Genomic DNA, 86,798 nt, shown 5'->3' with positions numbered 1-86,798 from the left:
TGGTCTCCTATAATCTGCTGAGAAAGGAAATGGTTGATATAGCAGGGGAGGCTGGAGTCATACCGACGCGAATTAGCTTTGTTGCGGCATTAAATATCCTGGTATCGCAGGTCAGAGTGAGCGGTAAAGGTGCTGCGGGAAACATCCCTAAGCATCTGAAAGGAATGAGGGAAAATGTAAAAGCGTTTATCCTTCCGGAAAAAAGAAAGCACCGACGATACGATCGTACAGTGCTTTACATACCACCTAAATATCCGTTCAGTTTTAAGTCACGTGAGGCTTAAGTGAACGGCATTAACCTTTATGGGGTCGCCTTTTTGTTATCTGCACTCACTATAGGGCGAAAAACCTTCGCTTACTTGCTGGTATCCAGCACGTCGAAGCTTTTCACCAGATCGTCGATAGCTTTCATCTGCACCAGGAAAGGTTCCAGTTTAGCCAGCGGCAAGGCGGAAGGACCATCGCATTTCGCGTGTTCAGGGTCTTCATGGGCTTCGATGAACAGGCCAGCAATGCCGACCGCCATTCCCGCACGCGCCAGTTCAGCAACCTGTGCACGACGGCCACCGGAAGCGGCACCGAACGGATCACGGGTTTGCAGAGCGTGAGTCACGTCGAAGATCACAGGATGCCCTCCCGTGGCGTTAATCATCACATTGATACCCAGCATGTCGACCACCAGGTTGTCATAACCAAAGTTGCTACCGCGGTCGCACAGAATGACCTGATCGTTGCCGCCCTCTTTGAATTTGTCCACGATATTGCCCATCTGACCAGGGCTGACGAACTGGGGTTTTTTCACGTTGATCACAGCGCCAGTTTTTGCCATCGCTTCGACCAGATCGGTCTGACGAGCCAGGAACGCAGGCAACTGGATCACATCAACCACTTCTGAAACAGGCTGTGCTTGCCAGGATTCATGGACGTCAGTGATGATTTTCACGCCAAACGTCTTTTTCAGCTCCTGGAAAATCTTCATGCCTTCATCAAGGCCTGGTCCACGGTAGGAGTGAATTGACGAGCGGTTGGCTTTATCAAAAGACGCTTTGAACACATAAGGAATGCCCAATTTTTGCGTGACGGTAACGTAATGCTCGCAAACCCGCATTGCCATATCGCGTGATTCCAGCACGTTCATACCACCGAACAACACAAACGGCAGGTCGTTGGCGACGTTAATATCCTTAATGCTAACCACTTTCTGTTTCATGCTTTGGCCTTATTAAAAGTCATTCAGGTACAGTAGTCATACAGCCAATTTGCTGTATTTAAACGCTAATCGGTCAATAATTACTTAAAAACTGTGCTGATTGTAACTCAGTGCAACGTCACTTGCTTATGCTCAATGGCGTGGATCTGCATTTTGATCACTTCGGAAATGGGATCTTCCGGGCACTGTTCAACAAAATAGTTTAAATCAGAAATCGCAACGTGGTTACAGTCTAACTGGGCATAAATCAAACCGCGATCGCGAATTTCGTAAGGGTCATCCGGGTCAAACTCCAGCACAGCCTGGCTGGCGCGCAGAGCCAGTTCCATCTGTTTCTCTTCCATCAGCGCGGCTTTTAGCGTATCGAGCATTTTGCGCACAATGACGGTATTTTCAGCTTCCTCTAGATCATCATCTTCGATTTCAGCATTGACGCCCAGATTGCCTTTCAGCCACACGTGCAGAATATGTTCACTCAGCGTATCGCCGTTGATTGGGTTCACCAGCCACATCTCTTCATCAAGCCAGTCGGCACGCATAATCAGTTGTGTCGGGAAGATGACGGGCATCAGCGGCAGATCCAGCTCATGGGCAATGTGCAGGAAAATGACCCCCAACGAAACCGGCGTTCCCTGGCGTGATGCCAGCACTTTATCCAGCCAGATGGCGTCAGACAGGCGATAAACACCGCCCGCCCCGCCAAAGCCCCAGGTGCGGTAAAACAACTTAATTAGTACTTCAAGTTGCTGATCCTGGCTGAGATCCTGTGGCACCTCGCGGCGCGCCTCATCAACCAGTGACTGTAACTGGCGGCTCACATCCTCGGCTTTAAAATCCAGACGAATCGCCTGCGTTACCAGGATGACACCCGCGCTCAGTGGCGAGGCGTTAAATTCAAAATCAGCAATGGCACTCATAGTTATCCCATCAGCAACGGTATTTTGGTCATGGCAAGCTTCACGATCAAAGACAAGCATCCCAGTGCCAGAATAAAGGCAATCCAGCGCGTCGTCTGGCTGCGCGGGCGTTTACTCAAGGCAACGAAACCCAGGAGGATGTAGATGATAACGCCGAAAAGCTTTTCGGTCAGCCAGGTTCCCTGCGGGCTGAACGGATAGAAGTGGGTAATGAAAATCAGTGCAACACCGCTCAGCAGCAATAACGTGTCGACGGCGTGCGGCATGATTCTTACCCAACGTTTCTGCAGCATAGCAGAACCGGCCCATTTCCAGAAAAAACGCAGCACGAACAATATTATGCTCAGCGTAATGGTGACCAGATGCAGATTTTTGACCCAAATATATGACGACACTTCCAGCTTCCTTGTTAAGAAAATAGATGGCCTGATGCTGGCCGGTCACTGCTTTATTATTTATCGCGTGACTCGGTGCTCCACTGTCCCAGACTGATCCGATCGTTGCCGCCATAATCTTTCACGGTGGCGATATCACGGTAGCCCGCCTGTTTGAATATATTCTGTACTTCTGTTGCCTGCTGCCAGCCATGTTCGAGCAACAGCCAGCCGTGTTCTTCAAGATACGCGGTTGCCGACTGAATAATATGCGCCAGATCGGCAAGACCTGCATCTTCTGCCACCAGCGCACTCATAGGTTCGAAACGAACGTCGCCTTCAGACAGATGGGGATCAGCGGCATCAATATAGGGAGGATTACTGGCGATCAGGGTGAAACGCTGTTGGGAAACCGGCCTAAACCAGCTGCCCTGCAGGAAACGAGTATTGCGGATATTCAGCTTCTGCGCATTGTGTTGTGCCAGTTTGACAGCCTCGGGATGCAGATCGATACCGGTGATTTGGCAATCCGGCCGCTCGCTGGCAATCGCCAGTGCGATAGCACCCGTGCCAGTGCCGAGATCTAACACTTTTACGGCCGTAGCAGGCAGGCGCAATAACGCCTGTTCAACCAGGCATTCGGTATCAGGACGGGGGATCAAGGTCGCGGGGGAAACGCTCAGCGAAAGCGACCAGAATTCGCGCTCACCGACCAGATACGCCACAGGCTCGCCCCGCTCGCGCCGCGCCAGCAGGGTTTCAAGCTGTTCAGTTTGGCAGGCCGTCAGCGGAGTTTCGCCGAAAGCCATGATAAAGGTGCGTGCTTTACCGGTGACAAAACCCAGCAAAATTTCCGCGTCCCGTTTTGGGCTGTCACCCGCAGCCAGGCGCGTTGTGGCATTGGCAAGCCAATGCTGGAAATCCATTAGTCTTGCTCGGACAGCGCAGCAAGCTGGTCGGCCTGATATTCCTGAACAATCGGCTGGATCAGCATGTCGAGCTTGCCTTCCATTACTTCATCCAGACGGTAAATAGTCAGGTTGATACGGTGGTCGGTAACGCGGCCCTGCGGGAAGTTATAAGTGCGGTTGCGATCCGAACGATCACCGCTGCCCAACAGATTGCGGCGTGTCGACGCCTCTTCCGCATGACGCTTGGCCATTTCTGCCGCACGGATACGCGCACCAAGCACCGACATCGCTTTGGCTTTGTTTTTGTGCTGCGAACGCTCGTCCTGACACTCCACCACAATGCCGGTTGGCAAGTGAGTAATACGAATGGCAGAGTCGGTGGTGTTAACGTGCTGACCCCCTGCACCAGAAGAACGGAAGGTGTCAATTTTCAAATCACCGGCGTTGATTTCCGGCAGTTCTGCTTCCGGCACTTCTGGCATCACGGCTACGGTGCACGCAGAGGTGTGAATGCGTCCCTGGGATTCCGTCTCCGGCACGCGCTGAACACGGTGACCGCCTGACTCAAACTTGAACTGGCCATACACGCCATCGCCCATCACTTTGGCAATCACTTCTTTGTAGCCACCGTGTTCACCTTCATGGGCGCTCATGATCTCCACACGCCAGCGACGGGTTTCGGCATAACGGCTGTACATACGAAACAGATCACCGGCGAAAATCGCCGCTTCATCACCGCCGGTACCCGCGCGGACTTCCAGAAAGCAGCCGCGTTCGTCATCTGGGTCTTTTGGCAACAGCAGTAACTGAAGTTGCTGTTCGAGCTCTTCCAGTTTAGCTTTACAACTTTTGATTTCGTCCTGCGCCATTTCCCGCATCTCAGGATCATCAAGCATCTCTTCGGCGGCGGCTAAATCTTCCTGCGCCTGACGCCAGGTCAGAAAACATTCAGAGACATCTGTCAGCTGTGCGTATTCGCGGGAGAGGTTGCGGAATTTGTCCTGATCGGCAATGACGGCGGCATCGCCGAGCATCGCCTGTACTTCTTCATGGCGCTCTTGTAACACTTCCAGTTTGGCAACAATAGAAGGCTTCATGCGTGGTGTTTAACCCTGTGATAAAAGAGAACTATTGCTGATCCAGCCCGAGGCTGTCGCGTAAAATTTGCAAGCGTTCGACATCGCCATCGCTGGCGGCCTGTTGCAAAGAGCGGGTGGGAGCGTGAATAAGACGATTGGTCAATTTGTAGGCTAATTCGTGGATAACAGCGGTGACATCGGCACCTTGTGCAATAGCTGCCAGCGCTTTGGCTTCGGCTTCGGCGCGCACCAGATCGGCGCGGGAGCGGTAATCACGAATAATTTCCACCGCGCCCTGCGACCGCAGCCACGCCATGAAATTAGAGCTTTCCTGCTCAACGATAGACTCCGCCTGAATGGCTGCGGCCTTACGTTGAGCCAAATTGTTTTGAATAATACTGTGCAGGTCGTCAACGCTATAAAGGTAGGCGTTGGCGAGTTTCCCGACTTCCGGCTCAATATCACGCGGAACGGCGATATCCACCATCAGCATTGGCTGGTTGCGGCGAGCTTTGAGTGCCCTTTCCACCATGCCTTTACCAATAATAGGTAACGGGCTGGCGGTGGAACTGATAATGATATCGGCTTCGGCCAGACGAGAATCGATGTCCTGCAGGGTGATCACTTCCGCACCGACTTCATCAGCCAGCAGTTGTGCGCGTTCGCGGGTGCGGTTGGCAATCATCATATGGCGAACTTTATGTTCGCGCAGATGACGCGCCACCAGCTCAATGGTTTCACCGGCACCGACCAGCAGCACGCTGACGTCTGACAGGGATTCAAAGATCTGGCGTGCCAGCGTACAGGCCGCAAAAGCCACAGAGACAGCACTGGCGCCAATATCCGTTTCCGTGCGCACGCGCTTGGCGACGGAGAAGGATTTTTGGAATAAACGCTCAAGTTCGCCGGAAACGGCCTGCCCGTGCTGGGATTCCGCAAAGGCTTTTTTCACCTGACCTAAAATCTGCGGTTCGCCGAGAACCAGCGAATCAAGACCACTCGCTACGCGCATCAGATGACTGACGGCGGCGTTATCCTGATGCCAGTAAAGACTTTTTTTGACTTCCTCAGCGCTGAGATGATGATAATCACACAGCCAGGTCACCAGCTGTTCCTGTAGACCTCCCTGTTGTTCCACGCTGAGATAGAGCTCAGTCCGGTTACAGGTGGACAACACGACACCGCCCTGCACCAGCGGTTGCTGGAGCAGACTAGAGAGCGCCTGTTCAATGGTCTCGGGTGAGAACGTTACCCGTTCGCGCAGTGAAATCGGTGCGGTTTTGTGATTGATACCTAATGCAAGCAGGGTCATAGGGAAGCGATTATCGAGTAATACCTATGTTGGTATGGGTTTACGTCTTGAGGCGCATTCTACAAGATGCGCGGGATCAATAAAAGCTAAGCAGCATTATCCGTTAAATATGATGTGGATTTCTTTCTGACCAAAGGTTTCAGCCAGACTGCAAGCGGCTCGATGCCTGATTTTATCGCCTTGTGAGTTTGATTCTACTTGGCCAGCCCTATACTTTGAGTGCTCCTATTTCATCTCCATTAGCGATTCATTAGAAGCCAGGTAGCAAACCCAGTCATAAATGACCCGCCTAACGAATACAACGTGATCTGAAAGTAATACATAAACTCACCCCGATAGTAATAGTCCTTTATCGGCGACATTTTTCTCGTTTCAATCAGAACGCCTGTTTTCCATGCATTCGCAGCGTGAAGGATCATCCATACAGATGTGCCATACAGCGCCAGAGCTAATAGAATTAATTTCCAGTACATATAAAATATATTATTGCTACCTATTGAATGAAGAAAACATACCACCAGTATACCTTTCTAAATTTTTACTCGCATCAGATCGTCAAAGGGCGTTACGTAAGTGTGGTAAACTGGCGCCCGCCGAATTTGCCCAGGCACTGATGCCTCAGCACCCAAGGACTTAATCCGTTATGCCAATGCGTAAAGCCAACCTACTTCGCCTTCTTCCTCTTGCCAGCCTGGTACTTGCCGCCTGTACGATTAACACCCCAAAAGGCCCGGCAACCAGCCCGACTTCGCCACAGTGGCGCGAGCACGAAGCGCAGGTCAAAAAGCTGGAGCATTATCAGACCCGTGGTTCTTTCGCCTATATTTCCGATAAACAGAAAGTCTATGCCCGTTTCTTCTGGCAGCAGTACTCGCCGGACAGCTACCGTCTACTGCTGACCAACCCGCTTGGCAGCACCGAGATGGAGCTGAAAGTGCAAAGTGGTATCGCCCAGGTGACCAACAACCAGGGCAAGAAATACACCAGCGACAATCCTGATGAAATGATCCAGAAGCTGACAGGCATGTCGATCCCGCTGGCTAACTTGCGTCTGTGGATGCTTGGCCTGCCGGGCGACGAAAGTGATTTCACCCTCGACAGCCAGTATCGCCTGTCAAAGGTTAACTACAGCCATAACGGTCTGAAAGGTAACGTAGTTTACCAAAGTTACAGTAATGACATGATCCCCTCCCTGCCAGATCGTCTTGAGCTGACACAGGACGATCAACGTATCAAACTGAAAATGGATAGCTGGACCTTAAACTGAGATGACGCAATTGTGGCCTTCTCCGGCTAAACTCAATTTATTCCTTTATATAACGGGGCAACGCCCCGACGGTTATCACGAACTGCAAACACTGTTTCAGTTTGTGAGCTACGGCGACAGCCTCGGGTTCACGCCACGGTCCGACGGCCAGATTGTCCTTACGACGCCTGTCGCAGGTGTCGCTAACGAAGATAATCTGGTGGTGCGCGCTGCGCGTCTATTGCAACGCCATACCCAGAGTACGTTGGGTGCGGACATTGCATTAACCAAGCGGCTCCCCATGGGGGGGGGGCTTGGCGGTGGTTCGTCTAACGCAGCGACCGTGCTGATTGCACTTAATACCCTGTGGAATTGCGGTTTGACCGACGAACAGTTGGCGGCGCTAGGCGTGACATTAGGTGCCGATGTGCCCGTGTTTGTGATGGGACATGCGGCGTTTGCCGAAGGGATTGGCGAAATCCTTCACCCCGTCACCCCGGCAGAAAAATGGTATCTGGTGGCACACCCTGGAATTCATATTCCGACTCCAGCCATTTTTGGCGATCCCGAACTGATTCGTAATACCCCAAAACGTCCGATTAATGTGCTTTTAAGCACAGCCTGGACAAATGATTGCCAACCGATTGCGAGAAAACGATTTTGCGAGGTTGAACAGCTTGTTTCTTGGCTGTTAGAATACGCGCCGTCACGTATGACTGGCACGGGTGCTTGTGTGTTTGCCGAATTCAACTCAGAGCATGAAGCCCGTGAGGTTTTGCGTCAGATTCCTGCGCGGGTTTCGGGTTTTGTGGCGAAAGGCGTTAACGTCTCCCCCCTTCACTCTTACCGCGCAGAAATATTGAGAGCCGCAGGCAAAGCGTAGAGCAATCACAGTCCCGTTATCTGTGTCTGTTCTTTGCCAGCCTCTCAGTAGGTAACAGAGTTCTTATTTGCAGTAAGTTTTGATGTATCGAAGTATTTTTTCTCGTAAGCATAATGCTGTGGCACCGCTCACCGCCCGGTGGTGCCATAAGCCGATGTCTTCCCTGGACGCAAGCCTGAGGTTCTTCTCGTGCCTGATATGAAGCTTTTTGCTGGTAACGCCACCCCGGAACTAGCACAACGTATTGCCAACCGTTTATACACCAGCCTTGGTGACGCCGCCGTCAGTCGTTTCAGCGACGGTGAAGTAAGTGTGCAAATCAACGAAAATGTACGTGGCGGAGATATTTTCATTATCCAGTCCACCTGCGCGCCTACTAACGATAACCTGATGGAACTGGTCGTAATGGTTGATGCCTTACGCCGCGCTTCCGCCGGCCGTATTACCGCCGTCATTCCTTATTTCGGTTATGCACGTCAGGATCGCCGGGTGCGTTCAGCCCGTGTGCCAATCACCGCAAAAGTTGTTGCGGATTTCCTTTCCAGCGTGGGCGTTGACCGCGTTCTTACCGTAGATTTACACGCCGAACAGATCCAGGGCTTCTTCGACGTACCGGTAGATAACGTATTCGGTAGCCCAATCCTGCTGGAAGATATGCTGCAACAAAATCTGGAAAACCCAATCGTGGTTTCACCAGATATTGGTGGCGTTGTCCGCGCCCGCGCAGTGGCTAAACTGCTCAATGACACTGATATGGCTATCATCGATAAACGTCGCCCACGCGCCAACGTTTCTCAGGTGATGCACATTATTGGTGATGTGGCAGGTCGCGACTGTGTGCTGGTTGATGACATGATCGATACCGGTGGTACGCTGTGTAAAGCAGCTGAAGCGCTGAAAGAACGCGGTGCAAAGCGCGTATTTGCTTATGCGACTCACCCGATCTTCTCCGGTAACGCAGTAGAAAACATCAGAAATTCCGTGATCGACGAAGTGATTGTTTGTGACACCATCCCGCTGTCTGCGGAAATTCGCGCGCTGAAAAAAGTGCGTACCCTGACTCTGTCAGGCATGCTGGCTGAGGCTATTCGCCGCATCAGCAACGAAGAATCCATTTCAGCTATGTTCGAGCATTAATCATTGCCCCTTCCGCCTGCGGGAGGGAAGATGATGGAAGACGCGTAAAATCGCGGATAAAAAAACCCGTTATGGCATAGCCAGTAACGGGTTTTTCTTTTATTAGACTTCTAACGTATTAGAAAGCTAATAGAGTACTGTTATGGATGGCGGTGATTCTTACGGCAGCGGGCATCATAGTGACGCACCCAGAAATAACGGTCAGCAACGCGCTCGCGTCCACCGACTCTCGCACCGGCCAGCCATAAAATCGCACCGAGGAAAATACTGGCTACTGCACCATGTGCTAAAAATTGGGGTAAGTCCATATTCGGCAACTGATTGAGTATGGAATATCCGACACCGCCGACCATAGTGACCAGACCAAGCCCCATCAGCACATTGCCGATTACTGCTGCGGTTTTACGTTTCATATGTCACCTCCTTTAGTCCATCAATTAAACAACCATGTTTATCTGCGTTTCCTGATTAAATTGTAGTCGGCAGCTAACTTTAACTTTGCGGCAACGATCACAGACGAGAAACATTGCATGACAAATCTTTACGCTTTTCCACTATTTATCTTCGAAAAATGAATAGTTCTCCAACAATATTATTCACCCTCAAAAGTAATAAGCCTAAATACATCCTCCCAGGTTTGGCACGGCTGGGTTGCACAGGTAAACTAGCGCCCTTGACGTCACCTCATGAAGAAGCGAAACCAACGTGAGCAGCATTAAACTAATAGTGGGTCTGGCCAATCCGGGCGCAGAATACGCCCAAACACGACATAACGCCGGTGCCTGGTATGTGGACCTCCTCGCCCGCCAACACAATCAGCAATTAAAGGAAGAGAGTAAGTTTTACGGCTACACTGCGCGACTGTCGCTGGCCGGCCAGGACGTTCGCCTGCTGGTGCCGACGACCTTCATGAACCTCAGCGGTAAAGCCGTGGTGGCGATGGCTAACTTCTACCGCATAGAGCCCGATGAGATTCTGGTGGCACACGACGAGTTGGATATTCCGCCGGGTGTAGCAAAAATTAAACTTGGTGGCGGCAATGGCGGCCACAACGGTCTGAAAGATATTCAGAGCAAACTGGGGAATAATCCTAACTTTTACCGACTGCGCATTGGTATTGGGCACCCAGGTGATAAGAGTAAAGTGGTGGGATTTGTGCTCGGCAAACCACCAGCCAGCGAGCAGAAACTGATTGATGATGCAATTGATGAGTCGCTGCGTTGTACCGAAATGCTGATGAAAGAAGGTCTGGAAAAAACGGTACAACGCCTGCATAGCTTTAAAGCTGAATGAAGGTAAGCAAACGGGTTGGTTATATACCCGTTTGCCTTAGCCCTATCCTGATGGCTGGTTATACTATGATTTGCTTATTACAATCTGCCCGCTGAAATAGAATCGCTTATAGTGTTTATAAAGAATGCTTTCTATGTCTCTGTTTGGTTGCTTTTCTGTTATATGAAACAAACCATAACCAGGGTCAAAAAAATAAGTGTCATATTCACTGGTTCTAATTGCAGCAACCGCGTGAGGGTTTTGATTTGCCTTTCCTATGTCAAGAATAATTATAACGCCACTTTTTGGAGGTGAGCATACATTGTTAACATCCAGGCCCTGAATATCTCGATAAGAAGTAAGAGGCGCATGTCTGTAATGTAATCCAGCCACACTATTTTTAGCTTCAACAGCCCTCTGCTTCCTATCTTTATATTTGGCCGTAAACATATCAGAAGTTACAGCGGCATGATTTTTTACATTTTTTTCGAAGGCCTCATACCTGCTTGCATAATTCTGCTGTTTAGCCAAACCTCGCTCATAAAATCTTGTTAAGGAGATGTTATCCTTAACATCGGGGAAAAACGTTCTTTGCAAGTTTTTATACGGAGCGCGGCCATTGCTTTCTTTTAAAATGTCACCAAGCCAGGTCAGTGTCATCCCCATACACGTTCCATCCGATTTATTTATATCTAAAAACTTTGTATAACTTTCGAATATATTTCTTTCCATAGTATACATAGGTATTCCTTTAGTTAAAGTTATTGAAAACGTTAAGTTTTACATTTTAAAAAAATTTTTAAATTAAAATATTGCACACTATTAAAAATATTAAATTTTGGCGATAATCATATGTAATCTACGATGCCAAAAAAAATCATACATTATAACAATCATTTGAGGTTGCCATAGAAAATAATAATCAGCATGAATGATTAAGTTAAAAACAATAATACCCCGATTGATTGCAATAATCAAAAAAACGAGCATAGGCTCGCTAAATATCGTTGATGCGGGAAAATATCATTTTTATTTAAAAAAATAAACTAATTAATCACATGACTAAAAACCCTCTTCAACCACATAATATTCCGGGTCATCCAGCTCATGAATACAGAACGGCCCGGCTTTCTTCAACAAACTTACGCAGTCGCTGCTTAAATGGCGCAGACGGATGATTTTCCCCGCGTCCAAATAGCGTGCTGTCAGTTTATCAATCGCATCAACACCGCTTGAATCCATTACCCGTGTACCGGCAAAATCCAGCACCACGCTTTGCGGATCATTCTGTGGTTCGAATAATTCGGCAAACGCCGCAGCAGAGCCAAAGAATAGGGGCCCGTCGAGCTTATATACCGTCAGTTCTCCCTGCGTTTTATGTTCGCGGATACGAATACGTGCCTGCTGCCAGGCAAACACCAGCGCAGAGATAATGACTCCGCTGATCACCGCAACCGCCAGATCGGTAAAGATAGTGATCACCGTGACGATCACCATCACCAATGCGTCGGCTTTCGGCATTCGGCGTAAACGGCGCAGTGAACTCCACTCAAAGGTGTTGTAACACACCACCAGCATGATCCCTGCCAGGGCCGCCACCGGCAGCAAGCCAATATAACCCGACAGGCTGACCACAAATAGAATCAGCAACAGAGCGCCGACAATGCCCGAAATCCGCCCACGCCCACCGGAAGTAAAGTTAATGATCGACTGGCCAATCATCGCACATCCGGCAAAACAGCCAAACAGACCGCAAATCGTATTGCCGGCTCCCTGGGCAATGCTTTCTCGATTACCGTTCCCTTTCTTGCCACCCATTTCATCCAGCACCGTCATGGTGAGCAGAGACTCAATCAGCCCAACTAAGGCGATCACTACCGCGTACGGCAGCACCACTTTGATCATTTCAAGATTGAACGGCGCAATCGGTAAACTAAAGTGCGGCAAGGCCCCGGAGATATCGGCCAAATCCCCTACGCGCAGCGTAGGCAGGTTAAAACCAATTGCCACCGCCGACACCACAATCAACGCCGCCAATGAAGCAGGGATGATTTTGGTTAATTTGGGGAATATCACCACAACTAAAATCGCCAGCGCCACCAACCCGTACATCAACGGTCCCTGCCCGGCTATCATATGTAATTGCGCCATCATGATGACAATCGCCAGTCCATTAACAAAACCGTGGATCGCCGGAAGTGGAACCAAACGAATGAATTTGCCCAGACGGAAGATGCCGATCAACATCTGGATCACGCCAGCAAAAATCGTCGCCCACAGCACATAACCCATGCCGTACTGGGCCGCCAGACTCATCAGCACCACCACAATAGAACCTGCCGCGCCGGATACCATGCCAGGCTTGCCACCCAACAGCGCCGTCACCAGCCCGATAATAAATGCCGTGTGCAAACCCACTATCGGCGAAAGCCCGGCCACCAGCGAAAATCCAACCGCTTCAGGGATCATCGATACCGCCACCACAAAGCCTGCCAGCGTCTCGTTCTTCACATCCGACATCTTCACGCCCCGCAGGGGAAACATATACATCCAATTCATTTCCAGTCAGTTAAAAAATTGTGACAAGTATCTAAAAATGAACCCGGTGAAGCAAGGTTGGATTATTTGTTTACGGGCAGGAAAACCCTTTAATCCCCGCAGCGGCATTCAGGCAGCAGCCTGGGGGCCAATCCACCGAGCTGTTGGCCGCTCGAGAATGACGGGTATTCGAGAAAAAGGACTATTGCGTGTATAATGCGGCCTATTGTGGTCATTACATCGTGCAATTAACATTAATTGCTTGATTATTAAGATATTTAAGGTGAGAACATCATGGGATTCAAATGCGGTATCGTTGGCCTGCCGAACGTCGGTAAATCTACTCTGTTCAATGCGCTGACCAAAGCGGGTATCGAAGCAGCTAACTTCCCGTTCTGTACCATCGAACCTAACACCGGCGTAGTGCCGATGCCAGATTCGCGTCTGGACCAACTGGCTGAGATCGTAAAACCTCAGCGCATTCTGCCAACCACTATGGAATTCGTGGATATCGCCGGTTTGGTAAAAGGCGCATCCAAAGGTGAAGGCTTGGGTAACCAGTTCCTGACCAACATCCGTGAAACCGAAGCTATCGGCCACGTGGTACGTTGTTTCGAAAACGACAACATTATCCACGTGAACAACAAAGTTGACCCGGCTGACGACATTGATGTCATCAATACCGAACTGGCCCTGTCAGACCTCGACACCTGTGAACGCGCGATCTACCGTGTACAAAAACGTGCCAAAGGCGGCGATAAAGACGCTAAAATTGAACTGGCGGCGCTGGAAAAATGTCTGCCACAGCTTTCCGAAGCCGGTATGTTGCGTGCGCTGGACCTGACCGACGAAGATAAAGCGGCCATCCGCTATCTGAGTTTCCTGACCCTGAAGCCAACCATGTACATCGCCAACGTTAACGAAGACGGTTACGAAAATAACCCTTACCTCGACATCGTGCGTAAAATTGCCGAAGCTGAAGGTTCCGTGGTAGTTGCCGTATGTGCAGCGGTTGAATCTGACATCGCTGAACTTGACGACGCCGATCGCGCAGAATTTATGGTAGAAATGGGTCTGACAGAACCGGGGCTGAACCGTGTGATCCGCGCGGGTTATGACTTGCTGAACCTGCAAACCTACTTCACCGCAGGTGTGAAAGAGGTCCGCGCATGGACCATCCCTGTTGGCGCTACCGCCCCACAGGCAGCCGGTAAAATTCACACCGACTTCGAGAAAGGCTTCATTCGTGCACAAACCATCGCGTTTGACGACTTCATCACCTACAAAGGTGAACAAGGCGCGAAAGAAGCTGGCAAAATGCGTTCAGAAGGTAAAGATTACATCGTCAAAGACGGCGACGTGATGAATTTCCTGTTTAACGTCTAAATGGTTTCTATTGTCTCATGAGGTTTCACTGAATCTCATAACAGCTGAAAAAATCCATTAAATCCACGCAGTTGCGTGGATTTTTTCATTTCATAGTGTCTCAGATGATATCGTAGAAGCGCAGCTAAAATTGAGCACAGTCAACTTCCATCTTCATTTCAGGTGAGTACACTATGCCGGAACGAGTAGTCTTCCCCTCCATTGGAAAACTCCCCATCAGAGAGATTATCCCGCATCACATTCTAAAAATACTCAGGGCACAGCTAAACGTAGTGCACCGACCGTTGCTGCTGAAGCCCGACGTACTATCTCATCGGTTTTTGAGCTGGCAGTAGCTACTCTCAGAGCAGATAGCGATCCTGTCTGGCCTGTCCGTAACGCTTTACCTGCAAACAAGACATAGCATAAACAAGCAATTAATCCGCAGCAAATTAGAAAGCTATTAAGTAGCTTTGATAACAGCCGCTGGATGAACTGCAAATCCGTCTCCCGCCACTGGGTTATCAGCTCGCGTGGCGGGTAAGTTCGCTCCAGCCGAAATTCAAAATCCGCCCCTTCCAGCCCGTGCTGACGCAGCACCTGCTCCACCACCTCCGTCACCGACTGGTTCTGGAACACGGCACATTTTCGGGTATACGACAGCAGCGTCAGGCGGGAACTCAGCGTAAGGCGGTAGTGCGACTGGTCGGCGGACGTTGACAGCCATTCCAGCCGGGTGATGATGCCGTGGACGTTTTTGCCGCTGCGCATCCGCAAGGACGCGTACTTCATCAGCACCTGTTCAGGGGGAATATTACTCTGCGGGGAGGTGAACTCGATGTCCCATGTGAACGGCTCGCTTAGTGCCTCACGGCCCTCAAAACGCAGCACGTCTGGCTGCACGGTGCTGTCATTGATATCCAGCGTATAGCGGGCCTGCCCGACAAAAAGCGCTAACCCGTTATCTATTAAACGGATATTTATTTATCTTCCGATTTTAAATAAACACTTCCACCGTCTTCCCGGTTTAAAAGACTCCACATCGCTGGCAGGCGAATTTCAGGCGCATGCATATTACTCTGATATTTCGTAGCCTCCGGCATCAATGCCCCCTCCTGAATATCAATAAACTGCTGATGCCCTCCGGCGATGGTTGCCCAATGCCCTGAGTGCGGACAACGCTCCCCGCTCTGGCAGGTAATACGCTTACCCGGCGCATCATCCAGAAAATATTCAGATTCATCCGGGATAATACCGTCGCAGTAGCGGGTGTCTTCCCAGATAAGACGCCACTCAACAGATTTTTTTTCCATCTCTCCGTTTTCAAAAACATTAATTAAAGGTGCTTTTGTACCTTTAATTAAATAGTTAAAACACCCATTATTGACAAATTCACCGATACCAACAGGAATAACCTTCCATTTAAAGTCAAAGCTTAACCTCCCAGGCTCCCATATACCATCACAAGGAACAACATATCCAGTAGAAATTATTTTTTTTCGTTCATTGGGGACTGGAGCAAGATTTGGCGGAAAAACAGGACGTGGCAAGGAATAAAATTCGGACTCATAGATTATATCGCTGTATAAAAAATTCACATTAGTGATGTTAGCAACTAGATTACACGACTCAGTAATATACTCAACTCCGGCATACTCTTCAGCCAGTCGAAGTTTATTAATTTTCTCTACCTTAGGAGGGTAGGACCATTGTTGTATCCCTCGCTCATGACACTGACCAAAAAAACGTGATTTAACAATATCTACTGGTTTATATAACTGATACAAATCACCAGTAGTTCGCCAAACATGCCTGTGGCCTTTTCCTAACTCTTCAACTCCTTGCTCGTATAATCTCAACGCTTCATAAATGTGGACTAAATTATTTGGGTCCAAAGCGTCAGGATCATCCTCAGACCACGTTTTTACCGCCTGCTCATAGATATCAGAAAATACCGCCCAGGCATCTCGCTTACGCTTCCAGAGGCTATAACTACTGAGCCGCTTAAGCATCCAGAATACCTGCCTGCGAGTGTTATCATCATTCATTGAATACGTGTTTAATAATTTCATAAATTATTCCTGTTCAGACAGTGATGTCTGATGTTCTGCACGTGCTCCACCAACAACCGCACGTTGTCCTATTTTGCTTTGTAATTCACTATCAGACAACTGACGGGTTTCAACAAAAGGTGGCTTAATCTTATCCGGGTTATCAAATCCATATTTTCCGTTCACGTCATTCCAGCCTGTAGGATAAAAAGCCAGTTCGACACCATTGATTTGAGTACTTAACGCCCTACCACCTTTCTTAACTTCCTGCCCGATATCCGTTATCTGCTTAGCTAAATCTCCCAAATTAATAATGACCTGTTCACCGCCACCGATCAGATATTGACCTGGTAATTCTTTACCAAATTGCTCTGCAATTTTCCCATGCCAAGCTGCTACCTCAGGCATAGTAATCGCCATGTTCTCAGGCAATTTCATCACTACGATAAAACCATTACCGTTCCATTCATCCAGTACAGCTGCTGGTATACGCCAATTTTCTGCTGAGGCAGGTACTTTCTCATACCCCCAGAAAGCTGTCGCACGACCACCCGAAAAACTTTCTCTGGCATCTTTTGTCGCATTACCAAACACACGATAGAGAGTACTACCAGCCAGATCGTTGGCGCTCATTGGCATAACCTTACCGCTAAATGAAGCCACAGCAGGAAAGATGCTTTTTTTCCCAAATGTAGGACTTTGACCTTCATATGCCAATAAATCTGGATAGCCCGGTTTTGAATACAGAGCTTGTAATTTTTCGAAATCTTCCACTACTGCCGCATTACTTGGAAAACGTGTTCCCTGCTTTGCAGCCCTGTATATTTCTCGCTCCAGCAAATACGCCTCTGCCTCACGCTTAATCTCAGCACTGTGGCCCGCTCCAGTTTTAACAGTAAGCAACTCGCCTTTATAAACTAACCCCTGAAGCACCCGCAGTTTCGCATCCAGCTCTTTCAGCGCCTGCGGGATCATTTTCGACGCCAGCGGTTGCAGGGCCGTAAAGCCATCCCGCACACGAAGTAAATCTGCCTGCCATTTCTCCGGCAGCATCCGCCCTATTCTGGCTTTCAAAATTTGATTAATCGCGGTGATCATCGTGTTGCAAAAATCACTCATCTTCTCTAGAAGCTGCACCTGATACTGAACCACGTTCAGTTTATTCAGCCACTTCACCGCATCGCCTTCACCCACACGATTCAGAAACTTAATCACATTGCTGAGCGTTTCCACATTCTCTGCCGCTTCTTTCGTCACCCGCAGGGCCAAACGCCCGACGCCTTTAATCACGCCGCCTATTACTGGGATCAACGCAAACAGCAGAATAACCAGAAACACCCATTCGCTGACGCTTTCACGCTTTTTCGGTTCTTTTGCAAGCCCGATGGAAACCGCAATCAGGTCACGGACTGCGGTAACATCTCCCACCAGTGGGATCATGCCAATGACGGCATCAACGATGATCTGACTGATGGCCTGTTTTTCATTAAATGACCCTTGCAACGTTCCCCAAATCCATTGTCCTGTTTCCAGACTGGTTTCTTTAAACCAGGCATAACCAGGTACACTCATTCCACACCTCCGCTGTGTTTCGCTATCAGCGAGTCAATATCAGTCTCACTGACCGACGAACCGATAAACTGCTGATTATCTGACTTATCTTTCCGTAAATAGCAGCGAGCATCAGGACCAAACTCCACCTGTAAGCCCCCTTCCGGAACATCCTCAAGATGCAGATAACCCGCACCGTCGAGATTGCCCGTTCGTACGGAGCCATCCGCAAGGGTTGCGGTAAAAGGTGCACCCACTACCGGTGCATCATCGTGATACAGATATTGCATCAAGGCAGTGGTATTGTTTTTTATCGGGTCGGCAAGCCATGGTATTTCCGGCTGTTGCGCACCCGCTCCCGCCGCCATCGTCCTTTTCACCCGGCGCATATACGTCCCGGTCGTGCCGTATTCCACTCTCCCGGCCTCCAGCCTCAGGTAGGTGCCACCGCCACCAATCAGCGTGATGCGTTTTTTGCCTGCGAAAAGAATGTCGTCTTCTGACGTTATGCTGAGCTTCTGCTCCGCAAACAGCCGCAGGTTGCCGTTTTGCGCCTGTACGTCTATCGGTCCTTCACCGGCTTTCAGGCTCAGTTGACCGGTGCGGGCGAATAGCTATTCTTATTATAAATCAACTGTGAAGTATCAAAAACTCTCTCAGCTCACTAGATATTTTATTACGCTCTAAATATTTTTCTTTTTCTTCTTCAGACAGAGATGTCCAAAAAGGTAACCAGTAAACATTCCACCATAGCTCCATCTCACCCTGCAAACTGCCTAGTGCCTCAAAATCGCCATCAGGAAAAACAACATGAGGAGCTGGCGGTTCAAGATTTTCATTGCACAGATCTTTAATTAAATCATTATTATTAGTGATTATATCAATTACGATCTGGTGAAAATCTTCAAATTTAAAAAAATGAAGCACCATTCCATTAAAGAACAAACATTCTTTTTTTTGGGTTATTTCCTTTCGAAAAAAAAACTTAACAATGTCTTCTATTTTTTTTACGTCGGTGGATTTAACCATGAACCTTGTTGAATATGCATATATATTATTACCTTCCAGAGACAAAAAAAATGGATACGATTTTTTTTGTTCAGATAAAAATTTAAATAATGAACGAGGATAAATTCTCTGGAGAGAATTCTCTTTTTTAAAGAAATTTAAAAAATTAATTTTCATCTATATAATCCGCAACCCAGTCTGCTCCATAATACCCAGCCGCGCCAAATATTATTCCGCCTACAAGCCCAGTAATAACTGCAACAGGCCCTGTTTCTACTCCCACTGCCGCACCAGCAACCGTGCCTATTTTAGCTCCCGCAACAAAACCTCCCCAACCACCCGCTTGCCGTATAACTTCTGCGCTGATGGGGTTTATACTGCCAGTTTTTATCGATTTTTCAGTCGCCTGCTCAAGGTCATACGCTGTTAACACTATCCCTACGACCTGAACCACACGCCCTACCTTCACTATACCTTTTGTCAGGCTAAGAGATTCTGGTGTGAAGATAGCTTTTGCAGGTATTTTTTCACCTTTAATAAGGATTTCCTTATCCACATCTCTCACATATGCCGCAATCTTATCAATACGTTTTGCCAAATGAAGATTCTTGGTTTTGTATTCGTCAAGTGTTTCTAAAATTTCATCAGTCGTGACTAACTCAGCTCCTGATTTCAATGCCTTTTCGACGTCAATATATATTGACTTACCATCAAATCGAGGGGACCCATCAGGGAAAATTGAGCTTGTAGAGATATAAGGTGATTTGTTGTTACCCATGACATGCTCAGCAATACTGACTGATGAATCAAAATTTTTAGGAAGTAACCCATACCTTTCTGGATCTGTCTCTGAAAGCAATCTAAGTGGAGATAAATCCATTTTCGAGAGATAAGGATTAGATGTCGATGCATATATTTTCCTTACCAAAAAACCATCTTTTCCAGGTTCATCAACAATGATGAAGAAAAACGCACGAGCGGGCATTAATAAACCCGTTATATCGTGCGTTGAGTGTGGCGTTTCATTGGTTAAAGTTGATTGTTCAGTCATCTACCACTTCTCCAGTGCATGAAAACCCAGCCAAACAGTAAGTTTGGATGATTCCTTTGTAAAAACGCGTTTGCATAAACCCTGAGTGTTAGTGACACCTTTAAATGTTTCACCACTTTCGTTACGGATAAAGTATGGAATATTGACCATAGGCTTACCACTACCATCCAGGACGCGGAATTGTTCATCGAAGAATCCTTGCCTGATTAAATCCTCAACTAGTGGCATAGGTTTCGACAGTGTTGGTAATGCGTTTGCCCCCGCCGCCATCGTCCGCTTAACCCGGCGCATATACGTCCCGGTCGTGCCGTACTCGACCCTCCCCGGCTCCAGCCTTAGGTAAGTGCCGCCGCCAATCAGCGTGATGCGTTTTTTGCCCGCAAACAGGATGTCCTCTTCTGACGTTATGCTGAGCTTCTGCTCCGCAAACAGCCGCAGGTTGCCGTTCTGCGCCTGCATGTCTATCGGCCCTTCACCGGCTTTCAGGCTCAGTGGGCCGGTGCGGGCAAACAGGCCCAGTTTGTCTCCGGCAAGCGCGGTCATGTTGCCCATCACGCCAGCGCTGATGTCGCCTCCGGCATTTATCGCCACGTTTTTACTGGCGGCCAGCTGCAGGTCTTCACCGCTGGTCAACGCCATGCCCTGTGGGGCAGAGAACAGCAGGGTTTCGTTGAGCGGCTTCAGCCGTTGCTCGAACATCCGTATCTGGCTGTCGATATCCGCCTTCAGCGCCTGCGCCTGTTCGGCCGCCATTTCAAGCTGTTTGAGATGCTGTTGAAGCTGGTCGATTTCCTTCAGGGCGGCACTCATATCCAGCACCTCGCCCTGCGCTTTAGACTGGGCGTCCGCGCTGACAAACAGCCCTTTTCCGGCCCGTATCGTGCCCCGTTCGTCGGTGCGCAGTTCCATACCGGCACCGCGCGGCTTGCCTTGTGCATCGACCAGATGACCGGTATTGAGCTGGGTTTTGCCGTATTCCGTGGCAAGTTTAATGTGTTCTTCGCCGCGCTGGTCCTCCATCCGCAGCTTGTTGTTTGCCGGGGTGCGGAGAATATTGCGGGTGTGGTTATCGCGGGTAACGGGGTCCGGGTGCTCTGAGTCATGCATCGCGTGTGAGATATACGGCAGGTCAATGTCGCCGTTGCCGTAGGCAATCGCCACCTCGGTGCCGTCGATGAGCGGCGTGTGCCAGCCGCAAGTGTCGCCGGAGTAGGGTTTCGCCATGCGCAACCACAGATAGCCGTAGCCCTGCCCGGAGTCTTCCCGGTCAAAATTCAGTTTTACGCGGTAACGACCCTGTTCATCCAGATGCGCATACGTGTCGTTCTTTTCACGGCTTTCAATGCGGGCAGGCAGCGTGCCGTGGATTTCCGGGCGGGCGATTTCAGGCGGACGGAAGCAGTACCGCTCGGTATAGGGCATGCCCGAGATGGACATCGTCAGGCCGGAATCGCGGGCGGCGCTGAAGGTGGTGAGCGTAATAATGACACCCTCTTTTAGCGCGCTGATCACCTCGCCCTGCGGCTCCAGCACCTGGCCCGGCGTGAGGCCGGACGCGTTACCCGACAGCTCAACGCGGGCGGACTGATTCAGTTCACGCTCGTGATGAAGGCGGGCATAGAAGGCCCCGCTTTCGGTGGCGGGTGTGGCGTCGCTGTCGTCTCCGGCTTCAAGATATGGCGCGGCATAACGGTAATGTTCGCCGGTGCTTACCGCGTCGTGACGCACGCTGACCGTCGCATCCAGCGGCGTGCTGGCCGTGCGGTAGTTGTAGTCGCGCGTGACCACGCTGCCGGTCACCACGCTGTGCCAGGTGCGCACGTCCCACACCGATTCTTCGGCACCGTCGTACAGGTCGGACGGCTCACTGTAGGGGAGATGCACACCAAACTGGTAGTTGAGCTGGCTGTCGGCAAAGATGTACACGTCCAGCTCACGCGTGCTGTCCATCTCCGTGCGCCAGTAAATCCCCACCTCCGACAGCAGGCGCTGGATGAACTGCAAATCCGTCTCCCGCCACTGGGTTATCAGCTCGCGCGGCGGGTAACTACGCTCCAGGCGAAATTCAAAATCCGCGCCTTCCAGCCCGTGCTGACGCAGCACCTGCTCCACCACCTCCGTCACCGACTGGTTCTGGAACACGGCACATTTTCGGGTATACGACAGCAGCGTCAGGCGGGAACTCAGCGTAAGGCGGTAGTGCGACTGGTCGGCGGACGTTGACAGCCATTCCAGCCGGGTGATGATGCCGTGGACGTTTTTGCCGCTGCGCATCCGCAAGGACGCGTACTTCATCAGCACCTGTTCAGGCGCAATGTTGGCCTGCGGCGTGGTGAACTCGATGTCCCATGTGAACGGCTCGCTTAGTGCCTCACGGCCCTCAAAACGCAGCACATCAGGCTGCACAGTGCTGTCATTGATATCCAGCGTATAGCGGGCCTGCCCGTCAAAAAGCGCTAACCAGTTATCCATCACTTTACTCCTTTACCGGCACAAGGCTGAGCCAGCCGTCGCCCAGTTCGATGGTGCGCGGTTTATCCGGATCGAGGTCTTCTCGGGTCAGCACCAGCCGCCAGCGGTTATCTTTCAAATCTGGACGGTTAAATAACCCGACCACCGCCACAAACTTCGCGTTCTCATCCATCGGCATATTCAGCGTCATGCTGCCGTCAGGCATCACCAGCAGCTCTTTTGATGCCACAACGTCATCTTTTAGTACGGCGTCGGCATTGCGCAACAGCACCTGGTAATCGGCGGCGTCCACGCTTTTGCGGTCTTTCAGCTGGTATACCCGCACCATGGTGGCCAGCGGCGTTTGCGCGCCGTCCACGTTAATGGCCGAACGCGGTGAAAAATCCAGATGCAGCGTTTTGATTTTTTTATAGAAGATGGATTTTGTCATGCTTACCGTGCCGTCCGTGACGGTCTGGGTCAGGCCGCAGCCTGCAAGCAGGCAGCAGGCAATGAGCGTCAGCGCATGCCACCGGGTTACTCTTGTCATCAGATGAGTTCCTTTCAGAAAATGATTATTCGAAGCGGTAATGGCCGTCTTCAGCCGGGGGAAATGGCGAGCATTGCAGCCCCTCATAGCAGCCGAGGCTGACGGTCAGGGTTTCACGGTTATTGTTGAGTTTGCCGTCTTTCAGCCCGAGCAAGCCGGTACGTCCTAGCTGGATACGCCTGGCCTTGCCCAGACGGGGCTCGGGCAGCAGTCGAACCGGCACGGTAAGACACAGGCGCGCATCGCTGCGGTAGCCCAGATAAACGCGCATCAGCACCAGCAGGTCGGTATGAAGGTGGCCGCCGGGCAGCCACCCTTCGGCTTCCTCCGGGTTTTCAGTCTTTAAGGTCACCAGCACCCGGCTACAGGCCTCTTTCGCGGTTTTGCCGAGCGTCGCCCGCTGTGACAGCCTTACGCGGTTCCCTGCGCTCAGGCCACTGCGGTTTTCTATATGCACTTTGACCGGGTCCGGCTCGGTGACAGTTTCCCGCGTATCGGGTGCCAGCAGGCTGACCAGAGCGCGGATCCCTTCTGCGTTACGGGTCGGCAATCGCATGGTGCCCAGCAGCGCCAGAAAACGCGAAACCGGGGTAGCCACGTGCTCAGAAGTGCCCGGAATACCTAGCCCCACCAACCCGAGCAGGCACTGTGAGGTGGCGTCGCGGCCACCGGCCTCAAAGGTGGCGGGATAAGCATATTTGCGCCAGATACGGTAATACTGCGTAGTGATACGGTGGCTGAAGATATCCAGAAATGAGGTAACGGCCTCATGCCCTTCACGGCGCTGGGCAATATCATCGAGATAAGCACTGGGTAACGGTGAATCCACGCCGTACATACCCAGAAAAGTGGTGCGCACGGTCGGCGGCAGCTCAGGATGGTCTTCGTCGGTCTCAACCGCTTTCAGGGTGCTGACCGGAAAGCCCATTCCCGGCCACGGCCTGAACCGTACCGGGTCGGTGCCCGGATGGCTGGTCGCTCCCAGCTTGGGTGAATCCGGACTCTCCTGCTCCAGCAACTGGCAGAAACGGTAAAAGTTAGCCCGCCAGATGTCTTTGTTGAGCGCTAACGTCAGCCCGGTACGTGCTGGCTGTGGAATTCGTTCCATCTCAGTCGTTTCCCTGTCGGTTGTAGCACCAGCGTAAGCTGATTAAAGAGGTGAATATCCGCATACAGCCCGAAGAAACGGTGCAGCATCTCACCGAACAGATTCACATCCCCTTCGCCCGCAAAGTTATCCATATTTAACGTGACTTCAATATCCACGCCGCGCAGCATAAAGCCCTTCTCAAAGCGGCGAATAAGCGAGTGCTTCACCGCCACAATCGCCTCGAGGCGTCTGCGGTTCATCTCATCATCGGTCCAGTCGTACAGCGCCAGCGTACCGCGCAGCACCTCGGGATTGTCCATCATGCTGAGGAAGTTTGAGCCCAGGTGGCTCATCACCCGCCAGTGAAAACGGTCGTTGGCGGGCGGATATAGCGGCAGGGTCGGTGCCGAGACGTTCAGCACTCTGACCGGCACCTTGCCTGCCTTGACTACCCGGTCCAGCAGGGTACTTTCCAGCGCTTTACGCGGGAGTTGCCCGTTGGTACCGGTGATGCGCATGGAAAGCGACTCTGGTTTTTCAGCAAGCTGGTCGAACTCGAAAGAACGCCCGCCAAGAATCAGCCAGGTGTCATACAGACCGGAGGCTCCGCGCTTCACGCGGGTGTGGTAATAGCGCTCGGGGGCATCGTGACGCATCATGCCGCCCCGGTGGCGGAAGCTGGTAAAGGGGACGTACGGATATTTGCCGTGTTTCACCGCACCGTGGATGTTATCCACACTGTAGATTTCGGTGTGGCCGTCCTGCAAGCGTAATGGACGCAGCAGGTATTCATTGTCCAGCGGATTGAGGGTCAGCGGATCGGCTTCGAGGGTGAACAGGTTGATCACCGGCGCACAGTGCAGACGGAAGTTTTCGGTTTCAAACGGCAAATCGGATGACCAGGCTTCGGTCAGCACGATGTCGATTTCAAACCAGTTGCTGGCCGCGTTGAGACCAATAGTCTCAAAGCCGCGCAGTTCAACAAACATAAACTTTGGCCGGAAACTGAAGTATTCCAGCAACAGCTGATAACCGCTGAAGGCGGAATCGGCTTTCTGCCACAGCCCGTCATTGTCGTCAAAGCCCATAGGTTTGCACCAGCCCTCAAACCGGCGGCGCTCGGTATAGGTCCCGGCGTGGCGGGCATACATGGCGTGTACACGGCGGGTCATCGCCAGATGCAGCGCCGAGCTAACCGGGCTTTCGGCATTAAGAAAAATGGCGACTTTATCTATCCCAGCCTTGCTCCACTCCACTTTGTCCGCGCATTCAAAGCGCAGGCGGATAGCGGAACGCCCATCGGTTTCGGTGCACAGGCGGGCATCCGCCAGATGCAACGGCTGGAGCGGGATATCACGAGTGGTTCGGTACTGACAGGCCGTTTGATGTGGCCCTACGGGGCGGGACAGAACAGAAAACCCCTCGGCCAGACACTCAGACTGACGCAGGCTGCGCCAGTCGGGGGAAAACTCCACGATGGCCAGCGACGGAATGGTGCGCATGTAATGCGGCCACAGCAGGCTGACCAGCCCTTCGGTTAATTCAGGCAGGTCATCATCGAGCTTTTCACGCAGACGCCCCATCAGGAAGGCAAAGCCTTCAAACAGGCGCTCGACGTACGGGTCACGGGCACCCGGTTTATCCAGATTGAGCATTGCCGCCCGGTCCGGGTGGGCGCGGGCAAACTCTTTACCCGCCTCACGCAGGTAGCGCATTTCTGCGTCAAAGTAGCGAAGCGTTAAATCATCCATGCACAAAATCCCTGAACGTTATCAAATATAAAATTATCCACAGAGCACCATGGCCCGTGCTGGGTCGATGGCGATAAGGCCCGCCAGTAAGGCGTCCATCTCGGGCATCAGGCGGGCTTTGTCGGTTTCATTGCGACCGGCCTTCATACGCAGCAGCTTCAGGCGGCGGGCCTGCACTTCAAACAACAGAGCTGGCTCCCAGTCGCCCAGCGTCAGTTGTGGTGCGCTGGCGGTCAATTCACCCAGCAGGTACAGTGCCATGTCGTTGCGGCCATACTGTTCGGCCACCCGCGCCATCAGCAGGCGTATTAGCCAGCGTTGGCGCGGGGTATCAGAACCGGGGCGCGTCTGAAGCCAGGCGAGCGCGGCTTCCGGGCTTTCACTGTCCCCTCTTTCCATCGCCTCTGCCTCCAGCGCCAGCACATCGTCCGCCTGGCTATGGGCTACCGTAGCCGCTTCATCATGAAACAGCAGCGCATCCTCATTCACCTTCTCGGCTATCCAGGCTTGGGTCACCTCATCAGCAAACGGCGTGCCATCGTTCCAGGCCAGCAGATCGAGCCCGGGCAGACGCTTGAGTAAAAATCGCATATCGTGAATGACAGAATCTGACCAAATTTCCCAGGGCTGACCGGCATGGCTAAGTCCCTGCCAGAGATACCACTGCAAGTCGAGCCAGAAGTGATTCACCCCTTCGATATACATCTGGCTGGCCTGCTCGACCAGCTCGGCCCAGCTTTTCTGGATATACAGTCGTTTCAGCTGTGCCCGGTACTCGGGTTTTGGTGGCACCAGACGAGTCCGGCCGCTGCTGTCGAGCGGAGGGATTTGGTCGACCGTATCCCAACGCACCGTTTTCATGAGTCGGTGAGATGCCAGCCAGCCCTGCGGCTGTTCACTCAGCCAGTTGGAAAGGAGCTTCGTCTGGTCGAGTAAATCCCGCCCGGACTTCACCGCTGACAGTTCGAAGGAGCTCCCGAAGATGGCTCCACGTTCAGCCCCCTGAGCACTGCTGTTTTGGGGGATCAGCGAGTCCATGCCGCCGGAGCGGGCCAGGCGGTTTTCAAGCGCGGTACAAAGTCCGGAAAATGACGGCTTTTCGTCATCCGGCCATTCAGCAACGGCGCTTGCCAGAAGGTTAACGGCACCGACCGTCAGGCCCGTATCGTCTCGGTCCACTTCCGGCCACATCGAGAGCGTATCAAGCATTTTGGTGCTGTTCAGCCACTCCAGTGCGGCCTTGCGGGCATTGGGACGCTGCGGATGACAGCGCTGACCATAGCGGGAAAGCATCGCAACCAGCAGCAATAAACCTTCCGCCAGACCCTTCTCGCCATCCCGATTCAGACGGGCCTGTGTGTACCAGGTCACGACCCGAATATCTTTGGCGCTCTCGCACAGACATTTTTCAGCCAGCTCGCACAGCCGTTGTGGATCGGTGCCGGAGAGTTTGTTGATTTCCTCGCGCATCATCTGGAAGTCATCGTCATACGCCGGATCGCCCCCGGTCTCCTGCTCAGAACCGAGGGGACGTAACCAGTTATCCCAGAGTGACAGGGCTTCGGATGCCCGGGAGAGAAGACAATGCTGCGCTTCCTTATCTGTCGCACAGGCTGATAACAACGCTTCGGGTGAACTCATTCCATTTCCTCCCTGGCTGCATCGACGTTGAAAATAGACTCTGGCAGCGTAAATCCCTGAAGTTTCAGCAACGCAAGCGGACCCTCACCCAGCTCACTGCGCATGACAAATTTCAGCGGATTGCCATCGGAGGCTTTCCACACCAACTGCGTTCGACTGCCGTCCAATGGCGTGATCTGCGCTTTGCCCAGTAAACGAATGAATCCCCAGTTACCCTGGTCGTTAGCATAGAGCTGCATACCCGTAGTGACGTTGCGCCAACTGAGGCTAACGCCCGGATAATAGGTATTCCCCGGCCAGACAAAGCTTTGCCAGCTTTCCATCTGGTTGAAGTAATCCAGATTCTGCTCATCAAGAGTGAGTTGCATACGTGCGACATCACGGGATGGCCGCGCCATCAGTTCAAAGCGAACACTGGCATCATCCTGTGCAAAGACGATATCCGACAATTCTGCCAGCTGATTAATCGCCTGGAGAAACTCAGGATTTACTACCATCCCCTGGCTTGCCGCAGGATCCACCACCCAGCGATTCCCCTCCTGATGAAGGATGCCGCCGAGGTTGGTTTTCAGGAACGTGGTGATCCGGCCTGAGTCACTGCGCAGAAACTGTGCCAGCAGTGGCAGAGAGGCATCGCTGCCGTTGGCCTTGAACGGATAGCGACCGGCAAAGGCTTTGTTCCATTGCTCCACTATCGTGGTCTGCCAGCGGGCATTAAGGCTTCCCGCCGCCGGAGCCAGCACCTGTCGCCACGCCAGATCCAGAGGTTGCACAAATAACGACTGCCCGAAGCCACTCCACTCTTGTCCAAGGCTGGCGGCCACCAGACTGCCGTAATCACGCGTATCGGTCAGATCGATGGCTTTACCCTGAAACACGGTCTGAGCCAGCATCTCCGACATCGCCTGCGGGTCTGGCGCACTGGTGACCTGCTGAAGTTTAAGGCGCACCTGCGTGACGCGGGCAAGCCACGACTGGAAGCTCAGGTTGCCGTTACTGCCGGTGCCCTCTTTGCCTTCCATCAGTCCCGTCAACGGACCAAATACCCCATCAAGCGGGCCTTTAGGTCCCTGAGCTTGCTCAATGAACTGTTTGGCGTTTTTCTTCCGGCCGATCAGTTTCTTCGCTGAATCCACAATCGAATCCGCCAGCGCTTCGCCTTTTTGTCCGGTTTTGCCCTGCCAGGCCAGCGTGTTCATCAGTGCTACCAGCGGTGACTGGCGAACATCGCCGATCAGATTAAGCTGGGCAATCGCCTCAGACAGTGAGCTGGCGTCCTGCCACTGAATGCTGTTGACCATGTTCAGCCAGGCGTTACCAAAGTCGGTGAAATAGCGTTCGGTCAGGCGGGCTTTCAGGGCCTCGGGGGCGATATCACTTCCCGGCTGATGCGTTTTGTCCGTCAGCACCCAGTCGATTTCATCGCGGCGGGTTTTCACCACCTCATCAATGGCGTCCTGTACCTGTTCTTCCCAGGCCTGACGGGTGAACATTCCCGGCACCACTTCTTCAGTACTGAAGACCGTTGAAGCGTCGGTGTCGCCGGTCATATCAGCCAGCGTCAGATCAGGCCAGTTGCTGGCAACGCGCTTAAGCATGTCCTGATACAGGCCGGATTCGGCGTTACGCTGCCCAATCTGCTTAAGCAGGATTTGACGCACATTGCTGATAAGTTCGGCGTCGGGCTTAATTTTCCACTCCGGGTGCGCCGGGAGGTTCTGCGCATAGAACCCCAATAATTTAGGGGCCAGCGCCTGCCATGTGCCATCAGGAATGCCCTGACGTTTCGGCCAGATCTTCAGCACATCGTTCGCCAACCATGCGGCATCCGCTTTATCCGGTCGGGCCAACATCAGATAGTCTTTCAGCACATCGTAGGTGCGTTGTGTGCCCTGCGCACGGGCGTCACTGGCCGGTGCCAGTTGGACAAAGGCATTCAGCTGTTGTTTCAGGTGATCAGCGGTGGCATCGCGCATTAACAGTGTGTTGTTGCGGGCATACAATGGCCAGAGTGCGGCAAGCGTGTCACGGTCCTGATTGAGGCCAAAGCGGGTGTACCACGGGGCGCCGGTCGCTTCACGGTGTTGCAGTCGCGCAATAGCCTGCTGAAGCCCCAGTTGATTATGCAGCCGCTCAGCCAGTGGCAGTGTCGTATCAGCCGCCAGGCGGGCAGTCTCCTGCGCCTGATAAATCTGTGTCCGGTTGACGGCAAGGGAGAGCAGCGTACCCGCCCCCCAAAGCATGATCAGGGCAAGCAGCAATAAACGCAGCCCCTTCAGCCAGTCGAAGGTGAGTTTTTTAGGCCGTACCTCATCACAGTCGTCGATGACCGCTTTCCATGTTGGGTTATCGAGACGGGTATTGGGCAACGAGCCAGCAGCAGACAGGTCCGGGCTGAACATCGCCCCCCGCAGGCGGTAGGCGGCAGAACCCTGTATCAGCCCGTTAAACAGCAGGTTGAGGCTCGCTTTCAATTCTCCCTGCAAACGGGATGAGAGGTGCAGCAGCCAGTCATGCTGCGGGTTGCGCAGTACCTGAGACATGCCGACCTGACGTAAACGGGGCACCAGTGTATCCAGCGTTGCGTCGGCTCCCTCTGGTGTCGCACCAAGGCCAAACATAGCGCCGATCGCAATATCCTCGCGGCCTTCCCGATCGCCGGACTCTTTGTCGGTCAACCACAACCATACCGGAGCCTGCCAGCCCAACAAATTATCGGCTTTCTGGCGACAGCGTAAAAAGGCGTCGCGCTCGATATCCGTCGGTAATGCTGAGGTATTGATGACGTGAACGATGCCGTCTAGTGGGCAACGTGGCCTTATCTGTTTTAACGCGGTGAGGAAGGTTTCATCCGGCTGCGACTGAGCATTTCCACCGTGGATGAGGACGCAGCCCTCGCTCTCCTGCCACAAATCACGGCCAAGGCCCGGCACGGCCTTTTCAATATCGTCATCTTTACCCTGTACCAACAGAAGACGGATTTTACGCTTCCAATGACGGCCATAGCGCAGGTTGAGGTGTTCGGTAACGGAAGCCGCACTAAACACATCTGCGATCACTGCTGAATGGAGAGTGAGGGGATTCTCATTGGCATTTATGGACTGCTTATTTTTCTGAAATGACAGTCGGACACCGGATTTACCCACCCGGTCAAATATTTTTTCAACCAACCATCCCAATAGGATCAGCGCGGTGGCAATGAACAAACACACAGTAAGTAGACGACTATGATCCAGTGGTCCGATCCCGGTCCAGTCAGCCATTTTTTCAGGCAGAGCAAGGAATAAAAAGCTGATGATCGCCGTAAGAAAAAGTAAGACAGCGACAATTGCTCCGATGAGAGTTTTAATTTTCACGATAAGTCCTGATTAATCCCTGTGTTATTGGCTGGTGTGATATTGACTACCCAGATTTCCTCCGGGTTTGTTTCAGCCACAACGACCTGCGCGCTACCTTGTTGAGCCATGGTTACCGCAAGGTTGACCGCAAGCCATGGCGCAGCGTTGCCGGTATAGCCAGTAGTCTGGTCCACATCCCGGTTATCCTCAGCCATGCCGAATATAAGGCCATTCTCTTCACAAGCTTCACTCCACGCTCCCCCCTGCGCCGGAGCCTTGCCGGTCGTCCAGGCCTCCTTCACATCTCCGCCGGATATCTGACTCCATAGCAGTGCGCGGCTAAGTACTTGAGAGATCGTACCGATGCTTCCTTTTTGAGGACGATGTAATTTAACGGCATTTGGAAAGCTTGAATGGTCGCGGTTTAGCAGAAGAGTCCATGTCATGGCTTCACCTTCATCGTCCTGCGGTTTCGCGCGAATCACGGCGCTAATAGCGAGAAGAACGGCGGGTTGTTTCCAAATCTCATCCAGCCAGAAATCGAAGGCGGTGAAACCTTTTGCGTTCAATAAACGAAAGGTTTTGCCTGTCTGAGCCGTGATCATGTCGTGTATTTTTTCATTGGCATCAGGAACACCGGCAACATCACAGTCCACCATCAGCCAGCACAACACGTCAGTAGGAATTTTATCCAGCACTGACCTGACTTGGCGGGCGATAGTTTTTAACGCGGTGTCGAGATCCTGAAATTGCTGTTTATCAGCAAAACCCGGTAGTCGGGAGTGACGAACAGGTAAACCACCCAGCCGGGGGCTTTGCATACGGAGCTGAGGTTCTGACGATTTCACGGCAAGAAGTAATTTCTCCGTACCGTTACCGAGTTGTGAGATCACCCCCGCCTGTAAAACTCTCGCTGCCCTTTGCCCCCGGGTTATCTCCTGCTCAAGCAACCGTTCTCTTTCCCTGTTCCACGATGCAGCCCAGACCTGGTCACACTTGTAACCAAAACGGCGCATGCTGAACAACAAGCCCCATAAGCAAAAGGGCAAGCCTGATGCCATAAACCAGAAGACAAGTCCTGATCGCTCCTGGGTCCATAACCCAAAGACCAGAACGCTTCCCAGAATCATCATCGCCCCGAGAAGATACAGCCAATGACGAGTCACCGGCCGAGGGATACGCGGAGCGAGGTCAGGAATAGCGTCCAGATAAACAGGCATAATTACCCAACCTTTGCGGCTGAAAATGAGCTAATCAGCGTGCAGCCACAACCACATTTGTGACCATGGAATGCCACGGGGATACCGTTATCCAGATAATCTGGATTGCCTTCTACAATGGTTGTTGGTCCATGTCCTTCAACAGGACAAGAAACTTTATCGCCTTTGCGGGCGACACCAATACCCCCGAACTTCATTTTGTCCGAACCGGTTAATACGGCACCACCATGCGTGGTCTTATCGCCCTTACGAATAACTTGCAGCATCTGTGCGTCTTTGAACTTATTATTGAAAATAACAAGAGATGTACATATTTTTATGTTTGCTAAGACTTTAGAACGAAGTAAATAAAGTTAGGGTTAGCCTATGAACTGATGCGGCTAACATATCATGTCTTGAAATAAAATAAGTCTCGCCTCAGTGTGTTATTACCTTTCTGCTAAAGCATAGCTTGTATGTTACCTCCAAATACAATCAGAATGATCATCATTGTACGCATCTAAATTTTCATTCAGACTTACTTGCTTTCCATTTTTATTTTTATAAATGAAACTATAATATCGAGCACCTTGTGACATCACGATATATTGACCATTAAATTTCCCATCAATAACCTCAAGCCAGGTAGTGGTTTTCTCTGCAGGCCTCCCGTCCCCAACCTCCTCTTCATCTTTTTTTGAAAAAATCAATGGTATGGGTTGTTGCGCGTTTTTATATATCACGTAACTTAATGGGATATTGTCATCAGAAATGCTTACGAACTTCACATTTATTTTCTTGGTGTCGGATGAAAAACACCCAACATATTTATCTAAAGAAGCTAACGCATTGAAGGAAATGCAAAATCCTAATAAAAAAATAATTTTATTCATCAAACACTCTCCAGGTTATTTATCACATCGTTATTATGGGGCAGTACATTGCTATTCCATACCCCTCTTCGCCCATATCATTTTATCGGTAAGCGCTTCCCATCGCTGACCATTTTATTTCCGCAATAACTAATTAGAATTTTATATGGATGAGTGCATGAAAATCCTGATGCCCTGTCATGAGGGTTTTATCTTTGGATAATCACTAAGGTTAGAGTAGTATTTGCCGAAAAAAATCAGACTCATGGCAACATATTATTAAAGTAATCAATTTCCATTTGATAGCCTTTTAAAAGACAACTATTCGTTGTCGATATTTCAGAATCAGTTCCTTTAGATTCGAATGTTTCTAGTTGACATTTTTTTTGCGTTGTTACATCCCACGCGACTCGCAATGCTAAAATCTGTTCTTTTTTTTCTGGATTATTAGATACTTGAACACTTACTGCTTTATCTAATTTCTTGACAATATCTGTAACTATACTTTCAGATTTCATATCAATTTCAGATAACTGTTTACTCTCATTATCATTAAAAGCGGCCATGCCACTTACAGAATAACAAAGAGTCGCCAGGATAAATATTTTTTTAATTTTCATAAAATTGAACCCTTCTTGTGAATCTATCTTGTGGAACATTAGGCCAATTAGATGGATTTGATAAAACCTGTCCAAATGACTGTAAATTTCCAGCGTATGCATGCCGTTGCAACAATGAGCGAATATTTGGTGTGTAATCACCTCTATAGCGCAGATCTACTAATATTTCTTTTATTTTATCTGGAATGTCGTTCCAAGCTTGCTCAACAGATGTTTGAGGGTTTGGATGATAAGCCTGTATTGTGGAATTTTTTTGAGAAATTCTTTTAACATCCTCCTCTAATTTTTCATATGTAACTACAAATAATTTATATTGTTGTTTTCTTGTAATTTGAATGCTTCGTATATTTTCATTCGCAGCATTAAATCTTTCACGAGCATTCGCCCCAGACATCCCCTGAGAAGCAACGAGCCACGCTTTCAATTCGGAACTTATTCCTACATTACTTAAATCAGTATTTGAGGTATTTTGTTGCCCTAGGTCATACCCGCGTCCAATTGTTATACCAGAGACACCTCCTGGCCAGTGAATTTTTCGGCTAAACCATGGACTTGTATTTTGGTCATTACCTTCAGCGTCGAACGTTAATTGTCCTTTAGGAACGGTTAACCATTTAAGATCCATTTCATCATCACTGCTCAGTGCATCCAAAAACACCACCGGATGCATATGCCACGGTTCTGGCCCCATGCCCGGTAGCTTCTTCATCCACGCCATTTTGTCGATAAAGGTTTCGGTATAGACTTTCCACAGTGGCGCATCATTGGTCAGCGTATCGAGATAGGTTTTCCACAGAGGGTCGTCCTTGCCGTAATACCACTCGCTGCCATGTTTGACGATGATGCGGTAAAGAGCATCACGATAAGATTCATTGTGGATCGCCTGAAGATACTCCTCTTCTGAATAGTGTCCATCCTGGTTACGGTCAATTCTGTCCAGCAGACGTTTATAGTTATATTCATTTAACGCATGGCTGGTGCGGGTTTCATCCTGCGCCGCTTTATACATCTGCTCCAGAATGCCCTTCACCACGTTATCAGGGTGCTTTATGCCGTCTATCAGGTCAAAACTCTCTGGCGCTTTGTCCAGCGTCACAAAGCCCAGTTCGCCCAATGTATACTCAACCACAAATTTCTAACCACCTCCTACGGAAATATAAATTCATTACCTTTCACTGAGTTATATGGGATATTCTCTATATATTTACTGACGATATTATCACTCCTATATGAGTTAGATGAGCACTCAGTTGTTTGTATTATTTTGTTATCTTTTTTTATATCAAATGACATTGAATACTCTTCACTTTCCGCACCATTTATAATACTTAGTATGTAACCAAACTGCCCCTTTGAAAAACCTAAGTAAGTAACCCCCATATTCTCATCCGTTAACCGCTTAAGTTTTCTTTCAATATTAAACAAAACATTTAACTCTATCTTTCCCGCTCGTTTAAAATAATAGTTAATCTCTTGATTTTTTTTATTTAAACAAAACGAAACATTCCTCGATGCCTCACCTACCAATGAGCAGGAAATAATTTCTGTATCATCCTGCTCACATGCCAATACGTTTATCGAAAAAAACATGCCAATCAGCAATAAAGAATATATCTTCATAGGAATACCTCTTCACATAAATTATAGGCTTGTTGACGCTCGGTTAATCCCATACTTCCACCATTTACTCTTTTTGTTACGGCTACTACATCACTGTACCCATTGCCAAGATCATATGCATATACTGTATAATGTAGCCAAAACCATATGGCGCTACGAATAGCATAAGGCATTTCATTGATTTTCTCTGGGGAGTTTACTACGTCAGGTGGAGTATCTGACCAGTAGATGTTGTATTCAGTATAAAACCCATGATATTTCTCATATCCTGTAACTTGAATCAACCCCCTGCCTCTAAAATTATATCCATCGTCAAGATTAGTTTGTCTGTTCCCATTTAATCTTAAATAATGTTTTCTTCCTATTGCTTGTTCATCTGCTCTCCGAATTATTCTGCCTGCCGCACTTTTTTCATACCCGTCCTGTTCTGCTTCCGAGGAGTGCTGACGGTAATATAGACTAAAAGATCTCAGTGTGTCGGGTGAAAACTGGAAGCCTTCTGTTTTTCCTTTCATTTGCGGCCCAACCTCACCTTTAATCTGAGAGAAAAAATGCCTCAGCCTGGTAGGTGTATCGAGTTTATACGTTACTAGTTTTCCTCTTAACTCGCTAACGACAGTATTTAGGTCATCATCTAAGGCCTGCGGGAAAATCTTTTGCAGTTGCTCATATGTAACACCATCATTTTTAATATTAATCGCCTCCAAAAACACCACCGGATGCATATGCCACGGCTCTGGCCCCATGTCCAGAACCTTCTTCATCCACGCCATTTTGTCGATAAAGGTTTCGGTATAGATTTTCCACAGTGGTGCATCATTGGTCAGCGTATCGAGATAGGTTTTCCACAGAGGGTCGTCCTTGCCGTAATACCACTCGCTGCCATGTTTGACGATAATCCGGTACAACGCGTCGCGATAAGATTCGTTGTGGATCGCCTGAAGATACTCTTCTTCTGAATAGTGCCCATCCTGGTTACGGTCAATCCGGTCCAGCAGACGTTTATAGTTATATTCATTTAACGCATGGCTGGTGCGGGTTTCATCCTGCGCCGCTTTATACATCTGCTCCAGAATGCCCTTCACCACGTTATCAGGGTGCTTTATGCCGTCTATCAGGTCAAAACTCTTTGGCGCTTTGTCCAGCGTCACAAAACCCAGTTCACCCAACGCATATTGCGATACTTTCTGAATATTGGCAGCGGCCAGCCAGCCGCCTTCCGGGTGGATTTGATAATGCGTCACCTCTTCGCCCGCTTTTATCACCGGCACCCCGGACAGCGTGAGTATTCCCGCCGCACGCGTTTTGCAGTCCGTCTCCGCCATCACCCCCTCCGCGCTCTTCGCACACAGCACCGCGCCCTCGGGGTATTTCAGAAAGGCAGGGGAGTCCTCACCGACGTGCTCCGGATTGGTCAGGAACGTCGACAGCTTGTTGTCCATGCTCAGGCACTCGATATGTACCTGGTAACGAGAGCGTTTACCGTTCTCTTCCGGCAACTGATAAAAACCCATATGACCGATACTGTCGCCGGCACTGATGCCAATAGGTGTTACCAGTTTAACCACATCACCAAACACAGGCTGTGTGCCAGACGCCGTCGGTGAAGAGGTCAGACTGTCACCGTCTGATACCACCCAGACGCGGTCACCTTTTTTCAGCTTGCCCACGTCACGACCGAGCGTACACAGGCTAAAAGTATGCGCGGCATCGGTTGCTCGTTCACCCGGCCGGATGACCTGCTGCGCAGCATGACCCGGCTCATACGTTAACGGGAAACCCGCCGTCAATTTACCTGCCGCTTTCCTTTGCAGTACGTCCTCGCGGCTCAGGTAAAATGACCAGTCGGTACGGGCGGTACAATTCACTACGCCTGCATGCTGGGTACCGTAAGCCGGTGTGCACTTCGCCCACCAGGGCGGAACAGGCACCGGCGATGCGGCCTTCAGCGAACCCTGGTCGGACACCGTCCAGATTTTAGTACCCGCAGCTAAAGTCGCACCCGCTGCATTTTTCGTCTCTGCGGTAAGGGTGATCTCTGTGAACTGACGGCGGTCACTGGTACGGGTGATGATATTGTCACTCAGCGTCACGCGCGTATCTTTTTCCAGCGAACCTTTAGCAGAGCTGGCCTGCGTGTCGTCCGCGCTCGCGTAGTAACGCTGAGAGCCCGCCGTTTTGCGGTTAAGTTCACCGCCCTGTTGACTGTACGCAGCAAAAGGCGCGAGGTTCATATACAGGGTGTAAAACGTCAGCTCGCTGTTCTCTGTATCCCCCGGCTGAATGTAGTGTTTCACCAATACAAATGAGCTGGATAGCTGCAGCTTTTCATCCCGCCACTCAATAGCTTCACTTTCGTAATCTTTGCACACCCGAAACGCCACAATCTCACCGTCCGCCATGCAGCGAATAAACTGCTCGCCCTTGTATGGCACACCGTTGTAATAGGCTTTCTCCGCCTCGCTGTCGGTACTCAATGCACACCAGGGAATGGTAGTATCCGTGATATGAATACCGCCGTGCCACATCCCCTGGCTGCCGACCAGATACTGCCCAGAACTTTCTCCACCCAGCGTCGACAACAGGTCTAGTGCAGAGGAAAATGCCTGGCCGTTTTTGTTCGACGGTACGGGGTAACTGAATTTTGGTAGTTTTGCTGGCATAAATAAGCGTCCCTGTTATTCGCAAGCCCATTTGGCTGAGTTCTTAGTGGTCACTTGCAATTCGGTCATTTTAAAGTCCGGCGTTTCCAGCGGCACACTATCGCCAGCACCAGGCACCATGTAATTCGCCGTCTTCATAATAAAGTCACCCGAAGAACCATGTTCAATCCCGTTCTGACTCAGCTTCAGGTACGACCCGCCGCCATTCAGCGTCAGCGTTTTCGGCGTGGTGATAATGATTTCATCCTCGCTGCTGGTGACCGTTATCTGCTGTTTGGCGAAAAGTGCCAGGGTGTTGTGCTGAGCCTGAATCTCCACGTCTCCTTGATTAGCGACCAGCTTCGCGCCCTCTTTGTGCGCGAATAGCCCCAGCGCTTTTTCAACCATAACTGACAGGTTTTTCATTGCGCCAATATCAATATGCTGACCGGCGTTAATCATGGTGTTGCGGGTGCTGGTGATCTGAAGATGCTCACCCGAGGTGAGCGCCACGCCCTGCGGCGCGCTGGCCAGCAGCACGGCGGACTGAAGATTTTTAAGTCGGTCTGTCGCCAGACTCATCTGGGTGTTGATATCTGAGACCAGTGCACCCGCAGCTTCTGCCGCGCTATTGAGCGCCTGCATCTGGCTATTGGCCTGGTTAATTTGGTTAATCGCAGGCGCCATCTCCAGCACCGGTCCCTGCGCCTTCGGCTGTTCATCCGCCGTCAGAAACAGACCTTTGGCAGCACGCACTGCGCCAAATTCGTCAGTGCGTAATTCAAATCCCGCACCGCGTTGTTCACGCTGCGCGTTGACCAGATGCCCCATGTTGAGCTGGCTCTTGCCGTATTCCGTGGCGAGCTTGATATGCTCTTCCTGACGCTTATCCTCCATGCGCAGCTTGTTGTTCGACGGCGTGCGCCAGATATTGCGCGTGTGGTTATCGTTGGTGACGTGATCGGGATGTTCGGAATCATGCTGGGCATAGGCGATATACGGGCGATCCGGGTCACCGCTGTCAAACACCACGGAGACTTCGGTGCCGTCGAGCAGCGGCGCATGCCAGCCGTAGGTATCTCCGGCATACGGCTTTGCCATCCGCAGCCACAGATAGGCATAACCTTGTTCGGTGCTGTTGCGGTCGAAGTCCAGTTTTACGCGGTAGCGCCCCTGCTCGTCCAGCCAGGCGTAAGTATCGCCTTTTTGGGCGCTTTCCACCCGGGCAGGCAGGGAGCCAGATATTACCGGACGACTCCTCAGTGCCGGGCGGTAGCAGACGGTTTCACTGTACGGAATGCCTTCAAACGTCAGCGTGAAGCTGTCTTTACGTGAACCGCTGCTGCTTATCGTGGTGATAACAATGCCGTCTTTTATCGCATCAGGCAGGCTGGTGTCGGTTTCCAATACCTGCCCGGGGACCAGCAACGGACTGGAGGAATGACCGCTGACGGTATACTGAGCATTCAGCATGCGTTCATGGCGCAGACGGGCATAATACGCGCCGGTTTCTGTGCTTTCAGTATCACCTTCCGACAGGAACGGCTCGGCGTAGTGATAGGTTTCCCCCGTGGTGATACCTTCTTTGCTGCTGATGCTCTGGGTACTGTCCTGCGGTGTCAGGGCGTCACGGTAGTTGTAATCACGGGTGGAAACATTGCCGCTCACGACGTTATACGCGGTGTGAATATCCCAGATACTTTCCTGACCCAGGTCACTCATCCCGGCGGGGTTGCGTAGCGGCAGGGTGACGCCAAACTGATACTGCTGCTGGGTATCCTGAAAAATCACCACATCCTGTTCAAGACGGCTGTCCATCTCAAAGCGCCAGAAAATACCCACCTCAGCCAGCAGTCGCTGGACAAACTCAAGGTCGGTTTCCCGCCACTGGGTGATAAGCTCGCGGGCCGGGTATTCCCGCGACAGGCGGAACTCAAAGTCAGGACCTTCCAGACCGTGCTTGCGCAGTACCTGCTCGACCACCTCGGTAACGGACTGGTTGAGGTAAATCTCACTGTTTTTCGTGTGCGCTAACAGGGCAATACGCGGCACCAGCGTCAGCGCATACTGGGTTTCATCTTTCGAAGTGGAGACACGATGAAACGCATTCACCACACCAAAAACGGTACGCACCGGCACGGCTGGCGCACCGGTAAACATCGGCGTCTGGTAGGTAAACGAGGCGGGTTTTAGCAGCAATACGTCGCAGGCAATGTCTGGATTGGTACACGTCAGTACCACCTCATAGCGCCAGGGCTCACTTAGAGACTCAACGGCGCTGTAACTCAGCACATCCAAAAAGTCAGCACAGTCATGCACGTCCATCCGGTAGCGTGACTGGCCCAGCAGCTGTTTCACCAGGCTGGCGGCGTTGTTTATCATAGAGTTGCTCATTGCTGCACGCCTTCAGCCAGCTCATCAAATGCCAGTACGATGCCTTCCTCTTCATCCCACGAAAGCTGAAGGGTGGAAGGCTTTTGTTTTGCCGCTATGTGACCTAATAAATGCTGGCTCAGCACCGGCAAAATCTGTTGATTTAGCAGGCTGTCGATGTTGCGCGCGCCGGTGTCTGGCAGCAGGCAGGCGGCGACCAGGGTGTCATAGAGACTCTCCCCAAAGGTGCACTGCAAACCGTAATGTTTATTCAGGCGTTTGGCGACCTGGGCCAGTTTCATCTCGACGATGGTGCGCAGAGCGGTTGAATCGAGCGGGCGGTAAATCAGCGTCTGGAAACGGGCCAAAAGTGCAGGCTGGAAGTGATCGCGCAGGATTGGGCGCAACAGCTCGTGTAAATCGGCATTGGTTGCTGCGGGTTGTTCATCCAGCAGTTGCATCAGGTGGTCACTGCCCAGATTGGCCGTCATCAGGATCACGGTATTACGGAAGTCAATTTCGCGACCTTCGCCATCGCGCATAAAGCCACGGTCGAACACCTGATAGAACAGGTTGATGACATCTTTATGGGCTTTCTCCACTTCATCGAGCAGCACCACGCTGTAGGGACGCTTACGCACGGCTTCGGTCAAAATACCGCCCTGACCGTAACCGACATAGCCTGGAGGCGAACCTTTGAGCTGGGAAACGGTGTGCGCTTCCTGATACTCCGACATATTGATGGTGATAAGCGACTTCTCGCCGCCAAACAGGCAATCGGCCAGCGACAGCGCGGTCTCGGTTTTACCCACACCGCTTGGGCCGACCAGCAGGAACACGCCCAGCGGGCCGTTCTCGGAAGTGAGTCCGGTTTTGGCTGCACGCAGTCGCTGGGCCATGTCGATAAGTGCGTGACCTTGCCCGACGACGCGCTGACCCAGATGGCTTTCCAACTGCAACAGGTCAGTCTGTTCGTCTTTCAGCAGGCTGGTCAGCGGGACACCAGTCCAGTCGGCAATCACGGTAGCCACGGTGCGCACGTCCACATCGAGGCTCAGCAACGGCGCGCTCCCCTGCAAATCGCTCAACTGTTGCTGCAGCTCGGCAATCTCTTCCTGACGACTGACGCCCTGACGCACTTCCAGCAGTTGCTGAGTCAGTTTTTTTTCAGCGTGGTACTGAGTTTCAAGTTGCGCAAACTGGTCGCCAAGCGCATTTGTCTGTTGCTCAATCTGTGTCAGGCGGTCGCCGTGGGTATGGCTTCCCAGTGCGATGTCTTCCAGCAGGGCCTGCTGCTCCATGCCCAGCGCAGTGATTTGCGCTTTCAGGCGGGTCAGGTCTTCCGGCAGGGTATCGAGGCTCATGCGCACACGGGCGGAGGCAGTATCAAGCAGGTCAACGGCTTTGTCCGGCAACTGGCGACCTGTAATGTAGCGGCGCGACAGGCTGACGGCGGCTTTGACCGCTTCATCTGTAATGTGCACACCGTGGTGCTGAGCGTAGCGGGATTTCAGGCCGCGCAGCATCAGACAGGCCATGTCGTCATCCGGTTCATCGACTTTTACCATTTGGAAGCGACGCTCCAGTGCGGCGTCCCGTTCAAAGTACTGCTTATATTCGCTCCACGTGGTGGCCGCAATCGTGCGCAGCTCGCCACGTGCCAGTGCAGGTTTAAGCAGATTGGCTGCATCCGCCCCACCGGCCTGATTACCCGCACCAATGATGGTGTGCGCTTCGTCGATAAACAGTAAAACTGGCGTTGGTGACTGCTGCACCGCGTCAATGACGTTTTTCAGGCGCTGTTCGAATTCACCTTTCACGCCTGCTCCCGCCTGGAGTAGCCCCAAATCCAGCGTGCGCAGGCTGACGGTTTTCAGGCTGTCAGGCACGTTGCCCTCGCTAATGCGTAACGCGAGGCCTTCGACTAATGCCGTTTTCCCGACACCCGGTTCACCAACTAAAATGGGGTTGTTTTTACGGCGGCGGGAAAGGATATCCACCATCTGGCGGATCTCAGTGTCGCGACCAAACACCGGGTCAATCTGCCCGGCTCTGGCTTTAGCGGTCACGTCCAGCGTGAACTTATCCAGCGCGGCCTGAAGCGCATCGCTTAAATGATGGCCAGAAATGCTGGCATCCTGTGCCGTTTCTTCACCGAGTGTGGAAGGCATTTGACTCAAGCTTTCCTGCTGTTGCAGTTCAGGGCGCTCATCGGACTGCGCATCCAGCAACGGTTTCAGGCGGCTGATTTGTGCCTCACTGAGGCTAAACAGCGGCCACAGGCCTTCGCAACGCAGCAGGCCCGGCTTGGCAATCAGCGCTTCCAGCAGGTTTACACTGCGGATAGCCTGGTTATCCTCTTCTAATGATGCTGAAAACCAGGCGGCTTTCATTAGCGCCTGCACATCGTCAGAGAGCTGTGGGCGGGTATGTACCGAGCGCGGTAAAGCATCAAGATGTGACAGTAAACTCTGCCACAGGGTGTCCATGTCCCAGTCGTAACGGCGGGCCAGCACGGTGATGTCGCCCTCGCCCAGCTCCAGCAACTTGAGCAACCAGTGCTCGACCGTAATGTATGCGTGAGCTCGCGTCTGACACAAGGTGGCGGCGGCTTCCAGCGCTTTCGCACAGTACGGGTTTAGGCGACGAAGTAAGACGGCTGACTGATGTTCCATGCTGCATCCTTTTTTGGGTACGCTACCGCCCTTAGCCTTTCCTTTGCAGGAACCCAGGCCCATAAGGTCGATGTCCGAATTGTTTGGTGTTTACAAAACTGCCGGTATATCGGGCTAAGCAGTTTTGGAAACAACAAAAACAGCAGGCGGCGAACCGTCTGCTGTGAGGTATTACGCGGTAGTACGTTCGTTCCAGGAATCGGAATGAATGATGTTGCCGTCTTTGTAGGTCCAGGTGATTTTTTCGTAACGCAGCTCAATTTCTTCGAGATGGTTGTGCTTCTCTTTAGAAGCGTCTTTGATGTCGTGCATTTTCGGCGCGACTTTCACCAATTTCACGTTCTCAAGCTTGGTGTTGAAATACTCCACTTCCTGGCCAGCATCGTTGATGCGATACCATTTAAACTCGGCAGATTTCAGGGTCTGGCCGGTGGTCACTGCCTTGTACAAATACGGGCTGGATGAGTCGATTTCTTTGGTAAACAGGAACGGGGTGTGGATACGGGTACCCGTCAGCTTGCCGGTGTTGTTATCAGTGGGGATATAGACGTTGTGATCCTGAGCCACGACTTCGATACTGCCTTCGCGATCTTTCACGTCAACGGCACCTTTAATGTCCGCGCCGCCGTCGTCTTTCAGCCATAAATAAACAGGAATTGCCATGTGTTAGTTCTCCATTTCTTGAGTAGATGCGTCACTTTCATCTGGTGACGTTGTGGTAGTGTCTGGCAGACGACAGGCATCAGCCTGCGGTACCAGACTGATCTCGACACGCCGATTTTGTGCACGTCCATCAGGCGTATCGTTTGATTCTATCGGACGGCTGTCGCCGTACCCTTGCACCGCAAAGCAGCTTTCCGGTACGTCCCCCGTATCGCGCATCCACTGACGAACCGCTTCCGCTCGTTGTAAAGACAACGTCTGGTTGAGCTGCCGACTTCCGGTATTGTCCGTATGACCGCTAACCACTATCAGCCAGCCCGGTTTGGCTTTGATGCCCACCAGCGCATTGACCAGCACTTTGGTCGAGCCGTCTTTGAGCGCTGCTTTACCGGAATCAAACAGAGACATGCTGTCGAGACGCACAATTTTCGGTACCGGCTTAGGTTGTGGAGCCGGAGGAGGAACATAGGTGTCAATGGCCTGTTGCAACGCCAGCCACAGACGTTGCCCCGGGTAATAGCCCAGGCTGTAACGCATCGGCTCCCCCTGTCGCTGCCAACGCTCAAGCAGGAGAGCATCCTGCTTCAGTGCAGCAAGTGACTGTGCTTTTGGCGCGTAGTGGTCCATCGGAATAGCCGACCAGCGCTGTAAATCTGCACCCACCTGACGGATCAGATCACGGTTGTTAAGCACAGAAAAGCCCAGCGCAGCCAGCGCACACACCCACATCAGCAGAACAACGCGACGGGTACGTTGGCCCCCCTGTATCGGCGAAGCAAAAGGTGCCAGTAACGGCAGGACGGCGTCAGGAAAACGGTTGCCCGGGGCTGGGTGCCCTGCTATCTGAGGAACTTGCAAACAGGTGCGGCGATAAAGCCAATTCGCCCATACCGACTGTTGCACCGGATTGGCGGCTCCGAGGCGCAACGTGACGGCAAAGGGGCGGACAGCAGGGAGTAATCTGTCCGTTTTCTCCAGCTCATCGAGCAGTGTCTCGCGGATAAATGAAAATGCCTGACTGAGCACTGGCAGCGTTGCCAGGTTTTCATCCCTCTGCTGCCAGTCAATGAATGCCAGCAGCGATTCATTGGTCGGACACACCACGGGCTTGTCACCGCGAATAATCACCCACGGCGTTTCAGGACCGGAGAATTCACCGTTCACTACCACCGGTAGCCTAAAACCGGTGAGGGTACTCAACTGATTAACCTGCTGGCGGAGGGTTTTCAGTGCTGAGCGCAGGACGGATTCATCCTGATGCCTGTCTGGCTGACAGACGTACATCACCGAAAGCTGACCGGTCTGTCGGGGGAACTGAGTCTGAATGCTGCGGACAACATCGGTTAACCGATCAACACCACCGGTTCGCAACCACCAGCCCTGTGCCGTTTTACGCAGGGGCTGGCCCTGAAATATCTCATCCAGCCCGTCGCCGCAGACCAGTACCACAGGTCCCTGGGTATTCAGTAATGGCAGATCAACGGCTGAAACAGCACCGTCCGTTTGTGTGTCCCGGCGTCGGCAGTTTTTCCAGACAAGTCCGCCCGCCAGGATGATTATCAGCAGCGTAGTAAGACCTTTGAATACACTCCCTACGGGGATGAAATACCAGAGCAACCACAGCAACGTGGTAGTCCCTGCAAGGGTGTGTAAGACAACCGGGATGATGACGGATTTACGCATTAGCGTGGCAACTCCGGTATTTGCGAGGACAGCAGCGCCTGAAGCCACAGATGCCCTCCCCACCAGACGGCACCGGTAAGAATGACGGCCAGCACCACCCAGAACCAGACCGAACGCATCAGGCTGTAACGATGTTTACCCGTCCGGTGGACAACCAGAGACAGGCCCGCATCAGGCGGTGAAACACGTTCAGACAGCGCCCTGATCACTTCATCACGCTGTGTCTGACTCACCTCTTTCTGGCTGTACAACCCCTGGAAACCCAGTGCAATGACACGGTGATAGCAGGTCAATACCGCATTAACCGGTGCAGGCTGGCGAAGTACTTCTGCAATTCGGTCCCACAGCGCCTCACCGGCATGCAGGGAGCCAAAAAAGCGCGCCTGAAGCGGCGCTTTACGCCAGGCTAATTGCCCCTCATCAATCTGGGTGGCTTCACCCTCTTCTGGTTTCTCAGGCTTGCGGCTCATCACGGCCTCATCCAGCAGGGCACACTGGGCATAGGAGATATGCTCAATGCTGGCCTGATCGTACCCGGCGTGTTCCAGCGCCTCACGAACGCTGTCGACCTGCTTAACACATTTGTCGTAAAGCGCCGTTCCATCCAGCGTTGTCGCCCCCTTTTTCAGCAGGGTGACGATAAGCCAGGTTTCTGCCATTAACTGGTCGATATCGAGGTCTTGTTTCATGAGCGCAACACCGCAAAGAGTTCAAGCTCCAGCGCGCCCAGTAACGACGGCACGTAGAACATACAGACCCCCTGATCCTGCATCTCACGGGCAGCAGTGCTTTCCATGTCGAGTGCGAAGTACTGGTTTTCCATCCGTACCGGTAAGGCGGCCGGTACCCGGCTGACAGGAATAAGCGGGATACCCTTGAGAGCTGCGCTGTAGATCTCATTCACATCATCCGGCGAACCTGCCTGACAAAGTGCCGGGAATTTATCGGCTATCTGCCAGGCCGGAATATCCGAACGCACGGAGAGATACAGGTCGGCTTCTTCGCGCAGACGGACATCGTGCAAAGAGGCTTTCCAGGTCTGCTCGTCCGGACGCGACATCTCAAGGGCGATAACCCGCGACGGCAGACTCGCTTCCAGCAAACCGGTGATCAGCTCAAACAGCGGCGGGAAAGCATTGGCCGGTTCAGCATGGTCATAGCCGGGAATAGCATCCAGATCGTGGTCCAGAGAAAACGTCAGCATGCTGCCCGCCAGACGTGCCAGCTCTGCCCAAACTTGCTCAGGATGACGAGCCGGAAATCGTTCATATTCCGTCAGCACCCGCGCATGGGAGTTAAGGGCATTCAACAGCCAGAACAGAGAGACGTCCGCGACAGCAAAATCTGCCAGGCGTTCGTTACTTTCACGACGCATCGACATCAGGCGCTGACGACGGGAGCGAAGCTGGCGATTGAGCAGAACCAGGCGTTCACGCAGCGCCGAATAAAGCCACAGGAGGAATAAACGCCGGGTCCTGACGCCATCCGCCCTGCCCGTCCCGAATGAGACGTGCCACAGGACAGGTTTTCCATGACTCGTTACTTTCATGAGCAAACCGGATGGAAAAATTGAAGCGCGCAACGGCCATCGACTCGTCTTCAGATCCGAAAGTATCCGCAACCGTGACCCACTCTTCGCGGTAACGCAGCGGCCTGTCTGACATCACCGTATCCTGCTGGACGTTGGTCATGCCTGACTGCATCAGCGGCAGTGCAATCACGACGGTGACTGCATCAAGACCCGCCAACTGAGCAGCATCGAGCTCGCGCGGGACAGGCGGTAAATCACTGCTTTGCGTATCGATAAGGGAGCCGTCTTCCAGCCAGAGACGCAGCTGTGAGATTTGAATAAGTCCCGACGCCAGTAAGTGATCATCAAACGCTACCTTTTCGACTCCCCACGGGAAAGGAGACGCCAGAGCCGACACGCCTGCGCTGCGAAAAGATTCCCACTCCGACTGCTGCTGGAATTGCTGAGGGGACAGCAAGGCCCCCTCGTTCCACAGTGGACGATAAATTTTCATCCCTGCTACCGCCTTATGCTTTGGCCTTTGGCATCTGAGAAACCAGCGAAAGGTTGACGTCCATCCCTTCAACCTGGAAGTGCGGTACCGCATACAGTTTCACGCGGAAGAAGCCCGGGTTATCTTCGATGTCTTCTACGGTAACTTTTGCATCGCGCAGCGGATGAGAAGCCTGAAGTGAATCACCCGGATCGGTCATTTCGGTCACCAGCGTGCGCACCCAGGTGTTCAGCTCCAACTCCAGCAGACGGCGATCTTTAGTCGTGCCAATGTTTTCACGCTGAATAAGCTTCAGGTAGTGCGCAATACGCGACAGCAGGAAGATGTAGGGCAGACGGGAATTAATACGGCTGTTAGCCGTCGCATCAGCAGTGTCATACAGCGTAGGTTTTTGCGCGGAGTTGGCCGAGAAGAAGCAGGCGTAGTCGCGGTTTTTGTAGTACGACAGCGGGATAAAACCGAGGTTAGCAAATTCAAACTCGCGGGTTTCCGGGATCATCACCTCAGACGGGATTTTTACCTGATTACCGGTACCCAGATCGTACAGATGGATAGGCAAGTCTTGCACTGCACCACCGGCCTGCGGGCCACGGATTTGTACGCACCAGCCGTTGTTGATGAAGCTTTTCACCATATTGGCCGCAAAGGCAAACGAGGCGTTGGTCCACAGGTATTTATCGTGATCCGGGCCTTTCACCTCTTCCACATAGTTGAAGCTGCGCACCGGCACGGTGTCTGGACCATACGGCAGACGACCCAGCACGCGTGGCATCACCAGACCGATATAGCGGGAGTCATCCGTTTCGCGGAAGGATTTCCATTTGATGTATTCGGCGCGGTCAAAATAGTTGCCGATATCTTTAATCGCCGCGACCTCTTCCATTTTGTCTTTGAGGAAGAATTTCGGGCCCGCCGAACCGATAAACGGCATATGCGCGGCGGCAGAGACTTTGGAGATATTACGCAGCAGCGCCACGTCCTGAGCAGACGCATCAAACTCGTAAGAAGAAATCAGCGCAGCAATTGGCTCGCCGCCCGGGCTGTCGTACTCAGCCGTATACGTGTGCCGGTATAATCCGCTTTGAATAATTTCCGGCGCATCTTCAAAATCCTGGCGCAAATCGTCTTTCGACAGGTCAAGCAACTCGATTTTGATGTTCTGACGAAAATCAGTTTTATCTACCAGTGATTTCACCCCGCGCCACAGGGATTCTACGGACTGGAATGCCTCATGGTGCATGACCGCATCCAGCTGGCGGCTAATGTTAAAATCCAGTTCAGCGATATGGTGGTCAATCAGGTTCTTATCCAGTTTTTCAACCTTCGAGCCCGCTTTACTCAAACACTCCAAAAACACCTGCATACCGGCGGTCAGACGCTCATCGGCAGTGGCATCAGACATTGCCTGATTATCCTGCCAGATATCCAGTGCACTCAGCGTTGACACTGGGCTCAGGTTGATTTTTTCAAACAGGGAAGCGTACACGCTGCCCGCTTCCGGGCGCTCAAGTACGATGCTTTCACCGCCAGCGGCATTTTCATTTTTCACAGACATCAGCATTTTCTCTTCGTTAATCCGTTAAACATCACGACAGTTAGGCTTGCTTCGGTGCCAGGGAAGACAGCTCACTGCGCAGTTCAGCGCTGAGAGTTGGGTCAAGCAGGATTTTTTCCAGTTCTTTGCGAAAGGTCGCGTTGTCCAGCAGGTTGGCCTTCAGGTCGCGCAGCAGATTGCGCATGGCAAGCATGGCCTTCAACTGAGGGATTTGACGGGCTACCTGCTCCGGCTCAAAGTCTTTCATCTGAGCAAAGGAGAGGCTGACGTTTTCTTCGCTGCCGTCACCGGCCAGCGTGTTCTCAACGGAAAGATTGACGGAGGGAGAGAATTCGGACAGCACGCTGTCGAAGTTGTTTTTGTTGACGTTGACTTTCTCACGCTCAGATACCGGACGTTGCTCGGCACCGTTGCTGTAATCCCCCACCACCATCAGCTTGAGGGGTAACTCGACTTTCTTCTGAGCACCACCGGTATGCACACTCAGTTGAATGTTAACGCGGGCCTTGGGGATCTCGGACTGATAGGAGTTAGACATGGCTATCCCTGTTCTATGGATTAATAGAAGTGGTCAATGCCAGCGAGAAATGAATAAGAAAGGCTTACCCTGCCAAAAAATCTTCCAATTTACGTCATCCGACGTAAAGAAAACCGGGGCCAAAAGCGAGTACATTCCATTTACTGGCGAGCATGACACGGTATTTTTAAGCCTTAATCTGAAATAGAAAATTTCGGATAAGTACCTATTGAAGGGAGTGTAAAAATATTGATTGGGTTATGGGAAATTAAATTGTGTAACGTAATTTTGCAAAAATAGGATTTAACAAAAATGTATCATCTTTTTGATTTATAAGAATTTTATTATAAAGGCCCTGTGAGCCTTATAGGATAAGGACTTATGATAATCGGTGAATTTGACTTAGGGGATAAATTCGTTCAAAACGCAACCGATGACGAGAAAAGTCCGATTATTTAGATTTTACCAAAATCAGAAACTCGTGGCCGAGCAAAGTGAAAATGAGCAGGGAGAATATGCAGTTTTCAATTTCGATACCTGCATGCTAAGGGGATCAGATTGGAAAAATCGCCAGATGTTGCTGGGAATTGTCGCCGACCGCGCAACCGAAGGTGACTGGCTGGTGAACTTGAAGAAAGTTCGTCGCAGCCGCGAAAGCTTTGTTACTGAAATCAAATAATCCGCATGACCTGAAATGACCACCGGCATTTTTTGTCTGTGAACTCACATTTACCGTACCTTTTCAGCTGTTTTGTTTGACTTCCTGCGGCGTTTAAACAGAAATGGCCACACAGGCGTGTTACTACATGCGTAGGCAAGACCTGAAGCCCCATCCTCTTCTTTGAAGGCGATGGGGCTTCAGGTCTTTTTTTTTGTTTCGGCTCAGGGGATGCGTGCAATGGATCATCTACAGACGGCTCAGGAAATTGTGGCACGAGCCGGTGGTGCAGAGAATATTGAACATGTAGAACACTGTTCAACCCGTCTGCGTCTCAGCCTTTATGACAATGCAAAAGCGGATCAGGCCGGTCTGGAAAACATCGCTGGTGTGCTGGGCGTCAGGATAAACGTTCAGTGTCAGGTGGTGATCGGCGCCGAAGTGATTCAGGTTTATGACGCGGTGAAACGGATCGTCAGCGGTGCCAGTGCCCCGGCTCAGACCAAACAGAATAAAACCGGTCCCGTGGCGATTATCGTCGATTTCATCATCAGCGTCTTTCAGCCTCTGGTGCCTGCGATTGCGGGGGGCGGCGTCTTAAAGTCGCTGTTATTGCTCCTCGATACGTTGGGATGGCTAAGCCGCAGCAGCTCAACCTGGAAAGTGCTGGATAATATTGGTTCCGCGCCGATTTACTTCCTGCCAATACTAGTGGCAATCACCACCGCCACAAAACTGAAGGCGAATATTCTGGTGGCGGTCTCCGCCGTTTCGGTGATGGTTCTGCCCAATATGGCGAAACATCTGGCCGAGGGGGCGGAATTTCTCTCTCTGGATCTGAAAAACGTGCCTTATGCCTCACAGGTATTTCCGGCCATTTTGTGCGTGCTGTTTTATGCACAAACGGAGAAGCTCTTCAATCGTTTCACCCCTGCCTCGGTGCGCGTGTTCCTCTCGCCTATGCTCTCGCTGCTGATCACGGTTCCGCTGACCCTGCTGATCCTCGGCCCGTTGGGGTATGAACTGGGTGCAGGACTGGCAAAAGTGATCCTGTGGCTGTACGGCCATTTAGGTTTCCTCGCCACGGCGCTGCTGGCGGCCGCTCTGCCCTTTATGGTGGCGGCCGGCATGCACAAACCCATGCTGCCTTATGCGATTTCTTCGATGAGCCAATTCGGTCGCGAATTTATCTACCTGCCCGCCTCGCTGGCGCACAATATCGCTGAATCAGGCACCTGTTTCGCCATCGCTTTGAAAAGCAAAAATAAAGTGATCAAATCCACCGCATTTTCCGCCGGGATCTCTGCCTTATTTGGCATTACCGAGCCGGCGATTTATGGCGTGACGTTGCTGCACAAACAGGCCCTTTACAGTGTGCTGGCGGGCAGCTTCGTGGGAGGCGCTTTTGTCGGCTGGATGGGAATACAGGCCTTTGCGCTGGTCGGGCCGGGACTGGCCACCATCTCAATGTTTGTTTCACCGGATAACAGCATGAACATTGTGTATGCCCTCTGCGGTGTCGTCATCGCTTTTGGTGTCTCTTTCTTCTCCGCGCTGATGCTCTGGAAGGAGAAAAGCGCCCCGCTGCCCGCTCAAAAAGCTGTCAGCGCACTGGATCTGATCCAGCCGGTCAGGGGAAACATCATTCCCCTTGAGCAGGTCAACGATGACGTCTTTTCCAAACGCATCATGGGTGACGGCATCGCCATCATTCCTCAGTCAGGGACCCTCATTGCGCCAGCCAGTGGCGTGATCGTCAACGTTTTCGAAACCGGCCACGCTGTCAGCATGCTGACCGACAGCGGAATTGAACTGATTTTCCATATCGGCATCGACACAATCAAACGCAATGGCCAGGGATTTTCCGCCCAAGTCACCCCCGGACAACGCGTGCTGGTCGGTGACACGCTGGTGGAATTTGATTTGGAAGACATCACCCGCGCCGGATTCGATCCCGTGGTCATCATGGTGATCACCAACAGCGAGCGGTTCTCCCGCCAACCCGAATCTGCTGCCTCACCGGGCAGCCCTTATCCCATTATCATGACCTTAAAGGAGTCCGTGTAATGAGCCAGAACCTAACCTTTCCAAAAGACTTTTTATGGGGTGGCGCTATCGCCGCCAATCAGGCGGAAGGCGCATGGAATATCGACGGCAAAGGCCCTTCCGTCGCGGATGCCATCACCCGAAAACCCAATGTCTCGCTAAAAGACTACGATGCGCACATGGCGCTGACCGATGAAAACATCACTGATGCCATCGAGGGCAGAAATGACGCGCTGTATCCAAAACGGCGCGGGATCGATTTCTACCATCGTTATAAAGAGGATCTGGCGCTGTTTGCGGAAATGGGCTGCAAAGTGCTGCGGGTGTCGATTGCCTGGTCACGAATTTTCCCGACCGGCGAAGACCGCGAACCGAATGAAGCCGGGCTGGCGTTTTACCACGATCTCTTCACCGAAATGCGCAGGCTGAATATTGAACCGCTGGTTACGCTCTCGCATTACGAAATGCCGCTGATCCTCAGTGAAAAGTACAATGGCTGGGTTCACCGTAACGTAGTGGATGCTTTTGTGCGTTTTTGCAAAGTCTGTTTCGAACGTTATAAAGATCAGGTGGTGTACTGGCTGACCTTCAATGAAATTGACAGCATCCGCAGACACCCTTTTACCACCGCCGGGATCAGAGAAGAGGAAAGCGCCGCAGGCCAGGCCGAACAGGATATCTATCAGGGATTGCACCACCAGTTTGTTGCCTCGGCGCTGGTCACGCGTGACTGCCACGCCCTGATCCCAGGCAGCCAGGTTGGATGCATGTTGACTAAACTCACCACCTATCCGCGAACCTGTAAGCCCGAAGACGTGGAAGCCACGCTGAAAAAAAATCTGGAAAATATGTTCTATGCCGATGTGCAGGTCTTTGGCGCATACCCGCCGCTGATCACCCGCGACCTGGCACGGCGCGGTATCCATATTGAAATGCAGCCCGGCGATGCGCAGATCTTACGCGCTCACACCGTCGATTTCGTCTCCTTCAGTTATTACATGTCCCTGACGGAATCCACACAGCCGGATGCCGAGCGGATCCCCGGCAACACGATCCTTGGCGTAAAAAACCCCTACCTGCCCGCGTCAGACTGGGGCTGGCAAATCGATCCGGTGGGGTTAAAAATCTCCCTGCTAGAGCTTTATGACCGCTACCAGAAACCGCTGTTTATCGTGGAATGCGGCCTCGGTGCGAAAGACGTCGTGGTGGAAGGCAAAATCCATGACGATTACCGTATCGACTATTTCCGTGCGCATTTTGAACAGGTGCGCAGCGCCATCAACGAAGGGGTGGACGTCATGGGCTTTACCACCTGGGGCTCTATCGACATTATCAGCGCAGGGACATCGCAAATGTCCAAGCGTTATGGTTTTATCTATGTCGATCAGGATGATGAAGGTGCAGGCTCGCTGGCCCGTTTGCGAAAAGATTCATTTTACTGGTACAAAAAAGTCATCGCCACCCATGGCGCAGATATGGCGTAAACGTGAAATTGGCCGCAGGAAAATACCGTGATCACAGTGAAGAAATCGCTCAATAACAGCATGCTCCTGGTCGAACATGAACAACAGGAAATGGTGCTGTTTGGCAAAGGGCTGGGTTTTAACGCCCAGCCGGGCATGCAGATTGATATTGCGCACGTCGAAAAGGTGTTTATTCCGATACAGGATCTAAAATCGCGACATTTTTTATCACTGACGACCACCATTCCTGCGGCTTTTTTTGATGTGACCCACGACATCATCCGGCTGGCACAGCCTGCCTATGACAAAAAACTCAATCCGGTGCTGTTTTTCACCCTCACTGAGCACCTCTTTTTTGCGGTGGAGCGCTGCCAGAAAAACGAGTATTTCGTCAATAAACTGAGCTGGGAGATTAAGCGGTACTATCAGAAGGAGTACGACATCGGTCAGCAGGCCATTGCGCTGGTCGATTCACGTTTTGGTGTATCTCTGCCTGCGGATGAGGCGGTGAACATTGCTTTTCATTTAATCAACGCGTCAGGCGATACCGACACCACCACCGCCCATCAACAGGTGGAACTGGTCAACCGGATCGCCGAGATTGTCCGCTACAAACTCAATAAATCCATCGATACCCACTCGGTGAACTATATGCGTTTCATCACCCATCTGCGCTATTTTGCCGAGCGGATATTAACCGGGAAAATCACCGCCAGCGACACCGAAGATTTCTATCAGGAACTGCTGCGTCATCGCCCTGCCGCGATGGCCGTTTCGTGGGCTATCCGCGATTATGTACAGGAAAAATATCACATTTCTTTACCAAAAGATGAGCTCACCTGGCTCAGCCTGCATATCAGTCGTCTGGAGGACGGCACGGGGTAATGGGGGCTGGCTCCCATGCAAGACTTACTCCTGCGAAAAATAGTGTTCCCCCAGAATCGCCGCGCCGTCATCAATGGCTTTATGAATCAGCTTCACGCACCGTTTGCTGTCGCCCGCTTCCAGCGCCAGCAGCAGCTGATCGTAGTTGTGCTTCCCTTTAGCCATGTGCGAAGACTGCGGATAAAGATAGTTAAAGCACGGGCCGATTTGCACCCACAGTTGCTCGATAAGCGCCGTCAGCGTCGGCATAGCCGCCATCTCATACAGCGTAAAGCGGAACTCACGGTTCGCCTGTAAGGCCTCTTCGACGTCGTTCTCCACTTTTGCCGCCATGAATTTCGCATTCAGCGAGGTGAGTAACATGAGTTGCTCCGGCGTGACGTGCAAAGACGCTTGTGACACCGCCAAACCTTCGAGATTTTTGCGGATCAGCGTGATTTCCTGATAACGCGCCAGCGGAATTTTTGGCACCAAAAATGCCTGAGCGGGGGTGGCGTCCAGCGCACCGGCAGACACCAACCGCAGCAACGCTTCGCGCACCGGCGTCACGCTGGTACCCAACTGATCGGCGATATCTTTGGTGACCAGACGCGCGCCCGGCTTGAGGACGCCGACAATTAACGCCCCTTTCAGTTTGGCTTCGACCTGCATGGTCAGGCTGACACGCTGCGCTTTTTCCATCTCAAACATGTGACATTTCCTTTAGCAAAATTATGGCTTTTCTTTTGCGGTTTAAACTGTAGCTTGCCAAAAATACATTATATAGGATATATCATGTATTAAGAAATTGAGCATTAATTGAACGTTTAAAAACGCCCTGATTAAACTTTAATTCCGTCAATGCTTCTGGCGGCTTCACTTTGGGAATGACCGTAAATGAGAATACCTGCCTTTAAACTGGCTTCACTGGCTCTGCTCATCAGCCTGACCACCCCGGTGGCTTTCGCCTCTGAACTGGTGATCGCGCAAACCACGTCTGCCACGGCGATGGATCCCGGGTTCCTGAAAGAATCCGCCACGTTGGTGGATAATCTTTTTGATACGCTGGTGCTGCGCGATGCCAATATGCAGTTGCAGCCGGGGCTGGCGACGAGCTGGAAATCACTCGACGATACCACCTGGGAGTTTACCCTGCGTGAAGGCGTGAAGTTCAGTGACGGCGAACCGGTGAATGCGCAGGCAGTAAAATTCTCCATCGATCGCATACTCGATCCGGCCAACCACGCGCCAACCATCTCTTATATCCGCACTATCAAGTCAGTGGAAATCACCGGTGAGTATCAGGTGAAAATTCACACCAGCGGCCCTGACCCGTTGCTGCCAACCCGCATGAGCCGCTATCCGACCTATATTGTGCCACCGGCATATGTCACCAAAGTGGGCGCGGCGGAATTTGCCCGTAAACCGGTGGGTTCCGGTGCCTACAGGCTGGAAACCTTTATCCCGGATGAAAAAGTGGTGATGCAGGCCAATCCCGATTACTGGCGTGGCAAACCTGCGATCGACACAGTCACCTGGCGGCCGATTCCTGAAGCGACCGGCCGAATCACCGCTCTGCTGACCGGCGAAGTACAACTGGTCGATGGCGTTCCGGCCGATCTGGTGCCCGCGCTGAAGAATAAACCCGGCGTACATCTGGAACAGGTCAAAAATGGCGGCCTGACGATTTATCTCGGGCTGAAGAACGATCAGAAACCGCTGAATGATGTCCGCGTTCGTCAGGCGCTGTCTCTGGCTCTCAACCGCACGGCGTATACCCGCGATTTGCTGCACGGTTTCGGTACACCCACCGGCACGATGGCCGGACCGAAAGACTTTGGTTATGACGCGATCCCGGCTCCGGCACAGGACATCGCCAAAGCGAAGTCCCTGCTGGCGGAAGCGGGTTATCCGCAAGGATTCACCCTGCGCTTCCAGGCGCCGCGCCGTTATATCGCCAGCGCCGACGTCGCCCAGGCGATTGTGCAGGATCTGGCTGCCATTGGCGTAAAAGCCGAACTGGAAGTGCCGGAATGGTCGGTCTATACCCAGCAGGTGGCCTCGCAGAAACAGGCGCCGATGTACATGCTGGCGTGGGGCTCCACCCAGACGCTGGATGCCGATGCCGCGCTGTATCCGATCCTGCATTCTGGAGAACCCTATTCGACGGTGAATTCACCGGAACTGGATGCGTTGCTCAACAGCAGCCGCACCACGGTGGATCCGGCCAAACGTGAGAAGATTTTGCAGCAGATCCAGCAGTGGGTTGCTCAGCAGCAACCGCTGATCCCGTTGTATAAAGAAGACTCACTTTACGCCAGTGCCGACGATGTGACCTTCACCGGCCGCGCAGACTCCCGTATTCCGCTGTTTGATCTGAGGCTTAAATGATTTCACTGCGCTCAGCTTTGCAGCGAAAACCCCGTCGCCGGTTTTATGGCGACGGCATTCTCGGCGGGCTGTTGCTGTTACTCGTCATCATCCCGGCGCTCCTTGCGCCGTGGTTACCGCTACCGGATCCGTTAACCAACGATCTGGCGGCGGCGTTTTCTGCGCCCGGCGCTCACCATCTGCTGGGCACTGACCAACTGGGCCGCGATTTACTCTCACGCATTCTCTCCGGCACCCGGCTTTCGCTGATGATCGTGCTGCTGGCTGCGGCCATTGCCGCAGTGACCGGCTCGCTGCTGGGCATGATTGCCGGATATGCCGGTGGCTGGCTGGACGCGCTGATCATGCGCCTGATGGATATTCAGCTCGCCGTGCCCTTTATCCTGCTGATCTTACTGGTGATGGCGCTGTTTGGTGCCTCGCTCACCAATATCATTCTCATCATGGGCGTGACCAGCTGGGCGATATACGCCCGCGTTGCCCGTGCCAAAACGCTGGAAATCCGCGAACTGGAATACATCGAATCAGTGAAAGCCATGGGGTTCTCCGCACCACGCATTTTACTGCGCCATGTGTTCCCTAACCTGCTGACGCCGCTGATTGTCCTGCTGACGCTGGACATTCCGCGCCTGATCGTGCTGGAAGCGTCGATTGGTTTTCTCGGAATGGGTATTCAGCCGCCGACGCCGACGCTGGGCAATCTGATCGGCGAAGGCCGCTCTTACATGCTGCTCGCTCAGTGGCTGGTGCTGTATCCAGGGCTGGTGATTGCCGCGCTGGTGGTGAGCTGCAACCTGCTCGGCGACAGTCTGCTGCGTAAAACCCACACGAGGCTCGACTGATATGCTGCGTTATATCCTGCAACGCCTCGCCCAGTCCGTGCTGGTGATGTTTGGCGTTTCTCTGCTGATTTTCTACAGTCTGCATCTGACCGGCGATCCCGCGGCAGTGATGATGCCGCCCGGTTCGAGTCAACAGGAAATTGAGCATTTCCGTCACAGCATGGGCTTTGATCGTTCGCTGACCTGGCAATACTGGCACTACCTGACTGGCGTGTTGCAGGGCAATCTTGGCGATTCGCTGCGTTACAGCCAGCCGGTCACCGAGCTGATTGGTCAGCGGGTGCCGGCCACCCTGCTATTAGCCGTCACCGCTCTGCTGTGGAGTACCGCCGCCGGGCTGCTGCTCGGGATCGTCAGTGCCTTATATCAGAACAGCGTGTGGGATTTGCTTTGCCGATTGCTGGCATTCAGTGGTCAGGCGGTGCCGGTCTTTTGGCTCGGGCTGCTGCTGATCATCGTTTTCAGCCTGAACCTGCGCTGGCTACCGTCCAGCGGTTATGGCAGTGCCAGCCAACTGGTGATGCCTGCCATCAGCCTCGGTGCGTATTACATGAGTGCTATTGCGCGGCTGATCCGCGCCAGCCTGATTGACGTCATGCAGCAAGATTACATCCGCACCGCCCGTGCCAAAGGCCTGAGCCGCTGGCGTATCGTCGTGCGTCACGGGTTGCGTAATGCGCTGATCCCGGTGGTCACCGTGCAGGGCATGTATTTCGCTTCGCTGCTCGGTGGCGCGCTGGTCACTGAGATCATCTTTGCCTGGCCAGGAATTGGCCGCCTCGCCGTGCAGGCGATCCAGAACCGCGATTTCCCGCTGGTTCAGGCCATTGTGCTGCTCGCGGCGCTGGTCTTTGTGGCCATCAATCTGATTATCGACCTGCTGTATGTGGTACTGAACCCGAGGATCCGCCTGTGACGCTTTCCATCCCGCCATTGCTGCAACCTACGCTTGATCTGCTGTCCGCCATCACGCCGTTCGCCAGCGTGTCCGGCCAGCCTGAACAACAGCGCGCGCTGGCGCAGTGGCTGGAAGACTGGATCGGCCGCGAGCTGCACGGCATGCCGGTCTTGGCGGTCAGCCAGCAAACGGCGCAGAACGCGCCGCCGCTGGTGCACATGCGCATCGACCGGCAGGCACAGAAAACGCTGGTGCTCTACAACATGTATGACGTGATGCCTGCCGCCCCGGCGGGCTGGGAATTCCCGCCGTTTAGCGGTGGCATTTCCGACTGGCCGGGCGTCGGTCCGGTCTTTGTGGCGCGCGGCGCGGAGAACAACAAAGGGCCGCTGGCTGGGATGCTAATGGCGGTCAAAACCCTGTGCGATGCGGGTGAACTCGACGTCAATCTGGAGATCATTCTCGAGGGTGAAGAAGAAGTGGGCAGCGGCCAGTTACGCCGATATCTGGCACAGGATCCCTGCCCGGTGTCACCTGCTGCGGCGGTGTTTTTCCCGTCGCTGTGCGAATACGGCGGTGGAAAACCACGGGTGTACCTCGGTTTCAGCGGCCTGAGCGGTGGCCGTCTGCGGGTTCGCGGCGGGGCCTGGGGTGGCCCGCACGCGGCTATCCACGCCAGTAACTCGAACTGGATTGCCAATCCCCTCTGGCGGCTGATTGCCGCTCTTTATGCTATCGCGCCAGCACACGACAGCGGCGTACTCGCCCGCCAGCGGGTAGATGAAGAGGCCAACACCCTGCTGCGCACGCTGGCGGAACAGTTCAGTATTAAAGATGAGCTGCGTTTTCGCCACAGCGAACGGCTGAACGTCAGCGGCGATACGCTGGCCTGCCTGCAACAGTTAATCAATGGTGCGGTGCTGAACATTTCGGAGATCCGCAGCGACCCGCTGGAGGCTCGCGGCGTCATTCCGCACAGCGCCAGCGCGGAATTTGCGTTGCGCGTCCCGCCCGGCATCGACGGCGAACAGTTGCTGGCCGGTATCCGCCAGACACTGGCCCGGCCTGAGTTCGCCGGCGTGGAACTGGAACTCGACGACAGCTACCCCGGACACCGTTTCCCCTTTGGCAGCGCCGGAGTCAATGCCCTGCTCGCCAGCTATCAGGCGCAGGACGCCGTGCCACAGATCTGGCCATGGGCGCCCGGCTGTGCACCGGCTTATACCTTTGCCCGCGTGGCCCCGGCATTTCTGCTCGGCGGGCTCGGGCACGGCGGCAATGCGCACGGCGTGAACGAATTCGTCACCCTGCGCGGGCTGCAACGTTTCCAGCAATCGGTCACCGACTGGATCCGTTTTTTTCATCATGAACCCTCATTTTCTGCGCCGGTGGAGGAATCCGCCGGTGCTTTGCGGCAACACCCGGGAAAGTCGTCAATATAATTAGCAGGTTATTTATTATGAAACAGTCAGATGATTTTGAAAGAGTGTCACTGGGGTTTTTCCCCACGCCCCTCGAGCGTCTTGACGCGCTGGGGACGTCGCTGGGCATCACGCTGGATATCAAACGTGATGATTACACCGGTTTCGGTGGTGGCGGTAACAAAGTCCGTAAGCTGGAATACCTGATGGCCGACGCCTGCAATAAGCAGGTCAAGGTGGTGATTACCACCGGCGGCCACCAGTCTAACCATGCGCGGATGGTGGCGGCGGCGGCACGTAAATTCGGCATGAAACCCGTGCTGGTGCTGCGCGGCAATCAACCTGAAACCTATCAGGGCAATCTCCTGCTCGACAAGCTGTTTGGCGCCGAGCTGGAATTTCTCGATCCCGATGGCTACTTCACTCAGATTGAGGGGGCAATGAACGCCCACGCTGAGGCGGCGCAGGCACGGGGTGAAAAGGCGCTGATCATTCCGCTGGGCGGTGCTACCCCGCTCGGCGCGCTGGGGTATGTCCGCGCGATTGAGGAAATGGATATCCAGCTCAGGGAGCGTCATCAGCCGCCGCCTGACGTTATCGTCGCCCCTACCGGCTCCGGCGGCACGCTCGCCGGGCTGTACGTCGGCGCGCGTCAGTACTGGCCAGAGACCAGAATTGTCGGGATCAGCGTCAGTGCCAAAGCGGCATGGTTTCAGGAACGGATTTCCGCAATGGCGCAGGATTGTGCCGACCTGCTCGAATGGCCGCAACGCTGGCAACCGGAGGATATCTGGATCGAGGACAGCTTTGTCGGCACCGCTTATGGCGTGCCTTCAGAGGGCGGCATCGACGCCATTTACCGTGTCGCGCAGGCAGAAGGGGTGCTGTTGGATCCGGTGTATACCGGCAAAGCCATGCACGGCCTGATAAGCCTGACTGAACAGGGCAAAATCAGCGCCGGTTCGCGGGTGATTTTCGTCCACTGCGGGGGTTCTCCGGCGCTGTATCCTTTCGCTAAGACATTACTGGAGCATTAACATGACCCCAGGTTTTCGCTATCTGAGTCAGCAGGATGTGATCAGCCTCGGCGGGACGCGGGCACAGGCTGCGGTGGACGATGTTTGTGACGTTGTCACACTCATGCGTCAGCAACAGGCACAGATGCCAGCGGAAACTCACGTGGATCTCGGTTCGTCACGGGGAAAAGCCTACGCGCTGCCCGCCTGCGTCGGCGGACGTTTCAACGCCGCAGGCGTGAAATGGACCGCGCACCGCCCGGATGCACAGGACGGACTGCCGCAGGCTATGGCGCTGACGCTGATAAACCGCGCGGATGACGGCCTGCCACTCGGGCTGGTCGAAAGCCGTGCGCTGACCGCCACACGCACGGCGGCGGTTTCCGCGATTGCCCTGCGCCTGGCCGCGCCGCGTCCGGTGCAACGCATTCTGTTGCTGGGCGCAGGCGTGCAGGCGGTGGCGCATCTCGACATGCTGCGTGAGCTTTTTCCCGCTCTGCAACAGGTAAGCTGGTGGGATCGCAGTGCTGCTGCACTGCCGGTCAGTGCGAAAAATCTGCCGTGGCCGCTGGTCAGAGTGACGGATCTTGAGGAAGCCATCACCCAGCAGGCTGATGCAGTGATCACCTGCACCAGCGCCGCCGCGCCTTTGCTTGGCACTGAGGCCATCCTTCCCGGCCGGCTGGTGATTCAGGTGGGGTATCACGAAGTGACCTTTGAGGCCATCAGCCGCGCTACCCGCGTGGTGGTCGATCTGTGGGGAGATTTCTGTGAAACCAGCGCCAAAAGCCTGTTTCAGATGTACCGTGCCGGTTTATTCCCGCCGCAACGGGTGGACGCCGACCTGAGTAATCTGCTGATCGACGGCTGGCGACCGGCAGCGGATGACAGCGTGTATTTCTCTTCCTTTGGCCTGAATGTTTTCGACATTGCCCTCGCGTCGCGGGTTCTGCAACAGGCCGCCGAATGCGGTACCGGCACCCTTTTACCGCTGTTTACGGAGTCACTCTCTCTTGGCCACTAATCACGGTTCACTGACCCGCGACGGGGTGATCAGCGCCGCTGAACTGCTGGCGCGCAGCAAAAATGGCGAAGCCTTTGCGCTGATTGACGTCCGCGAGCAGGCGCAGTGGCGGGCGGGAACCTTGCCCGGCGCGCACCATCTCAACGTTTATGATTATTTCATTCCTGACAGCACCGGAGCCGGGGTTCAGGGCATGGCGAACGCGTTTCATCGCGCCTGGCAGCAACTGGCTATCAGTGACAACGTCACGCCGGTATTTTTTGAGCAGCAAGTGGGCATGCGCTCCCCGCGCGGCGCCTGGTTTGCGCAGTTCGGCGGCATCGCCAGTCCGCTCATTCTGGACGGCGGACTCGACGCCTGGACGCAGGCTGGTCGTCCCCTACAGCCCGGCACCAGCCACAGCGCGGTGATCAGCGCCGCAAACCCCGACACCGCCTCTGCGGCAGTACACCTGAAAAGTCTGACCGCGACGCGTGATGAAGTGCTTGCCGCCCAGGCCAATGGCGCGCAGATCCTTGACGCACGCCGCCCGACGGAATTCAGCGGGGAGTTCGCGCACGAGTGCTGCCACCGTGCCGGACGCATTCCCGGTGCGGTCTTGTTGTTCTGGGAGGATGTGGTGCAGGACGGCGCATTTCTCAGTGCGCAGGCGATCCGCCAGCGGGCGGTAAAAGCCGGGCTTCAGCCCGACCGGCAGGTCATCATTTATTGCCATCGCGGTGCACGTGCGGCGACGGTTTACGCCGCACTTCAGCGGGCGGGTTATCAGCAGTTGGCGGTGTATGTCGGCTCATGGCATGAATGGGCCGAACACCCTGAGCTGCCGTTGCTGACCGGCGGTTAACTGGCTTTGCGAAGTTGCAGCGCCCGCGTGATATCCGGCGCGGCGGCCAGCAGAGCCTGGGTATAAGGATGCTGCGGCGCCATCAGAACCTGCGCCGTCTCCCCGCTTTCCACCACGTTGCCGTGATACAACACCACCACGCGGTCACACACCTGTTTCACCGCCGCCAGATCGTGGCTGATAAACAGCACCGTCAGACCCAACTGCTGACGCAAGGTATCGAGCAGGGTCAGTATCTGCCCGCGTACGGAGAGATCCAGCGCCGACACCGCTTCATCCGCCACCAGCAATTCAGGTTCTGACGCCAGCGCACGGGCAATGGCCACGCGCTGACGCTGGCCGCCGGAAAAGGCACCGGGCAGGCGGCTGGCGTGATGCGGCTCCAGCCCCACCCGTTTCAGCAACTCTTCCACCCGCGCCTGAATCAGCGCCGGTGGCCGCAGTTTGTACACCCGCAGCGGTTCAGCAATCTGTTCACCAATGGTCATTTTCGGGTTCAGGCTGGCGTACGGATCCTGAAAGATAATCTGCGCCCTGCTGCGCATTTTATGCCGCGTGGCGGCATTGGCGCGGGTCAGGGAAACGCCGTCAAATTCGATATCGCCGCTGTCAGCGTCGGTCAGGCCAATGATGGCGCGTCCCAGCGTGGTTTTGCCTGATCCTGATTCACCGATCAGCCCGAGAATTTCTCCGCGACGGATATCAAAGGAGGTGGGAAACAGCACGGTCTGACGTCGGGCGGGCACGAAAGGCAGCCATTGTGCGTGCGGATAGCTTTTGGTCAGTTCACGCAGGCGGACCAGCGGATTCTCCACGCTGATTGCCGCCGTTTCCGGCAGAGGTTCCGGCTGTGAAGCCGCGATCAGTTTGCGGGTGTAGGGTTCCTGCGGATCCGTCAGCAGTTCTGCGACCGGACCCTGTTCGACCAGATGACCCTGATGCATGACATAGGCGCGGTCGGCATATCGCGCCACCACACTCAGATCATGGGTGATAAGCAGGATGCCCATGTCCATTTCCTGCTGCAAATCCTGCAACAGCGTGAGGATCTGCGCCTGAATGGTCACATCCAGCGCGGTGGTCGGTTCATCGGCAATCAGCATGACAGGTTTACAACTGATGGCGCTGGCGATCATCACCCGCTGGCGCATACCGCCGGAAAGCTGATGAATATACTGCTTCGCCCGCTGTTCCGGGTTCACAATCCCGACGCGGTCGAGCAAAGCGATGGCGTCGCGATGCGCCTGTTTCCAGCCGATCTGCTGATGACGCACCAGCACTTCGGCGATTTGCTCACCAACTTTCAGCACCGGATTCATGCTGGTCATCGGTTCCTGAAAAATCATCGCCAGGCGTTTACCGCGTGCCGACACGTCAAAATGCGTATCCGGGCTGGCAATTTTTTTGTCATCGAGCCAGATTTCACCGCCGGTCATGCTGACACCCGGCGGCAATAATCCCAGCAGAGAGAGCGAACTCAGGGTTTTACCCGAACCGGATCCCCCCACCAGTGCCACGATTTCACGCCGGTTAACCTGAAAGGAGACCTTGTTGACCAGCGGCAGCCCTGCTGCGGTATGGATCGCCAGTTCCTGAATATCGAGAAGCGTGCTTGCTGTCGTCATGGCATGTCCCAGGCTAATAATTAAGCATAGAGAATATATTCTATATCCTTCACAGACAACCGAAAGACGCCCTCTGACATAGCTGAATTTCTGCTAATTTATAACGTTTTGATACCGTGCTGCTTACGACAGCGCATCTTCGTTATCAGGCTGTGGCGAGGTTGAGCAAACCTGGGGGAAACACACTTTTGTCAAAACAGGGGGCGTCATAACGAATGAAAACGATCGTTGCTAAAAATTCGATATCGGCGTGAACGCCAATAAATTGTGCGATTTATTAACGCATGCAACAGGTGTACGGGCTGTAATAACTCAGACAACAGAGACAGCACCGGATGTGCGGGTATATCTCGGGAGAGTGCAAGCTGAACCCGGCGTAACCCGAAATGACGGATCAATAATACCGTGGCCAGCACGATGATATTCCCTGTATTGCCGCCACAGGCCAGTATCAACAGGGTCCAAAGCAGTAACGGATGCAGCCCCTGAAGCATAAAAATGACCCAATTCACACCCGGGCTTTTTTCACGCATGAGCAGAGTGGCGAATAAAAACCAGCGATGCATCTGGCGCACATAGCGCTGAGTATCGGGGACGCTGGTCTGTACCCGTACGGGAGATGCACTTTGGATAATCCTGACGTCGTTTTGGGCCAGCAGCGTGGCCAATGCCAGATCATCGGTCAGGTGGTGCAGGATGGGTGAAAAGCCACCGGCGTCCGCCAGCACACGGAGAGGTAATGCATAGCACATGCCGTTTATCGTTAGCGGCGCAGTAAAGGGTAACAGCGGTAAATAGGTCAACGCGGAGTTATCGTTGACGAACTGCGTCAGCAGCTGAGAAGGGATATTCTCTGCCGCCTGATACCAGGGTAAAGCAGTGACCAGTGAATGATCATCAAGCTCACCGATCATCCCCCGAAGCGCGGCCTCACTGAGTACAGCGTCATCGTCCAGCACGAGAACAATCTCTGTCTTGACTAATGTTCTCCCCTGCTCAAGCTTAAACAATTTAGGATTTATCCCTTCAGGTGCCGGTGGATACCAACCTATCTGAATGTCGTGCTCAGGATAGTGCTGCTTAAGTCGCGCAGTGATTTCCCCAGCCTCAGCATCATCACGGTCGATCAGCCAAACAAAGTGCACCCCAGACAGTGTTCGCAGATTCATCTCTAAAACCGACTCCAGGGCCGGGTCACCACTGAGTATCGGCTGAAGTATGGTGACATTGTCGATATTACCGGCGATTTTTTTGTCAGCGGCACGCAAAATGCGCAATGCAAAGAAGAGTTTAAAACTAAAAATCATCAGCCAGATCACAACGATCAACGTCATCATTTCATCGCCCGGTAGACCCGTAAGAAATCCCGCAGACTCTGGCGTAAATTCGCCGACGGTGGTCCAAAGTCCTCCAGCATACGCGTCACATCAAGAGTGGCAGAATACCCAAACACCCCAACACCAAAACGAGTAATGGGAGGTTCGCCAGCAAGTGGCAGCCAACGCCAAAACCCTTCCAAAATACCCGCGAAACGCAGTGCGGTACTGACTCGCATGGTTTTATCGGGTAAAGGTAACGCAAGCTGCTGTAAAATCTCGTCTAACAGTGCCGACGTCTCTAGCGGACAATGGGATGAGAGGTTATAACACGGCTGTAACTGAGGGTGCGTCACTGCGCTCATCAGGTAATCGCACAGGGTGTCTATATGCATAATATCGGCCTGTGCCTTCGTGCCATCACTTAACAGCTGTACCAGACGTTTCTTTTTTGCAGCCGCCATCAGCGGAGGGAAAAGCAAGCGATCGCCTGGGCCGAATATGGCACAGGGGCGAAGAATCGTTTTTTCACCCTGATATCCGGCTACCCGCCGTTCCGCCTGATACTTGCTCAGACCATACTGGCTGGTAAATACCGGGCCAACAGGGTCGCTCTCACGTAATTTGAACTGATGTTCAAAACGAGCATAAACCGCCGCGCTGGAAATAAAAATCAGGCGAGGTAAGCCGCGACGGTTACAAAAATCCAGGACATGCTGAGTGGTCTCAACATTGTCCCGATAGTACTCTTGCGGCGTTCCCCAAGGGGAGGCCCGACCGGCAGCATGAATCACCACATCAGGCGTTACGTCAAGCTGTTCCAGCTTATCAAGCGCCAGCGCGGCGTAGCGGACAGAGACGGGGAAATCATTGATGTGTTGCCGGCCAACACCGTACAGCGAGACGGTGTTTAACGCGGCGAAGCGTTTTAAAAACGCACTGCCAATGAAACCGGACGCCCCGGTAATGAGCACATTCACACTGTTTCTTCCGTTTGTACGGGTCGTTCGCCCGCATGTTTCCATCGGCAAATAATACGCCGCCGCTTGGTATCAAACTGCGTGGGGGGGATCTGCCTGCCCAGCGTCCAGGTCAGTTGTGCAACGTCGATATCCTGGCGAGCAAACAAGGCCGTCAATGCCTCGCGGCATTTTTCCAGCGTACTGAGGTCGCAATCAGCCAGTAAAGAGAGCGTATCGGCTCCCGTTTGTATCAAACGATAGTCTGCCGTTAACGGCAGGGTCATCGCCAGTACGCGGCTACAGGCATCAGCGAAAATCGTTTGCCGATGCCCATGGCGCAGAGGGAGCATCAACTGATCGTCCTGCCGCCCTTCAATATGCTCAATAGCCAGAGCAGCGCTGCCACAAGGACATTGGCCGGCTCTGGCTACCAGCACGTCATCAAGCCGATAGCGTACGATAGGTTGTGTCCGCCGGGTGAAGTCAGTGATAACCGGAATAAAACGCCGTTCATCCAGCCACTGCGGTTCGACAAGAATGAACTCTTCATTCATGTGCAATGTTCCAAATGCACAGGTCGAGGCCAGAAAGCCCTCCGTTGCCTGATAGATTTCCCCCACCTCACCAAAAACCTGGCTTATCAACGCCCTATCCTGCGCTTCTAACACTTCTGCTACCGAAATGACTTTTTTGACATTCAGGCTCAACCTCTTCGCCATCACCTCCAATGCCAGCGCGCGTAGCACCTGTGCGGGAGCCACGATCAGGGTGGGAGAATATGGCTCAAGGCGGGTTAATTGGTCCTGAAAAGACCCCAGCAGATCGTAAAAATCCAGGCTTAACCAGCGGTTTTTTACGCTCTGATAAAGATTATTATCCGCTCGTAAAAACAACGCCACCCGCTCTCCGGCAAACAAGCCCTCCGGCAACGTTTTAGCCAGCATGGCCGCCGCCCAAATTTTCTGTTCTTGTGGGCTGACCACAAACACCCCCCGCCGTCCTGAAGTCCCTGATGACAGCCCGACACTAAACTGCCCGACCTTAGGAGCGAAGTTGCGGCTATGCTCACTTTGCAATGCGCACGACATCAGTCGGTCTTGCTGTAAACCCGCCGTGTTCATCTGGTCGAAATGTTGCACCATCATCGATTTATCCATGAGCGGCCACTGCTCAAACGGCATCGCAAGATAACGACGAAACCATGGGCTTTTCCTGAGCACCTTTTTATGAAACGCCTTTAGCTTTTTGGCCTGCCAACGCTCAAGCGCTTCGCGCCGTGAAAAGTGCCGCCTCCGGGAAGCGAAATAACGCCAAAGCACGGTCAAGGGGATCATAAATCGCCCTCATGACACAACAGAATATCAACGCCACCCTGCTGCCAGAGTTCGTTCAACCGCTTGAGCGTATGGTAATAGGCCGGGGGGTCTGACAACACCAGATTGGCCAGTCGCGAGGGTCCACGCCGTTCCCGATAACTCACCGATGACCATGCAGCATCCGCAGCCAGCAGCGTCCACCCCGCCTCCGTCAACACAAACGCACCGAAGTGTCCGACAGCGTGACCAGGAAGCGGCAGCAAAATGATCTGCCGGTGACTATCAGGAAGGACATAGCCAGCATCGAACGGCGCCAATTCCGCGGGCAATGAGATCCGCTCGAAACCTTCGATAAAACGTAGCGAGGACTCGAAACTCTGGGGGACCAGCCCTGGAATAAACCCCTGACGCAGCGCCGTAAATCCCCGCAGCTTGCGCACATGCCCCCAGCCTTCTGCAGAACAGATCCCCGTGACATCAGGGAAATCACGTAACCCAGCAATATGGTCGGCATGAAAGTGCGACAGAATAATCCCGCTGAGGTCTCGGCTGACCAGCCCCTGAGCGCACAGCTGTTGGGCCAAAGACGCGTTGGGATCAAAATAGACTGGCGTCACATGGCGATAGAGCTGGAAAATGCCCGAACGGGTGTAGTGCTCAAACCAGGAGGCATAACCGGTGTCCCACAACCATCGGCGATCTCCCACCTCCAGCAGGTAAGCTCTGGAAGGAAATTTGCACACTTTTAGCCCGGCCCCTTTCAGGGCCATGCAGCCAATATGAGTACAATACCCCACTTCAAATGTGGTGATTTTTGCCATGCATCCTCAACCATTCTCCGGTCAACATAATCCCTTGTTCCATCGAAAATTTGGGTCTGTAACCCAACTCATTGATCGCTTTTTCTGCACTTAAGGTCATATCAAAGCTAACGGCTCCGACACTGTAACGTGTGAACTGCGGTTCTTTATTAGTGCATTTCCCTATTCCTTCCAGCGCGAACGCCACTATCGACAGTAAAGGCCAGGGCACGGACTTTATTTGATAATTCAGCCCCAGTTGTTGACGCAAAAGGGCATCGAGCATGGAAGAAAGACGCTGAGGTTGGTGGTTGGTGATGTTGTAAACGCTGCCGGAACGCAGCGTCTGATGGTGGGTGGCCAACGCCATTGCGTAGACCACATTCTGGACAAACGTCAGATCCAGCAATGCTTCACCGCCGCGCGGCAGACGTAAAACCCCGTCATCACGTTTAAGCTGTTGCAGCAGGCGGGGAACGATAACGTTATCATGCGCGCCGAACAGTCCGCGCGGGCGCAGCATAACGAATATCGTATGGTTAAAACGAGCGACTGCGGCGGCAATTTCCTGCTCTGCGGCATATTTGCTGCTGGCATAATGGCTGGAAAACGAGCGCGCCAGCGACGTCTCTGGCAGATCATAATGATGTTGAAAATCAAAATAAATTGCAGGGGTGGAAATATGGATAAACCGCGGGATCTCCGCCTGTCCCGCCGCTGCCGCCAACGTTTTCGTTGCCTTCACATTAGCCTGATAAAACGCAATCTTATCCCCCCAGGGGGAAGACTTCGCGGCGCAATGCCAGACAGCATCGCACCCCTCCATCAGTCTCACGCATTGGTCGACACTGGCCAGGGCCAGATCCAGCGGCATGAAATTCGCGCCGGCTCTGGCAAGCTGTTGACCCATGACCCGATTACGGCCCGTCGCCACCACCTGATGCCCGCAATCGAGCAGATACTGTGCAGCGTTACGCCCAAGACCACTGGTTGCGCCCGTCACCAAAACTTTCATGGTAATAGCACCATACCCGCCAGCGTCAGACCTGCCGCCGTACCAATAAGCATGACCGGCTTACCCGCGTTAAAGCGCTGAGTGATTACCGCCTCGTGCAATGCGGTTGGAATCGAAGCCGCAACCTGATTACCGTAATATCGATAAATATCAATCAATGAAGATCCCGGAACGTGCAGCCGTTTGCGCATATGTTCGAGGGAAAGGTGGCTGGCCTGATGTGGTACCACCGTCGCAATATCCTGAAGCGTCAGGCCGCTTTTTTGCAGCAGCCGCGACAGGTAGCCTTCCATGAGAGAAGCGGCATAACGGAACAGGGGTTTTCCCTGCATATGAAAGAGAAAGTCGCTTTCGTCCATACCTGCGCGTGGGTTGCGGCGGGTACCTCCCGCACGAACTTCACAAAGCTCGCTGCCTGCGGGATACATCTCCACCAGACTCGCCAGAATACCGCTTCGCCCGTCACCACGCTCGACAATGGCACAGGCAGCGCCGTCGCCAAAAATGAACGACGCCTCCTCGTGCCGCCAGTCAATACCTCGCGAAGCCAAATCTGCCGAGACAATGGCAATACGCTTATAGGCCCCCGTATTCAGCAGCCCGGCGGCCACCTCCAGCGCGGAAATAAAGCTGACACAACTGCTGTTGATATCAAATCCGGCCACGCCTGATGGCAAACCGGCGGCTTTAAGGATATGAATCGCACTGCACGGCAGAGCCTGTACGGCAATCGCTGAAGCACAAATAAGCAGATCAATGGAAGAGGCTGCAATGGCTCCTCTCTCCAGCGCGCAATGCAGCGCTTTTGCCGCCAGTTCGGCCTGGCTGGCCTCATCAGTCGCATGATAGCGCCAGGCAATACCAGACCGTTTTTCAACATAACCCTCGGGCTTACCCAGCCGGATATCCAACGCTGCCGACGTGACACAGTCCTCCGGTAGTGCAATACCCGTAGCGATAATTTTTATAGCCGCCACTGGCGCATCGATAATATTTTTTCCCATTAAACCAACCATTATCCCTATCACTTTTTGGCGGCGACGGCGCGTTTACCTGACACAACCCTCATCAACTGACCGAGTCAAAATATATTGAAACATCGGGTATTGCACTGTTAAACCTGCAACTGGTCTGTTTTAAGCGATGCGACGATAGGCGTAGGGTCAAGACCCAATGGCGCAATAATATCCGCCTGATGCCCGTCGGATTTAGTTTTCAGAGTGAGGAACGGCAGGAAGGGGGTATAGCTATGCGGATGTTTAGCATGAAGTCACATGATTCTATGTCAGAACCCAGCCTTAGCGCCGGGTTCTTTATTTTAGCGGACTACGGAACAGGAACTCTTTTCAGGGCGTTATTCTCCACCGCCACCTTACCAGCCAGCGATGGAGTCCCTGCTAAACCAACGGCAAGCCCTGCTACCAGGATACTGATTGCGTTGATTTTTCTGCATTGATCAGGCTAACACGTTAAACCGGCTCAGGCCTGCGCGCTTCGGCCAGGACCCCCTCCAGTTCACGCCTGGTCATGCGAACGCAATAACTCGGCATTGCGCGCTGGAAGCGCCAGCCCTCGGAAAGTGCACCCACGTCCACTGCGTCAAAACCAAAAGCATCGTAAAGAGCGATGATACGTTTTTTCGTTTCCTCGTCGTCTCCGGCCAACGGCAATGCACGGCGAGCGGGGTCTGCCGCGGGCAAGCCATCGCTTTCGAGATCCGTCATTTGAATGGCATTGAAGGCCTTGGTTATCTTCGATTGCGGCAGAAAACCGGCCAGATATTCACTGGTGGTGGTCCTCTGCTGATCCAGTTCTGTCACCTGTCCGTCGCGCTCAGGGTAATAGTTGACGGCATCGATGATCGGTTTCCCGGCAAGCAGTGCCACTGGCAACTGCCCCAGGGCGGTAAGCGGAACGGCGATCACCACGATGTCGCCAAAGGCGGCGGCCTCAGTGGCAGTGCCGATTTCGCAACCAATCATCGGCTTCAGGCTAAACAACGTCTGCGGCCCACGGGAATTGCTGAGCATAACCTGATGCCCGGCCTTGATCGCCAGCTTCGCCACTGCGCGCCCTACAAATCCTGCGCCGATAATGCCTATTTTCATGATTTTTACCTTTCAATTATCTGTCAGAAGGTTAAGAATAATTCGACACTCAGCATTGATAAACACGCGCCATAAGCATAGACAAACAACAAACAGGAGTGAATCGTGGACCGACTCACCAGCATGAATGTTTTCGTCAGGGCCGCCGAACTCGGCTCCTTCGCCGCAGCGGCAGAGGCATTACGCATTTCCCCGCAGATGGTGGCAAAGCACATTGCCCGGCTGGAATCACGGTTGGGCACGGCGCTGCTGAACCGGACGACCCGCCGCCAGCACTTGACCGACATAGGCCGCAGCTACTATGAACGCTGTAAAATTGTGCTGGCAGAGGCAGAAGCCGCAGATGCCATCGCGCTCGAAATGAAAGCCACGCCTTCCGGCACAATCCGCGTCAATGCCCCGGTGACGTTTGGCGCCTCGATGCTGGCACCTTTTATCACGCAATATTTGGATAAGTATCCCGACACTCAAGTTGAGCTGACGCTGACCGACCGTTTCGTCGATCCGATCGAGGAAGGCTATGAAGTTATCCTGCGTATTGGCGAACTGAACGACAGCACGATGATTGCCTACCCGCTGCGCCCTTACCGGCTGATCGTCTGCGCCTCGCCGGGTTATCTTGAACAAAATGGCATACCCGTAACACCTGCCGACCTGTCGCTTCACTCCTGTCTGATTTACGGGATTTGGTCGCCAAAATCGCCCTGCCGCTGGCTATTTTCTAAAGAGGGAAAAACGCAGGAAGTACGTCCCGAGGGGCGTTTTCGAGCCAATGACTGGCGAGCGCTTTTGCACGCAGCGGTCAGAGGATACGGCGTGACGCAGGGGCCTGAGGAGGTATTGAAGGATGAAATCCGCGCCGGGCGGCTGGTGCAAGTGCTGCCCGATTACCAATGTCCTTCGCGGAAAATGCACGTTCTCACGGCGGCGGGTTTACGGCAAACGGTCAAAATACGCAGTTTTATCAAAGCGGTTACTGAAACTTTTGGCTGACCATACCCCACGAGTCAGGCGCAGCGTGTTTGAAGAAGTACGGTGATGTTTATCGGCCTGAAAAGGAAAATGTTAAGCCGTAATGCAGATATAAATCCGTACCCACGGCAAGCGAAATTCCAGCACCCGCCATGGGTTACCGCTGCTTTTAGCCTTTGTTGGCTATTCGGACATTGCGTGTGATCAGCCTGCCCGATTGGTCAACATAACGGCTTGGCCAGATCTCCTGCGGTTTGACGTTCAACGCCATGGCGATCAGCATTTCGCCTTTCGGCCAGGGTCTGGAGAGCGCATTCGCCAGGGTTGACGAACTTAAACCGGATTGACGAGAGAGTGCCGCCAGCGTGGTGTTCTTTTTGTGCAGCGCAGCAATAATATCGGCCTGATGCCAGTCAGATTTAGTTTTCATCGCGCACCTCGCAAAACTGAGTGAGGAACGGCAGGAAGGTGGGATTGTGTGACGTTTTCATAGATTAGCGTATCCAATAGAGTAGATAACGCTACCACCTAAGCTGCGAAACTCGATGGTGGTAGCTCAGACGGAGTTCGCAGTACCGGCCTCTACTGGAATACCGGCCCGACCGAAGTCGGCACCGCCTGAGCCACCATAGAAATTGAAAATCACTTTTCAATAGATGCACTTAGGCCGCAACACTGAATCTGCACGAAGCACATTCCATGTCGCTAGTAGAGGAAATTCACAGGCTGCGAAACCCGGCTGCGGATTTTGCCGCAGCGATGCCGATTATACTGCAAACCGTTCTGGCTGACCAAGTAACTGATTGAGGTTGCGAGGGAGATTCCAGAATGATGTTAGGTTTAGCGATTGGGGTATATACCCGAGTCGGTATTGATCATAAAGGATCGTAATTTCACGTCAGAACCCGCCTTTACACCGTCAGTTATCGCCCCAATGGCGATAGGCCAACCCAAGTCCACAGCTGACGATTAAAGGTAAGTGGCTGGAGGAGTTCGGATTTACCACCGGCCAGCCGGTGAATATTACGGCTGAGAACGGCTGTCTGGTGATCAGGACTGAGCTGAACGTCTGAGGCTAAAAGGTAAAATCCCGGCGACTGGGCCGGGATTTTCAGTTTCCAACAGATCATTTATCAGGGTCTGATGGTGGCTTTTTACGAGCATTGTATTCGTCTATTTTGTTGAAGATGAATGCGGCTAAAGTGACTGCAAAACTAGCTACAACAGCCATCTTCAATCCAATAACGACTTGATGCCAATCATAAGCAAATTCACCAATGGCCCATAGAGATATAAGAGCAACGATAGTTCTATATCCAATGCCAAGTACCGAGAAAAATGCCGTTGAATATATAAGCAACATTAAATAATTGACTTTTTTTATTATGGCCATCATTTATCCTCAATCTTTTTTATTAACGTTTTAGTAGCATCACTTCCATATTCAGAAATATATGAACCACTGATATCATAAGCAAAGCTTGGTAATTCGGTTCCAAATTTACCCACTAAAACTGGCGCATACTTCCCAAAGTATCCCCCGGCCAGCGAACCCGCTATAGCGCCGCCTTGTGCCGACAAATCTGGCCCATCCGTCATAAATGCACCGCTCATATTAATCAGGGTATTACCTCCAATCTTGTAGCCTGGTGCCAGATAGCCTGCACCCGCTGCGACCGCCGCACTGTAATAACTAAACTCACCGTCAGGTGTCATATTTATATACTGGAACGCCGAGTTAACCCCACCACCAATAACCGCACCGGTAATACCTTTTCCAATAGCTACTATTGGCCCAAGATAAAACGCGCCAGCCATAAAGACACCATTCACATAACCATCCACAAAGGCTTTCGCAATATTTGCGCCTTCCGGTAAATCCCCCGTAGCCAGTTTATTCAGTCCGGTCTGAGTCTGCTCCGGTGTCAAATTATTGTCCTGCGCATACTGATTCCAGGTAGTCGCTGCCTGGCCGTAATCCACTGTTCCTGATGGCAATAAACTGTTCCAGCCATCACCGAGGGCATTATTCTCCACCGCCACCTTACCACTTACCGCTCCGGTGCCTGCGGCGTTGGTGGAATTCCCTGCCACACCCCCCGCAAGGCCTGCGGCCAGGGTACTGATTGCGCTGATATTACTCTTTTCTGCATTGCTCAGACTTTCAACAGTGCGGCCAGGGTAGTATACCTCCATGATGGCTTTGGCGGCCAGTTCGCCTCCGGCTGCACCCGCTGCGCCGCCCGCCACGGAACCCCCTTGCAAGTAGGCAATGACCGCTCCGGCCAGCGCGTGACCCGCGATGTTGGCCGGACCATTCACATTATTGTCTTTATCCGTGGTGGCTTTTTTCACCGCCAGAGACAGATACGGTGCCAACCCGCCTGCCAGCGCCTGGTTCATATCGCCCCCGGCTAACCCGGCCAGCGCCGCTGAAATCGCCGTGCCCGCAGTCCAGAACGTGCTACCAATGCCGTACTCTTTTTGGGCCGCGAGATATTGAGGGTCTTGATCAACCATTGCCTGCTGGGCCTCTGACGAGGCATGTCGGTAAGCGTCGGTTTTTGACAGACGATTTAACGCATCCTGCTGCGCGTTGACCTGCATCTGCTGACCAATGTTTTGCATGGTCTGTACGCCAACCTCACTGATAGCCTGCGCCAGTGCCTGGTTCTGCTCAATTTTCTCCTTGTTGAAAATCTTGTCGATACGGCCGTTGGCATTTTCGGTATCACGGCTGAGATCGTTAAGGTCCTGCTTCTGGTTCCCCTGGTCACGCACCACAATGCTGCCATCAGCCACCGCCGAGCGGGTGGTGCCCGATGCGCTGCCGTTGGCGTTGGTCATCACGGGCAGCGCGCCGCCCATATTCTGCCCTTTCGGGTTGTCATTGGAGAAACCGGCACTGATGCCTACGCTGCTGGCGCTGTAGTTTGCCTTGTTCTGGATGTCATCCCAACCCAGTGAACCGGTAGAGAGCGCATTATTGGCGGCATCTGCGGTGGAGGCAATCACGGCGCCATTAAGCTGCGTATGGTCGCCGACATAAATGTCGTAGCCTTTATTACCGGCAAACAATCCGCTTTGATCGCCTACGCTGGCGTACTCACTGTTAGTTTTGGCCTGACTCATGCTCAGAGAAGCAGAACCGGTCATGCTGCCGAAGGTGAAACTGGCCCCGCCGCTGATACTCTGTTGTTTACTCTGGTAATTGTCAGTGTCTTGCAGGCTGGTCATGGTTAAATCACGCCCCACGTTGGCGGTGATTTTGTCCCCCAGTGCCTGTGCACCAGACAAAATGGTATCGCGCCCACTGCTTAGGCTCAGACCGTCTTTGGCATTCACACGAGTATTGACGTACTCGGTGGTTTCGCCGTCTGAGGAAGCTTTGGAAAGATAGCCGCTGGCCTGCACACCAATGCCCGTATTTTGCCCCAAAGACATATGCACGCCGCCGCTCCAGCCACTTGAGCTGTCGCTACTGGTCTGCTTGCTGTTATTGCTGGCCGCCTGAAGGCGTAAATCGTTCTGGGCGGCGAGAGTGACGTCATTACCTGTCACACCGCTGCCGCTGATGTTGATATCCCCGCTTTGTCCGTTATTACCGGTAGAGACAATGGCCACATTGTGCCCGGCGCTTAATGAGCTGCCGGTAACCTGGTTCTGCTCCAGTTCAGAGGTGGATTTACTCTTGCTTGAGCCAATATTGGCCTGCACCTTAATGAAGTCTTTATCTATTTTTCCATTCAGAAGCTGGCTCGCCTGAGTGCCAACCCCCTGCATGTAAGCTGCCCACCCTAAGTTGGCCGCTTGTGCGCCATATAACGCTTTCATACGGTCATCGCCGGTTTGTGAAGCCTGCTTGGCAACGCCATTAAGCGATAACAGCAAGTCTGTCACCGGGCTGGAAAGGGACAGCGTCAGGCCGCTCTGTTTCTGCTCGTAAATTTGCTTACGGGTGAGCATGTCGTTACCCGGATCAATCGTCACCGAGCCGCCGACCACGTTAAGGTTCTGACTGGCGATCACATCAGAACCGCCGATGTGCGCTTTTTCACCGGCAATCAGATTCACATTCCCGCCGGTGCTGCCCACGGTGCTACCACTCAGGCTCTGGGTGGTGCCGTCCTGATTGATCTGCTGACGGGACGATTTACTGCCAATCGTGACGCCCAGACCGCCGCCGCTGAACATCCCGCTGGTCTTGGTCTCATTCAACCGGTAGCTGGACTGCTCCTCCGTCGCCGCCGCGATATTAAGATCTTTCCCCGCCTTCAGCGTCACATCCCCATCCCCGACCACCGACGAGCCTTTCACCGTCAGATCCTGCCCGGCGACCACGGAGACCTTGTCACCGCTCAGCTGTGAGGCTTTCTCGGTGGTGGCGTAATCCTCTTTGACGGTGTGCGTGGTGGTCCTGGAGAACAGGTGTTTTTTGGTTTTTGTCTGCTCGTCGTAGCTGTATTCGCTCTCCTGCGCAGTGGTGATATTGACGTCGCGCCCGGCGTTCAGGGCCAGGTCCCCTTTGGCAGAAACTTGCGCCGCCTGGGTGGTGATGTCGCGACCGGCGACGATAGCCGTACTGCCGCCGCTGGCGATCGCCGTCCCTTGCTGGCTGATGTTCTCGCGGATGCTGACGCTTTTGTTGCCGCGCGCCTCGCTGTAGGTGCTGGTCTGCTGCGCATTGAGGTTAACGTCGCGACCCGCGCTGAGCGAGGCGTTGAGGTCGGCGGCCAGCTGTGCGGCCTGCGAGTTAAGGTCACGCCCGGCGCTGAGCGTCAGGTCGCCGCCGCTGCTCACCGCGCTACGGGTGGCATTGTTATTGTCGGTCTGGTTTTTACCGCTGGTCTGATGGCTGCTCTTGTCCATCGTATTGAGGTTGATGTCGTTGACCGCAGCCAGTGTGGTGTCACCTTTGGCGGTGACGGCGCTGCCCGCGACGGTCAGATCATGCCCGGCGCTGGCCTGCAATGCGCCCCCGGCGCTGACCGTACTCGCCTGACTGTCGGTGGCGGTGGTGCGGGTGGTATTTTTGCCATTCCAGCCGGAGTACGCTGTTTTATCGCTGCTTAACGCGTTGGCTTTGATGTTGATGTCGTTCAGTGCCACCAGTTGTAGATCACTGCCTGCGGTGAGTTTGGCACCAGTGTTGTTGATGTTGTTGCCCGCAGTGAGCGACAGACCTTTGCTGGCCGAAATGCTCGCGACGTCACCGGTCAGGGTGTCACTGAAGGTCAACGGCGGGGTTTTGTTTTTACTGGTACCCGGCGCGGCGTTCCACTGCTGGGCCTGCGTGACGTTGTTGATGTCGCCGCTGACGGAAGCCAGCGCCACGGTTTGCCCGGCTATCGAGGAGCCAATGTTATTGATATCCCCGAGCGCACTCAGTTGCAGGCTGCCGTTGGAGGTCATCAGGCCCGCATTGAGGTTATCCAGCGAGCTGCCACTTTTGGCCGCCAACTGAGTTTCAGCTTGCAGGGTACTGCCTGTGTTAACGATATGTCCGGCGTCGAGATTAACCGTGTTCCCGGAAATCACGCTGCCGGTGACCGCGTGGGTATCGTTGGCGGAAAGATACAGTTTAGGGGCCAGAACGGTCTGGCCGTTGACGGTGGTTTTTTCCCACCAGACGATACTTTTGGTCAGCGCCGCCACTTGTTCCGGCGACAGGCTAACACCCAGTTGCAGGCCAAGGCCGGCCTGCTGATCGGCGGCGTTGTCGATCAAATACTGCATCTGCGCCAGGTCAGAACCGGTGCCACCCACGTAGCGCTGGCCGGTTCTGCTCAGCACCGCATTGCTGACGTAGCGGGTATCGAACGCGGCATCGCCGAGGAATTTATAGTCGAAGTCCGGCGTCAGGTTCAGGCGGTTCATAAAGTAGGCTGAACCGATAAACTTGCTCTCATCGGTGTAGACCGATGCCGTCTCAATGCGCGGGTTTGACGGAGTGCCCATCTGCACGGCGGGTTTCAGCGCGCCGGACGTCGGGTGTGCGAGATAATCATTCAGTGCATTAAACAGCGAAGGATCGGTTTTTCCCATGCTGCCCAGTTGCGGGTTGGTGGTGATCAGATACGGGCTGGACGGATTGGTGCCTGGCGCAAACAGGCCATTATTGCCGGTCGGTAGCGGGTAATCCGTCAGGGCCGCGCCCTGATTGCCGATCTGCTTCAGGGCATTGCTGACCGAGTCATTCCACTGTACCGAGCCGACCACCAGATTTTTACCTGCCGCCAGTGGCTGGCTTTGCGTTGCGCCAACCGGCTGGAGACCTGCCGTGCCGTTAAGGTTTGGCGCATTCAGCCCATGAGATAAGCCGCCCGCATTGGCGGTTGTGTTGGTATTGCTGATGTTATTGCTGAAGCTGGCGTTGACCGCGCCACCCGCCTGAATGACCGAGCGAAGGCCTTCGCCGGTGTCGACATGCTCAAAGGTTGGTGCGCCGGTCAGTTTGTAGGTTAATTGTGTACCCAGGTCGGTTTTATAATTGATTCCCCGTTTGTTACCTTTTCGTATCTCAGGTATCAGCGTGGCATCTTTTGGATGTACCCCTGAAATACCTTTGTATTGGTAAGTTATATATTCACTATCAGTACTATTCTGATAAGACTGGTTATTGAGGCTGCTTCCTGAAAGCGTGATGTTGCTTCCGGCCAGTATATTACTGGCAATGTTATCTAATGCTCCGCCCGAAACAGACAGGTTGCGCTGCGCAGCAATACGCCCTGCACCGCCATTAGCCTGTGCCGTAACTGTCGTTGTACCGACAAGGAATTTTCTCTTTAAGGCTGCTGCAATAGGCGCTAAACCAACATAGGTATAAGTCTCAGTTGCTCCGTTCCCTTTACCGTTGCTCCCTCCTGTATGACGAGTTCCCGTTGCCTGATATACACCAATTTCGTCATCGTCTAAAAAGCCGAGTTTAACCTGCATAGAGGTCTGCCCCAGTGTCGCCGGGCTATTCGCTGCCGCCTGATACGAACTCGAACTACTCAACCCATCGCGCTGATTCAGCAGATGGCCGGTATTGAGGGTGATATCACCGTTGGTGGTTTCGATATTGCCGGAGGTGTTAACGATCTGGCTGTTGGCATTCCCGGCGGCGTCCCGCTGCATCCACAGGCTGTTGCCCGCCAGAATGTCTCCGCGGTTATTCAGGATGCTGTCCGCCAGTAACTGCATGTTATTGCCCGCGTACAGCAGCGCGCTGTTGGCCAACTGGCCGGCAGCCGACATCAATACATTACCGGCACCGCCGACAAAGCCGCTGTTGTTGAGTGCACCCCGGCTGGCCAGGCGGATATCCCCGCCGGACTGCACGCTGCCGTTGCCATTGAGCGTGATATTGCTGGCATCGACGCCCACCGTACCGCCGCCGCCGCGCAGTTGCCCGCTATTGGTAAAGTTGCCGGTCGAGCTGAGCTGAATACCGTTACCCTGTAACGTTCCCAGTACATTCAGATCACCCTGCGTGCTGAGGTTGAGGTTTTGCCCGGCAGCCAGCGTGCCCGTTTGGGTAAAGCCTGAGCCCAGTTGCAGCGTCATATCGCCCAGTGCCAGCAAGCTACCGGACTGATTCAGCGCAGGTGTTACCAGCGTCAGGTTACCGGCGCTGTAAAGTTTACCGCCTGCCTGGTTGTCGGCGTTCTGGACGTTGATCCCCAACGCCTGGCTGCCAAACACTGTGCCGCTGTTGTGCAGTGCGCTGCCGTTCAGTTGCAACCAGTCACCCTGGAGTTGCCCCTGATTATTGATCTGGTCGATGTTGAGCGTGCTACTGCCCTGGCCGGTCAGCGTGCCGCTGTTGTTGAGAGCATTACCGGTGAGGGTCAACCCCTGCGCCTGCAACACACCGCTGTTCGTCAGCGTGGATGCAGAGACTGTCAGGCCGCCGCCGGTCAGCAAGGTCCCCTGATTATTCAGGTTATTACTGAGCGTCAGATGACTTACACCATCGCCCTGAAGCTGGCCCTGATTGAGCAGCGACTGTGCGCCGAGATCGAGCGAACCCTGGCTGCGCAGCATCCCGCCTTGCAGATTATTGATGTCATTTTGCACGGTGCCTTGCAGGCTTTGCTGGCCTTGCAACTGCCCGGCATTCGACAGACTGTTGGTGTGCAGGATCAGAGTATTCGCCTGAATATTGCCGCTATTGGCAATGTTGCCAGCATTCAGCTGGCTGGTGCCGCCGCTGAGTAATGACCCACCCTGCTGCACCTGTAGCTGACCGCCGAGCGCGGTGGCAAGTTGACTGACACCACTGACCGCACCGCTGTTAGTCAGCGTTCCGCCCTGCAGGCTGAGGTTATTCGCCGACCAGCTCCCCTGATTACTCAGGCTGACAGCCTGCAAAACGGCCAGGCCGGTAGAGACGACTTTACCTTGTGACTGGGTATTAAGCGCACCGGTCAAAATAAGGTTGGCGCGCGACGCCGTCTGGATCGCACCGTTGAGATCCAACTGGCTGGCGTGTAAATCTGCGCTGTCGGCCTGCCAGCTGCCGTTGTTGGTGACGTGACCGGCGGTGACGGTCAGTGCGCCCTGCGTCAGCATTTTGCCGGAGGTGGCGTTATTCAGATCCTGCTGAAGCTGTGCTGTCAGCCCTTTCAGGCCAATCAGGTTGCCGCTGTTGTCAGCACCGTTAGCATTGAGGTTCAGCGTATCGCCCTGGATCTGCCCCTGATTGGTGATATGGCTGGCTGTCAGCGTCGCGCCTTGGTCGCTGAGCAACTGACCGCTATTTTCCAGCGTGTCGGCGTTAACCGTCGCGTTGCCCGACGTCAGCATGCTGCCTGCGTTATTCAGGTCACCCAGGATCTGCGCATTCAGCCCGTTAGTGCCGAGCAACGTGCCGCTGTTGTTCAGACTGTTGCCGGTCAGGCTCAACTGGCCACCCTGCAAGCGCCCCTGATTTTGGCTGGCGCCGAGATGTAAATCGAGAGTTCCACCGGAAAGCACACGCCCCCCGGCACCATTGATCAGCGAGTTGGCGGTGAGTGTGCTATCGCCATTGCCCTGCAACAGCCCGTTATTGCTGATGCCGCTGGCGGTGATCCCCACGGTTTTTGCCGCCAGAGTGCCATCATTGATAAACGCCGGCGTGGTGACCGTTACGCCGTTGGCGACCGATATCACGCCCGGCTGTTGGTTGGTCAGGCTGGTGCTGGTCGTCATGCCCAGATCGCCTGCGGTGATGCTGCCCTGATTGACCAGCGTTTTCCCTTCAAGACTCATCAGGTTTTGTGCGGCGAGGCTGCCCTGCTGTTGCAGGGTATCGGCCTTAACGTGCAGGCCGTTGTCGGCGGTGATTCCGCCCCTGTTGGTCAGGGTGGTGGCGGTGATGTCCACATTATTGGCACCCAGCGCAGCGGCGTTATTAAGCGTGCCAGCCTGCATGGTTAACGTGCCCGGCGTCACCAGTTTTCCGTCTAAATCAGCCTGTCTGGACGCACTGATCCCCAGCGCGTTTTTGCCCTGCGTCTGCGAATCAGTACCGGTGGTCAGTTGTTGGGTGGTCAGCGCCAGACTGCCATCGGCGGAGAGGAAACCGTTCAGGTTCGCGGTGTCGGCATTCAGGGCCACATCACCCTGACTGCTTTGTACCGACCCGACGCGGGTGGTCAGCGCAGTGGCATTCAGGTTCGCGCCCTGCGTGCCGGTCAGCGTACCGCCTAAATCCGCCTGCGCGGTGTTGAGCACCACATTGCCGTCGGCCAGCAACGTAGCCGCATTACCGTTCGTCACGCCGTCGCGCACATTCAGCGCTAAGTTGCCGTTAGTCCCGGTCAGCCCCTGATTATTGAACTGGTTGAGGGCCAGTGTCTGGTCGCCGCCGGATTGTGATGTCCCGTTATTGTTGAACGTATCGCCGGTAAGACTCTGGCGGCCAAGAGCCTGAAGCAGGCCGTTATTGCTCAGCGTGTTGAAGTTAAGCTGCCCGTTGCGATTGGCGGCCAGCGTGCCGCCATTGTTGAAATCGCCTGAAGAGAACGTCAGATCCCGCCCGGCGATCAGGCTGCCCGCCCACTGCCCGCCGCCAGTGACATTGGCCAGTACGTCATTCTGCGCGGAGGTTTTACCGCCCTGCGCCGCGTTCAACTGGTCAGCGGTGAGGGAAAGATTGTTGCCCGCACTGGTGGTGCCGTCGAGCTGCTGCTGGCGGGCGGATAACTGCATATCCCCGGTAGAGGCCAGTGAACCGGTGCCGGTGACCTGAAGTTTGCCGCCGCTGGCTTCGAGCGTATTGCCGTCCAGCACACCGGCCAACACAGCGCTGCCGGTTGCCGTCAGGGATAAATCTTTATCGCTGTGAACGGACCCCTGCGCCCCAACGGACAGATCCTTAGCGGTCAGGCCCACGTTGCCGGTGGTCGACAGCTGGCCGTTGAGCGCCTGCTGCGCAGCGTTCAGCTGAATATCACCGAGGCTGGTGATCAGTGAGCTTTGCCCGGCGTTCAGGGAGTCGCCATTGAGCGTCAGGCCATTTTTACCGGTCAGCGTACCGTTAACGGTCATCTGACCGCCGCCGAGAGTCAACCGGTCACCGGCAAACAGCGAGCCATGTTCACCGACGGTCATCTGGTCAGCCACCTGAAGCCCCAGCCCCTGCTGCGAGCCGATCAGCCCCTGATTATTCAGGGAGTTTGCGGTGATATTTTGCGCACCGCCAGACTGCATTTTGCCGCTGTTGTTCAGGGCCGACGCACTGACGGTCTGTGCGCCCTGCGCTTGTATCATCCCGCTGTTTGTCAGCGTTTGCGCATTAAGCTGCGCGCTACCGCCCGCCGCCAGGGTGCCGTTATTGGTGAGTTCGCCTGCCGTCAACAGCGCCATATCGCCGCCCGACTGCTGGGTGCCATTGAGGGCAATATCCTGCGCATTGGCGCTCAGTTTGCCGGTGACCGTGGCATTGCTCAGCGTCAGTTTACCGCTGGCGTCAATCTGCATGTCGCCCACAGACGTGTTCAGGTTGCCGAGGTTTACGCCGACGCCTTTGTCGCTGGAGACCAGATGAATACGGTTGGCGTACATGCCGCCGAGCGCGCCGGTGTCAACCGCCACCGACGGCACGCCTGCGCCCGCTATTGGCGTGGCGTTACCCTGCGCATCCACATGATTTGCCCCCAGGGTCACGTTCAGGTCTTTGGCGTACAGCCCGGCGTTAATCTGCGCGGCGCGGGAAATCAGTGAGAAAGAATCGCTCTGGCGGGCGTCCAGCCCCTGGCCTTCAACCGTGATCGCTCCCTGCGTGACGTCGAGCGATTGCAGTGAGCCATCCGCGTTCAGCACCGGACGGCCGGTGGTCAGCGTGGCATTGGGTGCGTTGAGAAAACCGCAGCCATTACAGGTGATGCCGTAGGGGTTGGCGACCATCACGTTCGCGGCTTTACCGGCCACTTCCATGTAGCCATTAAGTCGCGAAGGGTTCGATGACACCACTTCGTTAATGATGCCCTGTGCTTCCCGGCCTGCCGTAAGGTTGGGATTATTTTGAATCAGCCCGCCCAGCTGGGTTTGGGTCAGTTTACCGGTGGCATTGTTGAGGATCAGACCCTGCTGGCCGACATTGAAATCATTATATTTATTGTGAGAAATACCGGCCTGATTCGGGGTGGCGATGTTCACGACCGGAACGCCGTTACCTGCCTGATCGGTGCGGGTATTGCCTTCGGCTACGGTGATATCCGCAGCAAACACGGGCACCATCGGTTGCCAGACCATCCAGCCCATCAGACCGTAAGCCAGCGCCTTACGCCACCATGCTACAGGCTGCTCTTTAATCGATTTCATCCCCGAATTCCTTCTCATCATTACAATACCAAGCCGATGCGGTAATAGACCGTGACACGGTCTGGCGACAGTGAATCTGGGTAGCTCAGCGGCCAGCCGACAGTAAACTGACTTGAAAAATAGGCGTTGCTGCTGGCGAGGCCGACCGCCGCGCCCCACAGGGTGCCGGACGCGTTCGTGTCGTGATTGCTGTGTTGCAGGTAACCGCCGTCTAAGGCGGCAACGCTGCTGATTTGTCCGAGGCCCGGCAATGCGAACAACTGGGTGTCCAGTTCGTTGCGCCAGTAGCCACCGTTATCGCCGGAGAGGTACTGCTCTTTGAAGCCACGCACCGAGCTTTCGCCACCGACGGTCAGGCGTTCGCTGCCGTAAAGACGGTCATCCCCCCACTGGCCGTAGGCGCTGGTTAGCCAGGTGACTTTTTGCGTCACCGGGCGGTAGTAACTGCTGGAGAGGGTCCATTTGGAGAATTCGGCGCGAGGCGCCTCTGGGTTTTTATCCTGATCGCTTTCGCCACCAAACCACGGCACGCCACGGCTGAAGGCCGGGTTGAGCGTCGCGTAGCCACCCCAGAGTTTCTGGCTGTGATTGACTCCGGCAGTCCAGCTCGAGAGGCTGCGGCTACTGCTTTGCAGGGGCGTGTCGTTGAGGTAGTTGCGGTTGAGGCGATGAGTCATGCCGAAAGTCGCGGCCGTTTTCATGTCGCCGTTGCGAAATAGCACGCGAGACAACGTGAAGCGGTGTGCCTGGCTGTCGCCTGCGGAGCGCCACAGATAACCCTGAGACTCAAGGGTGCTGAGGTAATCGCTGTAACTGTAGTTGTAATCGAATGACCAGTAACCGTAGGGCAGATTGACGCCCGCCTGTACGCTTTTAGCGTCATGGTCAGTGGCCCAGTCGCTGCTGCGCGCCGTACTGACAAACCACTGGTCTGCCAGTCCGAGCAGATTATTGCCGGTCAGCGAGCCGTTGACCTGCCCGGTGCCGGTGCTTTTTTGCCCCGAGTTATCAAAACCTAATCCAGCCTGGAGCGGAAATTCTGCTTTGGACGTCAGGTTCACAATCGAGTATCCCGGAAGGCGTCCCGGCTGTATTTCGATCTGTACCGGTGTTTTACGCAGACGGTTGATCTGCTCCATCCCCTGCTCAATGTCCCGCAGGTTAAGAATGTTGCCGACCAGACCAGGAAACGCCATCGCCAGCATCGCGCCGCGTTGGTTCTCCATGTTGATGGCTTCGAGTTTGCCCTCCATCACCGTCAGACTGAGGGTGCCGGAAGAAAGATCCTGTTCAGTGAGAAACGCACGGCTGGTGATATAACCCTGGCCGATGTACCAGTCTGACACCGCTTTCACCAGCGCGTTTATCTGGCCAATGCCGAGACATTGTTGCAGGTAGGGCTGGGTCAGTTGCTGCTGCTGGCGGGCGGGCATATGGTCTGCGCCGCGCAGGGTAATGGTGTGAATATCAAAACAAGGGCCGCCGGGCTGCGGTGGGGTTTGTGGCGCGGGGGTTATCGGCGTACTGCGTTGCAGTTCCTGACGCTGCTGTTGGTTCTGCTGGAGCAACTGACGCTGTTGTTGCTCGATGCTGTCACGGTCTGCGGGGCTGAGAAACGCGGCCTGAGCAGGCAGGCATAACATCATTGACAGTGCCGTTATCCCCTGCACCAGCGTGCGCTGGCGCAGGTAAGGCCGCGGGCGCTTCACACCGGAGAATAGTGCAATGGGTCTAATGATTTCCATATTCAGCTCGGTTTCCTTACCGTTTCAGCCCCCTTTCCCCTCGAACAATAAAGCGGCAGGAAACGCTACGGCATTGATTATTGGGTAAACACTCAGCCCCTATCGGCATAATTAAGGTTATCTTTAGAGATAATTCAAATAACTCTATTACAGAATGTGTCAAAGGCCGTTAAGCGGAAATCATCAGAAAATAGATTCAGTAGGGGTATTGGGGGCTGATGGCTCCCCACAAAATGCAGACAGGCATAGCGGGATATGATCTACTTCGTGCGCCAACAAAAAGTAAAGGACCCCGGCTATGCCTGTCGCACAAGTTTGCCAGAAATTTCTCCAAAAATCCCTTTCCCATATTCATGTTTATCGGCGTGACGCCTTGATTTCTATGTCTATGACTTTAGTTCGCGGGGCATCTTTAACCCTCACCAGCATAGGGCGCTATTTGCCCGGTTCCGCAAAAGTGAAACATAAAATAAAACGCGTCGACCGATTAATGGCTAATCCTCGCCTTCA

Annotated in this window: 65 protein-coding genes and 7 pseudogenes; 22 read left to right on the top strand and 50 right to left on the bottom strand. The window is 53.6% G+C overall.

The window, feature by feature from the left end; all coding sequences use genetic code 11:
* A pseudogene (locus tag EAH77_RS23655) lies at positions 1–284 on the top strand (IS4 family transposase); the annotation flags it as partial.
* A gap of 71 nt (positions 285–355) precedes the next feature.
* Here the strand turns inward: EAH77_RS23655 and kdsA are convergent.
* The 6 genes from kdsA to hemA form a co-directional block, all read right to left on the bottom strand.
* Complete coding sequence (gene kdsA, locus EAH77_RS23650; RefSeq protein WP_140475692.1) at positions 356–1,210, bottom strand: 3-deoxy-8-phosphooctulonate synthase; 855 nt, start codon at positions 1,208–1,210, stop codon at positions 356–358.
* A 107-nt stretch (positions 1,211–1,317) separates the two neighbouring features.
* Complete coding sequence (sirB1, locus tag EAH77_RS23645; RefSeq protein WP_140475690.1) at positions 1,318–2,127, bottom strand: invasion regulator SirB1; 810 nt, start codon at positions 2,125–2,127, stop codon at positions 1,318–1,320.
* 2 nt (positions 2,128–2,129) lie between these two features.
* Positions 2,130–2,522 (bottom strand): SirB2 family protein, encoded by a 393-nt coding sequence (locus tag EAH77_RS23640; protein WP_140475688.1) that lies wholly within the window; start codon positions 2,520–2,522, stop codon positions 2,130–2,132.
* A gap of 56 nt (positions 2,523–2,578) precedes the next feature.
* Positions 2,579–3,427, bottom strand: coding sequence for a peptide chain release factor N(5)-glutamine methyltransferase (gene prmC / locus EAH77_RS23635; RefSeq protein WP_140475686.1), 849 nt, complete (start codon positions 3,425–3,427; stop codon positions 2,579–2,581).
* Positions 3,427–4,509 carry a peptide chain release factor 1 gene (gene prfA, locus EAH77_RS23630; protein ID WP_140475684.1) on the bottom strand — a complete coding sequence of 361 codons (1,083 nt, stop codon included), beginning with the start codon at positions 4,507–4,509 and terminating at the stop codon, positions 3,427–3,429. Before prfA ends, prmC begins: the two co-directional genes overlap by 1 nt.
* Before the next feature lie 31 nt (positions 4,510–4,540).
* Positions 4,541–5,803, bottom strand: coding sequence for a glutamyl-tRNA reductase (gene hemA, locus EAH77_RS23625; protein WP_140475682.1), 1,263 nt, complete (start codon positions 5,801–5,803; stop codon positions 4,541–4,543).
* Positions 5,804–6,446: 643 nt separating this feature from the next.
* On the opposite strand from hemA, the gene lolB reads away from it, so the two are divergent.
* From lolB to prs, 3 genes are all read left to right on the top strand, one after another.
* Complete coding sequence (gene lolB, locus EAH77_RS23620) at positions 6,447–7,070, top strand: lipoprotein insertase outer membrane protein LolB (RefSeq protein WP_140475680.1); 624 nt, start codon at positions 6,447–6,449, stop codon at positions 7,068–7,070.
* A 1-nt stretch (position 7,071) separates the two neighbouring features.
* Positions 7,072–7,932 carry a 4-(cytidine 5'-diphospho)-2-C-methyl-D-erythritol kinase gene (gene ispE / locus EAH77_RS23615; protein ID WP_140475678.1) on the top strand — a complete coding sequence of 287 codons (861 nt, stop codon included), beginning with the start codon at positions 7,072–7,074 and terminating at the stop codon, positions 7,930–7,932.
* Positions 7,933–8,121: 189 nt separating this feature from the next.
* Positions 8,122–9,069 (top strand): ribose-phosphate diphosphokinase, encoded by a 948-nt coding sequence (gene prs / locus EAH77_RS23610; RefSeq protein ID WP_104921955.1) that lies wholly within the window; start codon positions 8,122–8,124, stop codon positions 9,067–9,069.
* Between the two features lie 140 nt (positions 9,070–9,209).
* Here the strand turns inward: prs and ychH are convergent, their stop codons facing one another.
* Positions 9,210–9,482 (bottom strand): stress-induced protein YchH, encoded by a 273-nt coding sequence (ychH, locus tag EAH77_RS23605; protein ID WP_140475676.1) that lies wholly within the window; start codon positions 9,480–9,482, stop codon positions 9,210–9,212.
* A gap of 292 nt (positions 9,483–9,774) precedes the next feature.
* On the opposite strand from ychH, the gene pth reads away from it, so the two are divergent.
* A complete protein-coding gene (gene pth / locus EAH77_RS23600) occupies positions 9,775–10,362 on the top strand; it encodes an aminoacyl-tRNA hydrolase (protein WP_140475674.1) in 588 nt (195 codons plus the stop codon).
* Positions 10,363–10,425: 63 nt separating this feature from the next.
* Here the strand turns inward: pth and EAH77_RS23595 are convergent, their stop codons facing one another.
* Positions 10,426–11,082 (bottom strand): YopT-type cysteine protease domain-containing protein, encoded by a 657-nt coding sequence (locus EAH77_RS23595; RefSeq protein WP_140475672.1) that lies wholly within the window; start codon positions 11,080–11,082, stop codon positions 10,426–10,428.
* A 321-nt stretch (positions 11,083–11,403) separates the two neighbouring features.
* Positions 11,404–12,885: a SulP family inorganic anion transporter gene (locus EAH77_RS23590; protein WP_140475706.1), complete on the bottom strand. Its 1,482-nt coding sequence runs from the start codon at positions 12,883–12,885 to the stop codon at positions 11,404–11,406.
* Between the two features lie 288 nt (positions 12,886–13,173).
* Between EAH77_RS23590 and ychF the strand changes: the two genes are divergently transcribed.
* Positions 13,174–14,265 carry a redox-regulated ATPase YchF gene (ychF, locus tag EAH77_RS23585; protein WP_140475670.1) on the top strand — a complete coding sequence of 364 codons (1,092 nt, stop codon included), beginning with the start codon at positions 13,174–13,176 and terminating at the stop codon, positions 14,263–14,265.
* Positions 14,266–14,438: 173 nt separating this feature from the next.
* A pseudogene (locus EAH77_RS23580) lies at positions 14,439–14,731 on the top strand (phage integrase central domain-containing protein); the annotation flags it as partial.
* Here the strand turns inward: EAH77_RS23580 and EAH77_RS23575 are convergent.
* From EAH77_RS23575 to tssB, 27 genes and pseudogenes are all read right to left on the bottom strand, one after another.
* A pseudogene (locus tag EAH77_RS23575) lies at positions 14,713–15,213 on the bottom strand (contractile injection system protein, VgrG/Pvc8 family); the annotation flags it as partial. The pseudogenes EAH77_RS23580 and EAH77_RS23575 sit on opposite strands and share 19 nt — an antisense overlap.
* 11 nt (positions 15,214–15,224) lie before the next feature.
* Entirely contained in the window at positions 15,225–16,316 is a 1,092-nt protein-coding gene (locus tag EAH77_RS23570) for an Imm72 family immunity protein (RefSeq protein ID WP_140475668.1), read from the bottom strand.
* Positions 16,317–16,319: 3 nt separating this feature from the next.
* Positions 16,320–17,867 (bottom strand): DUF4112 domain-containing protein, encoded by a 1,548-nt coding sequence (locus EAH77_RS23565; RefSeq protein WP_140475666.1) that lies wholly within the window; start codon positions 17,865–17,867, stop codon positions 16,320–16,322.
* Positions 17,864–18,460: pseudogene (locus EAH77_RS23560) on the bottom strand (DUF2345 domain-containing protein); the annotation flags it as partial. The gene EAH77_RS23565 and the pseudogene EAH77_RS23560, both read right to left, overlap by 4 nt.
* A 16-nt stretch (positions 18,461–18,476) precedes the next feature.
* On the bottom strand, positions 18,477–19,031 hold the full coding sequence (locus tag EAH77_RS23555) for a hypothetical protein (protein ID WP_140475664.1): 555 nt from the start codon (positions 19,029–19,031) through the stop codon (positions 18,477–18,479).
* Positions 19,021–19,905 (bottom strand): glycine zipper family protein, encoded by an 885-nt coding sequence (locus EAH77_RS23550; protein ID WP_140475662.1) that lies wholly within the window; start codon positions 19,903–19,905, stop codon positions 19,021–19,023. Before EAH77_RS23550 ends, EAH77_RS23555 begins: the two co-directional genes overlap by 11 nt.
* Complete coding sequence (locus tag EAH77_RS23545) at positions 19,906–22,377, bottom strand: type VI secretion system Vgr family protein (protein WP_140475660.1); 2,472 nt, start codon at positions 22,375–22,377, stop codon at positions 19,906–19,908.
* Positions 22,378–22,381: 4 nt separating this feature from the next.
* Positions 22,382–22,906 carry a type VI secretion system lipoprotein TssJ gene (gene tssJ / locus EAH77_RS23540; RefSeq protein WP_140475658.1) on the bottom strand — a complete coding sequence of 175 codons (525 nt, stop codon included), beginning with the start codon at positions 22,904–22,906 and terminating at the stop codon, positions 22,382–22,384.
* Between the two features lie 25 nt (positions 22,907–22,931).
* The gene (tssG, locus tag EAH77_RS23535; protein WP_140475656.1) at positions 22,932–24,014 is read right to left on the bottom strand and encodes a type VI secretion system baseplate subunit TssG; all 1,083 of its coding nucleotides are present in this window, start codon (positions 24,012–24,014) and stop codon (positions 22,932–22,934) included.
* Entirely contained in the window at positions 23,978–25,747 is a 1,770-nt protein-coding gene (gene tssF / locus EAH77_RS23530) for a type VI secretion system baseplate subunit TssF (protein ID WP_140475654.1), read from the bottom strand. Before tssF ends, tssG begins: the two co-directional genes overlap by 37 nt.
* 33 nt (positions 25,748–25,780) lie before the next feature.
* Positions 25,781–27,388, bottom strand: coding sequence for a type VI secretion system protein TssA (gene tssA, locus EAH77_RS23525; protein WP_140475652.1), 1,608 nt, complete (start codon positions 27,386–27,388; stop codon positions 25,781–25,783).
* Positions 27,385–30,744, bottom strand: coding sequence for an ImcF-related family protein (locus EAH77_RS23520; protein WP_140475650.1), 3,360 nt, complete (start codon positions 30,742–30,744; stop codon positions 27,385–27,387). The genes tssA and EAH77_RS23520 overlap by 4 nt, the downstream gene beginning before the upstream one ends.
* Positions 30,741–31,946 (bottom strand): hypothetical protein, encoded by a 1,206-nt coding sequence (locus EAH77_RS23515; RefSeq protein WP_140475648.1) that lies wholly within the window; start codon positions 31,944–31,946, stop codon positions 30,741–30,743. Before EAH77_RS23515 ends, EAH77_RS23520 begins: the two co-directional genes overlap by 4 nt.
* Positions 31,947–31,948: 2 nt before the next feature.
* Entirely contained in the window at positions 31,949–32,212 is a 264-nt protein-coding gene (locus tag EAH77_RS23510; protein ID WP_140475646.1) for a PAAR domain-containing protein, read from the bottom strand.
* Between the two features lie 192 nt (positions 32,213–32,404).
* Positions 32,405–32,818, bottom strand: a complete 414-nt coding sequence (locus EAH77_RS23505; protein ID WP_140475644.1) for a hypothetical protein — start codon at positions 32,816–32,818, stop codon at positions 32,405–32,407.
* 242 nt (positions 32,819–33,060) lie between these two features.
* Complete coding sequence (locus EAH77_RS23500) at positions 33,061–33,417, bottom strand: hypothetical protein (protein WP_140475642.1); 357 nt, start codon at positions 33,415–33,417, stop codon at positions 33,061–33,063.
* Positions 33,407–34,546: a pesticin C-terminus-like muramidase gene (locus tag EAH77_RS23495; RefSeq protein ID WP_140475640.1), complete on the bottom strand. Its 1,140-nt coding sequence runs from the start codon at positions 34,544–34,546 to the stop codon at positions 33,407–33,409. The genes EAH77_RS23500 and EAH77_RS23495 overlap by 11 nt, the downstream gene beginning before the upstream one ends.
* Before the next feature lie 17 nt (positions 34,547–34,563).
* Positions 34,564–35,037, bottom strand: a complete 474-nt coding sequence (locus EAH77_RS23490; protein WP_140475638.1) for a hypothetical protein — start codon at positions 35,035–35,037, stop codon at positions 34,564–34,566.
* On the bottom strand, positions 35,034–37,700 hold the full coding sequence (locus EAH77_RS23485; protein ID WP_241673527.1) for a glycoside hydrolase family 19 protein: 2,667 nt from the start codon (positions 37,698–37,700) through the stop codon (positions 35,034–35,036). The genes EAH77_RS23490 and EAH77_RS23485 overlap by 4 nt, the downstream gene beginning before the upstream one ends.
* A gap of 15 nt (positions 37,701–37,715) precedes the next feature.
* Positions 37,716–40,073 (bottom strand): type VI secretion system Vgr family protein, encoded by a 2,358-nt coding sequence (locus tag EAH77_RS23480; protein ID WP_140475636.1) that lies wholly within the window; start codon positions 40,071–40,073, stop codon positions 37,716–37,718.
* Complete coding sequence (gene tssH, locus EAH77_RS23475; protein ID WP_140475634.1) at positions 40,070–42,727, bottom strand: type VI secretion system ATPase TssH; 2,658 nt, start codon at positions 42,725–42,727, stop codon at positions 40,070–40,072. The genes EAH77_RS23480 and tssH overlap by 4 nt, the downstream gene beginning before the upstream one ends.
* A gap of 171 nt (positions 42,728–42,898) precedes the next feature.
* On the bottom strand, positions 42,899–43,390 hold the full coding sequence (locus EAH77_RS23470) for an Hcp family type VI secretion system effector (protein ID WP_140475632.1): 492 nt from the start codon (positions 43,388–43,390) through the stop codon (positions 42,899–42,901).
* Positions 43,391–43,393: 3 nt separating this feature from the next.
* Positions 43,394–45,073 carry an OmpA family protein gene (locus tag EAH77_RS23465; RefSeq protein ID WP_140475630.1) on the bottom strand — a complete coding sequence of 560 codons (1,680 nt, stop codon included), beginning with the start codon at positions 45,071–45,073 and terminating at the stop codon, positions 43,394–43,396.
* Positions 45,073–45,762, bottom strand: a complete 690-nt coding sequence (gene tssL / locus EAH77_RS23460; protein ID WP_140475628.1) for a type VI secretion system protein TssL, short form — start codon at positions 45,760–45,762, stop codon at positions 45,073–45,075. Before tssL ends, EAH77_RS23465 begins: the two co-directional genes overlap by 1 nt.
* Positions 45,759–47,097, bottom strand: a pseudogene (gene tssK / locus EAH77_RS23455) (type VI secretion system baseplate subunit TssK). The gene tssL and the pseudogene tssK overlap by 4 nt, the downstream one beginning before the upstream one ends.
* Before the next feature lie 13 nt (positions 47,098–47,110).
* The gene (tssC, locus tag EAH77_RS23450; RefSeq protein WP_140475626.1) at positions 47,111–48,658 is read right to left on the bottom strand and encodes a type VI secretion system contractile sheath large subunit; all 1,548 of its coding nucleotides are present in this window, start codon (positions 48,656–48,658) and stop codon (positions 47,111–47,113) included.
* Between the two features lie 34 nt (positions 48,659–48,692).
* The gene (gene tssB, locus EAH77_RS23445; protein WP_140475624.1) at positions 48,693–49,190 is read right to left on the bottom strand and encodes a type VI secretion system contractile sheath small subunit; all 498 of its coding nucleotides are present in this window, start codon (positions 49,188–49,190) and stop codon (positions 48,693–48,695) included.
* On the opposite strand from tssB, the gene EAH77_RS25195 reads away from it, so the two are divergent.
* From EAH77_RS25195 to EAH77_RS23425, 5 genes are all read left to right on the top strand, one after another.
* Positions 49,189–49,377 (top strand): hypothetical protein, encoded by a 189-nt coding sequence (locus tag EAH77_RS25195; RefSeq protein WP_161985849.1) that lies wholly within the window; start codon positions 49,189–49,191, stop codon positions 49,375–49,377. The two genes, tssB and EAH77_RS25195, sit on opposite strands and share 2 nt — an antisense overlap.
* 273 nt (positions 49,378–49,650) lie before the next feature.
* A complete protein-coding gene (locus tag EAH77_RS25410; protein WP_206664901.1) occupies positions 49,651–49,848 on the top strand; it encodes a hypothetical protein in 198 nt (65 codons plus the stop codon).
* A 219-nt stretch (positions 49,849–50,067) separates the two neighbouring features.
* Positions 50,068–51,894, top strand: coding sequence for a beta-glucoside-specific PTS transporter subunit IIABC (locus EAH77_RS23435; protein ID WP_140475622.1), 1,827 nt, complete (start codon positions 50,068–50,070; stop codon positions 51,892–51,894).
* Positions 51,894–53,357 (top strand): glycoside hydrolase family 1 protein, encoded by a 1,464-nt coding sequence (locus EAH77_RS23430; protein ID WP_140475620.1) that lies wholly within the window; start codon positions 51,894–51,896, stop codon positions 53,355–53,357. Before EAH77_RS23435 ends, EAH77_RS23430 begins: the two co-directional genes overlap by 1 nt.
* Positions 53,358–53,384: 27 nt before the next feature.
* Entirely contained in the window at positions 53,385–54,221 is an 837-nt protein-coding gene (locus tag EAH77_RS23425) for a PRD domain-containing protein (RefSeq protein ID WP_140475618.1), read from the top strand.
* Positions 54,222–54,245: 24 nt separating this feature from the next.
* On the opposite strand, the gene EAH77_RS23420 is transcribed toward EAH77_RS23425, so the two are convergent.
* A complete protein-coding gene (locus tag EAH77_RS23420) occupies positions 54,246–54,911 on the bottom strand; it encodes a GntR family transcriptional regulator (protein ID WP_140475616.1) in 666 nt (221 codons plus the stop codon).
* 186 nt (positions 54,912–55,097) lie between these two features.
* On the opposite strand from EAH77_RS23420, the gene EAH77_RS23415 reads away from it, so the two are divergent.
* From EAH77_RS23415 to EAH77_RS23385, 7 genes are read left to right on the top strand one after another with little or no spacing between them, the layout of a single operon-like run.
* Positions 55,098–56,591, top strand: coding sequence for an ABC transporter substrate-binding protein (locus EAH77_RS23415; RefSeq protein ID WP_140475614.1), 1,494 nt, complete (start codon positions 55,098–55,100; stop codon positions 56,589–56,591).
* Positions 56,588–57,433 carry an ABC transporter permease gene (locus EAH77_RS23410; protein ID WP_140475612.1) on the top strand — a complete coding sequence of 282 codons (846 nt, stop codon included), beginning with the start codon at positions 56,588–56,590 and terminating at the stop codon, positions 57,431–57,433. The genes EAH77_RS23415 and EAH77_RS23410 overlap by 4 nt, the downstream gene beginning before the upstream one ends.
* A 1-nt stretch (position 57,434) precedes the next feature.
* On the top strand, positions 57,435–58,349 hold the full coding sequence (locus EAH77_RS23405) for an ABC transporter permease (RefSeq protein ID WP_140475610.1): 915 nt from the start codon (positions 57,435–57,437) through the stop codon (positions 58,347–58,349).
* The gene (locus EAH77_RS23400) at positions 58,346–59,773 is read left to right on the top strand and encodes a M20 family metallopeptidase (protein ID WP_140475608.1); all 1,428 of its coding nucleotides are present in this window, start codon (positions 58,346–58,348) and stop codon (positions 59,771–59,773) included. Before EAH77_RS23405 ends, EAH77_RS23400 begins: the two co-directional genes overlap by 4 nt.
* 17 nt (positions 59,774–59,790) lie before the next feature.
* Positions 59,791–60,789, top strand: a complete 999-nt coding sequence (locus EAH77_RS23395) for a 1-aminocyclopropane-1-carboxylate deaminase/D-cysteine desulfhydrase (protein ID WP_140475606.1) — start codon at positions 59,791–59,793, stop codon at positions 60,787–60,789.
* A 1-nt stretch (position 60,790) separates the two neighbouring features.
* Positions 60,791–61,792 (top strand): ornithine cyclodeaminase family protein, encoded by a 1,002-nt coding sequence (locus EAH77_RS23390; RefSeq protein ID WP_140475604.1) that lies wholly within the window; start codon positions 60,791–60,793, stop codon positions 61,790–61,792.
* Positions 61,782–62,636 (top strand): sulfurtransferase, encoded by an 855-nt coding sequence (locus tag EAH77_RS23385; RefSeq protein WP_241673526.1) that lies wholly within the window; start codon positions 61,782–61,784, stop codon positions 62,634–62,636. Before EAH77_RS23390 ends, EAH77_RS23385 begins: the two co-directional genes overlap by 11 nt.
* Here EAH77_RS23385 and EAH77_RS23380 read toward each other — a convergent pair.
* The 9 genes and pseudogenes from EAH77_RS23380 to EAH77_RS23340 form a co-directional block, all read right to left on the bottom strand.
* A complete protein-coding gene (locus tag EAH77_RS23380; protein WP_140475600.1) occupies positions 62,633–64,261 on the bottom strand; it encodes a dipeptide ABC transporter ATP-binding protein in 1,629 nt (542 codons plus the stop codon). The genes EAH77_RS23385 and EAH77_RS23380 overlap by 4 nt on opposite strands.
* A gap of 206 nt (positions 64,262–64,467) precedes the next feature.
* On the bottom strand, positions 64,468–65,595 hold the full coding sequence (locus EAH77_RS23375) for a glycosyltransferase family 2 protein (protein ID WP_140475704.1): 1,128 nt from the start codon (positions 65,593–65,595) through the stop codon (positions 64,468–64,470).
* Entirely contained in the window at positions 65,595–66,602 is a 1,008-nt protein-coding gene (locus EAH77_RS23370) for an NAD-dependent epimerase/dehydratase family protein (RefSeq protein WP_161985850.1), read from the bottom strand. The genes EAH77_RS23375 and EAH77_RS23370 overlap by 1 nt, the downstream gene beginning before the upstream one ends.
* Positions 66,554–67,873 (bottom strand): F390 synthetase-related protein, encoded by a 1,320-nt coding sequence (locus EAH77_RS23365; RefSeq protein ID WP_140475596.1) that lies wholly within the window; start codon positions 67,871–67,873, stop codon positions 66,554–66,556. Before EAH77_RS23365 ends, EAH77_RS23370 begins: the two co-directional genes overlap by 49 nt.
* Positions 67,870–68,676: an MBL fold metallo-hydrolase gene (locus tag EAH77_RS23360; RefSeq protein WP_140475594.1), complete on the bottom strand. Its 807-nt coding sequence runs from the start codon at positions 68,674–68,676 to the stop codon at positions 67,870–67,872. The genes EAH77_RS23365 and EAH77_RS23360 overlap by 4 nt, the downstream gene beginning before the upstream one ends.
* Positions 68,654–69,670, bottom strand: coding sequence for an NAD-dependent epimerase/dehydratase family protein (locus EAH77_RS23355; RefSeq protein ID WP_140475592.1), 1,017 nt, complete (start codon positions 69,668–69,670; stop codon positions 68,654–68,656). Before EAH77_RS23355 ends, EAH77_RS23360 begins: the two co-directional genes overlap by 23 nt.
* Positions 69,667–70,674 carry a 3-oxoacyl-[acyl-carrier-protein] synthase III C-terminal domain-containing protein gene (locus tag EAH77_RS23350; protein WP_140475590.1) on the bottom strand — a complete coding sequence of 336 codons (1,008 nt, stop codon included), beginning with the start codon at positions 70,672–70,674 and terminating at the stop codon, positions 69,667–69,669. The genes EAH77_RS23355 and EAH77_RS23350 overlap by 4 nt, the downstream gene beginning before the upstream one ends.
* A gap of 322 nt (positions 70,675–70,996) precedes the next feature.
* Positions 70,997–71,116, bottom strand: a pseudogene (locus EAH77_RS25850) (VENN motif pre-toxin domain-containing protein); the annotation flags it as partial.
* A gap of 23 nt (positions 71,117–71,139) precedes the next feature.
* The gene (locus tag EAH77_RS23340) at positions 71,140–71,778 is read right to left on the bottom strand and encodes an NADPH-dependent F420 reductase (RefSeq protein ID WP_140475588.1); all 639 of its coding nucleotides are present in this window, start codon (positions 71,776–71,778) and stop codon (positions 71,140–71,142) included.
* 105 nt (positions 71,779–71,883) lie between these two features.
* On the opposite strand from EAH77_RS23340, the gene EAH77_RS23335 reads away from it, so the two are divergent.
* A complete protein-coding gene (locus EAH77_RS23335) occupies positions 71,884–72,771 on the top strand; it encodes a LysR family transcriptional regulator (RefSeq protein ID WP_140475586.1) in 888 nt (295 codons plus the stop codon).
* Between the two features lie 148 nt (positions 72,772–72,919).
* Here EAH77_RS23335 and EAH77_RS23330 read toward each other — a convergent pair whose 3' ends face one another.
* Positions 72,920–73,180: a helix-turn-helix domain-containing protein gene (locus EAH77_RS23330; RefSeq protein ID WP_140475584.1), complete on the bottom strand. Its 261-nt coding sequence runs from the start codon at positions 73,178–73,180 to the stop codon at positions 72,920–72,922.
* A gap of 532 nt (positions 73,181–73,712) precedes the next feature.
* Between EAH77_RS23330 and EAH77_RS23325 the strand changes: the two genes are divergently transcribed.
* A complete protein-coding gene (locus tag EAH77_RS23325; protein WP_140475701.1) occupies positions 73,713–73,823 on the top strand; it encodes a SymE family type I addiction module toxin in 111 nt (36 codons plus the stop codon).
* 53 nt (positions 73,824–73,876) lie between these two features.
* On the opposite strand, the gene EAH77_RS23320 is transcribed toward EAH77_RS23325, so the two are convergent.
* The 3 genes from EAH77_RS23320 to EAH77_RS23310 are packed head-to-tail and all read right to left on the bottom strand — an operon-like array spanning position 73,877 to position 86,189.
* A complete protein-coding gene (locus EAH77_RS23320; RefSeq protein WP_161985848.1) occupies positions 73,877–74,143 on the bottom strand; it encodes a hypothetical protein in 267 nt (88 codons plus the stop codon).
* Positions 74,143–84,543, bottom strand: a complete 10,401-nt coding sequence (locus EAH77_RS23315; RefSeq protein ID WP_140475580.1) for a hemagglutinin repeat-containing protein — start codon at positions 84,541–84,543, stop codon at positions 74,143–74,145. Before EAH77_RS23315 ends, EAH77_RS23320 begins: the two co-directional genes overlap by 1 nt.
* A 20-nt stretch (positions 84,544–84,563) precedes the next feature.
* Complete coding sequence (locus EAH77_RS23310) at positions 84,564–86,189, bottom strand: ShlB/FhaC/HecB family hemolysin secretion/activation protein (protein WP_140475699.1); 1,626 nt, start codon at positions 86,187–86,189, stop codon at positions 84,564–84,566.
* A gap of 397 nt (positions 86,190–86,586) precedes the next feature.
* Between EAH77_RS23310 and EAH77_RS25405 the strand changes: the two are divergent.
* Positions 86,587–86,798, top strand: a pseudogene (locus tag EAH77_RS25405) (IS4 family transposase); the annotation flags it as partial.

The organism is Ewingella americana, from assembly GCF_006438725.1.
GTDB lineage: Bacteria > Pseudomonadota > Gammaproteobacteria > Enterobacterales > Enterobacteriaceae > Ewingella > Ewingella americana_A.
This window is presented reverse-complemented; position numbering and strand designations above follow the sequence as displayed.

Bases quoted from the DNA above. Each gene is read 5' to 3' on its own strand.
- EAH77_RS23545 (WP_140475660.1), bottom strand. From the start codon at position 22,377: ATGGATAACTGGTTAGCGCTTTTTGACGGGCAGGCCCGCTATACGCTG.
- EAH77_RS23570 (WP_140475668.1), bottom strand. From the start codon at position 16,316: ATGAAATTATTAAACACGTATTCAATGAATGATGATAACACTCGCAGG.
- EAH77_RS23420 (WP_140475616.1), bottom strand. From the start codon at position 54,911: ATGTTTGAGATGGAAAAAGCGCAGCGTGTCAGCCTGACCATGCAGGTC.
- EAH77_RS23380 (WP_140475600.1), bottom strand. From the start codon at position 64,261: ATGACGACAGCAAGCACGCTTCTCGATATTCAGGAACTGGCGATCCAT.
- lolB (WP_140475680.1), top strand. From the start codon at position 6,447: ATGCCAATGCGTAAAGCCAACCTACTTCGCCTTCTTCCTCTTGCCAGC.
- tssF (WP_140475654.1), bottom strand. From the start codon at position 25,747: ATGGATGATTTAACGCTTCGCTACTTTGACGCAGAAATGCGCTACCTG.
- EAH77_RS23435 (WP_140475622.1), top strand. From the start codon at position 50,068: ATGGATCATCTACAGACGGCTCAGGAAATTGTGGCACGAGCCGGTGGT.
- EAH77_RS23465 (WP_140475630.1), bottom strand. From the start codon at position 45,073: ATGCGTAAATCCGTCATCATCCCGGTTGTCTTACACACCCTTGCAGGG.
- hemA (WP_140475682.1), bottom strand. From the start codon at position 5,803: ATGACCCTGCTTGCATTAGGTATCAATCACAAAACCGCACCGATTTCA.
- EAH77_RS23590 (WP_140475706.1), bottom strand. From the start codon at position 12,885: ATGTTTCCCCTGCGGGGCGTGAAGATGTCGGATGTGAAGAACGAGACG.
- EAH77_RS23415 (WP_140475614.1), top strand. From the start codon at position 55,098: ATGAGAATACCTGCCTTTAAACTGGCTTCACTGGCTCTGCTCATCAGC.
- EAH77_RS23375 (WP_140475704.1), bottom strand. From the start codon at position 65,595: ATGACGTTGATCGTTGTGATCTGGCTGATGATTTTTAGTTTTAAACTC.
- tssH (WP_140475634.1), bottom strand. From the start codon at position 42,727: ATGGAACATCAGTCAGCCGTCTTACTTCGTCGCCTAAACCCGTACTGT.
- sirB1 (WP_140475690.1), bottom strand. From the start codon at position 2,127: ATGAGTGCCATTGCTGATTTTGAATTTAACGCCTCGCCACTGAGCGCG.
- EAH77_RS23550 (WP_140475662.1), bottom strand. From the start codon at position 19,905: ATGACTGAACAATCAACTTTAACCAATGAAACGCCACACTCAACGCAC.
- kdsA (WP_140475692.1), bottom strand. From the start codon at position 1,210: ATGAAACAGAAAGTGGTTAGCATTAAGGATATTAACGTCGCCAACGAC.
- ychH (WP_140475676.1), bottom strand. From the start codon at position 9,482: ATGAAACGTAAAACCGCAGCAGTAATCGGCAATGTGCTGATGGGGCTT.
- EAH77_RS23310 (WP_140475699.1), bottom strand. From the start codon at position 86,189: ATGATGTTATGCCTGCCTGCTCAGGCCGCGTTTCTCAGCCCCGCAGAC.
- tssB (WP_140475624.1), bottom strand. From the start codon at position 49,190: ATGTCTAACTCCTATCAGTCCGAGATCCCCAAGGCCCGCGTTAACATT.
- EAH77_RS23490 (WP_140475638.1), bottom strand. From the start codon at position 35,037: ATGAAGATATATTCTTTATTGCTGATTGGCATGTTTTTTTCGATAAAC.
- EAH77_RS23430 (WP_140475620.1), top strand. From the start codon at position 51,894: ATGAGCCAGAACCTAACCTTTCCAAAAGACTTTTTATGGGGTGGCGCT.
- EAH77_RS23355 (WP_140475592.1), bottom strand. From the start codon at position 69,670: ATGAAAGTTTTGGTGACGGGCGCAACCAGTGGTCTTGGGCGTAACGCT.
- EAH77_RS23410 (WP_140475612.1), top strand. From the start codon at position 56,588: ATGATTTCACTGCGCTCAGCTTTGCAGCGAAAACCCCGTCGCCGGTTT.
- EAH77_RS25195 (WP_161985849.1), top strand. From the start codon at position 49,189: ATGGCTATCCCTGTTCTATGGATTAATAGAAGTGGTCAATGCCAGCGA.
- EAH77_RS23315 (WP_140475580.1), bottom strand. From the start codon at position 84,543: ATGAAATCGATTAAAGAGCAGCCTGTAGCATGGTGGCGTAAGGCGCTG.
- EAH77_RS23515 (WP_140475648.1), bottom strand. From the start codon at position 31,946: ATGCCTGTTTATCTGGACGCTATTCCTGACCTCGCTCCGCGTATCCCT.
- tssJ (WP_140475658.1), bottom strand. From the start codon at position 22,906: ATGACAAGAGTAACCCGGTGGCATGCGCTGACGCTCATTGCCTGCTGC.
- EAH77_RS23390 (WP_140475604.1), top strand. From the start codon at position 60,791: ATGACCCCAGGTTTTCGCTATCTGAGTCAGCAGGATGTGATCAGCCTC.
- tssL (WP_140475628.1), bottom strand. From the start codon at position 45,762: ATGAAACAAGACCTCGATATCGACCAGTTAATGGCAGAAACCTGGCTT.
- EAH77_RS23595 (WP_140475672.1), bottom strand. From the start codon at position 11,082: ATGTATACTATGGAAAGAAATATATTCGAAAGTTATACAAAGTTTTTA.
- EAH77_RS23330 (WP_140475584.1), bottom strand. From the start codon at position 73,180: ATGAAAACTAAATCTGACTGGCATCAGGCCGATATTATTGCTGCGCTG.
- EAH77_RS23510 (WP_140475646.1), bottom strand. From the start codon at position 32,212: ATGCTGCAAGTTATTCGTAAGGGCGATAAGACCACGCATGGTGGTGCC.
- EAH77_RS23370 (WP_161985850.1), bottom strand. From the start codon at position 66,602: ATGGAAACATGCGGGCGAACGACCCGTACAAACGGAAGAAACAGTGTG.
- tssG (WP_140475656.1), bottom strand. From the start codon at position 24,014: ATGGAACGAATTCCACAGCCAGCACGTACCGGGCTGACGTTAGCGCTC.
- EAH77_RS23340 (WP_140475588.1), bottom strand. From the start codon at position 71,778: ATGAAAATAGGCATTATCGGCGCAGGATTTGTAGGGCGCGCAGTGGCG.
- EAH77_RS23555 (WP_140475664.1), bottom strand. From the start codon at position 19,031: ATGAAAATTAATTTTTTAAATTTCTTTAAAAAAGAGAATTCTCTCCAG.
- EAH77_RS23470 (WP_140475632.1), bottom strand. From the start codon at position 43,390: ATGGCAATTCCTGTTTATTTATGGCTGAAAGACGACGGCGGCGCGGAC.
- EAH77_RS23350 (WP_140475590.1), bottom strand. From the start codon at position 70,674: ATGGGAAAAAATATTATCGATGCGCCAGTGGCGGCTATAAAAATTATC.
- EAH77_RS23320 (WP_161985848.1), bottom strand. From the start codon at position 74,143: ATGGCCATAATAAAAAAAGTCAATTATTTAATGTTGCTTATATATTCA.
- EAH77_RS23485 (WP_241673527.1), bottom strand. From the start codon at position 37,700: ATGCCAGCAAAACTACCAAAATTCAGTTACCCCGTACCGTCGAACAAA.
- tssC (WP_140475626.1), bottom strand. From the start codon at position 48,658: ATGCTGATGTCTGTGAAAAATGAAAATGCCGCTGGCGGTGAAAGCATC.
- ispE (WP_140475678.1), top strand. From the start codon at position 7,072: ATGACGCAATTGTGGCCTTCTCCGGCTAAACTCAATTTATTCCTTTAT.
- prmC (WP_140475686.1), bottom strand. From the start codon at position 3,427: ATGGATTTCCAGCATTGGCTTGCCAATGCCACAACGCGCCTGGCTGCG.
- EAH77_RS23360 (WP_140475594.1), bottom strand. From the start codon at position 68,676: ATGGCAAAAATCACCACATTTGAAGTGGGGTATTGTACTCATATTGGC.
- prfA (WP_140475684.1), bottom strand. From the start codon at position 4,509: ATGAAGCCTTCTATTGTTGCCAAACTGGAAGTGTTACAAGAGCGCCAT.
- EAH77_RS23395 (WP_140475606.1), top strand. From the start codon at position 59,791: ATGAAACAGTCAGATGATTTTGAAAGAGTGTCACTGGGGTTTTTCCCC.
- EAH77_RS23500 (WP_140475642.1), bottom strand. From the start codon at position 33,417: ATGAAAATTAAAAAAATATTTATCCTGGCGACTCTTTGTTATTCTGTA.
- EAH77_RS23505 (WP_140475644.1), bottom strand. From the start codon at position 32,818: ATGAATAAAATTATTTTTTTATTAGGATTTTGCATTTCCTTCAATGCG.
- EAH77_RS23405 (WP_140475610.1), top strand. From the start codon at position 57,435: ATGCTGCGTTATATCCTGCAACGCCTCGCCCAGTCCGTGCTGGTGATG.
- ychF (WP_140475670.1), top strand. From the start codon at position 13,174: ATGGGATTCAAATGCGGTATCGTTGGCCTGCCGAACGTCGGTAAATCT.
- EAH77_RS23365 (WP_140475596.1), bottom strand. From the start codon at position 67,873: ATGATCCCCTTGACCGTGCTTTGGCGTTATTTCGCTTCCCGGAGGCGG.
- tssA (WP_140475652.1), bottom strand. From the start codon at position 27,388: ATGAGTTCACCCGAAGCGTTGTTATCAGCCTGTGCGACAGATAAGGAA.
- EAH77_RS23565 (WP_140475666.1), bottom strand. From the start codon at position 17,867: ATGAGTGTACCTGGTTATGCCTGGTTTAAAGAAACCAGTCTGGAAACA.
- EAH77_RS23480 (WP_140475636.1), bottom strand. From the start codon at position 40,073: ATGAGCAACTCTATGATAAACAACGCCGCCAGCCTGGTGAAACAGCTG.